Origin of the sequence: Paenibacillus psychroresistens (assembly GCF_009728935.1) — a bacterium.
GTDB lineage: Bacteria > Bacillota > Bacilli > Paenibacillales > NBRC-103111 > Paenibacillus_AC > Paenibacillus_AC psychroresistens.
In genome coordinates this window covers 5,166,628-5,281,970 of the sequence record NZ_CP034235.1, presented here as the reverse complement: position 1 = coordinate 5,281,970, position 115,343 = coordinate 5,166,628, and the positions used below count along the sequence as shown (strand labels likewise).

The 115,343-nt window shown below is 39.9% G+C and carries 106 protein-coding genes and 7 pseudogenes (2 of these 113 only partly in view); 97 read left to right on the top strand and 16 right to left on the bottom strand.

All coding sequences use genetic code 11. From position 1 onward, the window contains the following. The 3 genes from EHS13_RS24255 to EHS13_RS24245 all read left to right on the top strand — a co-directional run. A protein-coding gene (locus EHS13_RS24255; protein WP_227013508.1) for a glycoside hydrolase family 172 protein crosses the window boundary here: on the top strand, nucleotides 1–202 show its 3' portion. It extends 878 nt beyond the left edge of the window; only the last 202 of its 1,080 coding nucleotides appear in the window; its start codon lies off the left edge, out of view; the stop codon is at nucleotides 200–202. A 78-nt stretch (nucleotides 203–280) separates the two neighbouring features. After that, nucleotides 281–1,342, top strand: coding sequence for an alpha/beta hydrolase family protein (locus EHS13_RS24250; RefSeq protein ID WP_155702859.1), 1,062 nt, complete (start codon nucleotides 281–283; stop codon nucleotides 1,340–1,342). Continuing rightward, nucleotides 1,339–2,280, top strand: coding sequence for an alpha-L-fucosidase (locus EHS13_RS24245; protein ID WP_155702858.1), 942 nt, complete (start codon nucleotides 1,339–1,341; stop codon nucleotides 2,278–2,280). The genes EHS13_RS24250 and EHS13_RS24245 overlap by 4 nt, the downstream gene beginning before the upstream one ends. Before the next feature lie 3 nt (nucleotides 2,281–2,283). On the opposite strand, the gene EHS13_RS24240 is transcribed toward EHS13_RS24245, so the two are convergent. Continuing rightward, entirely contained in the window at nucleotides 2,284–3,150 is an 867-nt protein-coding gene (locus EHS13_RS24240) for a helix-turn-helix domain-containing protein (protein ID WP_155702857.1), read from the bottom strand. A 216-nt stretch (nucleotides 3,151–3,366) separates the two neighbouring features. Between EHS13_RS24240 and EHS13_RS24235 the strand changes: the two genes are divergently transcribed. The 14 genes from EHS13_RS24235 (at nucleotide 3,367) to EHS13_RS24170 (ending at nucleotide 21,393) form a co-directional block, all read left to right on the top strand. Further along, nucleotides 3,367–4,188 carry a sugar phosphate isomerase/epimerase family protein gene (locus EHS13_RS24235; RefSeq protein ID WP_227013507.1) on the top strand — a complete coding sequence of 274 codons (822 nt, stop codon included), beginning with the start codon at nucleotides 3,367–3,369 and terminating at the stop codon, nucleotides 4,186–4,188. Next, nucleotides 4,185–5,153, top strand: coding sequence for a zinc-dependent alcohol dehydrogenase (locus tag EHS13_RS24230; protein ID WP_155702855.1), 969 nt, complete (start codon nucleotides 4,185–4,187; stop codon nucleotides 5,151–5,153). The genes EHS13_RS24235 and EHS13_RS24230 overlap by 4 nt, the downstream gene beginning before the upstream one ends. A gap of 1,158 nt (nucleotides 5,154–6,311) precedes the next feature. Further along, nucleotides 6,312–8,039, top strand: coding sequence for a sensor histidine kinase (locus EHS13_RS24225; protein ID WP_155702854.1), 1,728 nt, complete (start codon nucleotides 6,312–6,314; stop codon nucleotides 8,037–8,039). Next, nucleotides 8,029–9,072 (top strand): response regulator transcription factor, encoded by a 1,044-nt coding sequence (locus EHS13_RS24220; RefSeq protein ID WP_155702853.1) that lies wholly within the window; start codon nucleotides 8,029–8,031, stop codon nucleotides 9,070–9,072. The genes EHS13_RS24225 and EHS13_RS24220 overlap by 11 nt, the downstream gene beginning before the upstream one ends. A gap of 225 nt (nucleotides 9,073–9,297) precedes the next feature. Further along, nucleotides 9,298–10,971, top strand: coding sequence for a type 2 periplasmic-binding domain-containing protein (locus EHS13_RS24215; protein WP_155702852.1), 1,674 nt, complete (start codon nucleotides 9,298–9,300; stop codon nucleotides 10,969–10,971). An 81-nt stretch (nucleotides 10,972–11,052) separates the two neighbouring features. Continuing rightward, the gene (locus tag EHS13_RS24210; RefSeq protein WP_155702851.1) at nucleotides 11,053–11,943 is read left to right on the top strand and encodes an ABC transporter permease; all 891 of its coding nucleotides are present in this window, start codon (nucleotides 11,053–11,055) and stop codon (nucleotides 11,941–11,943) included. 47 nt (nucleotides 11,944–11,990) lie between these two features. Next, nucleotides 11,991–12,869, top strand: coding sequence for a carbohydrate ABC transporter permease (locus EHS13_RS24205; RefSeq protein WP_155702850.1), 879 nt, complete (start codon nucleotides 11,991–11,993; stop codon nucleotides 12,867–12,869). A 31-nt stretch (nucleotides 12,870–12,900) separates the two neighbouring features. Further along, entirely contained in the window at nucleotides 12,901–14,412 is a 1,512-nt protein-coding gene (arfA, locus tag EHS13_RS24200) for an arabinosylfuranosidase ArfA (RefSeq protein WP_155702849.1), read from the top strand. A 27-nt stretch (nucleotides 14,413–14,439) separates the two neighbouring features. Continuing rightward, a complete protein-coding gene (locus EHS13_RS24195; protein WP_155702848.1) occupies nucleotides 14,440–16,542 on the top strand; it encodes an RICIN domain-containing protein in 2,103 nt (700 codons plus the stop codon). A 206-nt stretch (nucleotides 16,543–16,748) separates the two neighbouring features. Beyond that, nucleotides 16,749–18,818 (top strand): beta-galactosidase, encoded by a 2,070-nt coding sequence (locus EHS13_RS24190; protein ID WP_155702847.1) that lies wholly within the window; start codon nucleotides 16,749–16,751, stop codon nucleotides 18,816–18,818. Beyond that, on the top strand, nucleotides 18,815–19,513 hold the full coding sequence (locus tag EHS13_RS24185; RefSeq protein ID WP_155702846.1) for a family 43 glycosylhydrolase: 699 nt from the start codon (nucleotides 18,815–18,817) through the stop codon (nucleotides 19,511–19,513). The genes EHS13_RS24190 and EHS13_RS24185 overlap by 4 nt, the downstream gene beginning before the upstream one ends. Beyond that, on the top strand, nucleotides 19,488–19,703 hold the full coding sequence (locus tag EHS13_RS24180; RefSeq protein ID WP_162463235.1) for a hypothetical protein: 216 nt from the start codon (nucleotides 19,488–19,490) through the stop codon (nucleotides 19,701–19,703). Before EHS13_RS24185 ends, EHS13_RS24180 begins: the two co-directional genes overlap by 26 nt. 924 nt (nucleotides 19,704–20,627) lie before the next feature. Further along, nucleotides 20,628–20,867 carry a hypothetical protein gene (locus tag EHS13_RS24175; RefSeq protein ID WP_155702844.1) on the top strand — a complete coding sequence of 80 codons (240 nt, stop codon included), beginning with the start codon at nucleotides 20,628–20,630 and terminating at the stop codon, nucleotides 20,865–20,867. Nucleotides 20,868–21,120: 253 nt separating this feature from the next. Then, nucleotides 21,121–21,393: a hypothetical protein gene (locus EHS13_RS24170; protein WP_155702843.1), complete on the top strand. Its 273-nt coding sequence runs from the start codon at nucleotides 21,121–21,123 to the stop codon at nucleotides 21,391–21,393. A 395-nt stretch (nucleotides 21,394–21,788) separates the two neighbouring features. Here the strand turns inward: EHS13_RS24170 and EHS13_RS24165 are convergent. Next, nucleotides 21,789–22,118, bottom strand: a pseudogene (locus tag EHS13_RS24165) (IS1595 family transposase); the annotation flags it as partial. 223 nt (nucleotides 22,119–22,341) lie between these two features. Continuing rightward, nucleotides 22,342–23,253: a winged helix-turn-helix domain-containing protein gene (locus EHS13_RS24160; RefSeq protein WP_162463233.1), complete on the bottom strand. Its 912-nt coding sequence runs from the start codon at nucleotides 23,251–23,253 to the stop codon at nucleotides 22,342–22,344. Nucleotides 23,254–23,519: 266 nt separating this feature from the next. On the opposite strand from EHS13_RS24160, the gene EHS13_RS24155 reads away from it, so the two are divergent. The 7 genes from EHS13_RS24155 (at nucleotide 23,520) to EHS13_RS24125 (ending at nucleotide 28,405) form a co-directional block, all read left to right on the top strand. Then, the gene (locus EHS13_RS24155) at nucleotides 23,520–24,326 is read left to right on the top strand and encodes an alpha/beta fold hydrolase (protein ID WP_162463232.1); all 807 of its coding nucleotides are present in this window, start codon (nucleotides 23,520–23,522) and stop codon (nucleotides 24,324–24,326) included. A gap of 455 nt (nucleotides 24,327–24,781) precedes the next feature. Continuing rightward, complete coding sequence (locus EHS13_RS24150) at nucleotides 24,782–25,237, top strand: pentapeptide repeat-containing protein (protein WP_155702840.1); 456 nt, start codon at nucleotides 24,782–24,784, stop codon at nucleotides 25,235–25,237. A gap of 124 nt (nucleotides 25,238–25,361) precedes the next feature. Continuing rightward, complete coding sequence (locus EHS13_RS24145; protein ID WP_155702839.1) at nucleotides 25,362–25,679, top strand: hypothetical protein; 318 nt, start codon at nucleotides 25,362–25,364, stop codon at nucleotides 25,677–25,679. Nucleotides 25,680–25,783: 104 nt separating this feature from the next. Continuing rightward, nucleotides 25,784–26,218: a hypothetical protein gene (locus EHS13_RS24140; protein WP_155702838.1), complete on the top strand. Its 435-nt coding sequence runs from the start codon at nucleotides 25,784–25,786 to the stop codon at nucleotides 26,216–26,218. A gap of 176 nt (nucleotides 26,219–26,394) precedes the next feature. Continuing rightward, nucleotides 26,395–26,811, top strand: a complete 417-nt coding sequence (locus EHS13_RS24135) for an HIT family protein (protein ID WP_155702837.1) — start codon at nucleotides 26,395–26,397, stop codon at nucleotides 26,809–26,811. A 210-nt stretch (nucleotides 26,812–27,021) separates the two neighbouring features. Then, entirely contained in the window at nucleotides 27,022–27,786 is a 765-nt protein-coding gene (locus tag EHS13_RS24130) for a phosphorylase family protein (protein WP_227013506.1), read from the top strand. 124 nt (nucleotides 27,787–27,910) lie between these two features. Further along, the gene (locus EHS13_RS24125; protein WP_155702835.1) at nucleotides 27,911–28,405 is read left to right on the top strand and encodes a DinB family protein; all 495 of its coding nucleotides are present in this window, start codon (nucleotides 27,911–27,913) and stop codon (nucleotides 28,403–28,405) included. Nucleotides 28,406–28,683: 278 nt separating this feature from the next. Here the strand turns inward: EHS13_RS24125 and EHS13_RS24120 are convergent, their stop codons facing one another. Next, nucleotides 28,684–28,989 (bottom strand): hypothetical protein, encoded by a 306-nt coding sequence (locus tag EHS13_RS24120; RefSeq protein ID WP_155702834.1) that lies wholly within the window; start codon nucleotides 28,987–28,989, stop codon nucleotides 28,684–28,686. A gap of 313 nt (nucleotides 28,990–29,302) precedes the next feature. On the opposite strand from EHS13_RS24120, the gene EHS13_RS24115 reads away from it, so the two are divergent. Then, nucleotides 29,303–29,899 (top strand): dihydrofolate reductase family protein, encoded by a 597-nt coding sequence (locus EHS13_RS24115; RefSeq protein ID WP_155702833.1) that lies wholly within the window; start codon nucleotides 29,303–29,305, stop codon nucleotides 29,897–29,899. A gap of 534 nt (nucleotides 29,900–30,433) precedes the next feature. Next, nucleotides 30,434–30,592 carry a hypothetical protein gene (locus EHS13_RS24110; RefSeq protein ID WP_155702832.1) on the top strand — a complete coding sequence of 53 codons (159 nt, stop codon included), beginning with the start codon at nucleotides 30,434–30,436 and terminating at the stop codon, nucleotides 30,590–30,592. A 17-nt stretch (nucleotides 30,593–30,609) separates the two neighbouring features. Here EHS13_RS24110 and EHS13_RS24105 read toward each other — a convergent pair whose 3' ends face one another. Further along, entirely contained in the window at nucleotides 30,610–30,924 is a 315-nt protein-coding gene (locus EHS13_RS24105; protein ID WP_155702831.1) for an ArsR/SmtB family transcription factor, read from the bottom strand. A gap of 141 nt (nucleotides 30,925–31,065) precedes the next feature. Here EHS13_RS24105 and EHS13_RS24100 point away from each other — a divergent pair, with 141 nt between their 5' ends. The 4 genes and pseudogenes from EHS13_RS24100 (at nucleotide 31,066) to EHS13_RS24090 (ending at nucleotide 33,104) form a co-directional block, all read left to right on the top strand. After that, on the top strand, nucleotides 31,066–31,434 hold the full coding sequence (locus EHS13_RS24100; protein ID WP_155702830.1) for a nuclear transport factor 2 family protein: 369 nt from the start codon (nucleotides 31,066–31,068) through the stop codon (nucleotides 31,432–31,434). A 309-nt stretch (nucleotides 31,435–31,743) separates the two neighbouring features. Continuing rightward, nucleotides 31,744–31,974: pseudogene (locus EHS13_RS37605) on the top strand (transposase); the annotation flags it as partial. A 4-nt stretch (nucleotides 31,975–31,978) separates the two neighbouring features. After that, nucleotides 31,979–32,254 (top strand): transposase, encoded by a 276-nt coding sequence (locus EHS13_RS37600; RefSeq protein WP_405083593.1) that lies wholly within the window; start codon nucleotides 31,979–31,981, stop codon nucleotides 32,252–32,254. A 379-nt stretch (nucleotides 32,255–32,633) separates the two neighbouring features. Beyond that, on the top strand, nucleotides 32,634–33,104 hold the full coding sequence (locus tag EHS13_RS24090; protein WP_227013505.1) for an NUDIX domain-containing protein: 471 nt from the start codon (nucleotides 32,634–32,636) through the stop codon (nucleotides 33,102–33,104). On the opposite strand, the pseudogene EHS13_RS24085 reads toward EHS13_RS24090, so the two are convergent. Then, nucleotides 33,104–33,450: pseudogene (locus EHS13_RS24085) on the bottom strand (IS110 family transposase); the annotation flags it as partial. The gene EHS13_RS24090 and the pseudogene EHS13_RS24085 sit on opposite strands and share 1 nt — an antisense overlap. A 250-nt stretch (nucleotides 33,451–33,700) precedes the next feature. Here EHS13_RS24085 and EHS13_RS24080 point away from each other — a divergent pair. Continuing rightward, the gene (locus EHS13_RS24080) at nucleotides 33,701–35,500 is read left to right on the top strand and encodes a hypothetical protein (protein WP_155702828.1); all 1,800 of its coding nucleotides are present in this window, start codon (nucleotides 33,701–33,703) and stop codon (nucleotides 35,498–35,500) included. 222 nt (nucleotides 35,501–35,722) lie between these two features. On the opposite strand, the pseudogene EHS13_RS24075 reads toward EHS13_RS24080, so the two are convergent. Next, nucleotides 35,723–36,118: pseudogene (locus EHS13_RS24075) on the bottom strand (IS66 family transposase); the annotation flags it as partial. Between the two features lie 136 nt (nucleotides 36,119–36,254). On the opposite strand from EHS13_RS24075, the gene EHS13_RS24070 reads away from it, so the two are divergent. The 6 genes and pseudogenes from EHS13_RS24070 to EHS13_RS24045 all read left to right on the top strand — a co-directional run bounded on the left by EHS13_RS24070 (nucleotide 36,255) and on the right by EHS13_RS24045 (nucleotide 41,323). Continuing rightward, nucleotides 36,255–36,557 carry a Ger(x)C family spore germination protein gene (locus tag EHS13_RS24070; RefSeq protein WP_155702827.1) on the top strand — a complete coding sequence of 101 codons (303 nt, stop codon included), beginning with the start codon at nucleotides 36,255–36,257 and terminating at the stop codon, nucleotides 36,555–36,557. Between the two features lie 6 nt (nucleotides 36,558–36,563). Beyond that, nucleotides 36,564–37,367: a Ger(x)C family spore germination protein gene (locus EHS13_RS24065; RefSeq protein ID WP_452446431.1), complete on the top strand. Its 804-nt coding sequence runs from the start codon at nucleotides 36,564–36,566 to the stop codon at nucleotides 37,365–37,367. Between the two features lie 17 nt (nucleotides 37,368–37,384). Beyond that, nucleotides 37,385–37,648, top strand: a complete 264-nt coding sequence (locus EHS13_RS37595) for a GerAB/ArcD/ProY family transporter (RefSeq protein ID WP_405083592.1) — start codon at nucleotides 37,385–37,387, stop codon at nucleotides 37,646–37,648. Next, a complete protein-coding gene (locus EHS13_RS24055; protein WP_155702824.1) occupies nucleotides 37,645–38,505 on the top strand; it encodes a GerAB/ArcD/ProY family transporter in 861 nt (286 codons plus the stop codon). The genes EHS13_RS37595 and EHS13_RS24055 overlap by 4 nt, the downstream gene beginning before the upstream one ends. Before the next feature lie 1,150 nt (nucleotides 38,506–39,655). Further along, nucleotides 39,656–40,231, top strand: a pseudogene (locus EHS13_RS36905) (hydrolase); the annotation flags it as partial. A gap of 441 nt (nucleotides 40,232–40,672) precedes the next feature. Continuing rightward, nucleotides 40,673–41,323: a hydrolase gene (locus EHS13_RS24045; RefSeq protein WP_155705494.1), complete on the top strand. Its 651-nt coding sequence runs from the start codon at nucleotides 40,673–40,675 to the stop codon at nucleotides 41,321–41,323. Between the two features lie 138 nt (nucleotides 41,324–41,461). On the opposite strand, the gene EHS13_RS24040 is transcribed toward EHS13_RS24045, so the two are convergent. Continuing rightward, nucleotides 41,462–41,944, bottom strand: a complete 483-nt coding sequence (locus EHS13_RS24040) for a hypothetical protein (RefSeq protein WP_155702823.1) — start codon at nucleotides 41,942–41,944, stop codon at nucleotides 41,462–41,464. On the opposite strand from EHS13_RS24040, the gene EHS13_RS24035 reads away from it, so the two are divergent. The 11 genes and pseudogenes from EHS13_RS24035 (at nucleotide 41,934) to EHS13_RS23985 (ending at nucleotide 56,164) form a co-directional block, all read left to right on the top strand. Further along, nucleotides 41,934–42,245: a c-type cytochrome gene (locus EHS13_RS24035; RefSeq protein ID WP_227013504.1), complete on the top strand. Its 312-nt coding sequence runs from the start codon at nucleotides 41,934–41,936 to the stop codon at nucleotides 42,243–42,245. The genes EHS13_RS24040 and EHS13_RS24035 overlap by 11 nt on opposite strands. A 537-nt stretch (nucleotides 42,246–42,782) precedes the next feature. Next, nucleotides 42,783–44,744, top strand: coding sequence for a glycoside hydrolase family 30 protein (locus EHS13_RS24030; RefSeq protein ID WP_227013503.1), 1,962 nt, complete (start codon nucleotides 42,783–42,785; stop codon nucleotides 44,742–44,744). A 283-nt stretch (nucleotides 44,745–45,027) separates the two neighbouring features. Beyond that, entirely contained in the window at nucleotides 45,028–46,833 is a 1,806-nt protein-coding gene (locus tag EHS13_RS24025; protein WP_155702820.1) for a sensor histidine kinase, read from the top strand. Further along, nucleotides 46,830–48,443, top strand: a complete 1,614-nt coding sequence (locus EHS13_RS24020) for a response regulator (protein WP_155702819.1) — start codon at nucleotides 46,830–46,832, stop codon at nucleotides 48,441–48,443. The genes EHS13_RS24025 and EHS13_RS24020 overlap by 4 nt, the downstream gene beginning before the upstream one ends. Nucleotides 48,444–48,655: 212 nt before the next feature. Beyond that, nucleotides 48,656–50,005 carry an extracellular solute-binding protein gene (locus tag EHS13_RS24015; protein ID WP_155702818.1) on the top strand — a complete coding sequence of 450 codons (1,350 nt, stop codon included), beginning with the start codon at nucleotides 48,656–48,658 and terminating at the stop codon, nucleotides 50,003–50,005. Nucleotides 50,006–50,070: 65 nt separating this feature from the next. After that, a complete protein-coding gene (locus tag EHS13_RS24010) occupies nucleotides 50,071–50,949 on the top strand; it encodes a carbohydrate ABC transporter permease (protein WP_155702817.1) in 879 nt (292 codons plus the stop codon). Between the two features lie 26 nt (nucleotides 50,950–50,975). Next, nucleotides 50,976–51,803, top strand: a complete 828-nt coding sequence (locus EHS13_RS24005; RefSeq protein ID WP_227013502.1) for a carbohydrate ABC transporter permease — start codon at nucleotides 50,976–50,978, stop codon at nucleotides 51,801–51,803. 18 nt (nucleotides 51,804–51,821) lie between these two features. After that, entirely contained in the window at nucleotides 51,822–53,930 is a 2,109-nt protein-coding gene (locus EHS13_RS24000) for a beta-galactosidase (protein ID WP_162463229.1), read from the top strand. A 189-nt stretch (nucleotides 53,931–54,119) separates the two neighbouring features. After that, nucleotides 54,120–54,614, top strand: a pseudogene (locus EHS13_RS36900) (alpha/beta fold hydrolase). Between the two features lie 188 nt (nucleotides 54,615–54,802). Then, nucleotides 54,803–55,606 (top strand): alpha/beta hydrolase, encoded by an 804-nt coding sequence (locus tag EHS13_RS23995; RefSeq protein WP_155702815.1) that lies wholly within the window; start codon nucleotides 54,803–54,805, stop codon nucleotides 55,604–55,606. A gap of 225 nt (nucleotides 55,607–55,831) precedes the next feature. After that, nucleotides 55,832–56,164, top strand: coding sequence for a PEP/pyruvate-binding domain-containing protein (locus tag EHS13_RS23985; protein WP_155702814.1), 333 nt, complete (start codon nucleotides 55,832–55,834; stop codon nucleotides 56,162–56,164). A gap of 971 nt (nucleotides 56,165–57,135) precedes the next feature. On the opposite strand, the gene EHS13_RS23980 is transcribed toward EHS13_RS23985, so the two are convergent. Then, on the bottom strand, nucleotides 57,136–57,618 hold the full coding sequence (locus EHS13_RS23980) for a FixH family protein (RefSeq protein ID WP_155702813.1): 483 nt from the start codon (nucleotides 57,616–57,618) through the stop codon (nucleotides 57,136–57,138). 18 nt (nucleotides 57,619–57,636) lie between these two features. After that, nucleotides 57,637–59,025, bottom strand: coding sequence for a PepSY-associated TM helix domain-containing protein (locus tag EHS13_RS23975; protein ID WP_155702812.1), 1,389 nt, complete (start codon nucleotides 59,023–59,025; stop codon nucleotides 57,637–57,639). A 621-nt stretch (nucleotides 59,026–59,646) separates the two neighbouring features. Here EHS13_RS23975 and EHS13_RS23970 point away from each other — a divergent pair. From EHS13_RS23970 to EHS13_RS36285, 20 genes are all read left to right on the top strand, one after another. Continuing rightward, on the top strand, nucleotides 59,647–60,216 hold the full coding sequence (locus tag EHS13_RS23970) for a TetR/AcrR family transcriptional regulator (RefSeq protein WP_155702811.1): 570 nt from the start codon (nucleotides 59,647–59,649) through the stop codon (nucleotides 60,214–60,216). Nucleotides 60,217–60,478: 262 nt separating this feature from the next. Next, nucleotides 60,479–61,018: an NAD(P)H-dependent oxidoreductase gene (locus EHS13_RS23965; protein ID WP_155702810.1), complete on the top strand. Its 540-nt coding sequence runs from the start codon at nucleotides 60,479–60,481 to the stop codon at nucleotides 61,016–61,018. Next, nucleotides 61,018–61,644 carry a DsbA family oxidoreductase gene (locus EHS13_RS23960; protein WP_155702809.1) on the top strand — a complete coding sequence of 209 codons (627 nt, stop codon included), beginning with the start codon at nucleotides 61,018–61,020 and terminating at the stop codon, nucleotides 61,642–61,644. Before EHS13_RS23965 ends, EHS13_RS23960 begins: the two co-directional genes overlap by 1 nt. Before the next feature lie 190 nt (nucleotides 61,645–61,834). After that, nucleotides 61,835–62,911, top strand: coding sequence for an NAD(P)H-dependent flavin oxidoreductase (locus EHS13_RS23955; RefSeq protein WP_155702808.1), 1,077 nt, complete (start codon nucleotides 61,835–61,837; stop codon nucleotides 62,909–62,911). Between the two features lie 53 nt (nucleotides 62,912–62,964). Then, nucleotides 62,965–63,738 (top strand): SDR family NAD(P)-dependent oxidoreductase, encoded by a 774-nt coding sequence (locus tag EHS13_RS23950; protein WP_155702807.1) that lies wholly within the window; start codon nucleotides 62,965–62,967, stop codon nucleotides 63,736–63,738. A 228-nt stretch (nucleotides 63,739–63,966) separates the two neighbouring features. Beyond that, nucleotides 63,967–64,641: a YjgB family protein gene (locus EHS13_RS23945; protein ID WP_227013501.1), complete on the top strand. Its 675-nt coding sequence runs from the start codon at nucleotides 63,967–63,969 to the stop codon at nucleotides 64,639–64,641. A 219-nt stretch (nucleotides 64,642–64,860) separates the two neighbouring features. Then, nucleotides 64,861–65,256: a VOC family protein gene (locus EHS13_RS23940; protein WP_162463227.1), complete on the top strand. Its 396-nt coding sequence runs from the start codon at nucleotides 64,861–64,863 to the stop codon at nucleotides 65,254–65,256. 319 nt (nucleotides 65,257–65,575) lie between these two features. Beyond that, on the top strand, nucleotides 65,576–66,358 hold the full coding sequence (locus EHS13_RS23935) for a DeoR/GlpR family DNA-binding transcription regulator (protein WP_155702805.1): 783 nt from the start codon (nucleotides 65,576–65,578) through the stop codon (nucleotides 66,356–66,358). Between the two features lie 125 nt (nucleotides 66,359–66,483). Continuing rightward, nucleotides 66,484–68,220 carry a class I mannose-6-phosphate isomerase gene (locus EHS13_RS23930; protein WP_155702804.1) on the top strand — a complete coding sequence of 579 codons (1,737 nt, stop codon included), beginning with the start codon at nucleotides 66,484–66,486 and terminating at the stop codon, nucleotides 68,218–68,220. A gap of 34 nt (nucleotides 68,221–68,254) precedes the next feature. After that, a complete protein-coding gene (locus EHS13_RS23925; RefSeq protein ID WP_155702803.1) occupies nucleotides 68,255–69,217 on the top strand; it encodes an ROK family protein in 963 nt (320 codons plus the stop codon). Continuing rightward, nucleotides 69,195–70,385, top strand: a complete 1,191-nt coding sequence (locus tag EHS13_RS23920) for a CdaR family transcriptional regulator (RefSeq protein ID WP_155702802.1) — start codon at nucleotides 69,195–69,197, stop codon at nucleotides 70,383–70,385. Before EHS13_RS23925 ends, EHS13_RS23920 begins: the two co-directional genes overlap by 23 nt. A 111-nt stretch (nucleotides 70,386–70,496) precedes the next feature. After that, nucleotides 70,497–72,242, top strand: coding sequence for a sugar phosphorylase (locus tag EHS13_RS23915; protein ID WP_227013500.1), 1,746 nt, complete (start codon nucleotides 70,497–70,499; stop codon nucleotides 72,240–72,242). Beyond that, nucleotides 72,239–72,556: a glycerate kinase gene (locus EHS13_RS23910; RefSeq protein WP_227013499.1), complete on the top strand. Its 318-nt coding sequence runs from the start codon at nucleotides 72,239–72,241 to the stop codon at nucleotides 72,554–72,556. Before EHS13_RS23915 ends, EHS13_RS23910 begins: the two co-directional genes overlap by 4 nt. Further along, nucleotides 72,557–73,915: a glycosyltransferase gene (locus tag EHS13_RS23905; protein WP_155702800.1), complete on the top strand. Its 1,359-nt coding sequence runs from the start codon at nucleotides 72,557–72,559 to the stop codon at nucleotides 73,913–73,915. It abuts the gene before it with no gap. Then, complete coding sequence (locus EHS13_RS23900; protein ID WP_155702799.1) at nucleotides 73,912–75,291, top strand: extracellular solute-binding protein; 1,380 nt, start codon at nucleotides 73,912–73,914, stop codon at nucleotides 75,289–75,291. Before EHS13_RS23905 ends, EHS13_RS23900 begins: the two co-directional genes overlap by 4 nt. A gap of 57 nt (nucleotides 75,292–75,348) precedes the next feature. Next, nucleotides 75,349–76,251 carry a carbohydrate ABC transporter permease gene (locus EHS13_RS23895; protein ID WP_155702798.1) on the top strand — a complete coding sequence of 301 codons (903 nt, stop codon included), beginning with the start codon at nucleotides 75,349–75,351 and terminating at the stop codon, nucleotides 76,249–76,251. Between the two features lie 12 nt (nucleotides 76,252–76,263). After that, nucleotides 76,264–77,082, top strand: coding sequence for a carbohydrate ABC transporter permease (locus EHS13_RS23890; RefSeq protein ID WP_155702797.1), 819 nt, complete (start codon nucleotides 76,264–76,266; stop codon nucleotides 77,080–77,082). 15 nt (nucleotides 77,083–77,097) lie between these two features. Next, entirely contained in the window at nucleotides 77,098–77,775 is a 678-nt protein-coding gene (locus EHS13_RS23885; protein WP_155702796.1) for an SGNH/GDSL hydrolase family protein, read from the top strand. A 38-nt stretch (nucleotides 77,776–77,813) separates the two neighbouring features. After that, entirely contained in the window at nucleotides 77,814–79,475 is a 1,662-nt protein-coding gene (locus EHS13_RS23880; RefSeq protein ID WP_155702795.1) for an MGH1-like glycoside hydrolase domain-containing protein, read from the top strand. A 349-nt stretch (nucleotides 79,476–79,824) separates the two neighbouring features. Next, on the top strand, nucleotides 79,825–79,986 hold the full coding sequence (locus EHS13_RS36285; RefSeq protein WP_162462904.1) for a stalk domain-containing protein: 162 nt from the start codon (nucleotides 79,825–79,827) through the stop codon (nucleotides 79,984–79,986). Here the strand turns inward: EHS13_RS36285 and EHS13_RS36895 are convergent. From EHS13_RS36895 to EHS13_RS23865, 3 genes and pseudogenes are all read right to left on the bottom strand, one after another. Beyond that, nucleotides 79,958–80,029 (bottom strand): annotated as a pseudogene (locus EHS13_RS36895) (hypothetical protein); the annotation flags it as partial. The gene EHS13_RS36285 and the pseudogene EHS13_RS36895 overlap by 29 nt on opposite strands. A 32-nt stretch (nucleotides 80,030–80,061) precedes the next feature. Then, entirely contained in the window at nucleotides 80,062–80,409 is a 348-nt protein-coding gene (locus EHS13_RS23870; RefSeq protein ID WP_155702793.1) for a putative quinol monooxygenase, read from the bottom strand. 416 nt (nucleotides 80,410–80,825) lie between these two features. Further along, nucleotides 80,826–81,413, bottom strand: coding sequence for a TetR/AcrR family transcriptional regulator (locus EHS13_RS23865; protein WP_155702792.1), 588 nt, complete (start codon nucleotides 81,411–81,413; stop codon nucleotides 80,826–80,828). Between the two features lie 216 nt (nucleotides 81,414–81,629). Here EHS13_RS23865 and EHS13_RS23860 point away from each other — a divergent pair, with 216 nt between their 5' ends. Further along, nucleotides 81,630–82,403, top strand: coding sequence for an SDR family NAD(P)-dependent oxidoreductase (locus EHS13_RS23860; protein ID WP_227013498.1), 774 nt, complete (start codon nucleotides 81,630–81,632; stop codon nucleotides 82,401–82,403). A 289-nt stretch (nucleotides 82,404–82,692) separates the two neighbouring features. Beyond that, the gene (locus EHS13_RS23855; protein WP_155702791.1) at nucleotides 82,693–83,409 is read left to right on the top strand and encodes a Crp/Fnr family transcriptional regulator; all 717 of its coding nucleotides are present in this window, start codon (nucleotides 82,693–82,695) and stop codon (nucleotides 83,407–83,409) included. 63 nt (nucleotides 83,410–83,472) lie between these two features. Here the strand turns inward: EHS13_RS23855 and EHS13_RS23850 are convergent, their stop codons facing one another. Continuing rightward, nucleotides 83,473–83,931 carry a cupin domain-containing protein gene (locus tag EHS13_RS23850; protein WP_162463226.1) on the bottom strand — a complete coding sequence of 153 codons (459 nt, stop codon included), beginning with the start codon at nucleotides 83,929–83,931 and terminating at the stop codon, nucleotides 83,473–83,475. A gap of 371 nt (nucleotides 83,932–84,302) precedes the next feature. Between EHS13_RS23850 and EHS13_RS23845 the strand changes: the two genes are divergently transcribed. The 8 genes from EHS13_RS23845 (at nucleotide 84,303) to EHS13_RS23810 (ending at nucleotide 92,017) form a co-directional block, all read left to right on the top strand. Continuing rightward, nucleotides 84,303–85,115 carry an alpha/beta fold hydrolase gene (locus EHS13_RS23845; protein ID WP_155702789.1) on the top strand — a complete coding sequence of 271 codons (813 nt, stop codon included), beginning with the start codon at nucleotides 84,303–84,305 and terminating at the stop codon, nucleotides 85,113–85,115. A 250-nt stretch (nucleotides 85,116–85,365) separates the two neighbouring features. Continuing rightward, a complete protein-coding gene (locus EHS13_RS23840; protein ID WP_155702788.1) occupies nucleotides 85,366–86,913 on the top strand; it encodes a spore germination protein in 1,548 nt (515 codons plus the stop codon). Beyond that, nucleotides 86,910–88,106 carry a Ger(x)C family spore germination protein gene (locus tag EHS13_RS23835; protein ID WP_155702787.1) on the top strand — a complete coding sequence of 399 codons (1,197 nt, stop codon included), beginning with the start codon at nucleotides 86,910–86,912 and terminating at the stop codon, nucleotides 88,104–88,106. The genes EHS13_RS23840 and EHS13_RS23835 overlap by 4 nt, the downstream gene beginning before the upstream one ends. Further along, on the top strand, nucleotides 88,078–88,272 hold the full coding sequence (locus tag EHS13_RS36890) for a hypothetical protein (RefSeq protein WP_155702786.1): 195 nt from the start codon (nucleotides 88,078–88,080) through the stop codon (nucleotides 88,270–88,272). The genes EHS13_RS23835 and EHS13_RS36890 overlap by 29 nt, the downstream gene beginning before the upstream one ends. 69 nt (nucleotides 88,273–88,341) lie before the next feature. Further along, complete coding sequence (locus EHS13_RS23825) at nucleotides 88,342–89,442, top strand: GerAB/ArcD/ProY family transporter (RefSeq protein WP_162463225.1); 1,101 nt, start codon at nucleotides 88,342–88,344, stop codon at nucleotides 89,440–89,442. A gap of 140 nt (nucleotides 89,443–89,582) precedes the next feature. Further along, nucleotides 89,583–89,924, top strand: a complete 342-nt coding sequence (locus EHS13_RS23820; RefSeq protein WP_155702784.1) for a putative quinol monooxygenase — start codon at nucleotides 89,583–89,585, stop codon at nucleotides 89,922–89,924. After that, nucleotides 89,921–91,297: an FAD-dependent oxidoreductase gene (locus tag EHS13_RS23815; RefSeq protein ID WP_155702783.1), complete on the top strand. Its 1,377-nt coding sequence runs from the start codon at nucleotides 89,921–89,923 to the stop codon at nucleotides 91,295–91,297. The genes EHS13_RS23820 and EHS13_RS23815 overlap by 4 nt, the downstream gene beginning before the upstream one ends. A gap of 234 nt (nucleotides 91,298–91,531) precedes the next feature. Continuing rightward, on the top strand, nucleotides 91,532–92,017 hold the full coding sequence (locus EHS13_RS23810) for a GNAT family N-acetyltransferase (protein WP_155702782.1): 486 nt from the start codon (nucleotides 91,532–91,534) through the stop codon (nucleotides 92,015–92,017). Nucleotides 92,018–92,199: 182 nt separating this feature from the next. Here EHS13_RS23810 and EHS13_RS23805 read toward each other — a convergent pair whose 3' ends face one another. Then, nucleotides 92,200–92,595, bottom strand: a complete 396-nt coding sequence (locus tag EHS13_RS23805) for a MerR family transcriptional regulator (protein ID WP_155702781.1) — start codon at nucleotides 92,593–92,595, stop codon at nucleotides 92,200–92,202. A 254-nt stretch (nucleotides 92,596–92,849) separates the two neighbouring features. Here EHS13_RS23805 and EHS13_RS23800 point away from each other — a divergent pair, with 254 nt between their 5' ends. Both EHS13_RS23800 and EHS13_RS23795 read left to right on the top strand, forming a co-directional pair. After that, nucleotides 92,850–94,280 carry an aldehyde dehydrogenase family protein gene (locus EHS13_RS23800; protein WP_155702780.1) on the top strand — a complete coding sequence of 477 codons (1,431 nt, stop codon included), beginning with the start codon at nucleotides 92,850–92,852 and terminating at the stop codon, nucleotides 94,278–94,280. Between the two features lie 127 nt (nucleotides 94,281–94,407). Next, nucleotides 94,408–95,580 carry an MFS transporter gene (locus EHS13_RS23795; protein WP_155702779.1) on the top strand — a complete coding sequence of 391 codons (1,173 nt, stop codon included), beginning with the start codon at nucleotides 94,408–94,410 and terminating at the stop codon, nucleotides 95,578–95,580. A gap of 98 nt (nucleotides 95,581–95,678) precedes the next feature. Here the strand turns inward: EHS13_RS23795 and EHS13_RS23790 are convergent, their stop codons facing one another. Next, a complete protein-coding gene (locus EHS13_RS23790) occupies nucleotides 95,679–97,118 on the bottom strand; it encodes an aldehyde dehydrogenase family protein (protein WP_227013497.1) in 1,440 nt (479 codons plus the stop codon). A gap of 188 nt (nucleotides 97,119–97,306) precedes the next feature. Here EHS13_RS23790 and EHS13_RS23785 point away from each other — a divergent pair, with 188 nt between their 5' ends. From EHS13_RS23785 to EHS13_RS23705, 17 genes are all read left to right on the top strand, one after another. Next, entirely contained in the window at nucleotides 97,307–97,981 is a 675-nt protein-coding gene (locus EHS13_RS23785) for a cysteine hydrolase family protein (protein WP_155702778.1), read from the top strand. 535 nt (nucleotides 97,982–98,516) lie between these two features. Further along, nucleotides 98,517–99,815, top strand: coding sequence for an IS110 family RNA-guided transposase (locus EHS13_RS23780; protein ID WP_155698944.1), 1,299 nt, complete (start codon nucleotides 98,517–98,519; stop codon nucleotides 99,813–99,815). Nucleotides 99,816–100,465: 650 nt separating this feature from the next. After that, complete coding sequence (locus tag EHS13_RS23775) at nucleotides 100,466–100,918, top strand: hypothetical protein (protein WP_155702777.1); 453 nt, start codon at nucleotides 100,466–100,468, stop codon at nucleotides 100,916–100,918. 527 nt (nucleotides 100,919–101,445) lie between these two features. Beyond that, nucleotides 101,446–101,769: an IS66 family insertion sequence element accessory protein TnpA gene (gene tnpA, locus EHS13_RS23770; RefSeq protein WP_155702776.1), complete on the top strand. Its 324-nt coding sequence runs from the start codon at nucleotides 101,446–101,448 to the stop codon at nucleotides 101,767–101,769. Next, nucleotides 101,763–102,116 carry an IS66 family insertion sequence element accessory protein TnpB gene (gene tnpB / locus EHS13_RS23765; RefSeq protein WP_155698875.1) on the top strand — a complete coding sequence of 118 codons (354 nt, stop codon included), beginning with the start codon at nucleotides 101,763–101,765 and terminating at the stop codon, nucleotides 102,114–102,116. Before tnpA ends, tnpB begins: the two co-directional genes overlap by 7 nt. Nucleotides 102,117–102,193: 77 nt before the next feature. After that, complete coding sequence (gene tnpC / locus EHS13_RS23760) at nucleotides 102,194–103,777, top strand: IS66 family transposase (protein ID WP_155702775.1); 1,584 nt, start codon at nucleotides 102,194–102,196, stop codon at nucleotides 103,775–103,777. A gap of 18 nt (nucleotides 103,778–103,795) precedes the next feature. Further along, a complete protein-coding gene (locus tag EHS13_RS23755; RefSeq protein WP_155702774.1) occupies nucleotides 103,796–104,245 on the top strand; it encodes a DUF1801 domain-containing protein in 450 nt (149 codons plus the stop codon). 30 nt (nucleotides 104,246–104,275) lie between these two features. Beyond that, nucleotides 104,276–104,458: a hypothetical protein gene (locus EHS13_RS23750; protein WP_155702773.1), complete on the top strand. Its 183-nt coding sequence runs from the start codon at nucleotides 104,276–104,278 to the stop codon at nucleotides 104,456–104,458. 21 nt (nucleotides 104,459–104,479) lie between these two features. Further along, a complete protein-coding gene (locus EHS13_RS23745) occupies nucleotides 104,480–104,728 on the top strand; it encodes a hypothetical protein (protein WP_155702772.1) in 249 nt (82 codons plus the stop codon). 229 nt (nucleotides 104,729–104,957) lie between these two features. Next, a complete protein-coding gene (locus EHS13_RS23740) occupies nucleotides 104,958–105,374 on the top strand; it encodes a hypothetical protein (protein WP_155702771.1) in 417 nt (138 codons plus the stop codon). 289 nt (nucleotides 105,375–105,663) lie between these two features. Next, nucleotides 105,664–107,496, top strand: coding sequence for a sensor histidine kinase (locus EHS13_RS23735; RefSeq protein WP_155702770.1), 1,833 nt, complete (start codon nucleotides 105,664–105,666; stop codon nucleotides 107,494–107,496). Between the two features lie 15 nt (nucleotides 107,497–107,511). Then, nucleotides 107,512–109,065: a response regulator transcription factor gene (locus EHS13_RS23730; protein WP_155702769.1), complete on the top strand. Its 1,554-nt coding sequence runs from the start codon at nucleotides 107,512–107,514 to the stop codon at nucleotides 109,063–109,065. Between the two features lie 162 nt (nucleotides 109,066–109,227). After that, entirely contained in the window at nucleotides 109,228–110,538 is a 1,311-nt protein-coding gene (locus tag EHS13_RS23725; protein WP_155702768.1) for an ABC transporter substrate-binding protein, read from the top strand. 86 nt (nucleotides 110,539–110,624) lie between these two features. Beyond that, a complete protein-coding gene (locus tag EHS13_RS23720) occupies nucleotides 110,625–111,497 on the top strand; it encodes a carbohydrate ABC transporter permease (RefSeq protein ID WP_162463224.1) in 873 nt (290 codons plus the stop codon). Further along, nucleotides 111,494–112,339 carry a carbohydrate ABC transporter permease gene (locus tag EHS13_RS23715; RefSeq protein WP_155702766.1) on the top strand — a complete coding sequence of 282 codons (846 nt, stop codon included), beginning with the start codon at nucleotides 111,494–111,496 and terminating at the stop codon, nucleotides 112,337–112,339. Before EHS13_RS23720 ends, EHS13_RS23715 begins: the two co-directional genes overlap by 4 nt. Before the next feature lie 7 nt (nucleotides 112,340–112,346). Then, nucleotides 112,347–113,000, top strand: a complete 654-nt coding sequence (locus EHS13_RS23710; RefSeq protein ID WP_155702765.1) for a hypothetical protein — start codon at nucleotides 112,347–112,349, stop codon at nucleotides 112,998–113,000. Between the two features lie 50 nt (nucleotides 113,001–113,050). Beyond that, nucleotides 113,051–115,343, top strand: partial view of a glucosidase family protein gene (locus tag EHS13_RS23705; protein WP_155702764.1) — the 5' portion only. It continues 683 nt past the right edge of the window; only the first 2,293 of its 2,976 coding nucleotides appear in the window; its start codon is at nucleotides 113,051–113,053; the stop codon falls past the right edge of the window.

Here is a 115,343-nt window from a genome sequence, read left to right as displayed (position 1 = left end):
GAGTCTGTATCGTTGGCATATTATGGACCCGATTTGTTTTGAAGAGGAGCTGCGAGTGACTATTCAGTCATTGGGGTGGGGGCAAGATGGCAAATATCGACCGCTGGAAGACGATATCGCTTCGACAGCTTACTGGTATCAAACGGAACCTCATCAGAAATTTCCTGATTTTCCGAGTTATAAGGAAAGATGGCCTCGTTGAGTTAATAATGATAACTGAAGGACAGGTTGAATATGAATCATTCACCTGTCCTTACTTGTGAGAAGGGAATGATTCACATTGAAAAAATTTATAGAGCCTTTCCAGAACTCCAAATGGATTCGGGAGGATCAATACCTGCAGCTGGATACGTATTTGAATAAAAAACTTTTGCAGGCTGAAGAAAAGCGAGAGAATTACTTTCAACCGGATTTCAGTAGTGCTCAAAACTATGCGGCATCCTTGGGAGCCTATCGAGAAGATTTAAATGACCTCATCGGATATCCTCCATCTGCAGATGATAGGCAACCGAGCAGTCGGGAAATTTATGTGGGGGAGGACGAGCTTTGTCGAATTTATCGGTTATTTATCCATGCTGCAGATGGGTTGGAATGTTATGGCATATATATGGTTCCTAAAAAAACGAATGAGAAGGCCCCTCTTATGGTTTGCCTGCATGGATATGGCGGGTGTCCAGAGATGGTTTGCAATTTTGAAGGCACCTTTAACTATACGGACGCTGGAAGAAGATTCGTTGAGGAAGGCTATATTGTATTTGCCCCATTTTTAATATTTCGCAGCCATGTTGACAATGATGAGACTATAATTCCAGCTAATATGCGATTAATTATGGACGAGCGAGCCAAATGGGTAGGCAGCAGCCTGGTTGCAGTTGAACTGTTCAAGCTAAGGCGGGCGTTGGATGTCTTGGAATCCCGAACAGAAGTCGACTCCACTAACATGGGGGTGGCCGGTCTTTCTTACGGAGGTTTCTATGCACTGTTTCTTGCTGCGTTGGATGAGCGAATCCAGTTATGCATCAGTTCGGGCTATCTGAATGATCGTTTAGTTATTAATGAAAAATTGAATGATCATCTATTTGATTGGACTTGGAAAGGAGCGATCAATCGGTTCTCTGATGCAGAGATAGTGGGATTGATTTGCCCGCGTAAATGTATAATTGAATTTGGCATTCATGATGATTTGTTTCCAGTTGAAGGTGCGAGAAAAGTCATTTCAAAAGCAAGAACGTATTTTGATAGACTGGGTTTGAGTAAACAGCTGCAGTATATTGAATTTGATGGCGGACATGAATTTCATTTAGAAGAGGCAATCCAGAGCTTGCGGGAGGAAACAAGATGAACACAGATTGGTTTAAAGAAGCTCAATACGGTTTATTCGTCCACTATATGTCGGAATTGCAGAACCTAACCCCATTTAATCCGAAAGAATTTGACCGCGGCCTCCATCAAGATCAAGTAACGGACTGGAATACTTGTGTTAATGCTTTTAATGTCAATTTATTTGCCGAACAAGCTTCGCAAGCTGGCGCGGCCTATGTGATGTTTACGCTGGGACAATGCTCCGGTTATTTCTGTGCTCCCAACTCGATTTATGATGCCTATACCGGTCATGCGGCTGGTGAAAAATGCTCTGAACGAGATCTTATACTTGATTTGCATGAAGCGCTTGAGGCCAAAGGAATTAAATTGATGCTGTACTTGATTGCTCACTCCCCATATGGCGATCAGGAAGCAAGCGTTGCGCTTGGCAGCCCTGAGCTTGCGGCGAACGGTTATCATTATTTGCCCACTCCCGTTTTCCGTGATCGCTGGAGTGAAGTGATTAAAGAGTGGTCGGATCGTTACGGTTCGAAGATAGTCGGCTGGTGGTTCGATGGTTATTACAGTGATCTTTACTATAATGATGTTTACTGTATGACTTTAAGTAAAGCTGCCAAAAGCGGCAACTCCGACAGTATTGTCGCTTTCAATCCGGGTTTGGTTATCGTAAAGGCGACGATTGCAGACGATTATACAGCTGGAGAGCAAGCAGTTATGGAGTTATTTCCGGAAGACAGATGGGTGGATGGCATACAGTGGCATTGCTTAACGTTCCTTGGAGACTTCTGGGCTTATACCAACAACAAGCTGCCAGACGAAGAAGTGGTACAGTATGTTAAAAACTGCACGGATAAACAAGGTGTTGTAACCCTCGATGTCGGCGTGTACAGGGACGGATCGATTTCGCCTGAACAAATGGGGTTTCTGAAGAATCTCAAAGAAGCCATAAGAGGATAAGGATTAAGTAAGATCCCTCATATCCATTAATTCCTGATGTGCTTTACGCGCTTGAGAGGGCGTTTTATGAAAGTATTTCCGGAATTCCCTGCTAAAATGGTAAGTATTGCTGAATCCCGTTTCTTCAGCAACCTTGGAAACCGATCTATCCGAATAACACAATAAACGGTAGGCTTCGTTCAGGCGGATAGATTTTAAGTAATCCATTGGTGTTTTCCGGAAGTGCTTTTTAAAAAAATGGAAGAAGGCTGAACGGGACATTGGCATAAGCGGAATTAAGTCATCCATTGTAATGGAAGTTGCCAGATGATCTTTGATATATGTGAAAACCGGGACAACAGATTGGTAAATTTGATAATTGATAAGTTCATCATCAGGTGGGCGGCTTATAGTTAATAAGATATTTAACAGCCGAGATGTAAGTTCATTACGCTGTAATAAATTGTTTATTGCATGCTTTTTTGTGGAGATATCCTTCAAATGAATTAATCCTGCAATTATTGCACCTATCTGCTGACCCGTGTCTTTGTCTGCTTTTAAAGGCAGGGTAAAAACAGAAAAAATATCTATGGTATCAAAAAGCATAAACTCGAGATGGATAAACTGAAAAGACATGGTTGGTTTATGGGGCTCACTTCTATGGGTAATCTTTAACGGTACATTAGACGGGGAGAGAAAGACCTCATTCTGAGATGCTGTGATTTTACCCATAGGTGAGGCAACCTCATATTCACCAGTAATGGCCTGTGCTGCAATTACAAAAGGTACTGTTTTCTCGTGAGTGAAACCGTCATTCGCAAAACCGCTTCCCACTTCTGCAAACCTCAATTTAATCATATTTTCCGGAAAATTCCCCCACAAATACATCATCTCACACTCCTCTTCGCCCTTATCATAACAGAATTTTGCTAGGATTTATTAATTATATAAATTGTAAATTCTGGTGGGTTGGATTTTCAGATACAATCTTGCGATTATTGGACATTTAAATTTAGCGGATTAAAGCTTATTTTTAACTAGTAAGGATCACTTATACATAATTTAAGAAAGGTGTGAAAAAGAATGAGGCTTGGTGGACTAATATTCGTGGATACAAAGGATCCCCTTGAGTGGGTGAGAGCACACAAAGCTGCCGGCTATACAACTGCATACTCTCCAGATATCGATAGCGGGGATGAAAGCTTGATTCAAAGCTATAGAAAGGAAGCAGAAAAAGCCGACTTGCTAATTGCTGAGGTTGGGGCTTGGTGCAATCCACTTGACACCGATGATGCCAGACGGTTAAAGGCAATAAGTTATTGCCAAGAAAGGCTTAATTATGCTGAAAAACTGGGCGCTCGTTGCTGCGTTAATATAGCTGGGGCACGAGGCGAGATTTCGAATGGAGCTTATGCAGATAATTTGACTGAAGATACATTTGCATTGATTGTCGATACCGTTCGCAGCATCATAGATGCAGTTAATCCTCAGCAAACTTTTTATACGTTGGAAACTATGCAATGGGTATTCCCGGATTCTGCTGATAGCTATGTAAGATTAATTAGAGCAATCGACCGCAAAGGCTTTGCTGTTCATCTTGATCCTGTAAATTTAATTATATCTCCTAGAACATATTTTCAGAATGCAGCATTATTGACGGAGTGTTTCGCTAAATTAGGATCTTATGTAAAAAGCTGTCATGCCAAGGATGTTAAGCTTACTACACACTCGAGCTTTCATTTAGACGAAGTTATTCCAGGGTCAGGTGCATTGGATTATCGGGTATTTCTACAGCAATTAAACGGACTGCATAGGGATACGCCGTTGATGCTGGAGCATTTAAATTCAGAAGCAGAATATAGTATAGCTGCTGATTATATTCGAAGTGTAGCTAAAGAAGCTGGAATTGAAATGGGGGTCTACAAATGAATTATGCAATAACCATGACTGAATTTGCAAAAGCGGAATTGCTTGAAGTCTCTCAAATCGGGGAGCCTGATGTAGATGAAATCGCTTCAGAGACCCTGTTTAGCTTAATCAGTCCGGGCACCGAATTAAATTGGGGATTTTTTGGGGAACCACCTTTTCCGAAACCTTCTGGTTATGCGACTGTTAGCAAAGTTATTCAGATAGGCGATCATGTGAAGGATATTAAGGTAGGAGATATCATTTTTTCAATGGGAAATCACAGCTTGCGGCAAATGCTTAAAGCAGATTGGACATTACCATTACCAGCGGGCTTGGATGAATGGAAAGGGGCTATTGCACGGTTAATGGGAGTGAGCATGACAACTTTAACAACCACCCATGCTCGTCCAGGTGATCGTGTGCTAGTAATGGGGGCGGGCCCGGTTGGATTCTTGGCTGCACATATATTTAGAATATCCGGTTATGAGGTAACGGTTTGCGACCCAGACGAGGAGCGACTTCAAGCTTTAAGGCTATCCGGTATAAACAATGTGTATTCTTCCATTTCCGCACAGGATCCGAAACTCCTTCCATTTGCTTTAGTGCTGGAATGTTCAGGACATGAACAAGCTATATTGGATGGATTGCGCTCTGTTCAGATGCGGGGTGAGGTAGTCATGATTGGAGTGCCGTGGAAAAAGCGTACCGAACACTCCGCACATGACATTGCCTGGGAGGTGTTTCATAAATATGCTGTCTTAAGAAGCGGATGGGAATGGGAGCTTCCGGCCTTCTCTAATGAACGGCAACCACATAGCATTTTTTCGAATATTCAAATCGCTGCCAAGTGGCTGCAAGAAGGTAGAATTTCATTAGAAGGTCTCATTCGAAAGGTCTCCCCTCGTGATGCGCAAAACGTCTATCAGGGATTGGCTGAACGTACTTACAAAGAGTTGTTTATAGTATTTGATTGGTCGCAAATATAAGTGAATGACATATGTGAAACAAAAGGACAGCTTTCATCGAGTCATTACGATTCACCCAAGTCATGCAGCCTCGTCCCGCCAGATGGTAGCAGAGTCAGGTGATTTTGAGGTGAAACGAAAAAAAAACCTAGCCGTGACCGCGAGGCCAGAGTCCATATAGCAGGAACAACTTTAGGATTTCGGTTCGTAGGAGGACCAAATGGAGAGTTTCATCAGCGATAGGTAGCTGCTATGTCCGGTTTGCAGCATGTCCAAGCAGGTAATCCTGTTGGTCCTGTTTGCTTCCCTTTTAAAAGGTTTTGATATTGGAAATGTAGATTGGAAGCATAATATTGCCGATCGCAGAACCATAAGTATGCTAATAGTTTAAATTGGTGTCATAAGATTGCTCTTAGTCAGGTGAGATTTTCTTAAACAGGGGTTCACCAGTTAAACTATATTATCTTTAAATAGCGATCCGCTAAAGAACTCTATTTTCCACTAAATTTGGGTTGGCAATATATTTTATGCATCATTAAAGAACTTAATTAATATTATTACCTTTCTGAGAAGTTGAAAAAAACCGGTAAATCAACACTCCCATTAAAGAACTCTATTTTCCTGGATTAATATATTGATCCGGGAAAATAGAGTTCTTTAATGGAAAATAAAGATGTTTAATGAAAAATAGAGTTCTTTAACAACTAAGTCTACCTAGTTTATGATGTTTAGGGACATAATTATTGGAATACAAAATGGTATTAGCTTATAAAATGTTTAACGAATATCATAGTATAATAAAAAACCGTTCCTCAGTCATTTTATGACTAAAGGAACGGTTTTTTATTCGCTGAAAGTATGAGCATTTCAACCAATGTGGAATAGTTGTCATTTAAACGATGAGGTATGACTGACAAAAATATTAAAAGCTTTTTAAACCTACGTATTTATAGGCAGGCTCGTTTTAGAAGCAACAATAAATGATTTATTTCAAGATGCCGCAACAGATAAACGTACTTCATAGGTACATTGCTGCGTACTACGCTGTTCTTCCAAGCGCCTGGTTTGACCATCAGCTATGCAAGTATATCTGACCAATTTCTTGACAGCACATAACATGTCGAATATTGTCTAATTAATAGATAAATTTTATTTTACTATTAGTAGGAGTGAAGTGGTATGGTTGTTCGTTATTTTCCCAAAGGTCGATTTTGGCCCAAGACACTTAAGAACAGATTAGGCATTTTACTGCTTGTTTCGACGTTGATACCGATTATTTTGATTGGCTATATTTCATATTATTACATTTATGTCGTCCAAGTTAAGAAAATCAATGATGATATGCAGAGCTTTGTTAAAACCGAGCGGATGGAAATCGAAAAGCTACTGAATGATATGAACAGTGTCTCGCAATTGCTGGTTGTGGATGGCGGTGTGGGTAGGGATGTGGTTGATTTCTTATCTGAAAATGATGGATTTCAGCAAGCCTTGTTATTCAAGAATGTGAACAAATCGTTAGTAAATATCTATTCTTCTAATCCTAATTTAGGTGCTGTCTTTTATTACTTTCCGAGCTTAAACGAGCCTGTACAATTTACAAATATAGATTCGGTTGAAAATTTTTCAATGGAGAGTCTCCCAGTTCTCTATCCAGCAAATTTACTTTCGTATTACGGTCCTCATCCAAGCATGAATAAACAGGATTCAAATTTAGTGTTTTCACTGATTCGCAAGCTTGAGGATGATCAGGGCAATGCTTTTTACGTTTATCTGGAAACCAAACTTGGAGCTAATTTGAAGAGTCTGTTCACCAGTGAAATACTGGGTTTGAAGCTTATTCATAGAATAAATAGCTTTGACGGCAAGGAGCTTTTTAATAACCGGCAAATGGTTTTTGGCAATGCTGAACAGCCAGATCCTAACCTACGTTCGTTTGTATCCACAAGTGCAGCGGGTTGGCAATTAGTGATTTCTGTAAGAGAATCAGACTATAGACAAGAAATTGTCAAGTGGCGAAATCAATTCATGATTGTTGCATTTGGCTCTCTTTTAGTAAGCTTATTGTTAGGATGGTTGATCTGGCGGATGATCAGTCGCCCCTTACATCAGATGAATCAGGCTATTAACCAGTTTAGTCTTAACCTAAATGATCAATCCACCATTCAATTTGATTTATTGGAATTCCAGCATCTGTATGGTAATTTTCAATTAATGCGGAATCGAATTTTTGAATTGATTGCTGAGGTGGAGAATAAGGAAAAGCAGCGTGGGCAACTAGAAGTGGAGAAGCTGCTTGTGCAGATTAATCCTCATTTTATTCATAATACCTTGAACACAATTCAGTGGCTTGCTCGAATGCATGGGAAGAGCGATATTGTCGACTTAGTGACTATTTTTACACGTGTACTGCACTATAATTTAGGTAAAAATAGTATCATAGTAACAGTCTCCGAGGAGATAGAGGCGGTTTGTGATTATATTAACCTGCAGAGCATTCGTTATGATTATACCTTCAATGTGCAAATTCATGTGGATCCAGCAACTGAAGGGATTCCGCTGCCGCGTTTTGTGCTTCAACCGCTTGTAGAGAATGCCCTCTACCACGGGATGACGAATGATGAAGGACGCATTGATGTTCATGTTGAATTAGTGGAAAATGGACGTATCTCTTTAACTGTTTCGGATAACGGCAAAGGAATAACAGCTGAGAAGTTGGAGCAAATGCTGCTTGAAGATACCCAAAAAGAAAAAATTGGTTTAGGGATTGGCTTAAGGTATGTTCGCAAAATGCTAGACACTTATTATGGCCAACAGGCTAAAATGGAGATTACCAGTAAGCTGAATGAAGGCACTCGCATTGCGCTTGTAATTCCTAATCGGATTGAGGAGGCACCAAATGACCATTAATGCCTTGATTGTGGATGATGAAAGCATTGTAAGAAAGGGTCTACGGCATATGGTACCATGGGATAAGTTTGGCATTGCTATTGTAGGAGAAGCATCTTCCGCTGATAAGGCTTTGGAGTTTCTCGCGCTCAATCCAGTAAAGTTATTATTTACGGATATTACAATGCCTGGAATGAGTGGTTTAGAGTTGCTAGAGCAGGTGTCTGAACGTTACCCTGAATTAATGACTGTGATTCTAACCTGTCATCAGGATTTTGAATATATTCAAGAAGCCTTAAGACTAGGCGCTATTGATTATATCGTGAAGACCCAACTGGAAAATCTGGAGCAATTACTGACTAGAATTGTCATTCGCATAAATAACCAAGCAGCAAGACAAGCTCATGTTGAAGTTGAAAAGATGACTCAGCCTTCAGTAATCGGAAGCGATTTAAAGGAAATAAACGAATTATGGAGTTCCTTGCAGTGGATCATGAATGACACTTACTTTAAAAGCATGGTAGCAGCAGTTGAGCAATTGCCAGATAAGGACAGAACAGTGGTTGCGCTTAAAGCATATCAGGAATGGCGAGAAAAGCTGCCTTTTGCTCTGCCGCAAGAACTACAGCAAGATCTAGCTGAAACATCGTTTCATAAGTGGATTGAGATGCTGCAAACCAATAGAGATGCAATCAAACAAAAGCTGCTAAAAAGCGGTTATTCGGAGGATATTATTCAATCTATTCTCAAGTCTGTCAGTTATATGAATCATCATGTGGGGCGACGGCTCAATCAAAACGAGATTTGCATTGAAGTGAACATGAGCAAAAGCTACTTTAGTAAAAGCTTTAAGGATATTATGGATATCTCATTCTTTACTTATCTGCAGGAAGTCCATATTCGTTATGCCAAAACACTGCTTACCTCAACAAATCAACCGATCTATACGATCGCAGAAAAATGCGGTTTTCTCGATGAAAAATATTTTAGTAAAGTATTCAAATTAAAAATCGGCCAACTCCCAAGTGAATATCGGCAATCTAATCGAGACTAACTGAATCATCTAAATCTAAGCCGCTCCTATGCGGTTTTTATTTTTCAAAAAAACAATACGAATTTTATTGCTGGATGGGTAGAATATTCTGTTATAGCTCCATTCTGCACAATTTATTCCTCCTTTCGGAGTAAATTCCTCGTTCCCGTCTTTTGCAGAAGAAGCATTATGATAAGTACAGAGCTAAATTAGAGCTCGTAGACAACAACTATTGGGGGAAGAAGAATGAAGAAAACATTAGCAATCCTTATGGCAAGTGCGCTTGTTTTATTAAGCGCTTGCAGCAGCAAATCAGATAATAGTACGGCAACAAGCACACCAGCAGCAACTGCTCAGGAGTCATCAGCTGCATCTGCAGCACCCGCCGAACAGGCTGATCCATACGCTCCAATGAAAGACACAGTCACCATTACAATTGCAAAAGAAGCTGCAGCTGCTCCCAAGCTCGGAAAAGGTTCAACCGTAGAAGACAACGATTTGACGAAGTATATTTCCAAAAAATTAAATATTAAATATGTAGATGCTTGGCAAGCAACAAATGTTCAAGACGCTTATAGACAAAAGGTTAGTATTGCCCTAGCAAGCAACGAAATACCGGATACGCTAGTTGTAGATAAACAACAGCTGGTACAAATGGTGAATGCAGGACTGCTTGAAGATTTAACAGCAGCTTACACTAACTATGCATCTCCGGATTTGAAAGCATCTTATGATTCCACAGGCGGGTATAGCCTTAAGTCAGCTACTTTTGATGGCAAGCTTATGGGCATTCCGAATGTGAGTCCAGGTGCTGATGGAGTGAACCTACTTTGGTTGCGTCAAGACTGGATGGATGAGTTGGGATTAAAAGGGCCTCAAACCTTAGATGATATCAACGCCATTATTGAGACTTTTAAAAGCAAGAAAGGTGCGCTTGGTCTGCTTGGAAATTCAGGGCAAATCGTCAATGTTGGAGGAAATAGTATTTATGGCTTTGATTCCATTTTTAGCTCATTCGGTGCTTTTCCTCAACTATGGTATAAGAATGATCAAGGCGAAGTAGTCTATGGTTCGGTACAACCCGAAGTCAAAACGGCACTGGCTAAACTGAGTGAAATGTATAAAGCAGGTCTGATTGATAAGGAATTTGCCATTAAGAAAACCCAACAATCCGATGAAGCAGTAGCAAGTGGCAAGGCTGGGGTTCTGTTTGGTCCTTGGTGGATTTCCTACTTGTTTGGTGATTCAATGAAACAGGATCCCAAAGCAAACTGGGTTCCTTATGCAGCGCCAATCGGTAAAGACGGTAAGATGAACACCCATATGATGGCGCCAAGCGTAAATTATCTGGTGGTTAAGAAGGGCTTTAAAAACCCAGAAGCTGTTGTCAAAACGGTGAATGTTCAGCACGATATTGATCAAATGAATCTGGACCAGATGAAGAAAGATGGCATTATTGTCAACGATCCTGAATACCAATGGCAGCTAATGCCTTTCTCTATTCTACTTAGCAATTACGACGATAAAGAAAAGAAAGCTATTGCTGTACAAAGTGTGATTGATGGCAAAACAACGGCGGATACCTTAAAGGGCGAATCTGTTCAAATATATCAAGCCTATGTGAATGAGAAGGCAAATCCTAAGAAGGATTTTTATGCCTGGGCTCAAAAAACCGCTAATCTGGATGGCGCATCTAAGCTTGAAGGAGATAATATCACGAAAAAGATTGGTGTATTTTATGATCAAACCGATACCATGCGCACTAAGTGGGTTAATCTGAAGAAACTTGAAGATGAAGCTTATCTGAAAATTATCTTAGGAAGCGCATCTGTTGATACGTTTGATACATTTGTAAGCAAATGGAAGCAACAAGGTGGAGATCAAATAACAAAAGAAGTAATCGAAGCGACACAAAAATAAATTGATAAATGCTTAAACAGGTGGAAGGGGAGTCAACTTTCAATTCCACCTGCCTTTGTAGAAAGGAGAATACAGAAAGACATGCGAAGACAGAAGGATATTTTGCAATATCACATTATGTTGTTTCCTGGAATGGTGTTTCTACTTATATTCAGCATCCTGCCCTTGTTTGGTACCGTTATTGCCTTTCAGGATTTCATTCCTGCCAAAGGAATATGGCATTCAAATTGGGTCGGATTTGATAATTTCACGTATATGTTTCAGCTTGATGACAGTAAACAAATCTTTTTTAACACGCTCTATATTTCGCTAATGAAGATTATTTTGAATTTATTGATCCCTGTTGCTGCTGCTATTTTATTGCATGAATTGCTCTTTTTAAAGCTTAAGCGCTGGATTCAAACGATCATTTATTTTCCGCATTTTATGTCTTGGGTTATTCTGGCTGGGATTTTATCAGATATGCTTTCGGCTAACGGGATCTTTAATCATATTATTCAGTGGTTCGGCGGAGAACCGATTCTTTTTATGGGCAGTAACTTTTGGTTTCCGCTTGTGATTATTGGAAGTGATGTTTGGAAGGAATTTGGCTTTAACGCGATTATCTTTCTGGCAGCTCTCACAGCAATTAATCCGGCTTTATATGAGGCTGCTGAGATTGATGGAGCCAACCGAATGCGGAAAATATGGAGTGTTACCCTGCCGGGTATCATGCCAACAATCGTGTTAATCGCTACACTAAATATCGGTCAAGTATTGAATGCTGGCTTTGAACAAATCCTCAATCTCTATAGTCCGCTTGTATACTCTTCCGGTGATATTATTGATACCTATGTCTATCGGGTTGGTTTATTGGAATCTCAATATGGTTTGGCAACTGCAGTAGGCAGCTTGAAGTCATTTATTGGGTTTGTACTCATTTTTATTTCTTACAGACTTGCCGCAAAGTATGCCAATTATCGCATATTCTAGCGCTTGAGATATGTTGGTTTACTTGAATTTGAAAGGAAGGCAATTTTATGAATCTATTCAAGCATCGTAGAGTTGGACTTTCCGATCTGATGCTGATGGCAGTCGCATGCCTTATTTCCTTAATGTGTCTGCTTCCGCTTATCTACATTTTATCGCTTTCTCTAAGCGATAAATCTGCTGCAACAGCTGGCTTGGTGACTTTTTTACCGGTTGATTTTACTTGGAGCTCTTATACTTATTTGCTGCGGGAACATGGTTTCTATTTGGCCTTTATGGTTTCAGTAAAACGAGTATTAATCGGCTGTTCCATTAACTTTATTCTTACCATCTTGATGGCATACCCCTTAGCGAAAGAAAAATCAGAATTCAAGAGCCGGAATATCTATATGTGGGTCATCCTGGTTACTATGTTATTCAATGGGGGCTTGATTCCATGGTACATGGTTGTAAAATCTCTACACTTGACTAATACGATCTGGGCACTTACTCTACCGCTTGCCGTTCCTGTGTTTAACGTTATTTTGCTGATGAATTTCTTTAGGGGTTTGCCCAAGGAAATTAGCGAAGCTGCTGCAATTGACGGATCTGGACCTTGGCGCTTGCTGCTTACTATCTTCTTGCCATTATCTCTTCCTGCTGTGGCGACAGTTACCTTATTTAGTTTCATCAATCATTGGAATGCCTTTTTCGATGGACTTATCCTGATAAATACACAATCAAAAATCCCACTTCAAACCTATATACAACAACTTGTTATTCCTCAGCCCAATAATCTGACAAGGCCGGAGGACATAGTAAATCTGCTGTCCCAACGTACAACCAATGCAGCAAAGATAGTGGTAACGATGCTTCCTATCCTTCTAGTATATCCATTTCTGCAAAAATATTTTGTAGGCGGGATTACACTTGGATCCGTTAAAGAATAAGAATTCGAATTAAGAGCGAGGGGAACAAACGATGGCGCAAAAAATAGCAAATGTAATACTAGACAAGGATTTTTCTATTGGTACAGTAGACAGTCGGATATACGGTTCATTTATCGAACATATCGGGCGTACAGTTTATGGTGGAATATATGAGCCAAATGATCCCAGTTCAGATGAAAATGGTTTTCGTCGGGATGTTATTGCATTAATTAAAGAATTAAATGTTCCGATTATCAGGTATCCAGGTGGGAATTTTGTTTCTGGTTATAACTGGGAGGACGGAGTTGGTCCAAGAGAAAGTAGAAAACGGCGGCTCGAACTTGCTTGGAATACTGTAGAAACTAATGAATTTGGTTTGAATGAATTTATGAAATGGTCCAAGCTAGCTAATACTGATGTGATTATGGCTGTTAATCTAGGAACGCGTGGAGTTAATGAAGCGCGTGAGCTTGTCGAATACTGCAATCATCCTTCTGGCACTTACTTGAGTGATTTAAGAGTTTCACATGGTTTTAAAGAGCCCTATGCTATCAAAACATGGTGCTTGGGCAATGAGCAGGATAATCATCCGCAGATAGGTTATAAAACAGCAACGGAGTACGGTCGCATCGCTGCCGAGGCGGCAAAGGTAATGAAATGGGTAGACCCGCGTATTGAGTTAGTTGCCTGTGGAAGTACAAATGGAAATATGCCAACCTTCCCACAATGGGATGCGACCGTACTTGAGCACACTTACGACCACATTGAATATCTATCATTACATTCCTATTACTGGAAGAAGGATGGCGATACGGCCAGTTACTTAGCGTCTTCTGTAGAAATGGATGCTTACATTCGTTCAGTGATTTCGACCTGCGATTACATGAAGGCAAAGAAAAGAAGTAAAAAAACGATTAACCTCTCTTTTGATGAATGGAATGTGACCAGGCAGTGGGGTGAGGACCATTTTGAACCGTGGTCGATAGCTCCTCCAGCTGGTGAACATATTTATTCCCTTGAAGATGCTATTGTAGGAGCGAGTATGTTGATTTCACTGCTTAAGCATGCTGATCGCATCAAGATCGGCTGCCAAGCGCAATTAGTCAATTTTATTGCTCCCATCATGGCTAGACCTGGCGGAGAAGCGTGGAGGCAGACAATTTTTTATCCTTATTTACATGCTTCTTTGTATGGTAGGGGAACCGTGTTAAACCCGGTTATATCCTCGCCATTATCGGATTGTAAGGAATTTACAGATGTTCCGCTGTTGGAGACCGTATCCATTTGGAATAAAGAAATGGAAGCATTGACAATATTTGCGCTTAATCGTGACCAGGTTGATTCCCTTCAATTTAAATGTGATGTCAGAAACTTCGCAGGTTACAAAATTATTGAACATATCGTCCTTGAAAACCAAGATGATCAAGATGCAAGCAATACATTTGAGAATCCCAATCAAGTCTTGCCTCATAATAAAGGCAATGCTTCTATAGATAATGGAATGATTACTGCTGAATTATTCAAGCTTTCCTGGCATGTCATTCGATTGGCCAAGGTTGTGTAAATCATTAGAAAAGGGAGATGTTCAGAAATGATGAAAAGAGCAGGAAAGAAAAAGATTATGATGTTGATTATGTCATTGGTAATGATTGTTGGATTAGTATCTCAGTCAGCGTTTGCTGCAAACAATCAAGTGGATTTTTTTAAACCCGTCAATTCAAAAACAGATGAGCCTTGGGGATCTGTGTACCCGCGAGCGATTGAGTTGAAGAATAGCGGAGCAGCTAATGGAACTTTAATCAATACTTTTCAAGCCGTTCCAGCCACTGGTGTGCCAGCCGTTTTCCCCGTTTATAAAAGTACAGATGGCGGCACCACATGGATTCACCTTTCTGATATAAGCGATACCCAGAACGGAGGCTGGTATTTCTGGTCAAGTCCAACCATCTATGAATTGCCTGCGGCATTGGGGAGTTTGCCAGCCGGAACCTTGCTTGCAGCAGGACAGCTTGTAGATGGACCTGATCATTTTACGCGCCAAAAGATGGAGTTATATAAAAGCACCGATCATGGCGCTACCTGGTCGTATTTGAGTACATTGGTAGATTTGCCGTGGGTAGTTGGTCAAATGGTCTGGGAAGCGTCTTTATTTATGGATGGCAGCACTCTTATTTTCTACCTTTCAGATGAGACCGATTATGTGAACCACAGCCAAAAAATTGACCATATGACTTCAACTAATGGTACTACATGGAGTGCAAGAACAGATGATGTAGCGGTTGCAACTACTTCTTTGCGACCAGGCATGCCCAATGTAGCTAAAATGGGAAATGGCCAGTATATCATGACATATGAGGTAGTAGGAACAGGTTCGGCTGGGCGAATTTATTATAAAATATCTAATAGCGCAACAAGCTGGAATCCTACGAATTTGGGCACGCTCCTCGCACCAATTGGGATGAGCACCATACCAGAAAGCTCCCCGTATGTGGTTTGGACACCAACGGGAGGTCCGAACGGGATGGTTATCATATCAGCACGATTGACGGTTAATTCCGATAATCGAGGTGGAGAAAATTACGTCAATTATAATTATGGCGTTGGTCCATGGTACCGCATGTCTCCGGTTATTCCATATACCTCAGGTACTTGGGCCTCTAACAACCACGCTGGCTATAGCCGTAATTTGGTATTATCGGCAGATTTGCAAACCTTGTATCATTTTACGGATGCCAATTATAACTTTAATACAGGATTGTTCCTAAAAGAAAGTGTAGCGAGCACCAAGTTGGGTATCCTTGCAGGTCAATCTTATAAGCTGGTTTCGAAGCAAACGGGTAAAGCATTGACTGTGGCAAGTCAATCTACAGCTGATGGTGCGATTGCTATTATCTCAGATGACGTTGAGAATCCGGGGCAAGAATTCGAGTTTATTGCAAACGGTGACGGCACTTATCATATTAAAAATTCGCATGGCGGTAAAATGCTGGCGGTTAACGGTAATTCTACTGCGCAAAGTGTGGGCATTATCCAATGGAGCAGTGATAGTCTTTGCGGAGAAAAATGGACGCTTGATCAGCAAACTACAGGCGAATTCAAGATTCGCAATAGCTGTGCCAATATGCTGCTTGATGTAAGGAGTGCTGGAACGGCAAATGGAACAGTTGTCCAATCCTATGCAGATGGAGGACAGCTGGCTAATCAGCTCTGGGCGATAGTTTACGCCAATACACCTGTTCAATCCGGGGCAACATATAAATTAATTAATCCAAACAGCGAGAAAGGTCTTGATGTTTCTGGAGCAGGAACAACAGACGGCACGAACGTGCAAGTTTGGGACGACTACACCTTTGTATCTCAGAAATGGACAGTTACCCAGCTATCAGACGGTACTTATAAAGTAGTTAATCCGAACAGCGGCAAGGCACTGGATGTTAGCGGTGCAGGAACTGCAGACGGAACAAATGTACAAATATGGACCGATTACAACGGATCACCTGGTCAAAAGTGGAATATTGTTTACATTGGTAAAGGCTTGTATAAGCTAATCAATCCGAATAGTGGCAAGGCGCTTGATGTTAATGGCGCTGGCATTACTAATGGAACTAACGTGCAAATTTGGACCGATTTAAACGGAAGTGTCGCTCAAGCAGCAGGCAAAGGTCAGCAATGGAGTTTGACAAAGATAAATTAAAGCTTGGATGTAGGTATTCAATAAACGCTCTTGTGAAAAATAACAATATTACTTCTCACAGCATCTGCTAATTTGAATAGTGCGACTATTGCATGCGCAATTATAGCACTAACCTATGTTTGGTTGTAATGCTCAATGTCGCCGGTTCGTTAGACGAATCGGCTTTCTTATGAACGAATTGATATTAGGTTTGGAGGAATGGACTAATGGTTGCGAAAAAATTGACTTTAGATACATTTGAGTTGGGTGCTTGTTATTATCCTGAACAATGGCCAGAAGAGCTATGGGCGGATGACTTTCGGAGAATGAAGGAATTAAACTTCTCGGTTATTCGTGTTGCGGAGTTTGCCTGGACTATATTTGAGCCAACGGAGGGCAGCTTTCAATTTGATTTATTTGATAGAGCTATAGATTTGGCCCATCACTTTGGATTAAAGGTAATCTTAGGTACTCCGACAGCAACTCCACCTGTATGGTTAACACATAGATATCCGGAAGTATTAAATGTTTCTAATGAAGGCGTTACATATCATCATGGAATGAGACGCCATTATAATTACAGTAGTCCCATTTATCGTAGTTTGTGCGCGCGGATTACACGAGAAATGGCTATGCATTATCACAATCATCCTGCAGTGATCGGCTGGCAAATCGATAATGAGCTGAATTGTGAAATCAATGTGTTTTATGCCGAAGTAGATCATATCGCATTTCGTAGATGGCTTATAGAAATATATAAGGATTTAACAAAGCTGAATCTTGCTTGGGGTGCAGTCTTCTGGAATCAAAGTTATACTAGCTGGGATCAAGTTCATTTAACACGACCCTCTGTATCCGATTCGCCAAACCCCCATCAAGCTTTAGATGAAAAGCGATTTATTTCCGATAATACCATTTCGTTTGCAAAACTGCAGGCGGATATTCTGCGTGAAGTCGCACCGCTTCAGTGGGTTACAACCAACGGTATATTTGGCCATTTGGATAGCCATAAAATGACGAATGACTTGTTGGATTTTATTTCTTATGACTCTTATCCACTTTTTGCAACAACTGAAACTAGCTCGGATCTAAATCCTTTGCAAGATCGCAAATGGGGTTTAAATTTAAGTATGGTTCGCGCTATTTCCGCTCAATTCTGTGTAATGGAACAGCAGTCTGGACCAGGGGGATGGGTAAATCGAATTGAACTACCTTCACCAAGACCAGGGCAAATGCGCTTATGGACCTATCAATCGATCGCACATGGTGCTGATATGTTGTTATATTTTCGTTGGCGTACAGCGACAATGGGCACAGAAATTTATTGGCATGGTATTAATGATTATCACAATCTACCTAATCGTAGAGTGGAAGAAGTCGCGAGGGTAGGTCGTGAGCTTGCAAGTGTAGGTAAATTAATTGTTAGAACAAGCTTCAAAGCAGATATAGCAATAGTTAAAGATTATGACAACGAGTGGGATGGTGAGCTAGACACTTGGCATGGTCCAATGGAGAAGAAAAGCCTTGTTGCATGGTATAAATCACTCCAATATCGTCATATTCCCGTAGATATTCTAACCTACCGTATTGAAACAACTCTAGAAGATTTACTTCAGTACAAGACATTAGTTTACCCGCATCCTACGATAATGACAGATGAGTGTGCAAGACTTTTTGAGGACTATGTCTCACAAGGTGGGACAGTAATTTTTGGCTGCAGAACAGGTTATAAAAACATTCATGGCCATTGCAATATGGCTGCCTTTCCAGGTCCAGTTGCTGAATTATGCGGAATTACCGTTGAAGATTTTACATTAATTAAAGGAATCTATAAGGCTCCTCCCATTAAATGGCGGGATCAAGATAACATTAAAGCTACACATGCGGATATGTTTAATGACATTATTCGGGTCCAATCACCTACTGTTGAGATCGTTGCGGAGTATGCTGCTGAATATTATGCTGGAAAACCTGCACTAACTAAAAATAGTTTTGGTCAAGGTTTCGCTTGGTATTATGGAGCGGCATTTAATGAGTCGGTGGTAGGGGAAATTATTAAGAGTCTTAAACTGAAACCTCCAATAGAAGCAATATGTGATGTCCCTTGGCAGGTTGAGGTTGCCATTCGTGAATCTAAGGAATCTTCATTTATTTTCCTGCTCAATTATAGCGATCAAGCAGAGACTTTATTTTTTAAGCAGAAGGTTTATGATATATTGAATGAGCGATGGCTAACGGGTGAGGTTGAAATTATAGCATTTGATGTCATCATTATCAAATTGGAGAGACAACCGTGAATATTGAAATGAGATTGGATAATCCTGTAATTCAGGGCAATTGGGCAGATCCATTTGTATTAAAAGATGGCGAGGACTATTACCTATACCCGACGAAAGATAGCACGGATTGGTCATATGCTAAATTCCATGTATTTTATAGTAAGGATCTCATTAATTGGGATGGACCGCACTTAGCGCTTGATTTACAATGGGTTCAATGGGCAAGTCAGAGTGCTTGGGCTCCCTGTGTAGGTAAATTTAATGGAAAGTATTCCATGTATTTCTCTGCTGAATCTCAGATCGGTGTGGCCGTTTCAGACTCGCCGCTGGGTCCATTCGTGGATTTGCTAGGGGTACCTTTAATAGGATCAGACGCGTATGGCTGTCAAAGTATTGATGCCGATTTGTTTATAGACGAAGACAATCAGCCCTACCTGTTATGGGGGCAAGGAAAGTGTTGGATCGTGCCGCTTGAGGATGATATGAGTACGTTTAAAGCTGAACCTGTATTGCTCTCGGAGCAAATTTATCTGTCTAAGGGGAAGGATGCTTCCAAGGAAGATAAAACCGTATATAACGAAGGTCCGCATTTGCAAAAATATCAGGGAAAGTATTGGCTAACCTGGAGTAATTATGATACACGAGATCCGCTTTACCAAGTAGCCTATGGATTTAGCGACAAAATTTATGGGCCATACCAAGTGCCTGTTTGACAACCGTATGACAGCTGCTTCTAAAAAAATATTCGGAACCGGGCACGCTTCAATGGTTTTCTATAATGAGCAATGGCTTTTGTTTTATCATCGTTTAGTCAATCCAAAGCTGTCAAAGCTGCGTGAGATTTGCTGCAGCCCGATTCAATTCAATGATGGAAAACCTATTGTAAACGTGGATGCAGAATAATTTGAACTAAGTTGAGGTGGCACACTGTGCCATCTTTTTTGTCCCTGATCTAAAATCCATTATATGAGTTAGTGAAAAATTTAGTTCATAAAGCTGAAGTGAAGAGAAAAATGGAAAGGTTTTAATGATATTTTCCCTTAAGAATTATTACTTTTTACAATTAATAATTTTAGTTAATTCTTGTTTACAGTAGGCATACTGCGCATTATGATCATCAGTGTTCTGACAGTGGATAGAAGGTGAATAGCATAATAAACATACATTATGTGTTATTGTAAAGTTTATGGTGTCATTAAAGATCTTTATTTTCCACTAATTTTGGGATGGTAATTTAACATTGTACCTCATTAAAGAACTTAATATTTTTTTGCAGTATTTTGAAAAATGAAAAATGCCCTCTAAATCAACATTCCCATTAAAGAACTCTATTTTCCTCGGTCAAAAAGTGATCAGGGAAAATAAAGATCTTTACTGGCAAATAGAGTTGTTTACTGGCAAATAAAGTTGTTTACTGGTAAATAAAGATCTTTACTGAAAAATAGAGTTGTTTAATTATTTTAACCTCATGCAGGCTAGATCAGTATTTTGTGATATCGAAGACGGCTTGTTTGATTATTGACACAAGCTTTTGTCGGTTATACAGTTGTAATGGTTGGCTGACTGCGCGTCGTTGGGCATTGGAATGATAAGGATAAACCAAGAAATTTAGTGCAAAGCGTTTCTTTTGAGAAAAAGACTCTTCGGGGTCTTTTTTTGTGTTGTTTTATAATAAAGTTTTTTAATTTTTCCATCATGGCCGTTGAACTAACTGGCAGTATAGCGCAACCAAGTAATAAAGAAATCGACTAAGTATGAGAGAGACTAACAACGGTATTACCTTGTCTTATTGGTTTAATTACAGGCAATAGGGGAGTGTATTTTTATATGAAAGAGTTAGTTTGGGAAGTAAAAATCCATTGTAAGAAATGTAATACTGACACTAAGCTAATTGACCCGCCAGAGTTATCCTCCAAAAACGGTTGGATAAAAAAGAAGGCAAAATCTATTTCCGATTTACCACCAATGGAATTACTAGTGGCACCTAATTTTTCCTGTGCCAAATGCCACTCAATAGAAGTTAAATACCATATTGAATTGATTGAACTAAAATACGAAACACAATAGTGGAAAGAAGCAGATTGCAGCGGCAGTCTGCTTTTTTCCATTAAAGTAACGGGCAGTTTAGTGGGGTTGAATTCCGTTGTTGCTGTTTCTGCAATGTATTCATGATCAGATGAAGCGTTAAGGACCAGAGGCGTTAAAAAATCAAACGGTATTCAACTAGCGGGCGTTATCTTAACAATTCGAAAAGGAAGGTATTATAATATAAGATGTCGAAAGTTAAATTTGTAAGTAACTAGAACTGGAGGGGTTTTTTATGAATAAAGGTAATTCGCTGATTATTGGATTTTCGATTCTATTAGGATTTGCAATTTTAGGGTTGTTTGTAATGTTGACATTTGGTGGAAAAACCTCCGCAGGGGTAAGTAATGCATCAACTACGGAAAGGTATGAAATGATTACGGTAAATAAAAATAATATGATAATATTTGACAAACAAAGCGGAGAATTTTGGAGGAAGTTTATTTCCGATAGTGAAGGTCCAACAGAGTGGGTGAAAGAGTCCTCTCCAATTTCGAATGCTAAGTAAGAACGAAAACTATACATTAAGCTAACAAAACACAATAGTTGAGGAGCTTGCTTGGTCGCGTTTCTTTTTGGCTTTCTGTAATTAGTATGTTGATTTGTTTGTCTGATTACTTGGGAAGTGGTATGGCGAATATAGTCCTTGTTCGATTTAATCCCGTTATAGATGCAATTAAATTTACTGAACCATTTAAAAACTGGATGATTGATGCTAATGATACGAAATGGGCGATGGATAGTGCCTTAATTAGTCTTCGATTTCCAGCTTACTTGATACACTTCGGAACTTTTCTTTTGGTGGGACTTATAATAGATTATTTTATCCACATTTTCAAACGAAAGCAGAGCCGATAATGGTTTTGCTTTTTTTAGTACATTTTTAACGAAACACAGCCATCTTCAAACTACATTCCTCATGGTTGCAGTTGTTGTGAAGTTGGGACGTTTGCAAGATTCCACCACCATCGTTCTCCTGCGTAGCTTTTTTTCCAATTGCTTATGTGATTCTAAGAATCGGAACCAAAACAAGTAGTTGTCGATGTATTTTGTGCCAACACCATTGAATCTTTCCATCCACTTTTTTAAACGTTGGTGGTATGCATTCACATGTTGAATATGATAAATACCTTTCTTCACTCGAACGCCTTTGTTAGCGTTTAAAATTTCGTGAGGTATCCCTTTCTTTTTGGCAAACGATTTGTAATTAGTTGCAGAATGGCTACACAACAAAAGCAACAATAATTTAGAAAAAAGCCTTGTTTTAATAATTAAATAGAATAAATTAATTAGATAGAAAGTCTAATAATATTATTTATAACCGCAATTAAATCAAGGTAAAATTCAAAAGTTATTCTTTTTTTTCGTTGCTGTTCCTAATCGGCACTGTATCATGATCAGATGAAACATCACTGACCTTAGCGGCATTAATGGGCAAGATTGCGTAAATAAAGAATTAATGTTGATTAAATAAAAATACATTGAGTTTTTCTTTTATTTCAGGAATGAACGATTTACGAGTACTGGCGAGGAACGTTTGTCCTCCATCGGCTATATGAATTCTAACTAGTCCACCTGCACGCAAAGTCATAATGTGATGATGAATGTTTCCCTTAGCACCGCCGATCTGTTTTAAAACATCTGTAAAGGTGAATGCCCCTGTAGAAAGAAATTGTAGGATTTCAAGTCTTTTGCGATCAGACAAACATTTTCCCATATTTACGATATCTTTTAGGTTTGAACGGTCAACTTGAATTGGAAACCAAACGAATAAGTTTTCCTTCAATATACTGAAAGTGTGCAATGGACTAAAGTGAATTGAAGGAATGAGGTGAACGTACTTTATCTCTTTCATTTCAATCTGAAGTCCTGATGCAAAATTTTCGACTATGACTGCAGGGGAAATCTTATCGTTAATAGCTTGTGTTACGGCTTCGCTTGCTTTTTTTAAATGATGGAGATTGGCTTGTGATTGGAAATACTGAACATTCCACTCGGAAATGAAGTACACAAATAAATCGCGTTGTTTTTCAAGTTCCAGTAGAATAGTAGAATCTCTTTCCCTTAAATGTGGTGCAAGCGATTCATACATTTGTGTTGCTGACAAAGATTTTAACCACTCTAAAAAAGTGTTGATCTGATGGTTTTCCTGGCATTGCTCAATAAAGACACAAGCGACGTCACCGAATGCAAGTTCCTCAAAAGTGTCTATTTCCTTTTTGAATTCGCTTGTCAACTTCTCATCAACCTCTTGTATCCATTCAGTTCCTTTGTCTAAATACTTCAGATTGGCTCTTCTTTTATAAAGAAGAAAACTTAAGAGTAGTTCATATACAATTGAATCGGCTGCTCTAACAATATAAGCCATTTTTAACCCTCCTGATCTTAAACAATAAGAAAAGCATAACATACTTTATGTCTCGCGAACAATAAAATTTGTTCAATACATATTTACTTTTTAATTTAGTTCAATTATTATTGAACTAAATCCTAACGTTATAAGTTGGAATGGTTAAGGTGCTAAATGTACATGCGATTTTTGTTAGATCGATTCACACTGCAAAATAAGTTCAGTTCCCGTTTAACTATTTATGTTTTTTTATTTAGGATAAAAAAAATTAGGAGATGATGAGGATGGAGATTTCGAAGCAAAAAGGATTTATAAATGTTAAGGGTACAGATATTTATTATGAATCAGCAGGAGAAGGTGAAGCACTCGTCCTACTTCACGGATTCCCATTGGACAGTCGCATGTGGGACCCTCAAATGGATATGCTATCCAAGAAGTTCCAAGTTATTCGCTTTGATATTAGGGGGCTCGGGAAAACAATTGACCCTGGATTAACGTTTACTCTTTTTGATGATATCAGTTCTCTGCTTCAAAAGTTGCAAATAAAGAGTGCGAATTTTTTAGGTTGCTCATTTGGAGGCTATATGGGGATAGAATTTGTCTTGGCATATCCAAAAATGGCACACCGTCTAATCCTTGTTTCCTCAGGAGGCTTCTTGCCAGTTTCTGAGGACATGCAACTACAAAATAAAAGGTTTCGCGAAGAATGGACTTTGGGAAATATCGATGAAGCATTAGATATAAACTTACATTTACTTTTAGATGGTCCCGATCAAGAAATAGGGAGAGTTCAAACAAATAGGTTATGGTTAAAAGAAATATATCGTGAAATTTATAGCAAAGAACTATCTCAGAACAGACCCACTTGGCTTGATCCTCATCCAAGTGGACGCTTAGCTGAAGTAAACGTGCCGACATTAGTAATTTCAGGGGAATTAGACCATTTCGATTATAAAAAAACAGCAGATATGTTAGCCGCCAATATCCCAAATGCGAAACACATAACGTTTAACAAATCGGCACATTTCCCTAACATTGATAGTCCAAATGAATTTAATGATACAATAGTATCATTTTTGCGAAATAACTAAAGAAACACTAACTAAGTAAAGAAAAAATAATCAATTTCTGTTGGATTGAAAGCAAAATTTATCAGAGGAGCATTGCTATTCTGCAGTTCCTCTATTTTATTGAAGTGAGGGGCTTGCTTTGTTGAAGCTCCTTTTTCGTACGAGTAAGATAATTAAATTAGAAACGGGAAATTTTTTTGAATTAATGATTAAATAGAATAAATTAATTAAACTAATAATTCTTTTAATATTATTTATAACCGAAATAAACAAGTGAAATTCAAAAGTTATTCGCTTTTTTTTCGTTGCTGTACCTAATCGGCAATGTATACGTGATCAGATGAAGCCTCAAGGGGTCTAACCGACATGGATGGGCAGAATTCAATAAATTACTTTATTTTTGTTCTTTTACTAGCAGGAAAAATATGGGTAAATGTTGAAATCATTAATAATAAAATTATGAAAGGGTGTATTCGGTGCCACTTACAGAAAAGAAAATAATGGATTCGAAAAATGGGTTGGAGTTACAAGATTTAAGAAACGAAAGTATTCATATGGTTTGTTTTAAAGAATCTGATTTTCACGGTATCGATATGCGAAATACATCATTTGCTCATACGAACTTTGTGAATTCAAAGTGGGAACATATTTATTTTTCAAATATACATATTAATATGATCCAGATGGGAGGAACTATTTTTGAGAATATTGTTCGCCCTAATGCCGATAAGAGCCAGTTGTCCGAAGAGCCTGGAACCGAGGGTTGGATTAATATTGAGCCAGTTGTATTTAAAAACAGTGATTTAAGTACTGCCATTTTTGATGCATGCAATCTTTCAAAAGTCGAACTTAGGAATTGTAATGTTGATGGTTTAAGCATTGATGGAATATTATTAAAAGATTTATTAGATTTTTATAAGGGTAAGGGTTAAATAAACGTTTAGTTTTTAGTTACTCAGCTAACGAATACGAGAGTTGAGAAAGTTATTCCGTTCATTGAAGTAACTGGCAGTTTTGTTCATTAAAGAGTGTAATAATTTGACATAGGTGATGCGTATGAAAAGCATTGAAGCAAATTCAAAAATTCTAAGGGTTATTAGTGAATCTGGTCAAGACATTACTGTGAACTTTGATGAGTGTAATGAGAATTGGATTGCATATAACAAGAGAAATCATAATTGGACAGGGGAAGAGTACCTCCAATTTAAGAATCAAAGTAAGTGTATTGGGCAAAGGGATGTTTGTGCGAAGCCACCTTATTTCGAGTTTTTCACTAAACCCTTTACCAAAGTGGAACTAAAGAATAAGAAAGAATTTTTAGAGTTACAAAAATTAGTTCAAAATGCTGGTTGGAGTACGTTCGATATGAGCTAGCCAACGGGGTAGTTCCTTTTTTGTTTATTGAAGTAACTGGCAGGATACTTCAAGAATGCTATCGAACTATACGGTAACACCAAAAACGCAAAGAGAGGGAATGTATGGAGGGATTAAATGAAATAAAGAGCCTTGAGAACATGCAGGTATCATTTTTAAGACTCGCTGGCAATTCATTAATTATTTATTTAAATTGTCAACCAGGCGAGAAGGATTCTGGTGCCAGCGTGTGGTTAGAACCAACATGGCATTTTAGAAACGCTAAAGAGGTCATAACAGGCTCAAGGCAGGCTCAGACCGAGGATACAATGGAGCATGAAGCTATCTCGCACAAATTGGGAAGTATGGCTTTGAAAAGGATTCGCTGTGTAACTATCGAGTCAGGAAGCAATGATATAACAATCGAGTTGGATGATGGTTTATCTATAAAAACATTTGTTTCTGATCCCACCGATGAGGAATCATGGAATGTTAAATATCATGAGCGAAAAATTAAGATTATAGGCAATCCTATGAAGATAACCAAACATAGTTATTGAACTCTATACTCAATCAATCAACTAACGGTTGACTATAGCACAACACTCAACAGGCAGGAGAGTTTAACAGAGTAGTCGAATAAACATTCATAACAACACCAAAGGCTGCCAACTCGAACGATTTGCAACGCGTGATTTGATGGAGCTGGCTAAGCTAAAAACGGAGTGAAGCGTATATGGAATGCTTGGGATGTAGGATTGCAAATGGAATTGAACCTAATCTGAATATCATTTATGAGAACGAACTTATTACATGTGTACTTGATATTGCTCCGTTTAATGAAGGTCATATTCTTATTCTTCCTAAAAAGCATTATTGGGATGTTGATGAAATCGACCAAGAGACTGCTTATAGCATCATGGATACCTCTAAAATGCTTTCAACTGTCTTAAAACGCTTGTTTAAACCCGATGGTATTAGAGTTTGTCAAGATGGTGGGAAATTCAATGATTTGACGCATTACCACATGCATCTCATTCCAAGATATGAAGGCGATGGTTTTTCCTGGAGTGAACCGTTACATCCACATGGTGCTGAAAAACGGTTGCCACAAACTAAGGAAAAAATCATTAAGGTTTTAAATGAATCCTGACTGAAAATTAATTAAAAGAATATAAGCTATAGACCACGATTCAGTTCACCCTTCCGACTTTCTACAAAGAGGTTATTCAACTAATGAGTACTATAACATAACTATCACCTGAACGAGGCTGCCGGCATAAAACGGCAGCCTCGTTGAGCTAAAGGGTAGTTATGCTGAATTACAGAGATGTATTATTTAAGCTAACACGGAATAAATGGGGTGTATATTTTGAAATTATATGGAGACTTTACAAAGCAAGATTGGCTTAAAGCAATTGGTATTGAAGATAAAGATGTCCCCAAAAGCTTTATTCTTCATGGTGAATGGAATCACGATGAAAACTTATCAATTTGGAAACAAATTCTTGCAACGGATACTGTGTTACCAAAATGGAATACAGTGATTGGAAAGTATAATAACATTCAACTTGGATTTGCAAATGTTTTTGGTAGCCCTATTGCCGCAACGATGACTCATCAATTTGCATCGGTAGGTACAGATGTCTTTATTCAAACAGGTTACTTCGGAGGACTATCTCATATAGTTAAATACGGAGATATATTGATTGTTACTGCAGCAGAGATGAAAGATGGTGTATCACATTGGTACTTACCAAATCAAGATAGAATTAAATCCGATGAACACTTGGTAAACGCCGCTATCGAGTATTGTAAAAAGATGAAATATAATTATGTGATTGGTTCAGTCGTGTCTACAAGTGCAATGTTAATTGAAACAAGTGAACTCATCATGGAGTGGGCAGAAAATCAGCACGTAGGCGTTGACATGGAAACGGCTACAACTCTGTCCATCGCAAAAAAATTCGGCAAAAGAGCAATCTCCTTGTTAAATTTGTCAGACCATTTAATACAAGGAGATACTCTTTATTCGTACACTACGGAGAGAGAAGTAATTGAATCGGAAACCGACGTAAAAATCAGAGATGTAGCCTTACATTTAAGTGAATTAAAAATTTCACCCTAAACTAACGAATACGATAACGTAATTCGGTTGCTTAAGCAGCCTTTTGATCCCTCGTTAATGGGTATGATAGCTTATCGGGAGTGCAAACAATTGGTTGCAGTACGTTATAACTTTGGAGGTGGAAATGCTGACTAGTGTGAAGGAAGTACTACTTGATCAATTAGCCGCTTGTCATGATGATGAAAGTTGGTTTAAACCATCTAAAACGATTTTAAATGATGTATCTGTAAATGATGCAGTCTGGAAAGCAGAAAACTATCCGCATTCCATCTGTGAGATTGCACATCATCTCATTTTCTGGAATGAAATGTGGCTAAATCGGTTTATTAATGATGATTTGTATGAAAAAAGTAATACAACTAACGATGAAACTTTTGAATTGGATCACCGGAAGCAGAATGAAGCAAGTTGGAATGAGACCATTCGGAGGTTAAGTAATGGATTTGTACACTGGCGAGAAGTTATTACGAACTGTGATGATTCTAAACTGGAAAAAAGAATTCCGTCCTACTTCAATGCTCAGTGGTGGGGTGTGATATCAAATTTGTGTATCCATAATGCATACCATATTGGGCAGATGATGTTATTGAAAAAGCAAGTTCAGAAATATCGATCGTAACGGGCAGTTTTGCCTAATAATGAATCTCACGACTTGAAAAAATAATCCCCCTTGCGAAATGCAGGGGGATATTGGTTATTGATTCTTATTTGGTTTAAATATAAAGGATTGTTTCCATGTTCTCGCTACTTTCTTACCTTGAACGATCATGTTTTGGTCTTCCTCTGATTCCCAGTATACAACAACTTCAAGTTCATCTGCTTTAACGGAAATGGGGAGGTTTTTATGAATCGTCAATTCTTTTCCGTTTTGCCAGCTAGGAGTAAGTGTGTGTAAAGCTAATTTAACTTTGTTTGCGAATTAGGCTCACTTCTATAAGCTTCAACTCTTACATTGTATGCTTTTTCTTCCTTTTTCTTAATGGTTAAGCTGTACACGTCAGCAACATTTGGTATTGGTTTTGCCATGTTTGGTCTATCTAAAATGGGTTCTCCAAGCGTCACAGACCATAGTTCTGATGTTTCCGAAGTTGGAACGTGAAACAATTGATTATTATCTGTTGCATAGACATTGACACTTCCCATTGTCATTCCCATAAGCAAAGCACAGCCCAGTAACAACGAACATATAATTTTTCGATACATCTTATACCTCCGAAAAGAATTTTATCTTCCTTAGGTAAGGTTTTACAAATTTCAATAAATTATCCAACAATATTCAAATGTAATAAAATGGCGTTTACTGAACTAACGTGTACGATAGCGAAGAGCTTGCTACTCAATATGTGCCGAGCAGCGACAAAATCTGCTTAATAACCGTTGAATCTTGCGATCAGATTTCGTCTAAATAAAAGAGGAAAAAAACTATAATCGGAGTGAGGTCATTCAAAATGGAAACAAGTAATCAAAAAACAAGAGTAACCGTTCAGGCCAATTCAGCTGTTGGAGGAACACAATCATGAGAAAAATTATTGTACTTGAACATGTTTCCCTTGATGGTGTCATACAAGCCCCAGGCGGGCCAGATGAAGATAACAGCGGCGGCTTCGCGTATGGCGGGTGGGAAGCGCCATATTCCGACGAGATCCTTGGAACGCTCCTGAGCAAGCAGATGAATATGCCCTTCGACCTGTTGTTAGGGCGTAAAACCTATGAAATTTGGGCACCGTACTGGCCGCAGCATGCTGACGTATGGCCGGGGGCCATCAAGGCGACCAAGTACGTGGCCTCGAATACCATGACATCTGGTGAGTGGCAGCCGTCCGTGTTTTTATGTGGAGATATTGCGGAAAAAATCACCCAAATCAAGCAACAGCAAGGACCGGATTTGCATGTATGGGGAAGTGGTGATCTCATTCAAACGCTTATGAAGCGTGATTTGATTGATGTGTTCTGGCTGATGATATATCCTATAACATTGGGCAGTGGAAAGCGGTTGTTTGCTGGAGGCACGATCCCGGCGGCATTCAAGGTAATGGAAAGCAAAGTTACCCCAAATGGCGTTATTGTTGTGAATTACGAGCGCGCAGGTGCAATTACAATCGGAAGTTTATGAATATTTGTGTAGTACAGGAAAGGAACCAACTCCGACGTCCATGTCTTAGCTGATTGTTCATGAATCTTCAAGGTGAAGTATTAAATAATCCATTTTTAACAAAACCTGCTGCTTAACTAAAGTATACGATAGTTAAACACAAAGGGTTTCACATATAAGTCATGGATAATATGTAGAACCCTTTATTTTATTTGATTTTTTAAGTTTAGGTCTTGATAATATTCAATAGAGATCTTTACTGGCAAATAAAGATCTTTACTGGAAAATCGGTCAAACCGGTGTAGCAATTATAGCTGGAATAACTGTGAATCGCTTCTAAAGTTTGCACAAAGCCTATAAAGTCTACCCAAGAACCGACCGAATCCCAGGTATCCAATCCGGATTCCGCTCGGCTCTTTTTATTTCTATCCACTCAGGCAGCCCCTCCGACAGCACCGACAATCCCTTGACCTATCAGGCTTTTCCCCGATCATCTTCTCATTTTTTCGGCACTTGTCATTCGAATAGGATCACCAGTGTTTTGGAGCAGTAGTAATGGGGATAACCAGAGCAGGCTTAATAACGGGTATGGATGATACGGGTACGCTTGGACTGGACAATACGACGACACGTGGTCAATCTGTGATTATAATTGAAAGGGTATTTTCTGTTAAGAATGGAACCAAACTAGAAGTAATAAACACGCGCAATTAATTACAATACACTAAGTTTTAAATTCGCACTTCCTCTGTTTGCAGGATTAATTGAAGCAGACCAGGAAAATATTCGTTCAAGCCATCCCAACGAATTGAATAAAAGTGTTGTTTTCCATCAATACGTAATTGAAGGACCCCGGCTTCCCTTAATAATTTTACATGATGTGATAAAGTAGATTTTGAAATTGTATCCCCTTGAAAAGCAGAGCAGTTTTTTTCTCCAGTTTGGGCTAAACAAAATACAATTTTCAAACGATATGGGTCACTTAAAGCTTTTAGTATAGTTGTTAAATTCATTTCAGAAGCCTCGGGTTGATTTAATTTTCTCATGCTTATAAGTCTATCATTTACTACTATACAATTCAATGTTCGAATTTTTTCGAACTAACATTGCATATTGCTTTTGTTTATGATAAATTTATTTCAGTTCGAAATTATTCGAACTATAAAACACTAAGAAGGAGCATATATATGCAAATACTAGATGATTACTTCCGCTTATTCGATGATTCACGTTCTGATCATAAGGCAAAGGAACAACTATTAGATTTATTTACACCTGATGCAGAAATTGTTCTGAATGGATTTAAAAAAGTCGGATTTGAAGGCTTTATTAACGCATATTATGAAAATAACATTGACGTTAAACATATGTGGGAGAAATGGGAACTAAAAGAAAACGGTACTTATGAAACAAATTGGGCTGTTTGTGGGAAAAGCAAGGATGGTAACGTTTATGCTAAAACAGGAATAGATATAGCTGAATTAAATGATGATGGGAAAATTATATATTTAGAAAATGTTCAAGCTGACAAAAATGCTTTTAAAAAGTATGAATAGAGAGAAATAAATAAGACGAAAATACACGGTGAGCTGGAATAAATACGCAACGATATTGCAATCTATATTAGATATACAAAGCCGAGTGCATTATTAAAACAGCAGCAGCCCCAAGGGGTTGTTGCTGTTTTAATTAAATCCATATATGCGCCATAAAAACCGCCTTACTCGAGTCTGTAAAATAAAATGTGTAAACTCTCAAATCTGTTAAAATGAAAGTAACAGAAAGGTTGGGGAGCACACATGGGATTATTGACAAAAGAACAGCTTCGACAATTTATTAAAGAGAACAAGCTAGTGTCGGCAATGGATGCACAGAATGCACTGAAAGAGCTTTTTGCAGAAACCATTCAGGAAATGTTAGTGGCTGAAATGGATACCCAACTTGGCTATAGCAAGCATGAAACAAAAGATAAGCTTACAACCAATAGTCGCAACGGAAAAAGTAAGAAGACGATCAGAAGTGAGTATGGTGAGCAAGAGATTGAAGTCCCTCGCGATCGGCAAGGTGAGTTTGATCCGGTTGTCGTAAAAAAGCACCAATATCCTGATCATCTGTGTAGACAATTTAAACGGGATCACGCAGGCGATTGAAGCCTGTTATCCCCAAACAGAAGTCCAAAAATGCATCGTTCATCAGATTCGAAACTCGATTCGTTTTGTATCCTACAAAGACCTCAAGCAGGTAACGACGGACTTAAAACCAATCTACAAAGCAGCGAATGAAGCTGCAGCCTTAGTAGAGTTGGACTTATTTGAGAAGACCTGGGGCGACAAGTATCCGCATATCGTTAAATCCTGGCGACGGACGAAGCCTTGATTAAAATGCTCTATCTGGCTACGATGGATGTTATGCGCAAGTGGACAGGACGCGTTCAAAATTGGAGTCAAATGCTACTTCAGTTCTCCATTTTCTTTCCAGAACGAGTTGGGCATTATGTAAAATGAAATTTTTCTCCCCTCGGGGAGAAGTCTTATTAAAAGAGTTTACACAAAAGATTTGACAGACCCGATCTAACTGTAACGGACCTTTTTAAAAATATTTGGAGTAAAAAATAAGGTTTTTATTTAACTAACGGATAACTATAACGTAGGAGTTTTCTATGCAGCAACTCCTCTTTTCAATTGAAGTAACGGGCAGGATAGTTCAGCTATAAATGGAATTAATATTAAATTTCGTAATTAATGGAGTGAAAAAAATGGGTTCAAATTTTCATCATTTGGCAAGGGGTATTATTATCAATAATGATAAGATTTTGCTGGCTCATGCAATAGGTCATAAAAATACTTTTTTTCCTGGAGGTCATATTGAATTTGGTGAAAGTGCGCCAGAAGCATTAAAACGGGAAATAGAAGAAGAAATTGGTTTGTCTTGTTACATAGAAGGATACTTAGGCTTGGTGGAGCATAAGTGGGAAAAAGATAAGGAATTACATTGTGAAATTAACCAAGCTTTCAAAGTGAAAGTACCTGAAATGGATGTGTTAAAATCTCCGACATCTCGTGAGTCTCATATAGAATTTTATTGGGTGTCTGTAAATGAACTTAAAAAACACAATTTACAACCCTATCCTTTCCAAAAACTTATTCCAAAGTTTGTTAGTGGTGACGAATCAGTATGGTGGGAAAGTACGTTAAACTACGAATTAGATGAAGATAATATTGGATGATCTAACACGGAATGAAGCTGTAATTTGATCTGTGCGTATATTCCCGAAATACTTTTTTGCAGTCTTGTTAGATTGCGAAGGTTTAAGAGTTGGATCCCCATTTTTTTGTAAGGCTCCAGTTCTTCTTTATAATAAAGTTCACATAAATGATAGGCATCAATAGCATCGGTTTTAACTTTCCGTAAGCTCGAACTTTTGCTCGGTGAGAGATAAATGGATTGACTATAATATATACATATTGATTTTCCTCCAAAAATTGAACAATACGATAAGGCTTACACTTATCCAAAAATGTCTGAATCTGACTTTCACCTTTAACTACATCCAGACCAATGACTGGATTTATACGATTCTCACTCCTTAATAAAATAGTTGTCGATATCTACCCCGACTACCGTAATAATAAGACCAAATGAAAAAGGGTACAGTTTAGATATCTGGCTAACCTTATATTACGAACGGGCAGTGTAGTTGAGGGTGGAGAATAGCGATCTCGTTACAGACTCATTATTTGCCCACCAGTCCGCAACCTTTTACGGCAATGCAAGGTCTAATTAGAGGAATGGTTTTCCATTACTTATTGACTGAGGTGCACAATGCCAAAAGCATACTTTAGTTACCTTCGATTTCTAATATCTGTGCTAGCCACTCTTTGTCTACTTACGGGCTGTGACAAGGATTTAAACGAGGACGCTTCAATTTTAAAAGTCGGCGATTCCGTTTCGCTCGCCACTTCAACCCCTTCTCCGAAGAAAGACGAGACTCTGCGAGAGTTAACCGGCATGCTTTCCGAAGTGACGATCTTTCAACCGAATGTTCAAACCTCTTACGGCATTGCCTATTATCAAGACATTCATTCTTTAAAGCAGACACGTACATACGCATTTTTAGAGGATCATGTGCAAGTGATCGTCCAAGTGCCACGCAAGCAATCAAAACGTTACGAGGAATTGAAGTCGGCTATTCGAGTGAGTGGAGACGCTGCTGTCGCACGCGAAATGAAGGACGAATTTCCCTCAGCGGATTGGATGCGTGAATATATCGACCTGCGGATCAAAGGAGATATCGTCACACTTATGCTTGGTGACCTTCCTCCGATCAAGCTAGTCCGCTCGGACCGGTCATTGACGTATCGTGCGGATACGGATCAGCTTACTTTACCGTACTTCAGATTGAAAAATCCAATCATCGGAGGATCAGAATTGTTGCTTCTCAGCCAAGGGGAGAAGGAGGTTGTATTCGGTTTTTCGGAGCCCGTTGATATCGCCAACAGCAACATCTCCATTTATGGCCTTGAGAATCCCGTACAAGCCTTATGGAAAGGAAACCGTGAGCTTCACGTTCCGCTTCAGTCTGACTTGAACGTTTTGCTTCAGGTGGGAATGGATCAAATCTTTTCCGAACAAGGAACCTACATCGACCGTACCCAAACTCCAAACTCCATGCTGAAAATCGTTCCCGATCGCAAGTGGCGTTCGTTCCCGGATGGTCGCGAAATCGGGTTCTCGGTGCGAGACCGCTTCTACGACTTTATATTGCCTTCGGTCGACCCGTCGCAATATATCGGCCTCATTGATCTTTACGCCGCTATCAACGAAGGGGCAGCAATTCAGTATGCTTTCGTACTTGAGCGAAAAGATCTAGATCCGGTTATCATTACGGAATCGAATGACGATCGTGGGATGTCCGGATTTTGGGTGAATAGGCACATTTTTCTGTATTGGGATCGGCTGCATGTCTATCTTTATCATACAGATTCGTTGCAGAAGGAGACTCTCTTTGAAACCGCCACCGAAGAGACACAGATCCAAGAAGTTGCATACGACAAAGCTGATCATAAGCTTCGCATCGTTACCTCATACACGGCTACCGGTACAGAAACCTATAAATTGGATAGCTGGGAATCGACGAACCTGTCCGCACCAGTCTTGACAGGTTACCCCTATCGGAAGGAAGTCCCTTACTTAGGAATCAATATGCTGCGCGTTCAATCAAAAGGCATTCTCTACTCAGACTGGAAAGACGATCAGATATTTACCGTTTTCGAGGACCACCGCGGACACCGCTACGAAGTGCTAGGCGAGCTGTTTATGGTAAGTGGGGATAACGTAATACTGAAACAATCGGAAGTCCCAGGCTCTTTAAGCGGAATATCCTATACCCGTTGGAACATTGGCAAGCCGACGCAAAATCCCCGTGCCATCGCAAAAGCACCGGGCAACGTGCACCAGTTCGGTTCAATATTGCTTGCTGCCCGTTATTCGGAGTCCCTAGACGTTCTGAAAGATTATTTCGAGTACGATTTTAACCGCAATACATGGCACAAGATCACCATCCCAGGTGATCATCCGTATGTTCTCTATCAAGACCGGAATGCTATTTACCGTTCAGAATAGTGTTTGATCACTGATGACTATACGAAAACGTTTGCTAGTTAAACTCATAAAGCTGCGGGTCAAAGCGATCGTCTGCTTTTATTGTAGTAAACCAGTAACATGTGGGATTAGGCGATGCTCGTAAAACTGCCCGTTATCGGAAAGAAGGGTTATTACTCTTCAACAAGGTATTGATGTAAGCGTAAAACAGCCCCCACCTTGCACAAGTACAAAGGACGGGGACTAAGTGGTTTTCTTATTGAATACACGACAGGTCAGAGGCAAAGTCTGTGACCAGGGCAATAGCATATCTAAAGCTTTCGTGTCTTTTGGGTCTTCTAAATTGGGGAGTTTCTCAAATAGATAAGTCAGGTAGATCATTGGATTTAATCCATTCTCTTTAGCCGTTTCGATCATACTATAGATCATGGCACTTGCCTTTGCACCGCGAGGCGTATTGCTGAACATCCAGTTTTTTCGACCGATGACAAAGGGCTTAATCGAGCGTTCGCTTCGGTTGTTATCGATCTCTAAGCGACCGTCATTCATGAAAGTCTCGAGCTTCTCCCATTGGTTTTGGCAATAAATAATTGCCTCCCCGAGTTTACTCTTGGGTAAAACGCGAGATCTTTGTATCCTTTTAGACCAAAGGATCTTAGAGACATTATTATCCGATTTCCCTATCAATTAATGAATAAGAGGATAGGATATTTGCGCCCGTTATCTCAAATCCGATACCGACCAAAACCAATTCAACCCTCTAAGAAGGAATGGGGTGAAGATTAAAATTACAATGATGCTTAAAAAAGTACTAAGTTTTCTTAAAACATCATTTATCCTAGCCATTACTTTCTCATTGTCCGCATGTGAGGATACGAAAATTGTCAACAAAGTAATGTTGGTTCAAACCTTAGGGTATGATGTTGATGGCAAAAATATTAGAGGCAGCACGCTTATGGGGGATTACACTAAGAAAAATGTAATCGGTGCCACCTTTCTAGAAATCAAAACTAATTCTGTATATGATGTATTCAATAAATTGAACAGTAAAACCAAAAGTCCCATTGAATATGGATAGTTAGGCATTATTGTCTTTGGTAAGAATTATGCACGGCAAGGAATTGGTCAGCTCATGGATACACTATGTCGTGAGACGAGAATCTCCACTCACATGCAATTGGCAGTAGCTAACGACAGCGCTTCGGAACTGCTTCTTGCCGCTAAAGAATTAAAGGATGCCTACTTGCTGTCCGACATGATTGAGCAAAATATGGCCAATGGGAATATCCCAAAACTTGATTTGCAGCGTACACTATTTAGTTTCTATGCAAAGGGACGCGACGTGATCTTGCCCCATCTGGCAAAGGAAGGATCTGAACTCATGGTGGACTGGCTCGCCTTATTTAAAAATGAAAACTACATGTTTCATCTGGATTTGAACGATTCCCTTCTTCTCAAGCTAATGTTGGAGAATGCGAAAAACGGGAATTTCTCGGTACCAGCTTTAATCGAAGAAGATAAAAATGTGCTAACTCCGTTTAACATCATCAAATCAAAGGTTCGGTTTCAATTAATAAGAAGCTATCCTCAACCATCTGTGGAGATTCATATTTCAATTTTAGTAAAAATTAAAGACATTCCTCAGCATGCCGAATACCTTACATCTTCCCTAATTCCACAAATCAAAGAAAAAACCGCTGCCCATCTTGAACATGACATTCAAATGTTGCTTTCCCGTTTTCATGATAAGGACATGGACCCAGTTGGTCTTCAGGAATTTGTCATGCATCAAACCCGTACAAAGTTATCGGAAGGATTTCCGGTTGAAGCTAGGGTCCATGTTAAGATTGATCTTGTTCAGATCGGTTATAGAGAGAGTAAATATTAGGTAAGGACGTGACACCGATGCAAGGCGAGGTTTCAAAACGATATCAACTCTCACCGTTTCTATTCTTTTTTCTGTTGTACATATCCGTCGTCGATGTAGGTCTTCTGTGGTTCCAAAGGAATCTACTAAATCATGCAGGAGTGGACTCATGGATATCTGTTGGTTTAACGGGGATAAGTCTTCATTTAATTGTATGGATGATCTATAAGATTTTATACGCCGCAGGCAACGAGAAAGCAGACTTAGTCACCATAAATAGGCTCTCTGCCTTGGTCCGATAGTTGGGAAAATCTTTGATTTCATCGTTCATCTATATTTCCTTCTTGGGGCAATGATCATGTTTAGAAGCTATCTAAGTGTCGTGCAAGTATGGCTTTTCCCTGTCTTACCGATATGGCCTGTTAGCCTTATTTTAGTAATCCTTATCTACTATACCGTAATAGGCGGTCTTCGTTCCGTATGTGGATTGAGTTTTTGGGGGGTGTGGGCATCTATTCTTTGTACACTTCCGTTGCTATTCATGTTTTATTCTTACTTACATCCTTTGTACTTAGCTCCGGTATGGAGCCACTCTGTTGGGGAGATACTGTTATCCTCCAAAAGCATGGTTCTGCAGTATTTGGGAATTGAATCGATATTCGTGGTGTATCCATTTCTTCATACGCCTGCTAAATCGCAGAAATGGGCGCATTTCGCCTTGCTTACAGGCACATTCGTGTATGTAGTTATCACGCTAATAACTTTCATGTTCTTCAGTGAAGGCCAGCTAAAGGAGCTTATTTTCCCAACTCTCCACATCTTTCAAGTGTTTCAAATCCCTTTCTTTCAACGCATTGAATACTTGGTTATCTCTATTTTTTTAATCTCAGTTGCAGCAAATATCACATTCGGTTTGTGGATGGCTTGCAGGATGGTGAAAAGAAGCTTAAACATCAAACAGCATCTTAGTCTGCTGATTTACCTCCTGATCTTTTTTATAAGTTCCATTCTCATCAAAGATTACGATCGTTTACTATCATTTATTCAAATTTACGCGACAGCCGGTTTTTATTTTCTTTACCTTTATGTGCCCATTCTTTACTTCTGGATACAATTACGAAAAAAGTCATTGAAATCGAATGGGGCATTAAAGCCATGAACATGTGCCGAAACGCCACTCAATTTGGATGTTGGATGACAAATAAATTTTGAAGTGCAAGAAGACAGCAAATACAAGGGTTTGCTTTTTTCTTTAAAAATCAATTATTAGTCTGAATTATAAAGTATTAGACTCAATTCTTCATTAACGGGCAGCATAGTTGAACCGCCGTTGCACTAAAAAGGTTATTGATGTAAATGGAGAATATTTCCTGTTAGAGAATCGAGGTTATCTCATGCAAGTGGACGTAGTTAATTCAAATTGAGAGGAACGTGATTTACTATAAAACGAAACAAAGATTACCCGTTCGCCGATCGTAAGCCGCATTGGAAACTCACCACAATTACATTTGCGCTTACAAATAAACTTGAATGACAAACTGTTTTCGCAGCTGTCTTTCTTCCGTATCTCGTTTAGTGGGATACGCATGTAAGATTATTCGCAGGAAGGAAACACTGGGCAACTATTGGGTGTTCAACTTGGAATTGGTTCTTATGAAGACAATGTCACGATATATACAAAGGTTTAAGACTAATGCTCTGTAAAATGGATTTATATTGACATCATTAAAAAGATTGAGTATATTTATCTTGTTTTAAAGATTATTTAATTAAAGATATTAACGGGGGGGTGAGGAAATACGATGATTCTGTAACGGAATTTTGTGAAGTTGGATTGTTGGTTCCTACAATAAAATTCTGTTGCTATAGATTGCCAGTAAATGTCTGGTCGCAAGTGGAAGTATAACTTACTAAAGACAGTGATTTTAAGTTGGTTATAAAAAGTTGTAAAAAAGAAGTATTTATTTTTTTGTATAATATCTTTAATTAAAGAAAATGAAATTAAAACTAATATGCCAAAAATGCTCTTAAATAGTGATATTTAATAATATTGAAAAAAAGTGGCGGATTATAACATGTGGTTTTAATTCATCAACACAATAAAGGAGCTAATCATCATGAGAGAACGATTCACATTCCGTATATTTATGACTCTAGCACTTCTTACTACCGTAGTTGCATCGACAACTGTAGGTTCAATGTTAGTTGCAAGGGCTGATAATCCAGTTCCAAGTGAAACTAAATCTGCTATTAATGCAAAGGCTGTTCCATCACCAAAGTTGCTTACACCGACGAATCATACTTTACTTATGATAGATCACCAATCACAAATGGCTTTTGCCACAGCATCCATCCCCATTACAGAATTACGAAATAATGTAGCAGGACTTGCTAAGTCTGCTAAGGCTTTCAAGGTTCCAACCGTTTTGACAACAGTAGCCGCCAAGACGTTTAGTGGACCGATTTTCCCGGAGATTCAAGCGGTATTCCCTGACCAAACACCCATTGATCGTACAACGATGAATGCATGGGAGGATCAAAGGGTTGTTGATAAAGTGAACAGCTATGGTAATAAAAAGCTAGTGGTTTCTGGTCTTTGGACTGAGGTTTGTGACCTATCGGCAGTGCTATCTGCAATCGACCAAGGATATGAAGTTTACATTGTAACAGACACATCAGGCGGTGTATCGAAGGAAGCTCATGACATGGCTATTCAGCGTATGGTTCAAGCTGGTGCAACACCTATCACTTGGATGGCGTACTTGCTAGAGCTACAAAGAGATTGGGCTCGTGGAGAAACTTATGCAGCTACAACTACTATTGCTAAAGAGAACGGTGGCGCATACGGTTTGGGAGTCATCTACTCACAAGAAATGTTTAGCGGCCATGAAGGCACGACAACTAAACCAACAGTAATAAGCACTATTGATAGTCGTAAAGAAGAAAAGAACAAAGTTACAACGTGGGACAAAAATGCAAGTATTAAAGTTATTCAACAAAAAAATTGGGATATTTATATTGCAAAGGGAGTTTGGGATTCACCAGAACAAATCCAGCTTCACAAAGATGCAGAAAACGCACGAAAAGCGTTAAATGTTTCCCATTAATTCACAAAATACTATTTCTGAAATGACAAATTTAAAAGAGGTAGGTTATTTATATAACTTACCCACATAAAAGGGAGCTAATTCATCATGAGAAAATTATTCACAACACGCGTATTTACAACAGTAGCACTTCTTACTACCGTAGTTGCATCGACAACTGTAGGTTCTATGTTAGTCGCAAAGGCGGATACTCCGGCTCCAATAGAAACTAAAACTGCAATGCATGCGAAGGCTGTTCCTTCACCAAGATTGCTTACACCGACAAATCATACTTTACTTATGATAGATCACCAATCACAAATGGCTTTTGCCACAGCATCCATCCCCATTACAGAATTACGAAATAATGTAGCAGGACTTGCTAAGTCTGCTAAAGCTTTCAAGGTTCCAACCGTTTTGACAACAGTAGCCGCTAAGACGTTTAGTGGACCGATTTTCCCGGAGATTCAAGCGGTATTCCCTGACCAAACACCCATTGATCGTACAACGATGAATGCATGGGAGGATCAAAGGGTTGTTGATAAAGTGAACAGCTATGGTAATAAAAAGCTAGTGGTTTCTGGTCTTTGGACTGAGGTTTGTGACCTATCGGCAGTGCTATCTGCAATCGACCAAGGATATGAAGTTTACATTGTAACAGACACATCAGGCGGTGTATCGAAGGAAGCTCATGACATGGCTATTCAGCGTATGGTTCAAGCTGGTGCAACACCTATCACTTGGATGGCGTACTTGCTAGAGCTACAAAGAGATTGGGCTCGTGGAGAAACTTATGCAGCTACAACTACTATTGCTAAAGAGAACGGTGGCGCATACGGTTTGGGAGTCATCTACTCACAAGAAATGTTTAGCGGCCATGAAGGGAAATAGTCTTAGGAGTTCATATCTTTAATAATCATGTGCTGTTATGTATAAAAAAATCACGAAGCATTGTTGCTTCGTGATTTTTAATAATTATTCGGAGGTCAATTGTAAGAAAATTAAACGTTGAATGTTTTGAAATTAATATCAAATTTCAACAAGAAAGGGAGTTATTATTCTGTTTAAAAATGTGCTTTTCCCACTAATTTTAATCGTCATTTGCCTATCCATATCCGCTTGCGGGAACAAGGTTAATCCAGCAGGAGTAACCCCAATAACCAGTCTCTCTGTCCATGCAACATCGTATGCTAGCCAGAGCGCGAGCCCAAGTCCAGATATAACAACTATCACACCCTCAGTTAGCCCAAGTCCAAAGCCAAGTCCTACAACAAGTACAGAGGTGCCAGCAACAACGAAACCAAGCCCAATTGCTAGTACAGCGCCATCGGCTCCCACGAATGCGAATAGTCCTAGCCCAGCTGTTACAGCTAGCTCGAGCCCAAGTCCAGATATAACAACTATCACACCCTCAGTTAGCCCAAGTCCAAAGCCAAGTCCTACAACAAGGACAGAAGTGCCAGCAACAACGAAACCAAGCCCAATTGCTAGTACAGCGCCATTGGCTCCCACGAATTCGAATAGTCCTAGCCCAGCTGTTACAGCTAGCTCGAGTCCTAAGCCAGTCGAGGATCAAACTGCAGCTCCGCTTGATGCTGCCATCATCTTCAAACAAACTTGTACCAGCTGTCACGGTGTAGATTTGGAAGGAAGGATGATAGGGCCTAATTTGCAAAAAGTAGGTGCTCGATTGACTGAAGATAAAATCATTCACCAAATTACAAATGGAGGCGAAAGAATGCCCAGCTTTAAAGACAAGCTGAATGAACAAGAAATCAAAGCGTTAGTCGCTTGGTTAGCTGACAAAAAATAAACTATGAGATTTAATGAAAGAGGCTATCCTGAACTACTTTGGGATAGACTTTTATAAAAAGTCAGATTTAAATTATAGTATGGTTTGGAGGGCACATTTTCATTGCGGTTATGACCACTAATGTTGACATAGGAGAAATAATATTATTACTAATTAGCACCTCTATAAATAAACGAGAATCTGATTGAAAAAAGCTATGGAGCTGAAAATATAAGGTGAGGTCTGAGTGCAAACACATAAAGACGGTTGAGCAGGTAAACCGTTTTTGTGTGTTCCTTATTGGCATGCAAAAATAATGAAATCTTACGTCAAAATAATGAATCGAACTGTCGATTTAAAGTTGGTATATTGAATTTAGAAAGAGAAAGAAAGGAGATCATCTTTTTGAAAGGGCTTTCATTTCTCTGGAAATAGCAAATGCTGGAAGAGGGAGAGGGGGCTTAGAAATAAACCGTATGAAACATTATGTATACAAAAGGGTTTAAAACACCAAATAAAAAACGAGGAACAGGTGAAAAGATGTTTAAATCTAAAAGTATGAAAAAAATGGTATTATGCTTAGCAGCGACTGCGTTAGTATTTTCAAGTCTAACCAGTGTGACAAAAACTTCCTATGCTGCGGACGGTATCGTAACGATAAGTTGGAATTCTGAAAATCAAGAAATTGACGGATTCGGTGTTTCGGGAGCCTTTCACCAAGCTTATCAATTACAGCAAAGTAACTCGACTGTTCAGAATCAAGTGCTGGATTTATTGTTTTCTACATCCAATGGCGCCGGATTTAGCATTGTAAGGAACGACGTTGGCGATAGCGGCATCTGGAATGACGTTGCGAGTTGGCCGCACACCTCCATTGAACCGACACAAGGAAATTATAATACCGACGTTCTGAATGACGACCAACTGTGGTTCATGAATCAGGCCAAAAGCCGAGGGACTAGTAGGTTCTTCAGTACGGTTTGGAGCCCTCCGGGATGGATGAAGACGAATGGTACGGTGGAGCATGGGGGAAGCTTAAGGACGGATATGTATCAGGCTTATGCTGATTATCTTGCAAAATATATTAACGATTATAAGTCCAAATTTGGAATCGATCTCTATGCCATATCCATTGCTAACGAACCAAACAATAATACTTACTATTCGTCAACCGATTGGTCTGGCACCCAATTCCGGGATTTCATTAGCAACAATTTAATTCCGACATTTGATAGCAATAATATACGTTCGAAAGTCATTGTCGGAGAAATGGCTGAATGGACTGAAAGTCTCACTACGGATTCATTGAATGACGGCACTGCGAGTTCGAGAGTGGATATAACAGGGACACATGCCTACGATGCCGGTACCGGAATCTTGCCTGTTACGCAAAGTAAAAACAAAAAGACTTGGCAGACCGAAGTTTCAAATATGGGACCTAATGATAACACCCTAAATGACCAGTTGTATTGGGCGAAATTAATTAACAGCCATATGCTTAGCAATACAAGCGCGTGGCTTTATTGGTGGGGAGTTACCGTTAAAAATGGTGACGGGGAAGCGTTGATTAACAGATTAAATCCGATTAATAATACGTATACTGTTGCCAAGAGATTATATGCCATTGCCAACTTTAGCCGATTTATTAGACCTGGATTCGTAAGAATAACGGCTGATACAAATCCAACACCCGATGTATATTTGACGGCATACAAGAACAAGAGCGACGGGAAATTTGTAGTCGTTGCCATTAATGATAGTACTTCCAATAAAAGTATTGATTTTTCGCTTAACGGGTTTACGGCATCCTCAGTGACACCATATCGAACTTCATCGACCGAAAACTTAGCTCAATTATCCAATGTGAGCGTCACTAATGGCACTACGCTGAGCACAACACTAAATTCAAAAAGCATCACGACATTTGTGGGAACCGCGACGTCTACTGGCAATAGTGGCTTGCAATTGTACTATGACGATTTTGAGAGTGGCGCCATTGGCCAAAATGCAGCAGGCTGGTCGACGGACGGCGGCACGTGGCAGGTTTTTCAACCGCCTGGCAACACGAAGGAGTATCAGAAGACAAGCGCCGGAGACAATACCTCGATTACAGGTTCAACTTGGTCGAATTATTATGTGCAAGGATATATAAAGCTTGTGAATGACACGTTGGGAGGCGTTGCTTTACTGGGTAGGGTTCAGGATAATAGCCACTATTATCAACTAGAATTAAAAAGGGACACTGCAGGTAAAAGGAAATGGTGGATTTGGAGGAATAACGGCGGAAGTTGGATGCAGATCGCATCAGGCTATTATCCTTATGCTTCAAATACTTATTATTTGACTAGACTTGATATGAATGGGAGTAAATTGTCAGCCTCGATATCAACTGATTTTGGCAATTCCTTTGTGACCCTCGGTTCTGGGCAGGATACGCTGTATTCATCCGGCAAGATTGGCGTAAGGTCGTGGGGTACAGGGGGCTCCTTCGACGCTATCAAGGCTGTAAGGGATAATTAAATCGTCAATTTAATTCTTCCTAATCGTTCGTAGTCGAGCAAAAGATAATTCCTGTATTGAACGAGGCACTGAAGAACTAAATCGATAAAGGCGAATTTCCATTCTATTTCGAATGTTAATTCGCCCTTTACTTCATTACAGGAATAGCTCCGCGATTGTGCAATTGCAAAGATATTTAACATTTTACGCAAAATTGTCTCTTGTGAAAAGTTAAATTAATAGATAGTATGATTAATGTAAGCGATATCATAACAGGGTGAGCTGGACAAAGGAAGGATTGAAAATGTGGCAGGCTTTAAAGCATAACTATAACAAAATACAGAAACGAATATCAGACTTTAAAATAGGATTTAAAATAGCTCTGTTTTATTTGATGATCACAATAATTTCTATATCGGTTAGCAGTTATTTATACCAGAAGATATACTTAAATGTAACCTTAAGTAAGGTAAGTGAAGTTTCCGTGCAAACACTTAATTCAATCAGCTCCAATATAGATTTGATGATGGACAACGTTAATAATTACTCCCAAATGGTTATAGCCAATAATGACTTGCAAGAAGCCTTGAGAAATGGAAGTATTTATTTGGATTTGAATACACAAAGAAGAGTGAGAGCCTATCTTATTCAACTTATCCAGGCTATTCCATCGATTTCATCCGTATATATTTTTGATCAAACCGGAAATAAATATTCTGTCGGTAATTTAAGTGCCAATAACTTTAAATTGAACAGTATCCAAGAAGCAGTCTGGTATAATGAAGTCATTAAAGCTAATGGAGCTTATATTCTCAGATTAAATGGTGAAGGTGCATTTGAAATAGACCCGGATAAGAATTTTATATCTCTAATTAGAGTAGTTAGGGATCTTGAAAGTATTAAACCCATTGGCATTTTGATAATCAATGTTCCAGAGCAGGCTTTCATTCAAGCCTATAGTAACATTCTAAATAATTACAAGACGGATATCGTTCTCTTGGATGAGCATAATAAAAGCATAGTAAAAAAGAGTGAGAGTAATCAATATGATTTAAATCGTATATTAAGTAAATTTAATAACCAAAAATCAGGTTATAAGTTTGAAGCAATTATGCATAATAAATATTTGGTTTCGTACCTTAAAGAAAATAAATACGGACTTAAAATAGTTAGCTTTATGCCATTCAAAGAGCTTTTAAATGAAACTGTAACCATGATCTATATAGGCGTAATTATTATTCTTATTAATAGCATACTCTTGTTTATTGGCTCTATTTTTATTGCCAGAATGATTACAATCCCCATTAAAAAGCTATTGAAATCTATGAAAGGTATTGAGAATAACGAGTTTAATGAGGTGAAAATAAAGGCAGGTAACAATGAACTTGGGAGACTTAGAGACGGTTATAATATTATGATTCAGGAAATCCAAAAGCAAATAAAAAATGTTATTGAAGAGCAAAGGATAAAACGCAAGGCAGAATTAAATGTACTGCAAGCCCAAATAAAACCACATTTTCTTTATAACACATTGGACTCTATCACATCACTTGCGATTTCTGAACGAGTGGAGGATGTCTGCCAATTGACGGATGCCTTGGGAAGCTATTATCGGACAAGCCTTAGTAATGGGAAAGAAATCATCACCATAAAAGAAGAAATAGAATTGGTTAAAAACTATTTAATCATTCAAAAAATTCGTTATGGAGAGATGTTTTCGGTAACGTATGATATTGATGGTCGGGTTGTAAATAATAAAATTCTTAAACTTGTTTTACAGCCTCTGGCAGAGAATGCATTATATCACGGTATTAAAGCTATGGGAGAACCAGGTTCTATTAAGATTTCAGCTAAATACGATAATCATTCTATCCGATTGATTGTAGAAGATGATGGAGTTGGAATGAGCACAGAAAAAATAACCAATTTGCTTGGAAAAGGAAATGAAAGTACAAATGATAGCTTTGGGATTAGAGGGACAATTGAACGCTTAAGGATATTTTATGGTCAAGAAGATCTATTCAGAATTGAAAGTAAACCAGGCAGCGGTACCAAGGTTACCATTACTATACCTTTTAATGTTCATGATAACGAAGGAGAATTAAGATGATATCTGAAATCATTAAGGTCCTAATTGTCGATGATGAAGTTTTAATCAGAAATTTACTAAAGATGCGAATTAGCTGGGATAAATTAGGGCTGGAGCTAGTCGGAGAGGCATCCAATGCTCATGAGGCTCTGGATTTGGTTGAAAAGCTATCTCCGGATATCATCTTTACAGATATATGCATGACCATTATGGATGGAATTGAATTTAGCAAAATTGTGATGGAAAATCATCCGCAAATAAAAATAGTTGTGCTTACCGGACATAATGAATTTGATTATGTTAAACGAAGCATACGAATAGGTATCTCTGATTTCTTATTAAAACCGATTAATAAGGATGAGATTAGCAGGGTAGCTTTAAGCTTAAAAGAGAAGATAGAATCTGAAAGAACAAATAAAAATGATTACAACAAGTTGAAATTGCAAATGGAAGAGAATTTACCCTACTTGAGGGAAAGATGTTTAAATGAATTACTGCAAAGCGAGTTTAATTTTGAAGATTTTGCTAGCAAGTTGTCTTACTACAAAATCGAGTTAGATTTAAAATCAACGTGCTTTCAAATTGTTTTAGTGGAAGTAAATATAGCTGTAAGGGGAATAAATGAAGAAGAAGAAAAAGTGTTGCTTAATTTACAATGTATGGAGTTAATTAGGGAGGTTTTTAAAAGCGAAAGTTTAATTCAAGTGTTTTTTGATAACAGTCATAAAATCGTGATACTTAATAATGACGAGTCGATCGATATTACGGATTGCTGTGAAATCATCAAAACGAGGATCATCAACCGATTTGGGTGTTCTATTTGTGTCGGAATAGGCAATAGAGTCGAAGTAATTAAAAGTATTAAAGCGTCCTATAATGAAGCCAAGGATGCATTGAATTACAAAGTTGTTGCGGGTAAAAATCAGGTAATCCATTATAATGATATTACTTTCATCTATGATAATAAAATAAGACTTGACTACAATCATAGCGAAAAGCTTGCCTTTTTTATGAAAGCGGGTTTGAAAGAAAAAGCTAGGGAATTAATAGAAGAATTATTCTCCGAATTCTCTTATGCACAAGATAATACACTGGATCGTTTACGATTAGTCGCATTTGATGCGTTATCTACCTGCCTTCATGTAATGGCCGAATTAAATATGAATGTTTTGGATATATGGAAGGATAGGGCCGAGCCCTATGATTTTATATCTAAGATTGACAATTTACCGGAGGTAAAGGAATATTTCAATAATCTTATCTTGAAAATTATTACAAAAGTGAATTCTGCTAACAGCAAAAAAGCCAACAAAATCATATTGCAAATTCAAGATTATGTGAGAGATAATTTAAAAAGTCACGAGCTCTCTCTTACCGAAATAGCAAAAAAGTTTTTTTTGAATCCAAGCCATTTAAGTCGGCTATTTAAACAAGAAACAAACCAAACGTATATTGAATATTTAACCAAAAAAAGGATTGAAAGGGCTATAACACTTCTCCAAGAAACAGATATGCGAGTATATCAAATTGGTGAAGAGGTTGGGATAACCGACCCTCATTACTTCAGTATTATATTCAAAAAGTTTACTGGACTTTCGGTAAATGAGTATAAAAAGGTTAACTTAAATTGAATGTGCTACCTGTAAATAAAGAGGTTGTTCCTGTCAATCACGGTTAGAAAGCCGAGGTAGCCCGGAGCAACTTCTTTGCAAGTTTAAGAGAAATAGGGATTGCAATAATTTTGAATCTTTTGGTCATGAAAATGAATGGGATCGCATTCATGGATGCGCTATCATAAGGTTATAGGTTAATTAACCTAAATTCTCAAGGGGGTCATAGAAGAATGAAAAAAAATTGGTTTAAAGTTATGCAATTGACTGTAGTTGCTTCAATGGTATTAAGTATTGCTGCATGCGGTAGCAGCAAATCGGCTGAACCTGCAGCATCAACGGAAACAAAAGCAACGCCAGAAGCAACGACAGAAGCGTCAAAGGAACCAAATAAAGTGGTTACGATTAAGCTTTGGCATCAATGGGCATCTCCTAGTGATGGGAATACAAAGCCATTCAGGGCTGTATTGGATGCCTGGAATAAAGCTAATCCGAATATACAAATCGTGGATGAAGGTATTGATGGAGAATCCTACAAAACTAAGATAAAAACGGCGGTAGCGGCATCCGAAATGCCGGATGTATTCTATGCATGGGGAGCCGGATTTGCTAAACCATTCGTTGAAGCGAATGCGGTATTGCCTTTAGATGATTATTTAAATGATGGAACCAAAGATAAGGTTCTGAATGGAGCTTTGGTTAACCTGACTTACAATGGAAAAGTATATGGATTACCTGCGAATTTGAATTTGGCGCCGCTTTATATTAATAAAGAAATATTTGATAACAATGGCGTTAAGATACCTACTACATTTGATGAATTGCTTGCTGCAGTAAAGGCTTTTAGAGCAAAGGGGATCACCCCAATCACGGTTGGTGAAAAGGATCTTTGGCCAGGCATGTATTGGTATGATATTTTAGCACTTCGATCCGCAGGTGCTACAGCTTCTCAGGCTGCATTAGAGAAGAAGGCTTCCTTTGATCAGCCGGAATTTATAGACGCAGCATCCAAGCTAGTTGAGCTTGTAAATGCAAAGGCTTTCAATGATAGTATGTTTGCCATCGGTTACCCGGAAATGGTCGCAGATTTCACACAGGGCAAGGCTGCGATGTTATTCCAAGGCACTTGGGTGGGTGGATCGATTAATGATGCTAACTCCCTTGTAAAGGGCAAGATTGTTGCAGTTCCATTCCCTATAATCACTGGCGGAAAGGGAAATGTGGATGAATTCTTTGGCGGATCTGTAGATGCATTCTTCGTAAGCCAGAATTCGAAGTACAAAGAAGAAGCGGTCAAGGTTGTTAAATATATTACGGAAAACATGTCTAATCAGGCATATGCAGCAGGCGCAAGCCTACCCGCTTGGAAGGTAACGGGAGTAGATGTATCTAAAATTGATCCGCTTACCAAACAAACGGTGGACATGATTAAGAATGCCAAAAGCTTTACCATTTGGTGGGATACGTTCCTTGAAGGAAAAGTTGGCGATCAACACAAAAATTTGGTTGCAAATTTATTCTACAATAAAATGAAGCCAGAGGAATTTGCCAAAGAAATGCAAAAGCTGAATGTAGCCCAATAGGATAAATTTCAATAAAGGCGGTTAAGGAAAATCCCTTAACTGCCTTTATATAAGGATGGGGAAATATGGATAAAGTTTTGGGGGATAGAAGAGCGATAGCTTTGTTTGTTCTTCCGACATTACTGCTATTCCTTTTTATAATCATTAGCCCAATTTTCTTTTCTGGCTATTACAGTTTATTGAAATGGGATGGAATTGGTAAAAGCACTTATATTGGATTTCAAAATTATCTCAACCTATTTGTTAATAACCAAGATGGTTTTATTAGATCAATTGGGAATTCAAGTATATTGGCATTCCTCTCTGTATTTATTCAGTTGCCTATATCATTAATCCTCGCCTTAGTCCTTGCCAGAGGGGTAAAGGGTGAAAATTTCTATAGAACGACTTTTTTTATGCCAGTTATCGTTTCAACTGTAGTCATTGGTCAGCTCTGGCTTAAAATATACAATCCGGATTATGGTCTCTTAAATACAATTTTGAGAGATGTTGGTTTGGAATCATGGACTGCTAATTGGCTAGGAGATATGAACAAGGCGCTATTGGCTGCTTTTATTCCTATTCTCTGGCAGTATACCGGTTATCATATGCTGCTTATGTATGCGGCAGCCAAATCAGTATCAGAGGAAATATATGATTCAGCAAGAATGGATGGAGCTTCAAGCTTTCTCATCGCTGTTAAAATAACGATTCCTATGATTAAGTCGATGATTAAAGTATGTTTGATTTTTGCCGTTATTGGTTCCTTTAAGGTGTTTGATCTGGTGTATGTATTAACCAAAGGTGGCCCTTTGCATGCCACAGAAGTGCCGGCTACGTTAATGTATACAACTATTTTCAATCAATATCAATATGGTTACGGTAGTGCAATGTCGATATTTATCATTGTACAGTGCTTGGTATTTACTTTGGTGCTGCAAAAAATAATTAAAGAAGATTTATAATTATCAAATTAAGCAGGTGAGATAGTGTGAGCACAAACATAAAAAAAGCCTTATTGGGTATTATTATGGCTATAGTAGCTATATCCAGCTTATATCCGCTCTTTTGGTTGATTTTATTTTCCTTCAAAGACAATACGGAAATTTTTGGCGGCAATATTGCAGGACTCCCGTCTAAACTGCTGTGGGGAAATTATAAAGAAGCGCTGGTAAATGCAAAAGTATCGAACTATTTTCTAAATAGCGTTATTGTTACAGGGGTAACTATTGTGGCTACATGGATTCTTTCGCTAACCAGCTCATATGCCGTTACAAGAATGATATGGAAATTTAGACATCTAACATTGGCTATTATTCTATTAGGGTTGATGATCCCGCTCAATTCAGCGCTGCTTCCTTTATTTATTATTCTTAAGCATTTAAGAATGTTAAATTCTTATGGGGCACTCATGATTCCTTATACCGCATTTGCCATCCCAATGGCTGTTTTTATTCTTACCGGGTTTTTGAAGGGGATTCCTAGAGAACTGGAGGAGGCCGCTTGTATAGATGGTTGTACTATTTACAATATTCTTTACATTATTATTTTTCCTTTAGTGAAACCGGCCTTGGCAACAATAGCCATTTTTACTTATCTGTCTACATGGAATGAACTGATGTTTGCAGTTACGTTTATTAGTGATTCTAAATATAAAACCATTACAGTTGGCATTCAGTCCCTGGTGGGCCAATATAGTACATCTTGGGGTCCAATTGGCGCGGGGCTTGTAGTCGCAACAATACCGACCATAGTGATTTATATTCTTATGAGCAGTCAGGTTCAGAAAAGTCTGACAGCAGGCGCTGTCAAAGGGTAGATTATGGAGGATCTTGCTATGTTAAATGAGTTTAAAGCTTTTAAAACAGAACCATTTCTATACGGAGTTTGTTATTATCCTGAGCACTGGGATGAAAGCTTATGGGATGATGACTTTCGCCGTATTAAAGCAACAGGGATGAATGTAGTCCGCTTGGGAGAATCAGCTTGGAATATTTGGGAGCCTGAAGAAGGTGTATATTTTTTTGAGCTTTTTGACAGAGCCATTCAGCTTTGCCGCAAGTATGATTTAAAAGTCATTCTGGGAACACCATCTTATGCACCTCCTGCTTGGCTTACAGAAAAATATCCAGAAGTGCTGCGTGCTGATTTTAAGGGGAATCTAATGCAGCATGGTTCGCGAAGACATAATAATTACACATCTTCTGTTTATCTGGATCTATGTAAAAAAATAGTTATGGCACTAATCGAGCACTATAAGGATCACACCTCCGTGCTTGGCTGGCAAATCGATAATGAGTTTAATTGTCATATGGATGTTAGCTTCGCTGAGAGTGATCATTTTGCTTTTCGCCAATGGTGCATGGACAAATATGGTCAATTGGATGCTTTGAATGACGCTTGGGGTACCCGATTTTGGGCACAGACCTACACGGATTGGGGGCAGGTTTATTTACCCAGAAGTACAGTGACTTACCATAATCCGGGGCATTTGCTTGATTTTTATCGGTTTACGTCGGATGCTACTATTGCATTTGCTAAGCTGCAATATGACATTATTAAAGATAGGAATTCAGCTCAATTTGTGACACATAACGGCTTGTTTGAGAACATCGACAATTATAAATTGACGGAGCAATCACTGGATTTCATGTCATTTGACTCCTATCCTGCATTCGGACTTATGTGGCGTAAGGATCTGCCGCTTCATTTTCGCGACCGTATTTATGGGATGCGCTTAAGCAGAGTCAGAGGTATGTCAGCTAAGTTTTTAATTCTTGAACAGCAGGCAGGGGCAGGAGGACAATCCGGATCTATTTTGCAGCCGCATATTAAAGATTATATGCACTATACACCCAAGCCAGGTCAAATGCGATTGTGGTCATGGCAATCCATTGCCCATGGGGCGGATGGAATTTTGTTCTTTCGCTGGCGGACCTGTACAGTCGGATCAGAAACTTTATGGCATGGCTTAAACGATTATGGCAATCAAGCTAACCGCAGATTAGATGAAGCAGCCAAATTAGGAGAAGAATTAAAGCAATTGGGTCCGCTATTAGTAGAGAGTTCTTGCCAGGCGTCTGCAGCTTTACTCTATGATTATGATAATGACAGCAATTGTAAAATTGAAGGATACATCGGTCCGAATCTATGGCGGAGTGAAGAGGCAATCTATCAATCTTTAAGTGAAAGACATATCCTGACGGATCAAATTTCCAATCAATGTCTGGAGCGACCGGAGTTTCTGTCGCGATATAAACTCTTATTCTATGCTAATGCTCAGCTTTTGAATGAGGAAGATGTCATTGGATTAAAGCACTATGTTGAAAATGGAGGAACGCTTGTCCTTGGACCTCGAAGCGGTTATAAAGATCGAAATAATCGTTGCTACATGCTGCCCTTTCCTGGAATCGTGAAAGAGTTGGCAGGCATCGAGGTAGAGGAATTTACAATGGTGGATGAGGATGAGCCCATTTATATGGAGTTCCAATTGCAAAAAAAAAAGGTTTTAGCGCCCGTTTTTAATGAAGTGATAAAACTATTATCGGATGATTCAACGATTATTGCAAAGTACTCGAATGGTTATTATTCGGGTTTGCCAGCAGTCGTTTCTACACCACTCGGTAAAGGGAAGGTGATTTATTTTGGGGCTTTTTTCACAATGGAGAATACCAATATGCTCTTGGATTCACTCGAAATTAAGGATCCTATTTCTGTCTGGGCGGAGGTGCCAGCTGAAATAGAGGTAATCCCTAGAGTTTCAAAAAATGGAGAGTTTGCTATATTTTTAAATTATATGAATAAACCTATGTGCATAACTCTGCATAAATCTTTGAAAAATTTATTAACAGATGAGTGGCTGCTTGGAGAACTGAAGATTGTTGCATATGGGGTACTGGTACTCCAGATTAGCTCTGTGTTAGAGGATAGGTTTAGAGCAGGATAGTGTAGGTGAATGAATTGGCAAGTAAAGTATATTCCAGGCTGCCGTGGGGTAGCCTTTCCCAACTAACGAGTAGTAAAGTTCGGTAATACCATCCAATTCCTCCGACATCGCGTAAACAAAAGTAGACGTTCATCTAAACTACCAAAGGTGCGTATCTTATTATGGATACTACTTTAATTAAACGGAGGAATCAACGAGGGATACTTTGTTACCAGAATCTGGTATAAAATTATAGAGGATGTAAACCCGGAGGGAAATAAAACAATTCTGCTCATACATGGTTGGCTGTTAAACCATAAGCAGTTTGAATATCAGTTTGATGTTCTTCCAACAATGGGATATCGCTATGCATGATTGTGAGGCTATAGTAATTCGGATAAATCATTCGGTGGCTTCAATTTTGACAGATAGGTAGATGATATCTTTGCAGTAATAGGGGCGTTGCATTTAAAAGATTTCACACTAGCAGAGCACTCCACAGGTGGCTTCTCTAAGAGATGAGAATGTGCACAATGATCTTGGCAAAATATTCGTACCAGCACTAATTATTCACTGCATCCATGATAAAATCGTTCCGTTCACCAATGTTCAGGAAACAACTCACAGTTAGTTCCATTTCAATATAACGACCATGGCCCTTTCTGGGAAGAACGTGAAAGAGATAATCGGAATCCAAAAAGCTAGTATCGATTATCGCAATTCGTTATCCTTAGACATCATCGTGATACCAAGGACAAATTAAGATTGTTAGACTCCATGGTGGATGATCCTTACAAGAAACTGGCTCAATTAAGTATTAATTCTTGATGCTTTGTTTTTTTAAAAGATAACTACCTATTTAGTAGTTAAATATAGATTGAGGAGATGAGACGATGAAAAAACCAACGATTTTTTTTATCCATGGTGCATTTGTAACACCTAAAAGCTGGGAACCGATGAAGAAATATTTTACTGCCCAAGGCTTTGAATGTTTGGCTCCCGCTTGGCCTCATCATGATAAGACTGTTGAAGAGCTACGTCAGAATCCTGCTGCCAAACTGGGAGAATTGGGTCTTGATGAGCTAGTGGACCACTATGCCAAAATTATTAAGGCACTACCTGAGAAACCAGTACTAATAGGACATTCATTTGGTGGTTTGCTTACTCAGCTTTTAATGGATCGGGAGCTTGGAGTCGCGGGAATTGCAATCGATTCAGCCGGCAGTAAAGGAGTACTTGCTGCAGCTTATCCATCAACTACAAAAGCTATATTTGGAATTATTGCAAGCCCTTGGCGTAAAACTTATATGATGCCATTCAGAAATTTTCAGTATGCTTTCGTACATACTCTGCCGCGGGATGAGCAAGAGCGAGCGTACAAGGAGCATGTTATTCCAGAAACTACTCGAATATTCTTCCAAGCAGCATTAGCGCCGTTCATTTCGAAAAGTCCAACTGCAATAAACTATAATAATGGCAAACGCGGTCCCTTGTTAATGATTGCCGGCCAATCCGATCGAATTGTCCCAGAAAGTATGGTTCGCAAAAACCATAGCTTATATAATCAAAATTCAGGTGCCGTGACCGAATATAAAGCATTTCCCTATCGGGTGCATTGGATCATTGCGGAGCCTGGTTTTGAGGAGATTGCTGACTATAGTATTAGTTGGCTGAATAAACATTTGAATTTTCAGTAAATTTTTAATGAAGTCCATAACCGAGTATTCTAAAAAGTCCTTATAACTCAAATCATTTAACTTGTAAGGGGTATTACTCGAGTCTTTCAATTGTAAGAAATTTAGTAGCACTGTAACTATAGCCTTAAGAGGTTTAACCTCTCCTTCTCAAGTAGCAGTAATCATTCAACAAATGGTTTGTTCAGAGCTATCAGGCGTAATGTTTACGAGAAATCCTTGACTGGCATGGATGAGCGTATGATTGAGGCTTGCTGGGGGTTAGGGGAAAGTATCGTTTCTGGACGAATTACTCCGGATCGCTATACGGTTAACAGAGGGGCCACATCTATCGAAATATTTACGGGTAGACAAGAAACAGCAATTTACCCAGCTAAAGAGGGTGGCACGAAGGAAGTCAAACTTGATGGCCAGGGAATTAATAACACATGTTTGTTAGAAAATCATATAAGACAACTGGATCATCTTGCAACACGATGTGAACAAATTTTTGGAAAGGATCTTGATATAGAGTGGGCTTTCTCGGACAACCGCTTTATTTATTACAATGTAGAAAGATAACGGCGAGAGGGAGAATATCTCGCTAAATAATACATTTCTAGAAATGCCTAATCCAATACGATGTTATTTTAGAAAACCATTTATTAAACTAAAGGATACTATAAGTAACGATTTAAAATGATGGCTAAACATGATTTATCTCGGGCATTGCCCCTTTTCTATGATTAGGATATAATACAAATATTATCAATAGATTCATTTTCTTCGCTATCATTTATTTAGCTGAAGAGGGAGCAGTTGTCTTTACTGACAACTTATAGAAAAAGTCTTGTGCTAGAAAATGTATGACCTTATTTATTTGGTTATGCTATTTTTTATTTTCAGGGCTTTTTTTGCGTTCTAAAACACGTAAAGGAGGATTATAGAGATGAATCATTAAAAATAATTTCAGTCACAAGAACGGGAATATATTAAAATAGCTGCCACCAAAACTCGATGGTACATCACCGTCTCCAATTGCGAGCGGTCATATTGTCGAGTGTTTTGACAGTGTATAGAAGGCAAGTAGCAAAATAAACGTACATTATTTGTTATTGAAAAGTTTATTAGAGTCAGTAAAGATCTTTATTTTCCACTATTTTTGGGATGGTAAATTAACATTGTACCTCAGTAAAGAACTTTAATTTTTTTTTGGAGTATTTTTAAAAATGAAAAAAGCCCATTAAAACAACATTCCCAGTAAAGATCTTTATTTTCCTCGATCAAAAAAAAGAAAAGTGATCAGGGAAAATAGAGTTGTTTATTGGTAAATAGAGATCTTTAATGAAAAATAGAGTTCTTTAATACAAATGATAGGCTATGTCGGTCTGTACCGGCTAATGATTGGTACGTTACGAGTCCTTTTCGAGATCAAACACGACGAGAAAATGATTTACATTCGCGATATCGATTTTCGTGGAGGCTTATACAAGTAATTCAAACGAAAAAGCTGCAAAATCCCTGGTCTTTGATAGGGATTTGCAGCTTTTACATTAATGGTGTTCGTTTTGGGAAGGGTCATTGTTTTCTTTTTCGTTCTCCATCTGAATGAGTTGCTCAACAGCTTTTGAACCAACGGCAAACCGTTTGATAGGTAAAACCCTCTCATTCTGTACGCTTATTCTGGATTGAACGAGATAAATACCTTCTTTGGTGATGGAATGTGAGACTGAATATACGCCAGGAGAAGATTCGGTTGCTTTTACCACTATGGCAGCTTCTCTATTTCCTTCCGGCCAAAAAATGAACTCGGCTTGTTCTGCATGTTCCAACGGTCGATTGTTCTTGAAAACCTCAACGGAAAAGTCATTTTTACTGTTTAAATCAAGGTGTTTGGGGAGATGCACCTCTACAGTAAGATGAGTTGGAAGTCCGCTTTCATCAATTTCTGCAATCTTCATGGCACATCCAGATAATAGAACACCAAAAATTAATATGACTCCTAATGACATCATTCGTTGTAAAATGTTATTCATAATTAGTTTATCTCCCTCTTATACCGAAAACCAATGGCGTAATGTCTGTACTCTTCGAATAATAAGCCATTCGAGCAACAAAATGGTTAATATGGATAGACCCACTAGTGGCATAATAGCTCCGCATACAAGCATGATAAGGATTACCCCTACTGTAACTTTGGAATTATTAGGTTTGCTTGGAGCGCCCAGACGACTTTCTGGTTTTCGCTTGCGCCACATGACATAAGAGCTGATAGCTATCAAAATGAGTCCTATACAAGCCACCAAACCCAGTAGTTGATTGGCAAGTCCAAAAAGTCTACCTTCATGGAATGCTATACCGTATGATATGGCTTTTGCCATGATACCATAATCTGCAAAGCGGACATCTGTTAGAACTGCACCACTATATTGATCCAAATGAAGGGTAGCATCATTGCCTGGCTTTACATGTTCAGTCGAGACAGTAAACACTCCGGTTTCGTCTAGGGGCATCGTAATTGTATAGGGCTTTTCGACGTTTTTATCGTTAACAATTCCCGCGATATCATCAACACCTAATGGAACGTATCCACCTGCAGCGGACTGAGGCACTGGAAGATTCTCTGTTGCCCATGGCAAGTCTTCGGCAATATCTTTTGCAACCGTATCTGATTTTGGCTTTTCACCAAAGCTATAGGCAAAAGGGGGGGCATTCGTATTCGTCGAATTAGCCAGCTTATTAATCTGTTCTCCCATAATACCCGACCAAGACAACCCGCTGGCGATAATGACTAGTAACACAAGAGAGAGCCAAAATGCCGGTACAGCATGTAGATCGCGCCAGAATAGCCGACTTCCCGGCTTGTTAAGCCTTGGGAGAACTGTCCCCCAAATGGAAGACTTGTTGCGCGGCCACCATAAATACAAGCCGGTTAATAACAATATGACAGCCCAACATGCTGCCAATTCAACAAGTCGATTTGCAAATGTCCCTCCGACAACGAGTTCACTGTGAAGTTTCTTAAAAAATGCAGAGAAAGTCTTGTCGCTATCTAACATCCCAAGTACCTCTCCATTGTAGGGGTCAATATACATTGTAGTAGGAGTTCCACTTAGGTTAACGGACATTTTATAACTGGAATCCTTCGTACTCGGGAAAGTAATAGACGACACCTTTAAACCAGGCTGGCCTATCTCAGACTTCTCTATTATAGCCGTTGGATACATTGGGGTTGTCCCGACCTGGCGTACGACCATCATATCTTTGTACAGATTTCCCTCGATCTGAGGTTTAAACAAATAAACCGCACCACTAAAAGCTAAAATAATCAGAAAAGGTGCAAAAATTATTCCCGCATAAAAATGCCATCTCCACACTGACTGGTAGATGGCTTGACGTAAACCTGATGGTTTTTCCGTTTCTATTATTAACTCAACATTCATTCCTCAAACCTCGTCCCCTTATCAGATTTCATATCTCCGTTTAAATATATCGAATAATTCACTAAGGTTAAATGACCCGATCGAGCTATATATGTGAACAAAGTTTGATAATATCAGATAAAGAACACGTTTGCATCGCGTATGTAGTTGCGGTATCTGTTCGCGCCATAGTTACAGATGAGGGAAAAAGCCTTCATGAAGATCCAGTTCCTACCAAGGAACAATAGAAACAATATTTCCTTTTATTGTATATTGAGTATTTAATAAATTTCATTGTTATAGAACATTATTTATCACTAATATTGTTCTTTATTTTTTGTGTGCTTCACATTAAAGAACTTTATTTTCCAGAATTATTGGAAGTTCATTAGGTTGTTAATATCCATTAAAGAACTCTATTTTCCTCGATCAAAAAGTCGAGGTCAGATTTTAGGGAAAATAGAGTTGTTTAATTAATTAAACCTCATGCTGGCTATCTCAGTATTTTTGAGATATCGAAGACGCTTGTTGGATTATTGACACAGGCTTTTGTCGGTTATACAGTTGTAATGGTAGTACCAGTCAAAAAAAATCTAAATATCAGTGGTTGACATGCTATCTATTAAAAGGTAGAATAACCTCATGAATAATAACAAGAATACAGCTGAAATTATTTTGGATACTGCTCAGTCTATTGTACAGGATGTCGGGTTTAACGGATTCAGCTATGCACACATTGCAGATAAAGTAGGGATACGTACCGCCAGTATTCATTACCATTTCCCAAACAAGGAGGATTTAGGAGAAGCGCTGATCACACGGTATCACAAAAATTTTATGTCTGCAATTGCTCAAATCGATACCGAGACACAGGACAATATGGAAAAGCTGAAAAAATTTATTTTAATATACAGCGCTCCTGTTCAAGATTACTGTACTTGTCTGAGCGTCATGTTTTCTACTGACCTTGCTACTTTATCAGGTAAAACACGAGAAGGGCTAGCTTTGCTTTTCTCCGCTAATTTAGAATGGTTGGAAAGTGTCTTGGAACAGGGGCGGCGAGCAGGGCATCTAAATTTTAAAGGCTCCGCGGTTGTGCATGCCCATCAATTTCTTGCTTCGCTTCAAGGTGCGCAATTACTGGCAAGAAGTTTTCAAGATATAAATAGGTTTGACATGATTGCTGATGGATTAATCTCCGCTTTAACTTAAAAAAGAAGGCGGTTATTTTTTCAAATCATTGTCTACCTTTTAGAAGGTAGACTAAAGAGATCGAAAAATCATTTTTCGATAAAGGAGGTGAGGAGTAGAGGATCGTTTCCGCAACAATTCTGAATGGATTGAGCTAAGACGAATTACAGAACTGTGATGGGGCATTAGTTAACAAGCAAGAAAGCATATTTATGAAGAATGTAGCATTTTTCGAGAACAAATGAGAATAATAAAAAAAACAACTACGAAATGGAGCAATAAGATGAAAACTTTAATCATAATTACTCACCCGAACATGGAAGCATCCAACTGGAATAAATCATGGCTGGAAGCATTGCAAAAGGATAATAAATTCACTATTCATGAATTATATAAAGAATACCCAGACGAAAATATCGATGTCGCTAAAGAGCAGAAGTTGATTGAGGAGCATGACCGGATTATTTTTCAATATCCGCTTTATTGGTACAGTACACCTCCATTGCTTAAAAAGTGGTTTGATTCCGTATTGTTATATGGTTGGGCTTATGGTCCAGATGGCAGCAAAACAGCAGGCAAAGAACTAGGTGTAGCTATCTCCACATACGGTACTGAAGATTCTTATCAAGCAAATGGGTTCAATCGCTTTACACTGGAAGAAATATTACGGCCGATAGAAGCGCTTGCTCATTTTATCAGTGCCGCTTATCTGCCTCACTTTTCACTAAGTGATACTTCTAACGTTACTAATGAACGTTTAGCACAAAGCAGCCTCGATTACATTCATCATCTTAAAACGGTAAAGCCAGTTGTGGTAGGGTAATGAAAGATTTGATATTAGACGTTTATATAGATACGATTTGCCCATGGTGTCGTATGGGAACAACTAGTATGTTAGTCGCTCTGAAGCAGATGCCAAAAGAAAAGAAGGTCACTGTCCGATGGCATGCTTTTCAGATAAATCCTGGTATTAGTCCTGGAGAAGATTATCGGAAGGTTATGATAGGCAAATTAGGCGGCGCTGCCCAATTCACAGCAAGAATGAAGCAATATGACGAGTATGGCGCTAATTATGGTCTTAAATTTAATATGGATCTTGTAAAATATACACCTAATACTACTTTGTCCCATCAATTAATCGCAATTACTCCTGAAGACAAGCAAGAGCAGCTGATTGAGAAGATTTATACAGCTTATTTTGAAGAGGGTACAGATATCGGAAATGTGGATGAGCTTGTAAAAATAGCAAGAGCAACCGGGATTACGAACGATGCTGAGCTAAAAATGCGACTTACTAAAGGTGATGGGATTGAAAAAGTTGAATCAGGTCAACTCAGCGCACAAAAGTTAGGGATCAGAGGGGTTCCTTACTTTCTAATTAATGAGAAGATTAACATATCTGGCTTACAATCTCCTAATGAATTTATAAGATTGTTTGAGAATAATTAGCTGAGGCTGCAGATTTTAAACATAGTCAATCCAAAAGGGGTGGACTGCCCGTTTTGGAGTATCGCCAGCAGCTCGCTGCTAAGATGAAGTAATTCACTATAATAACGATTTTAAATCGTCCCAGTGCAGTGTTGGCACTGGGATTGATTTATAATGGGAAATATAAAATAGTAGACCAAGGGAGAAGCACATGAAAATTCTTCTTGAGACAGAGATTTGTCACTTATTCCAGATCCGGTATCCCATTTTTCTTGCTGGAATGGCAGGTGGTCCTGGGACTGTGGAGTTAGCTGCAGCGGTGTCAAATGCAGGCGGACTTGGTATGTTGGGGGCCGCATATATGGAGCCTGAAGCGATTAGGATGGCGATACAAGCAATACGACAGCTAACGAATAAGCCATTTGGTGTGAATTTATTTTCTACCCCCATTCGTGACCTATATATAGGGATTCAGGATGTACAAGGAAAACTGAATGAAATCCGAGATACCCTTAGAATAGTGCACGCTTCGGATGAATTACCTGTCACTCCGAACTATTTTGCAGAACAATTTTCAGTTGTATTAGAAGAAAACGTACCTGTCATCAGCACGGCTTTTGGTGTACTTCCGAAAAATCTAACTCGGCAGGCTAAATCTGCTGGCATGCGGATTATTACGATGGTAACAACGGTCAACGAAGCGCTATTAGCTGAACAGGCTGGATGTGATGCAATTGTTGCGCAGGGTAGTGAAGCGGGGGGACATCGAGGTACTTTCGACATTTCTAATCGCGCAATGGGAGCCAATATCGGTACGTTTGCTCTGGTCCCTCAAATCGTTGATTCCGTTAGTATTCCTGTCATAGCTGCTGGTGGAATTATGGATGGTCGAGGTCTAGTAGCTGCTCTTGCACTTGGAGCTCAAGGCGTACAAATGGGAACTTCTTTCTTAACTACGATCGAATCAGGGGCACATGATACTTATAAGGAAATTCTCATGAAAAGTACTGAGGAAAGTACCGTTATAACGAATGCGTTCTCAGGGCGCCCGGCAAGAGGGATACGCAATGCGTTTATTGAGGAATGGGAAGCAAGCAATTTAGAGCCACTTCCGTTTCCTACACAGAATACTGTGACGCGGGATATTAGAAATGCTTCGGCAAAGCAACGGAATGCGAATTATATGTCTTTATGGGCAGGGCAGGGGACAAGAATGTTAACGTCTGGACAACATGCGGGAAAAATCGTAGCTGATACGATTCAACAAGCTACTTTCATTTTATCTTAATTTTAGGAAAGACTATAACGGTGAGGGAAAAAATTATAAAAGGAGTGGGCACCTTGGGAAAGCTTGATGGGAAAGTGGCATTAATTACAGGAGGCAATAGCGGAATCGGTTTGGCAACCGCGAAATTGTTTGTGGCAGAAGGTGCAAAGGTCGTAATAACAGGCAGGAATGAGACCACGTTAAGCTCGGCAGCTGAGGAGCTGGGCGCGAATGTCCATGCGATTAAGGCGGAAGTATCCGATCCAGCAAGCATGGAAAATGCGGTGTCCGCAGCAGTATCAGTCTTCGGCAGACTTGACATCGTATTCGCTAATGCAGGTATTGCAGCCCCCACTCCAATAGGAAGTACAGAGCTTTCGGTTTTTGAAAATGTGCTTAGGGTAAACGTAACCGGAGTCTTCTTCACCGTACAAGCAGCCTTGCCCCACCTGAAGGAAGGAGCATCGGTAATCTTGACTGGTTCAACGCGTGCAACAGATGGAGCACCGGGAAGATCCGCCTATGCGGCGAGTAAAGGAGCCATCAGCAGCATGGTTAGAGTATTAGCATCCGAGTTGTCACCACGGGGCATCCGTGTAAACAGTCTGGTCCCAGGGGCAACACGTACACCCATTTGGAAACAGTCAACTCCTGAAGAAAAATCCAAACTGGAGGCAGCACACGCACGTGCCATTCCTCTAAAACGCATGGGTGATCCAGAGGAACTGGCCAAGGCTGCCTTGTTCCTAGCTTCTGATGATTCTTCCTATATACAGGGGACAGAAATTGTCGTGGACGGGGGAGCAGCGGCATCTCCGCTGGGAGCGCCAATTTATACTCAAGGATAACTGCAAACTGCTATTTCGAAAAGGATGATGGGTCTGGAACTGGTAGGAGTCCTCTGCGGATGATGTCTACTTTATTTCCATGTTGACAGGTTTTAACTATGAAATTATATTATATTTCATTAGAATAAATAAATATAGGATAAATAAAAGATATTGCAACCTTTTTCAAAGGTATGCCGTCTGAGGGAGTAGAAAGAGAAAAATTCAATCAACTATGGAGATGACAACATGAAACCACATTTCAAAATAATAGCAAGCTCTGTATTAATTGGCAGTACTATGATGCTTACAGCATGTAGTTCAAGCTCACCCGCAGCAACAAATGCACCTACTGCGACAACTGTATCTACTGCTACAGCGACACCTATTGCTAGTGTATCGCCAAGTCCTACAAGCATACCGACCTCAAATCCAACTATTGCACCAAAACCAATAGTAGCGACTCCTGCACCAGCAACAGCGACAGATGCTGCAAACAAACAAATTAAGGCTTTATTCGAACTAGCTAAAAAGGGTTTAATTCCGGATGTTAAATTTGCTGCGCATATTGGATTATTTGATGAAGTTGAGGAAGCTTGGGGGAAGGCAGACAAGACAGAGGGAGCAGGCAAAGGAATTTATGCAACCTACAGTAAGAGAAATGTTGTGATCGGCTTTAACAAAGGGATGAAAATATTCGATGTTCGTTCAAATGCCGCTAATTTGCAGAAGCTAACGCTTAAACAAATTGAAAATGCGTTAGGAAAGCCGAACAATACGACTGTTAACGGTGATGATACCATTTATATTTACAAGGTCAACGATCAATACCAGCTCAAATTTATTATTCCTAAATCAACAGGTAAGGTTGATCATATCTCCGTATATTCACCTCAAGACACGATTAATAACATGGCTGGATAAACAGTAAATAAAAGGCACAGTTCCTCAAAATTGAGAGGACTGTGTTTTTTTCTGTATAATCAAGACATCAAATGTGAGATGACATTATCATCCTAGACATTGGAGCAAATGATATTCTGAAAAAGATCATATACACTCCTCAGTATTTTCCAGATTTGCAAGGGAGTATATGCTATTATTATCTGGATTGTAAATTATTGTTGGGTGGTGTTTATGAGAATGGAGTATGTTAAAGCTAGTGAAGTTCATTTAGGAATCCCTGTTGACGATGTTGAAGGATCAATTGACTGGTATGTTAATGTATTGGGTTGCGAGCTTGTCTGGAAAATGGGAATCGCACAATTAAAACTACCATCGGGACAAAAAATTGGAATATTTAAGCCTGAAGAGGACGAATCAAGCATTTGGTATGTGGGTGATTATAAATCGCACCCCCATTTTTCAATTCAGTTTTTTACCACAGATATAAAAAGATTACGTGACGAGTTGATTGTAAGTGGTGTACAAGTTCGAGAAATTGAGCGTGGCGGCGGTGGCGATGACATGATGATGTTTTTTGATCCTAATGGAAATCGCTTTTGGGCGATTGAAGATCTTAATCCAAACCAGCGTTAAACGGGTACGATAATGGAGGAGTTGCTATGCAGTAGCGGCTCCTTTTTCTATTGAAGTAACTGGCAGGTTAGCATGGAAAGAATTAATCAAAAATAATAAGGGGAAAATGCGATTTTCATCCATGATTTTTTAATAAAGGATTCCTGGTTCTGGGCTTATGCAGTTGGAAATATTTACCAGAGGAGCGATGATTGGCCATTGGCCGGGCGATATTGAAGCCATTAACTGAATGAAATTTAGTTTTCACATAGTGATCACTTCTTCATTTTACGAAACTTCTAAGATATGTTATGTTATGTGATAATTATCCACAATTCAAATGACGAGGTGTTCGATTTTGTTGCCAATCCAGAGAAGGCAGGTTTTACAAAATTATTTGGCTCTTCACGGTGGGGGTTCAATCAAAGTACTCAGTGATCAATTCGGCGTTTCGGAAATGACCATTCGACGTGACCTTGAACTCTTGGAGCATCAAGGGCATGTCGCACGATCCCATGGCGGGGCTATCTATGTTGACAAGCTATTAGGTGAGCCTGCACTTCCGGACAAACAGGCGAGGAACCCGGATTTGAAAGAGAAGCTGGCGTCATATGCCGCAGAGCGGTTCGTCTCTGACGGTGACGTCCTTATTGTGGAGGGTGGAACGACAGTCTTGAGAATGGCGGCTTATCTTAAACAGTCACAGCTAACACTAATGACAAATGGATTGGATGCGCTTCAGCAGCTGAGGGTGGCGGCGGAAAGGCATACGGTTTTATGCTGTGGTGGTGTGTTACGGGTGCCCTCCAGCACATTCGTAGGTCCGGTAGCAGAGTCCTTCTTTACTCAGTATCACGCTAATACAGCATTCCTTTCCGCTCTATGCTTCACAGTGGAAGCAGGGTTCACTGATCCGAACCTGATGGATACCCAGGTAAAGAAGGCTATGATCAGGTCGGCGGCTAGAACTGTGATGCTCCTCGATTCCTCCAAAATAGGTAACCGTTCGTTTGCCACTGTTGCTCAGTTAAATGAAGTGTCGGTGCTTGTGACGGATAGCGGGATTCCGGAGACTATTCGCCAAGCTTGCGACGAGGCTGGCGTGGAACTTCATATAGTGTAGATGTTTTTTAAAAAATCTCTTTGCGATTATTCTGTGCAGAGAGATTTTTTTATGCTTCGACATGTTGGATTATGTTATTTTATGTTATAATGTGAAAAATAATGTGAAAGAATGGTGGGAAAGCTATGTATAACAAAGAGCCATCCATAGAGATTCTGGGGCGGGAGCAGGACGCGTATCGGGGATATGCGGATATCGCAAAGGTCTTGCAGAAGAAAATGAAAAATAATCGTAAAACAGTTATCGTCATTGAATGTTATCCAGCTGTTCGGCAACAGGAAATAATAGTGGGTCTCAAAGCTTATCTTCAGCTTTTAACTGTTATTGATGTGGAAGCTGCCGCGCTAAACACAGTAGAGATGAATCACAAGGTAGAACGTTTTCTTACGGATGATCGAGTGTTTGGTTACATGTCCCCGCTTCACATTGAGGAATTATATGATCTACAGAAATTGGCAATGCTTAGAGAACAAGTGGAAGCGGTGACAGAGGGGATTGTCATCCTCATCGGCTTCGGTGCCTCGCTGGCTTATACCGGTGATATGCTCGTGTACGCGGATTTGACTCGTTGGGAGATCCAGCTTCGCTACCGCTCGAAGGAATTCGGTAATTGGCTCGCTTATAACGAAGATGAGGATATGCTTCGTAAATACAAGCGAGGCTATTTCTACGAGTGGCGCATGGCAGATCGTCTGAAGCGGTCGTTGTTTAAGCAAATCGACTATTATCTGGATACGAACAAACAGAATGATCCGAAGCTCGTATCATGGGAGGCCATACTGGATGGGATGGAGCAGATTACGCGACGGCCGTTCCGGCTCGTACCTTATTTTGACCCTGGCGTTTGGGGTGGCAATTGGCTCCAGGAGAAGCTATCTCTCCCGCCTAAAGAGCATCCTTACGCGTGGGGTTTCGATGGTGTGCCTGAGGAGAACAGCTTGTATTTGGACTTCGGTCCAATACAGATGGAAATGCCAGCGATTAATCTCGTATTCCTCCAACCAAAGGCACTGCTCGGTGAGCGGGTGTATGCACGGTTTGGCGCTGAGTTCCCCATTCGTTTTGACTTCCTCGATACGATCGGCGGACAGCCTCTAAGCCTACAGGTACATCCGACGACCGATTATATCCAAACTCGATTCGGTATGTCTTACACACAGGATGAGAGCTATTATATCCTGGACGCTATGCCGGACGCTGAAGTGTATTTAGGTCTTAAAGAGGGTGTAGTTCCAGAACAAATGCTGGAGGATTTGCGGATTGCTGAGCGGGGAGACAGCCCGTTCCCAACTTCAAAATATGTGAATGTATTTTCGGCTAAGAAGCATGATCACTTCTTAATTCCCGCAGGTACGATACATTCTTCGGGTAGCGGTTGTATGGTTCTCGAGATTAGTGCAACCCCCTATATTTTTACCTTTAAGCTGTGGGATTGGGATCGACTTGGTCTAGACGGCAAACCGCGTCCAGTTCATATCAAGCATGGCGCTGAGGTCATTCAATGGGATCGAACGACGGCTTGGGTTGAACAGGAATTAATCGGTCAAGTTGAGCAGGTGACCGAGGGTGGCGGCTGGCGTGAGGAACGGACAGGTCTGCACGAATACGAATTTATTGAAACGCGTCGCTTTTGGTTCTCCGAGCCTGTACTTCATGTGGGTAACGGCAGTGTTCAGATGCTGAACCTGGTTGAGGGTGATGAAGCTGTCGTGGAAAGTCCAGACGGTATGTTCGATCCGTTCGTTGTTCATTATGCCGAAACCTTTATCATCCCCGCTTCCATTGAGCGTTATGTCATAAGACCGGGTGGGACGAGTACCGGTCAGACCCTTGCGATTATTAAGGCGTTCGTGAAAGGCTAACGGACAACAGCTTCTCTAACGGAGGGATAGGATTATGAATAAAGGGATTTACTTGGCTTTCGATGTGGGAGGAACGTCAATTAAAGCAGGAGTGATCGATGTCTCAGGGCGGATCTTAGAGCACACCCTCTCACATTATGAGTCAAAAGCGAATGGATCAGCTGCGGAGATTGTAGATCATTTTGTTAAAATCACTAACGATTTATTGCAGCAAGCAGATCCCAATGGCTTAGAACGGATTGCTGGTATAGGATACGCCTTTCCTGGACCGTTTGATTATGAGCAGGGGATCAGCTACATTCAAGGCTTGAATAAATTTGAGTCCTTGTTTGGCAAGCGTTTCGGCGACCAATTGTTGGAGGCGATGCGATCAAATAGCTCTTTAGCCTCTAGGCTCAAGTCGGATTTCATGCCGCGATTTGCGAATGATGCTGCACTATTCGCGATAGGGGAAGCGCACTATGGACAAGCCGCAGCTTATCGAAGGGTCGTTTGTCTTACGCTTGGTACGGGGATCGGATCAAGCTTTATTGAGGCTGGTCGCTTGATTAAGCATCGAGATGACGTCCCAGACAATGGGTGGGTGTATCCACTGCCTTACCGCTCCAGCATAGTAGACGATTACATCTCTCGGCGTGGGCTGCTTCTGCTTGCTCGTGAGATGGGAATAGATCTGCTAGGCCGGGACGTTAAACAGCTTGCTGAAGGCGCTATACGTGGAGATGAAGCTTTGAACATGCTGTTCGATTCGTTTGGCAGGTGTATAGCTGAAGCACTCGCGGCAGCGCTTAAGATATTCAACCCCGATATCGTTGTGCTTGGAGGACAGATATCCAAGAGTGGAGAGTTATTCGTTCCAAGCTTATGCCGTGAGCTGCTTCATAGGGGAGTTCAAGCCTCCGTGGTCATTAGCACAGACACGTTGCGAAATACACTCCTGGGTATATATCATACGCTGCAAGAGGATCTGGGAGATGAAGCCAATGATCTCGGGTAAAAAGTCGCAATATATCGTGAAAGAGCTCTCAAAAATTATTGACCGAAATATCAATTTCATGAATGAAGAAGGCATTATAATTGCGAGCACGGACCCTTCGCGAATCGGATTAATTGACGAAGGCGCTCTGATTGTACTCAAAACGAAAAAAAAGCTAGTAGTTCAAGAGAATCAATATCTAGGATCGAAAGCAGGCATCAATTTGCCAGTTTACTTTGAGAACAGGGTCATCGCTGTGATCGGCATAACGGCAATTGAGCCGGAAGTATTAAAGATGGCGGAGATTATCCGCAAAATGACCGAAATATTAATCAAGGAACAGCTCATTGATGAGCGAAACGAAATCGTTGATCAATCCAGGGAGGTTTTTATTCGCGACTGGCTGGAGGGAAGATGGAAGGAAGATAAGGTGTTCTCATCAAGGGGATGGATGAACGGTCTCAATGTGAATTTGCCCCGTGTAGTGATAACCCTTCTTATTCATTACGATAACCCTGTCCAACAAGACAGAACATCATTTGATCTCCAACGGGAGCAAAATCTTTACAAAGGTTATTTGCAAGAAGCGGTAAAGTTTAACAATCAAGATCTCATCATTCCTGTTGGTTTTATGAAATTTGCTTTACTCATTACATGCCAGGGCTCCAATGAAGAAAAAAGAAAAGAATTCATCTCTCATAAAATTCAATATATCCATAGGCAAATACCTCAATCCGACCATTTCACCATTGCGGTGGGGATCGGGGGCTATTATGATTCCATCCGAGGAGTGCCGATCTCCTATATGGAATCGGAAAAAGCTCAATCGTATGCTAGTCCAGTCGAACAATTGAATATTGTATATTATGACGAGCTCCATTTGGAGCTTCTGTTGGATAACGTTCCAAAGGAAAGAAGCGGGAACTTTGTTCAGAGAACTTTGAATTTGGAAGCTTTCCCCGACTCGAAAGAAGTCATCGAAATGTTAAGGGTGTTCTTTGCCTGCAATCAATCCATCAATAAAACGGCAGAACAGCTTTTTATCCATAAAAACACGCTCCAATACCGGCTCATCAAAATCAAGGACTTAACCGGATATGACCCGAGGGTATTCGAGGAGGCAGTATTGCTGTACCTAGCTCTATATTTTATTCCGAAAAATAATGAATCGCCAATTCGGTATGAGTAACAAAAAAATATAGATTAACGAGGTATGGGTTTGGTGCTTGTACCATGGTATGCGTTTTCAAAACGGGTTACGATTAAGCATATCAGAAAGTAAAGGTGGTTTTGATTGCTTATGAATATGGCCCGGACCAATGCACTTCTATCTAAACTTGATTTCATATATGGCAATGAAAAGGCCCACGTTATCCTTCAACATATCAATCGAATGCTCACTCGTTTTTCCGAACAAAGCCAAGCGAAAGAAAAACGCTGGGTTTCAGAAAAGGACGTTATGCTTATTACCTACGGCGATACGATTCGCAGTGGAAATGAGGCACCCTTTCAGACACTTAGTAGGTTTTTGTTGCTCAATTGCAAGGATTTATTATCTGCTGTGCATATACTGCCCTTTTACCCCTATTCATCAGATGATGGCTTTTCGGTCATCGATTATCGTGAGGTTAACCCTGACTTGGGAAATTGGGATGACGTGACCGAACTTTCGTATCACTTTGACTTGATGTTTGACGAAGTAATCAACCACATATCCCAGCACAGCCGCTGGTTTCAAGAATATTTGTCGGGAAATGCGGAGTTTGTTGATTATTTTATTGAAGCAGACCCTCTCGCCGATTACAGCAGTGTTACACGTCCGCGCGCTTTGCCTTTGCTGACCAAGTTCAATACATCTTCGGGAGAAAAGAGTATCTGGACCACATTTAGCGCGGATCAAATTGATTTGAATTATGCCAACGAGAAGGTATTTCTTGAAATACTAGAGATCCTACTGATGTATACAGCAAGAGGAGCTCGTTACATTCGTTTAGATGCTATCGGATTTATGTGGAAAAAGCTTGGGACGACTTGTATGCACCTTGAAGAGACTCATGCGCTAGTACAAGTTATACGTGATGTATTAGAGATTGCCGCTCAAGATACCGTGATCATAACGGAGACGAATGTGCCTCATCGTGATAATATCAGCTATTTTGGAAACGGCTCAAACGAAGCTCATATGGTCTATCAATTCCCGTTGCCTCCACTCACCTTGCATACTCTTCATACAGGCAATAGCAGCAAACTGCAAGAATGGGCCATGTCGCTTGAGCCAACCACGAATGAGACAGCATTCTTCAATTTCATTGCTTCACACGATGGAATTGGTGTTCGCCCAGTGGAAGGAATCTTGACTAAAGAAGAAGTAAATATCATGGCTGACAAAGTGAAGGAACACGGTGGATTTGTCTCTTATAAGGCCAACGGTGACGGAACAGAGAGTCCTTATGAGTTAAATATTAATTACTTAAACGCTCTTTCTCATCCAGAGGATTCCATTCAACTGAAGGTTAAGCGTTTTAGCGCTGCCCATGCTATCCTCTTGTCTTTTATGGGAATGCCTGCGATCTATATCCACAGCTTATTCGGATCTCAGAACGATCTGGAGGGTGTGAAGGTTACCGGGCGTAACCGATCTATAAATCGAGAGCAATTACAATATGATTTGCTGCAATTGGAATTGGAAACTGAAGGTTCTCTCCGAAGACAAGTGTTTCTTTCACTTAAAAAGTTAATTGAGATTCGGACCAGTGAGCCTTGCTTTCATCCCAATGCAGCTCAGCATGTCCTTAAATGCGACGATCGACTGTTCACCTTGGTACGTAAGTCGTCTGAAGCCGACGAGGTACTTGTAATTGTGAACGTAACAAACGACACGTTAAACTTGCCCTTCTCTGAATTGAAGTTAGCATGGATGGACGGGGAAACTGTAGTGGATTTGATTTCTAGCCTATCTATACAAATAAAGGATTCCTTACAGATCAATTTAGAGCCTTATCAGGTGATTTGGATAAAACGGCTTAAAGGGGGTGATAACAAGTGAGAATCATTATTTCTCCGGACTCCTTCAAAGGGTCAATGACCGCTATGAGCGCGGCTGACCAGATCGAAGCAGGCATTCTCACCGTGTTTCCAGCTGCAAAAACCATCAAAATTCCGATGGCAGACGGAGGGAAAGGGACGGCTGAAACGTACCTGATGATTTCCGGGGGAGAATTGATTTGGCATGCAGTTATGGATCCTTGTAATCGGAACATTCGCGCCAGCCGAGGAGCCGAGAAAATCGTTATCGGACTCGGCGGCAGTGCAACAATCAAAGCAGGGGTTGGCAGTTTACATACCCAAGGGGGTGAGTAATTGAAAATTGCGTTAGCGCATTTCAGAGTCGGTCAAACTGACGGTGTCTCTTTGGAAATGGAAAAGTGGAAAGACGTGTTGGAGCGAATGGGTCATGAGGTGCTATTGCTGGCTGGAAGCGAAGGCCAAACACAGGCGTATGTGATTCCCGAGCTTCATTATAAACATCCGATGAACGAAAAATTTGTATACAACGCCTATGAAAAACGAAGTGATTACGATTCTGAGAATGAATTTGTAAACGATGTCATGGCGTTCTCCAAAACAATGGAGAGAAAACTTGTCGATTTTATAAAAAGTGAAGAAATTGATTTGTTCATTCCCCACAACTTGTTCTCGTTAGGTTGGAGCTTACCTGCGGGCATTGCCTTAACCAATGCCCTAAAGACGACCGGTATCTCTTGTATCGCTCTTCACCACAATTTTTACTGGCAAAGAGAAAGATACTCAAAGCCGACTTGTCCCATAGTAAAAGAATGGTTGGGATGTTTCTTTCCGCCGGATCTGCCCAATCTAACCCATGTGGTTTCTAATCGTCTTCACCAAGATGAATTGATGCAGCGCAGACAATTGAATTCTGTCATTATCCCCAATATGTTTGATTTTAATGGCGGTGCTTGGAGTAGGGATGATTACAATGAATCCATGCGAAGGGATATTAGAGCAGATGAAGATGCCATCATTATTCTACAAGCTACCCGGGTAACAGAGCGTAAGACGATAGAGATCGGAATCGATACCGTGGCGCAGCTGCAATCGAAATTAGAATCGCTTAAGTGTAGAAATGCCGTTCTTTATAATGGAAAACCGCTTTCGGATCGCAGCCGTCTAATTTATGTCCTTGCAGGGATGCCGGAATCCAACTACGAATATACCGAAAAGCTGCGTATTAAAGCGGAACGCCTTGGAGTTGATTTGCGATTTATTAATTCTTTAATTAACCGCTCGCGGACTTATTCCAACGGACAAAAAATTTACTCGTTATGGGATGCCTACATCATTGCGGATTTCGTCACGTTTCCAAGCGTGATTGAAGGTTGGGGCAACCAGCTTCTTGAAACTGTGTTCGCTCAAAAACCGCTCTTAATTTATGAATATCCCGTTTATGAGATGGATATCCGGGATTACGGCTTTGATTTTGTTTCATTGGGCAACACTCATCACATAGACGCTGACGGGTTAGCGAGCGTCGATATTCAAAATGTGGAGGAAGCGGCGGCACGTATGGCAGAACTTCTTACCGATACCGATGCTTATAATCGGGTCGTGCAGCATAATTTCCAGATTGGCAGATCCAACTTTTCGCTTGAATCACTGCAGCAACTACTGGAACCATTAATTGAGGAGGTTAACAAATGATTAAAAAGTCAGGACTTATATTAATTACATGTTTAATGATAACGGCAACTGCATGCAGCAGTTCAAGTACAAACAGTGAGTCTTCCGCAACTCCCGCAGCATCAACTAATTCAGCTTCACCATCAGCTTCTACACCAGCCGAAGGCAGCGGCAAGGTGACGAACATTAGCATGCAGATCGCATGGGCAAGTGATTCGGGCAGAGGCAAAGCAATTCAAGGAATGCTTGATCAATTCGAAATCGAAAATCCAACTGTAAAAGTGGAGCTACTCGGAGGCGTTCAATACGGACAGAAGCTGCTAACGCAAATCATTAGCGGTGAAGCTCCTGAAGTGCTTCAAGTCGCATACGGCGATGCCAAACCGCTAGCGACACAAGGGGCATTTATCGATTTAACGAAGGACTTCGGAGTGGAGAAAGAAAATTACATGCCGCAAATTTGGGATTTAGCGGTTAATGAAGGTATGCTTTCTGGTATGCCATGGCTAGGGCACACGATTCAATTAATTTATAACAAAACCTTGTTTGAAAAAGCTGGAATAAAAGCACCGCCACAAACCTGGGATGAGCTTTATGAAGTAGCCAAAAAGTTAACGATCGACACGAACGGAGACGGAAAACCGGATCAGTTCGGGATTGGACTCTCAGGAAAGCAAGGTCCTGATTTGGCATGGATGTATGGATTGACCGCTGCTCAGGCCGGAGCTAAGCTGGTAACTGAAAAGAACGGGCAATATGAAGTGGCGATTAATTCCCCTGAAGGCATAAAGGCGCTAGACTTCTATACTAAGCTAATGAAAGATACTTCACCTACGGATTCATTGAACAAAGACGGTGGAGCGATACAAACGGATTTCAGAAATCAAGTTGTAGCGATGGAATTATCCGGTCCTTGGGGCGTTTCAGAAGCTTGGAAAACAGGCGGTAAATTCGAAGCAGGCGTAGCTGAAGTACCATCCGGGCCTGTTGGTAAGGCAACAGAAGTTACCACATACCTTCTTTCTATCCCTACTGGGGTTGAAGGAGATAAGCTGGCCGCTTCCGAGAAATTAATTAAATACTTAACCTCCAAGCCAGCGCAAGAAATGGTTATGAAAGGAGAAGTGGGTGAAGATGGAAAGTACTATCCATTCCGTATTCCAATTCGCAAAGATATGGCAGATACGCAATTTTTTAAAGATCACCCTGAATTTAACGTGTTTATGAAGGGTGTGGAGTATCCGTTTATTCTAAATCCAATTCCGCAATGGACTAAAATTAGCGATGAGGTTTATCAGAGCGCATTGAATCAAGTCGTATCCGGAAAAATTTCTTCCGCAGAAGGTTTGAAGATGGTACAAGATAAAGGAAATGCGATCATTAAGAATTCGAAGTAACTATTAAGGGAGCACCTGCATCGTAGAGTGCTCCCTGTTTCTTAAGGGGGAACCTCAGTGAAGGCTTTTAGGAATAAGCTTGGAGATGTCAATGCGTATCTTTTTTTATTACCCTCTATTATCATTTTGGGTTTATTTATGGTCTATCCTGTTATCTGGTCCATTATCGCCAGCTTCAAGAATATCAAACCGATTGCACTAAAAAATGCGAGTTTGTTTGAAATTCCGGGCGCTTATATCGGATTTGACAATTATTTGTCGGCCCTTCACAATCCCTTGTTTTTGAAGGCTATTCTCAACACAGCATATTTCGGTATTCTCTTTATTCCTTTATCGATATTCGGAGCCGTTTTTCTTGCCATGCTTGTGAATCAGAAGCTTAAAGGCGTGAATTTTGTTAGAACCATCTTCTTTATTCCGTATATTATTTCGATAGTTAGTGGAAGCTTGATTTTCATGTTCTTGTTTAACGGGGACAGTGGATTGATAAATGCCTTGCTTTTGAAATTGGGCATGAATGGTCCTAATTGGCTTGCCAGTACGGTCTGGGCAATGCCAATCATCGTGTTGATGTCTTTCTGGAGAAATATTGGATACTACATGCTGATTTATTTATCCGGCTTGCAAAACATACCAAGGGATCTGTACGAAGTAGCGGATGTGGAGGGTGCCACCAAAATTCAAAAATTCCGGTATATCACTTGGCCATTGCTGGGTCGTATATCTTTAGTAGTTATGATTTTACTGTTGATTAATTCGCTTAATGTATTTCAGGAAATTTACATCATGACTGGAGGCGGACCTGCGGATTCTACGCTTACCGTAGCCTTTCTAATATATAACAGGGCGTTTAAATATTATGAGATAGGTCCTGCATCTGCCATGTCTTACCTATTGTTCATTTTTGTCGTAGCGATAACCATAATACAAAGGAAACTTGTCGAAAGAAGATTAGGCTAGGGGGTTTGTAAGTTGAAAAGTAAAAATTTATTGCCCACAGTTGTTCTCTGGGTTATAGGCATCCTGTTCCTTCTCCCAGTTTATTGGCTATTGGTGTCAAGTCTAAAAAGCGACATAGAAATCACGAAATTTCCGCCTACTTTTTTTCCAAAGACGCTTGTTTGGCAGAATTACCCGGATATTTGGAGTCGGCTTAAAATCGGCGTTACCTTTACGAACTCGCTAATCGTAGCGGTTCCCACTGTTGTACTAACGGTAATTTTTTCTAGCATGGCTGGATACGCGTTCTCCAAAAAGCGTTTTCTAGGCAAGAATGTCTTGTTTACTGGTTTAATTGCGACCATGATCGTACCGCCAACCGTGCTTATGCTTCCGCTTTATTTCATCATTACAAAGCTAGGCATGTTCGATTCACTGCTTGGTTTAATTCTGCCTTTTTCAATAACCGTATTTGCCATATTCTTTACCAAACAGTATATAGACGAAATCCCGGATGAGATGCTGGAGGCTGCTAAAATGGATGGGTCAAATGATGTCCGTACGTTTACACAAATCGTTATTCCATTGATCCGTCCTGCTTTGACGGCCTTGTTCATCATCGATTTTGTGCAGAACTGGAACTCATTTACGATGCCGCTTGTCATGCTGCAAAGTGAATCTAATTTCACATTGCCGTTGAAGCTGGCATTGATGGCTCAAGATACGATTTCCGTCCCGTGGTCCAAAATTTTAGCTGCAAATACAATAGCTCTAATACCGGCGCTTACCGTTTTTCTAGTGCTTCAGAAGGAATTTATAAATGGTTTGATGGCAGGAGCTGTGAAAGGTTAAGAAGGAGGTGCTGATATGAAACGCAGATATAAGATTGCTTGTCTTGGCGATTCTATGACCGCTTTTTGGGGATCAGAGATGTCTGAGCTTAGCGACTCGTTAGAGAGGGAATTTCCTGAACAGCCTTTTGAGTTGTTCAACTATGGCGTAAGCGGTACTCGGGCGGAATATGGAATATATCGCATCACACACGACTTCCCAAATCCGTTCGGAAGTGGTTTTCAGAAATGCCTTTCATCCGTTAGCCCCGATTTGGTAGTAGTCGAATCGTTCGCCTACAACCATCGACTGGATGGGAAGCATAACATCGACAATTATCATAACGTATTACGTCAATTGTTTGAGGTTTTACGCAAAACTACCCCGGCTCAGTTGGTGTTTCTCATAACCATTCCGCCAGATAGGGTTAATTTCTTGGATCATGTTCCGACGTATCTAGGCGTGATACCCGAATTAAGGCAGGAATGGGCTACATACAGTGAGATGTATCTCCAAGCCGCCGTTGAGTTTGCCAAAAATGAACAACTTACTCACATAAATGTGTTCGAGCGCGTCAAGGATAAGGTAGCATCGGGAGTCCCAATTAGTTGGTTTATCGACCAGAATGATCATATCCACCCCAGTCGTTATGCCTATGAATTTATTTCGGAAGAAATCGTAGGAGCGATCCAACAGCTTGACCTCATCAAATAAATGATAATCTGTGATTTTAGAAAGTAGGGAGTGCAATCATGCAATTCAACAATCAGAATCAACCGGAAAATTGGAAAAGGGGGCTTTTTTTCAATAAGAAGACTTATGCTGATGAACCTCTTTTGACGTTCGAGGAAGCACGGAATCAACTACCGTCCCCCATATTCGAAAGTCGTCCGGATTATATCGAATGCTACTGGAGGACATGGGAGATTGCGTATGGCAATACGCATATACCAGTGCCAGAAAGCGGCTTTGTCAGTAATTTCATAGACGCGGCATTTAACGATAAAATTTTTCTGTGGGACACCGTCTTTATGACGATGTTTTGCAACGTTGCCCATCCTTATATCCCGGGCATTCGTTCGCTTGATAACTTTTACTGCAAGCAGTTGGATGACGGCGAAATCGCCCGCGAATATGTGACAAAAACGGGTGTGGAATTTTATAAGTGGGTGAATATTGAGCGAAAACCGCTTCATTCTTTCTTCCATAATCACTACAAACATAGAGGGCTCGCACAAATAAATGATCTTGAATTTGAGGTGATGTATAAGCCAAATCTTGGCCGGACCGTGGAAAATCCTCCTTATTTAAGGTTAGACAACTTGAATCATCCTATTCTTTGTTGGGCTGAATTGGAAAGCTTTAAGCATACAGGGGATCTGAATCGTCTTAAGTTGGTTTGGGAGCCATTGGTTCGTTATTACGATGCGCTGCGATACCACCTGTATAATCATTACGGGTTGTTTGTAACGGATTGGGCAAGCATGGATAATTCGCCTCGTAACCAATATTTGGGTAGTGGGGTTGATATCAGCTGCGAAATGGTACTTGTTGCCCGAAATTTGATAGAGATTGCGAACATCTTAATCAACGATAAAAAGTTGAAAGAAGGGGCTATAGCCGAAACAGACGAACTTGTCAGTCAAGTTGTAAGATTGGAACAAGATGCTCAGACTTTTACAGATTCCATCAACAACCTCATGTGGGATCCCGAGACGGGGTTTTATTATGATGTTACGAATGAAGGGAAGCGCTCTCCTGTAAAAACCATCGCTGCTTATTGGACACTTCTCGCGGGTGTTGCTGATGAGACACAAGCGGCGAAGCTGGCCGAATGGCTTAACGATCCAAACACCTTCTTCCGGAAACATCGTGTACCCGTATGTGCCGCCGACGAACCGGGATATGATCCACGTGGTGGATATTGGAGGGGGTCCGTCTGGGCGCCTACAAACACAATGGTGATTCGTGGTTTGGAGAAATACGGGTATTACGATTTAGCTAGGGAAATCGCACTAAACCATCTTGATAATGTCGTAAAGGTATATAAAGATACTGGCACAATATGGGAGAATTATCCACCTGATTCAATTGACTCGGGTAATGCAGACAAAAAGGATTTTGTCGGTTGGTCGGGTATTGCGTCTACACTATATCTATTGGAACATGCTATCGGTCTAAAAGGGGATGCCGTTCAGGATGAACTAATATGGCGTCTTCAACCCGGAATGGGAACAATAGGCTGCAACCGATATTGGTTTGCAGGTAAAACTGTGAATCTGGTCGCAACGGAAGAGGCGAATGGAATGTATCGAATCAAAGTTTTAAGCGATGCCCCGTTGAAGCTAAAACTTCAGTACGCCAACCGTGAAACTTTGGTGGAAGTAAACGGACAGGCTGAAATTCTGATTTAAAAATTGGAGGGGGGAGTCTAGCCAATGAGGCAAGACTTCCTTTTTTTCTATATAGAACAGGGAGATTTATCCTTTAAAATCTCATTGGGTTATTTTTTAATTGAATCGTGATTTCGTATGCGTAGTATCCACTATAGTAGCACTGCTTTTTATTGATTTTGAGAACAGCATTAAACAAGCCTATTGGTGAGCTGACCGGTTTAGATTTATCCAAACTTACTTCACTATCTCCCGTTGATTATGTTACTAGTTTAGATGGGTTGGAATATGCAACGAACTTGACAGATATTACTATTAGAACCAGCAAAGTAAGTGATTTACACACCCTATGATCTATAAGGACTAAACGATGCTTCCTTTGAGGGAGCTGTTTGTACTATTTGGAGCCAATGTACAATGGGATGGAACGACAGAGTCTTTTGGTTATAGTGTTGATTGGAATGATAAGTATCCTTGGGTAGAAATAAAGATAAGTTTGACGGCTGTGCTGCTTCTAGGCCGATACCACTAGTACCACCTGTTACAACCGCTACTTTTCCTTCAAACTTTCCCATTTTCCAGAACTCATTTCTACCAATAAGATCCATTACGAGTAATGATTCCCAGCAGTAACTGAAGTTCCCCACTCACCGATAGGAGAGAAGAAACTCAACTCTCTTCCTAACAAAAACTCAGCTGCTTTTGTATAGGGTCCTTGACGGTACACCTTGGTTTCTTCATTCGCCAACCATGCTTCCTTGTTGCAATTCCAAATTTCATAAAAAACAATTTCATCAGGATTGTCCACGTTCTCTTGTACAATGCCATTCACAAATGTAGGTTCTTTAGACATTGTATCAAATAAGGGTTTTAAATTATCAAAGAAAGCTTGTTTGTCAGAGCCTGGTTTTAACTGAAAGCGTACAATGATGATAACTTGTTGGTTGGCAGTCATGCTGAATTCTCCTTAAAAATAATATTTTTGCTAATAAAATTAGCATTTTGAAGGTTGTGATTTGAAAAGTAGGTACTATTTTGTAACATAATTCCCAAAAAATAATAATCGTATTCCACAAGTGGATCAATGTCTATTAAATACCTCACAAGCCTCGGTGGTACATCTCAATGCTATTATGTGTAAACTGCAGTGGAGTTATTTTTCAGATTTATTTTCAAAATAAAATGTCCCCAAACTTGTCATGGATGAGTGACAAGAGTTTGGGGACATTCGAACTATCAGTGGAATAAAGCATTCTTTAATTCCTATATACAAATTCGTATGAAGAGGGAGCTGTTGTCTGTATAGACAACTTATAGAATAAGTCTTGTGATAGAAAAGGTATGGTCTTATTTATTTGGTAGTGCTATTTATTAATTTGGCCAAGCCATCATCGCCATATCTACTACTTCCAGCAGCTCCTCACGAGTGGATCCGCCTGTGGCTTGGACGCATAGTCCATGCTGAACGGTCGTCACGTATCTCGCTAGACGATCTGGGTTAATATAGGTAGGTAAGTCGCCGTCGATGATAGCTTGTTCAAACCTCCTGTTAAGCGCTTTTTCCGTCGATGCCCGCCGCAAATTTAATTCCTGTCGAATATCTTCGGATTCTTCTCCGCAAGATAGGGCAGCTTGTACGAAAAGACAACCTTTAGGTGTTTTCTCATTGATTATATTTTCAATCGTCCCATGGAGCAGGCGCTCGGCCACTGCCCGTGCAGTCGGCTCTTGCAAAGCATAAGTCCGAAACATCATCGGGCCTACTTCATAACGATCTAGAACTTTTTGAAATAATTCTTCTTTATTGCCGTAGGCAGCATATAAACTTGGGCGGCTAATGCCTATGGCTTTTGTCAACGCTGTAAGAGAAGAACCTTCATATCCTCTCTCCCAGAAGACTTCCAAAGCGCGGTCCAAAGCTGCATCCGTATCAAATGTACGGAAATTTCCTCTTGGCATTTGATCATCTCCCCACTTCTAGTCTTACAAAGAATAATGTATAGTTTACATCATTTGTCGCTAAAAATAAACGGATTAAAGGGAATAGTTTCGTCATGAAAATATGGAAAATAAGAACAGTTCGTTCATTATTATTGACTTTCTCCCGTTGGGGAAGTAGAGTGAACAGACATTCACTATACCGAATGGTATTGTAGATAAAACTATTGAGGAGAGATGATGTTGAAAAATTCATTTAAAAAATTTGCAGGTAAAGTTGCTTTGGTAACAGGTGGTTCGCGCGGTCTTGGAGCAGCAACAGCGTTGGCACTGGCAGAGGAAGGCGCGAATGTCGTGATCACTTATGTCTCATCGAGTTCGAGTGAGAAAGCTAATGCTGTGGTTCGTGAGGCAGAAGCAAAAGGGGTCCGTGCAGTTGCCATTCAATCGAACCAAGCCGAGGCTCATAAGGCTGAAGAATTAATTCAGCATATTGTGGAATCTATGGGCCGCTTGGATATGTTGGTGAATAACGCGGCGGTTGCTTATCAGGGTATCCCAATTGATAGCCCTGAGATTGATATTGCTGCCTTGGATCATCAATATGCGGTCAATTTTACGGGGGTCATTGCCCTCATTCGTGCGGCTGTGAAAGTCATGGGAGACGGTGGTCGAATCATTACGATCGGCTCTGGTGTTGCAAGCCGAACAGGCCATCCTGGTTTGGCAGACTATGCTGCTACTAAAGCTGCAATTGTTGGCTACTCTAAAGGTGCGGCAAGAGACTTGGCACCACGAAATATTACCGTAAACGTAATTCAGGCAGGTGTTATGGAAACCGATATGGCGGCGCCATATGCTGAAGCCAAGCCGGTGATAATTTCAACTTTAGCAATTAAACGTTTTGCGGATGTAAAAGAAGTTGCGGCAGGTATCGTATTCTTAGCAAGTCCTGAAGCGTCTTATATTACAGGTTCAGTCTTCGATGTCGATGGCGGGTATGGAGCTTAACTGCCTTTAATTTTATCATAAAGTCCAATTCATGAGCCAATGGCGGCAAGCTCGTCGCCTGCGGCCGCTTAACTGGGCTGAAGTGATTTCAATATAATTGTTCTGGATTAAAGTGTTAAACATACAACAGTCCGTTCATTTGATAGCTCTTCGAACATCGAGTCTTTATTCCCATAAGTTTGTATTAATTAAACTTACAGGAGGGATACTTTATGAAGAAGAGAATTTACTTTGGAGCATACTACTTTCGTTTGGCTTTATTGAGGATTTCAGGAGGCGATACCGAAAAGTGTTAGATAAACGGTTATATTTATCAAAAATGAGCATCTTTGATGTGCTGACTCCGGATGATTTGACGGAGCTGGACAATATTGCTCAAATGACTCACTCTCATGCGCTTCCTAAAGGTAGCCTCATACAAACGCCAGAAACTGCTCAAGATGGACTTTTTTTTCTTAAAGAAGGTATGCTGCGTCTGTATAGAATTAATTCAGAGGGAAAGCAATTTACAGTGGGAATCTTAACTATGGGCAACATTTTCGGAGAGATAGACACATTTTCATTTGGGACGAAAGAACTTTACATAGAAACAATAGAGGATACGTTTATTTGTTCGGTATCTAAATATAATTTTGAAGTTTTCTTAGCCAAACGACCTTTGCTCGCCATGAAATTTTTGTCGGAGTTAAGTAAAATACTTAAGGAACGCGATGAAATGCTGATGCAATTAGCACTTGGGGATGTCCGGGATAGAATACTTCATTTATTAATTAAGCTTTCAGAAAGATTTGGAGTCGAGGAAGAGGGGAAAGTTAGAATTGATTTGGCATTAACGCATCAGGAAGTTGCGAACATGGTTGGAGCCACACGTGAGGTGGTCTCTGTGCTCTTAAATTCGCTTATGAAGGACGGAATCATTCAGACGGGAAGGAAATCAATATCCATAAGTCCCGTTAGGTTAGCGGAGAAGCTTGAATTAGTAGGTGGCATGGCAAATGACTTCTAAGAATTAAAGAAATGCGACTGAGTAGGGTAAACCTAGCTCAGTCGCTATTTTTTTGTTATACACTTAGCCCAACGAAATTCCTATTGAAGCATTGTCGTCAGGAGTTCCGAGCCAATAACCATAAGCCAAGGCAACTTGAACGAAATTTTGCAAAATTTCTAGCGAAGGAGGACCCGGTGGAAGATTATCGGTTGGTCGGCCAATTTCATTAAAGAATTCTCCCATTTTTGCAGTTGATGCGACTAACAATGTGACTGTCTCATTAGTAGAATTTCTCCAAGCATGCTTTACGTCTCCAGGAATATCCACCGTATCGCCAGCACGTACAGTTTGCCAGCTATCTTTCGTGAACGCTTCAAGTTCACCCGAGAGAACAACAAAGGTTTCGCGATCGTCATGACTGTGGATGGGAACGATCACACCTGGTGGGACTTCAGCCTTCATTAAGCTATAATCCCGATTTTCCTTTAAATCCGTTAATAGCAGTATCCGTGGTCCCATTACATCCAAAAATGTTGACATTAAATTTTCCTCCAATAGTAATTTAGTTTTGATGATACTATGTTGTAACTCAGGCATTTTCTTATTATTGAACTGTCCCTCGTGTATCCAAATTTGTTAAAGCAGCGTATATTCGAAACACAGCAACTTATTAACTCCCTTCAGCCTGATTTTCAATCATAGGGCCATGACTTCATTTTTTCAGTAATATTTATTACAATAATTATAGATACCAATATTTGCATTTTCATCGATAACACTTCCAAAGTATTACGATTACGAAGGTATCAGTTTGGTTCTAAGCGAGAAGTTAATTGGTTTTAAATTCAATTTATTAGCATTTTTTGGTTAGGTATTCACCTATATTGGCCTTATTTAATATCCTATGAAAAATAAGAAAATTATTTAACGGAGGAATTAATTTGGGATATTATATCACGGTAGAACAAGGTGTGAAAATTTATGTTGAGGATATAAATCCAGGGGGTAAGAAAACGATACTTTTTATCCATGGTTGGCCTTTAAGTCATAGGCAGTTTGAATATCAGTTTAATGTTCTTCCGGCAATGGGTTATCGATGCATCGGTATGGACTGGAGAGGCTTCGGTAATTCAGATAAACCTTATACTGGCTATAATTACGATAGAATGGCTCATGATATTCGCGTAATTATTGGTGAGCTCAAGTTAGAAAACATCACGTTAGCGGGCCACTCTACGGGTGCAGCGATTGCGATTCGCTATATGTCTCGCTATCAGGGGTTCGGAGTTTCTAAACTTGTCCTTATAGATGCCGCTGCTCCAACTGGCTTTTCACCAGAAGTTGCAACTACACTCTTGACACAAACGCTAAATGATCGTCCTGATATGTGGCGGGGAGTTCTAGACACATTTTTCTTTCAGTATGTCACAGAATCACTCCGAGTATGGTTTATGCAGATGGGACTTCAAGCAGCTGGATGGTCAACTGCTGCAATGATCAAAGCAATTAGAGATGAGAATTTGTATTCAGATCTTGCTAAGATCGCTGTACCTACATTAATAATTCACGGAATACATGACAAAGCAGTTCCATTCGCTAAGGCACAGGAAGTTAATAAGCTGATTTCAAATTCTAAGCTTGTACCATTACAATACAGTGGACACGGCGCTTTCTATGAAGAACGCGATCGGGTTAATGAGCTGTTAATTCAATTTATTGGATAGAAATTGAAAAAAACCTAAAAAGGTATAGAAGAAATGGAACTCACTAATACTCCGAACAAGCAAGTCATATGTATGGTCGTTTGGGGAACGACTAAGATACTCAGCTCGCGATCGCGGCACAGCTGAGTTTTTTTTATATTCAGGTTTTTTTATTGAAAGGTCCTACTAAAAAACAGTGAATAAAATACAAGGGGGAAGCTAAACCTACACTCGAAGATCCGATTTACACAATTTGGAGGAACGAGCGTTTATGCTTGGAAAAATATATAGAAAAAAAGCAAAAACAACGAAGGTCTTCCTCGATAAAGCAACATCTCATCAAATGGACAATGATTGCCTTACCTCATCTCTAAAAGTAAATGAAACCAGGCTCAGAGTCATCTTTCAAGACTGCTCCGATGTCAACTTCCGCTCTTTTCAAGTTTGCGGACAAAAAAATGCCTTTCTGTTATATATTGATGGATTAATCGATGAAAAGCAATTGGAAGAATCCCTGATGAAGCCTCTCATGTCAAGCGCTTCAACCGAACCATCTAATTCAGGACAAGGACTCCTTTCATTCCTTCAAAATCAGTTGATCACGATCAGCCAAGTGAAGCAGACGGCAGACTTCCTTAAAATAGAGCAAGAAATATTAAAAGGCTCCGTGGCTATATGCATTGACGAACAAACGGCAGCGATTCTAGTCAGCGTTCCGGGAGGGAATACTCGATCTGTTGAACAGCCTTCTACGGAGAATACAGTCCGCGGTTCGCGCGATTCGTTTACAGAAATTCTCAGGACGAATACAAGCTTGATTCGCAGAAAAGTCAGGTCTTCCCGGTTGAAAATTGAAATGCTTACAGTAGGCGACATCACGCAAACCGAGGTGGCAATCGTGTATATGAAGGGGATAACGAATGAATCGACCCTTCAGGATATCAAGACCAGAATACAAGACATTCAAATCGATGTCGTTCTGGAATCCGGGTACATTGAACAATTAATCGAAGAGAGAAGCTTCTCCCCATTTCCACAATTTCTCGTAACAGAGCGTCCCGATTATGTGGTGTCCGCCTTATTACAGGGTCAAGTGGTGATTATAACAGATGGATCCCCGTTTGCTATCAGTGCTCCGATGACGTTTTGGGGGTTTTTGCAAGCAGGTGAAGATTATTATGAACGATTGATATATGCCAATTTAATCCGATTTATTCGTCTCGGTTTTACCATGATTGCTTTGCTGCTGCCTTCTCTTTATGTTGCTCTTACGACCTTCCATCAGCAAATGATTCCAACAAATCTTTTATTGAGCATTGCAGCGGCACGAGAAGGAGTCCCTTTTCCGGCGTTGGTGGAAGCGGTATTGTTGGAGGTTACATTTGAGGGCTTGAGGGAAGCTGGGGTTCGATTACCGAAGCAAATCGGTCAAGCCGTCAGTATTGTTGGAGGTTTGGTAGTTGGCCAAGCTGCCGTGCAGGCGGGTATCGTGTCGGCCCCCATGGTGATTGTCGTTTCCTTAACGGGAATCGCTTCTTTTGCTATTCCGCGGTATAATTTCTCACTTGCTTTTCGGATCTTGCGATTTCCCATGATTCTACTAGCTGGGATGTTTGGGCTTTACGGAATTGCAGTTGGATTACTGATTATTTTAGTACATCTTAGCGGGTTGAAATCATTTGGGGTACCTTATCTGTTTCCTACGGCTCCAGTTAGCCTTCAAGGCCTCAAAGATGCGTTATTTCGTGCTCCCTTATGGACACTTTACCTTCATCAGCAGCCTTTAGGTAAAAAATTAAAAGGGAAGGAGAGCGGATGAATAAGCTTATGCGATCGCTCTTTTTGCTTTTATTCGTACCGTTGTTGGGTGGATGTTGGGACCGGATTGAAATGAACGACCTCTCGATTTTTATGGCTTCGGCTTTAGATATTACAGAAGCAGGAGATTTAAAAGTCTCGATTCAGGTGCCGATCCCGGCTGGGGCTAGCGGCGAAGGTGGCAAGGTTTCCAGTGGTGGAACTCTCGGAAAAACGTATTTTGTGGTTTCCGCCACAGGAACGAACCTTTACGATTGCGAACGAAAAATCCAGCAGAAAATGTCACGACATTTTTTCAAAGGCCATCGCAGAATTGTGTTTATAGGAGAAGCGCTTGCTAAAAAAGGAATCCAAGATATTCTGGATTATTTCTCCAGAGATCCGGGAAGTCGACTTCGGACCTATCTTGTTGTGGCCAAAGGTAAGGAAGCTTCGGAGGTCATTCAGAACGATCATCCTACGGAGCGTATTCCAGCCGAGGAGGTTCGTGAGCTGGAACGTTCCGGATTCGGCACAGCCGTGACGTTTAGAGACTTCCTTATGACGCAAGCCAGGGATGGAATCGTACCTGTTATAGGTGCAGTTGAATTGGTGACGCCAACCGATGATCTTAAGAATGGTGAAGCATCGAAATTTAAATTTTTCCGAATATCTTCAACGGCCGTTTTTAAAAACTATAAATTAACGGGATATATGAACGACATCGAGACCAGAAGCCTGAGGTGGATAAAGGGGGAATTGAAGCAAGAATATTTGGGGAATAAGCTGCCTGGAATCAATGGAAACGTTGGAGTTGAATTAGACAAAATGGGTAGTAAGATCAAAACCAGGATGAATGGTGATAAAGCGCAGGTTCGTATTGAGCTTAATGGAGCCGGAGTGATCAATGAGTTTAATGCTAAAATGGATCTTAGTCAGCGGGAGAGTATAGCTATCATTGAGAAAGAACTTGGTGATTTGATTGCGGAAGAAACACTCCAAACAGTGAGGAAAGCACAAACCGAATGGAAAGCTGACATTTTCGGTATAGGTTTACAGCTCCATCAATTTCATTTTCAAACATGGAAAAAGGTTCGTTCAGAATGGGAGACGATTTTCTCAAACGCTGATATCACTGTAACGGCAAAAATCAGTCTCCAAAGAGCAGGAATAATTACTAACTCCTTTGAAAACAAAAGAGTTGGTACAAAATGATAATGCAGCTGCTGATGTTCCTCTTGGGAATCGTTTTCCTGTCATGGTTGCAATTAAATTACATGAGAAAGAAGGCGAAAAAAAAAGATTATGTATTCGTTTCAGTCATGGCAATGGTCTCCATTTTGATCGGGCTCCTTTTGATAGCAAATGTCCCCATTCTTAGTCCGTCACTTGTACTGAGAAAATGGTTGATGTTTCTCGTTGAATGATAGAAAAGAAAAGGATGGTTGCGATGGACATTTTCGCACAAAATGATCGAATCTCGAATATGGAGCTTTGGACGCTCATGTTTGTCTATATGATGGGTAGCTTGTTGACTCTGCCGATCGGCTATGCTGCCGGGCACGATTCATGGATATCTGCCATCATCGGAACGATTGCAGCGTTGGGGATCAATTGGATCTATGTTTTATTATGTCATAAATATCCACGAAAGTCGTTGGTGGAAATAGCCCAAATCCTATTAGGTCCATGGATCGGTAAAATGGTAGGGATATTGTACACTTGGTATAGTTTTTATCTCGGGGCCTATACGTTACTTAATTTTACGGATATTACAGGAGCCGTGCTGTTGCCACGCACCCCAACTGTAATAGTTGGTATAACCATGATTATTCTAGTAACATGGACCGCATCTAAAGGGATAGAGGTCATAAGCAGATGCGCGCTTATTTTATTCCTGTTTGTTGTCATTTCAACGGTTTTAGGGAGCATATTGTTAGTTCCGGATATGGAACCGAAAAATATTCTGCCTGTCCTAGAGAGCGGTTGGAATCCCATTCTCAAAGGCGCTGGACAAATTGCCACCATTCCTTTAGGGGAAACGATTGTGTTCGGCATGCTGATTCCTTATGTAAATCAAATGGCTTTTGTGAAGAAAACCGTCATCACTGTGATCGGAGTAACTGGCTTACTCCTTCTGCTAACCTTTTTTGTGAATATCTTCGTGCTGGGAGAGATCGCTAGTAAACAATTGTTTCCATCGTATACCTCTGTGATGTATATTGCGGTTGGGGACTTTTTTGAAAGGATTGAGCCGCTTGTTTTCACGGTTTGGATATTCAATGGTTTTACGAAGTTAACCATTTGCCTCTTAGTATCGGCTTTGGCTCTTTCGCAAACGATAGGAAGTCGAGATTATCGTTTTTATCTTATACCACTTGGGTTGTTGCTTCTGGAGTTGTCTCTAATTCTTCATCCCAATCAGCTGGACCTTATAGCCTATATAAAAGATATATGGCCGTTGTTTTCTCTCCCTTTTCTTATTTTCGTTCCTTTGATTCTGTTGATCATATCCTTCTTAAAAAGAAAGACGCTGAAAAGCCAAAACTAATATCAAGCGATGGAAACAGAATATAAAGCTTGCTGGACTCAAATGATAAGGAATCGAACTTACTGTAAGATAGATTACATAAGGATCTTTCATTTAAATGTATGATAAAGTCATAAACCAAAATTGAGGAGGAATTCATTATGTCAGTAACCAACCAACAAATCGTATTGAATATTCGTTTTAAAACTATTCCAGGTAAAAAAGAGGAATTTAGAACCCAATTGTCTTCGTTAATACAAGTGATGTCAGTAGAGAAAGCATTCATTAGCGCTATACTAGCGGATGACTTGGATCAACCAGATGATTTAGTAATTTATGAAATATGGCAGGGAACAAGGGATAGTTGGTTGCAAGAAGAATTTACGAAGCCTTATCGAAAGGATTATGAAGGTATCCTCGGTGAGTTGATTGAGGACAGAAGTGTTAGTTGGTTAGAACCAATGGGAGAATGGGGCAGTATGTTAACAAAGGCACTGAAATGAAACAATATGATGCCATTATCATTGGATTTGGAAAAGGCGGTAAAACATTAGCAGCAGCATTGGCAAAGAAAGGTTTAAAAGTAGCCATTATTGAGAAATCCAAGCTGATGTATGGAGGTACATGCATTAATATTGGTTGTATTCCTACAAAGTCTTTAGTTCACTTTTCTAAACGTTCACAGCTAACTAATTTAAAAAACTTTGAGAGTAAAGCCGCCGCTTATCGGCTAGCAATAGACAAAAAAACAACATTAATTTCTGGACTTCGCCAAAAGAACTTTGATAACCTTGACAATCTGGATAATGTAAAGATTTATACGGGCAAGGCGTCTTTTGCATCGTCAAATGAAATATCTATTCTTGGTGACGATGGGCTTATATCCATTTATGGTGAGAAGATTTATATAAATACTGGAGCTTCAACTATTGTACCTAATATTAAAGGCATTTCTAGCAGTCAACACGTGTACACAAGTACATCTCTGATGGAATTGACTAATTTGCCCCAAAAGTTGGTCATCCTTGGGGCTGGGTATATTGGATTAGAATTTTCATCTATATATGCGAATTTTGGTTCAGAGGTTGTGGTTTTAGATAAACATAGTGAATTTCTCTCACGGGAAGATCGTGACATCGCAAGAGTGGTTCAATCCACTCTTGAGAAAAAAGGAATCGAATTCAGGCTTGGTTCTGAAATCCAGTCTGTGCATGATATAGTGCATGGTATGGTTGTTACTTACAAAGATCAAGATAATGTTATTCATGAACTTTACGCGGACGCTGTTTTAATCGCAGCAGGGAGAAAGCCTAACACAGAAAGCTTGCAACTGCAGAAGGCAGGAGTAACAGTTACTGATCGAGGCGCTATAAAAGTAGACGAGCGTTTACAAACGACAATTCCTCATATTTATGCCATGGGTGATGTCGTTGGGGGATTACAATATACGTATATTTCGCTTGATGATCAACGTATTATTTTCGATAACCTATTTGGTACAAAGCGAAGAACAACTGAAGATCGGCTACATGTGCCGTATTCTGTGTTTATTGATCCGCCATTATCTCGTGTGGGATTGAGTGAAGACCAAGCGCTAGCTGAAGGTTACGAAATTAAAATAGCCGTTATGCCTGCATCAGCTATACCACGAGCAAAATTGACGGAAGAAACAGAAGGTATACTTAAAGCGATCGTTGATGCAAAAACCGATTTGATACTCGGCTGTTCATTATTTTGTTCAGATTCGCATGAAATGATTAATATTATTCAGATAGCTATGGAAACAGGTCAATCCTACACTTATTTAAGAGACCATATCTTTACACATCCTACGATGAGCGAATCGCTAAACGATTTATTTCAATTGATTCACTAACAAACAAAAGATCAATATCAAGAGTTGATTGCGCATGACTAAAAGAGAGTCGCTTAATGTCAGGTTTTGACGACATTAGATGACCCTCTTTTTAAATAACGCCACTAATATTTAGTTTTCTGACTTATCAATGTAGTTCATTCCCATGTCTATCAAGTATGATAGATCAGATAAGGAGTGGTTTACATGGTAAGGGGTCAATCTAGTACAGTTATATAATGGAGGGAATAAGCGATGTATAGAATATATGAAGAAAGCTATAAGCAAGGAATAATCGAACTAATTTTGTATGTTCAAAATGACGAGTTTGACCTGAATATCAGCATCGAGGAGCAGTCTGATATATTAGATATTCAATCTCATTACCTATTAAATGGTGGGAACTTTTGGGTTGCTTTGGACGGAAATGGAAAAGTAATCGGTTCGATCGGTTTACAGAAGAAAACGAATGAAATATTTATATTAAAGAAATTTTTTGTGTATCGCGAATATCGTGGCATGGGAATCTCTATAGGACAAGGTCTATTTAATATATTGCTGGAGTACGCTAAGCAGCTGAGGATTAGGACTATAATTTTGGATACTCCTTCAATTGCAAAAAGGTCGCATTATTTTTACGAGAAGAATGGTTTTTTAAAAATAACCAAACAGGAATTGCCGATTCAATATGAATACCCTGATAGAAATTCTTTACTATATCGACTGGATGTTAAGGCTTAGTAACTTTTTCACACAGAACCAAGGAGGATTGATGTCTCCTAATTCACAAATCGGCACACCTATTTATAATTTTCGCTAAGTTAAATGATTTCATCAAAATATCAAAAACTCCCCCCTCAGTATTAGAGGTAGGAGTTTGTCATAAGAATTAAGTGGCTGTAAGAAAAGCTTTACCTTTAAGTTTACCCATTCATATCAAATGTGGAAGAGTCAGATGTACCATTTTGAATAGAGTTGTATTTGTTTAATTTATTTTCTACGGCTTCAAATGCGAGATCCAGTTCCATCTGCCTTTTTTGTAATTCCATTTTATGCTTTTCTAGTACAGCTTTTCTTTCCGGTATAGTTGAATCGCCTTGAAGAGCCAAATCGACGATGTGTTTTAATGCTGCTATTGGCATACCGGTCACACGAAAACAAGTCATTAATTTAATCCAATCCAAGTCTTTATGCTCAAAGATACGGTTACCATGCTCATCCCTTTGAATAAATGGAAGAAGCCCTTCTTTTTCATAATATCGAATCGTGTGTGGTGGAATATCCAGACGTTTCGATGCTTCTTTAATAGAAAGTCCCAATATGAATACCTTCTTTCAGACATATATTTATATTTTCACTTTCATACTAACTTACAATATACATTCTACACCTTAAAGTACACTTTAGGTCAAACTTTATTTATTACCAATAATGTATAAGCTGAGCTAGAAAAGAAATTTTTAAAATATGCTTGACTTAAAGTGCACTTTAAGGGTTAAGGTTGTTTTGTAGCATGATTCAATTATTGAGTATGAAAACAGCTACATAATATAACATAAGGGAGACAGGTCAAATGAGAAACATCGATCAGATTTATATTAATGGAAAATTTGTGAAGCCAAATGGTACAGAAATACTAGACCTTATTAATCCTGCTACAAAAGAAATAATAGGCAGAGTAACTTTGGGAGATGAGAAGGATACCCGTGATGCTATTGCAGCAGCGAAAGAAGCTTTTAAAACTTTTTCAAAAACCACTAAAAAAGAACGACTCCAGATGCTTCAACGCTTGCATGATGTTATCGTGGAAAAATCGGAAATTCTCAATCAGGCTGCTGTTGAAGAATATGGTGCGCCTGTTGCTGCAACTGCAGCTCGTACACAGTATGCCGCTAAAAACTTTCTTCATAACATGGAAATTTTGCAAGAATATCAATTTGAAAAGTTTATCGGGAAAGCAAAGGTTGTGCTTGAGCCATTGGGCGTTATCGGCTTGATCACTCCTTGGAATGCGAACTATACACATATCTCCACGAAGCTAGCTCCTGCTATTGCGGCTGGTTGTACGGTTGTGATCAAGGCAAGCGAGCTTAGTGCTATTCAAACACAATTAATAACGGAATGTTTCCATGAAGCTGGAATCCCTGCAGGCGTAATCAATTTCGTCAACGGTAGAGGCGATGTGGTTGGTGCGGAATTAACTCGCCATCCTGATGTAGCGATGATTTCGTTTACAGGTTCTTCTCAAGTTGGCAGAATCATTGGCAGGGATGCTGCGAATACTATGAAGAGATTGGTATTGGAGTTAGGTGGCAAATCACCTAACGTCATCCTAGATGATGCTGATTTCAACAAAGCTATTCCATTGTCCGTTATGACTGCTTTCAGCAACAGTGGGCAAGCCTGCCATGTTGGTTCCCGATTGATTGTTCCTGAGCACCGTTTGCAAGAAGTGAAAAACCTTGTAAAGAAGACAATTGAGGGGATCAAAGTAGGAAGTCCATTAGAAAGTGGGACGTATATTGGCCCGATGGTAAGTCAAAAGCAATACGAAACGGTTCAACGATATATTAAACTTGGTACTGAAGAGGGTGCTGAATTACTTGTTGGAGGCGAAGGGCATCCAGAAGGTCTGGAACATGGCTACTTTGTAAAACCTACTGTTTTTGTCAATGTCACCATGGATATGACGATTGCTAAAGAAGAAATTTTTGGACCAGTTTTATCCATTTTAACATTCAAAACGGAAGAAGAGGCCATTGAAATTGCAAATGATACGATCTATGGTTTGTCTGCCTATGTCAGCTCTTCCGATTTAGAGAAAGCCAATCGAGTTGCTTCTCAAATTGTTTCAGGCAGAGTCTTGATTAATGGATTACACGATGAGCCAAAAGCACCTTTCGGTGGATTTAAACAATCTGGAATTGGCAGAGAGTTTGGTGCCTACGGCTTGGAAGAGTATGTGGAAACAAAAACAATATTAGGTTTTGATGTTACCCAGTAATAAAATTAGGCGACGGCCATAAAGCTACTAGTGCGGCTGAGCCTGATATTTTAGGCTCAGCTTTAATAATTTCTATAACTATTTAAATAAAAGTCTGTTTAAATAAAAGTCTGTCATCTAGGAGGGTATGATGAAGAGAAGTTTTAAGTTTACCTTGTTGGCATTGGCAGTCACTTCGACTTTAGCACCTATGTTAGCAGCCCCAGCCGTCAAATTGCTTTTGCTCGATTTTAAAGACACGAATCCATTGCTTATACAACTTGTTGTAACCTTTGCATCCTTTTTTATTTTACCGAGTTTATTGATAGGAAGTTTTTTGTCCAAAAGAATATCAAAAAAAGCCATTTTGTGTATCGGATTGATTCTGTACGTGATTGGAGGCGTTGGACCCGCATTCATGGATTCTATAGCTGGAATTCTTGTCTTGCGTGCTGTGCTTGGATTTGGTATTGGGTTTATTACGCCTTTGATGAATGCATTTGTCGCAGAGTATTTTGAGGATGATGAACGTTCTAAAATGAATGGACTTACTGTCGGAGTCAATGGATTAGGAGGGGCTTTTTTCCTCACAATCGGTGGAGCCATCACAGTATTAGGGTGGAGAGGCGTTTTTTGGACGTATTCTTTTGGTGTTGTTTTACTTGTATTAGTGCTTCTGTTTGTCCCCCACGAAAAACCCATTTTAACGGCAAAGACTGTCAGCCGTACAAAAACCACTCCAATTCCGATTCGAGTGTATAAGATAGGATTGATAACAACAGCTCTCATGATAATGTATTATGTAATTCCATCGAATCTTGCCTCATTTGTTGTAGATAACGGTCTTGGAAGCTCAGCAACTTCCGGATATTTAACGGCATTATCATTTATTTTCGTGTTTCTTGCAGGTATAACGGGTACCAGACTCAATAAACTACTTAAAAAAGGAATAGTACCATTTATTCTATTTCTCTTAGGCTTAGCTTTTTTGCTAATGAGCCAAGCCTTTACCCTTTGGATGGTTGCTTTCGGAGTTGCTTTAGTCGGTTTTGGATTTGGTTTGGCTTATCCGATATTGCTTAACAAGATGGCGATAGCCACCCCGATCGCGCAGATGACTTTAGCAGTCATGTTAATGACTGGATTTGCCAATATTGGTCAGTTTATCTCACCACTGATTACTAACCTCATTCAATCTTTATTTCACTTAGACTCCATTCGATCTGTATTTTTTATTATTATGATTTTAATCGTTTTAATTTTTCTCGCTGCGGTTACCCAGAGCTTCACATCAAACAAGAAAAAAATACTTGGAAATTGAGACTCATCCAATTAATTATTGAGTTACATCGAAAATGCCATTACTACATATGAGTAATGGCATTTTCAATGATACAAATTAATATGAATTGTCTAATTTCATGTCTCATACCCTAGAATTGCTTTTGGTTCAACATGTTCTTCCAAACCATATACGCCTGAGTCCCGTCCAAGTCCTGACTGTTTGAAGCCTCCAAATGGAGCAAAAGGGTCATCATGAGCTGCTTTGTTAATTAATACCCGTCCCGCAATGATTTTGGATGCAACGTTCCTTGCTCTTTCTAGATTGGATGAGCTGACATAAGCAGCTAAACCATAAATGGTATCATTAGCAATTTGGATGGCTTCTTCATCCGTTTTATAGGAGATGATGGAAAGTACTGGGCCGAAAATTTCCTCCCTTGCGATCGTCATTTCGCTCGTAACATGGGCAAAAACCGTAGGTTTTGCAAAAAAACCTTTCTCCAGCCCATCCGGATGACCAAGGCCTCCAGCAACTAATTCAGCGCCTTCATCAAGTCCTGCTTGGATATATCTTTGTACGGTATCAAACTGCCTCTGGCTCACAAGCGGACCGAGTACAGTATCCTTCTCTTGTGGGTTCCCGATCTTAGTGGAAGCTACTGCTTCTTTAATTCGTTTCTTCACCTCGTCTAATTGATGTTCTGGAACTAACAGCCGTGATCCAGCGTGACAAGCCTGCCCCGTGTTGCTGAAACCAATAACTACGGCCATGGGTATTGCTGTACTCAAGTCAGCATCATCTAGAATAATATTAGGGTTTTTCCCTCCTAATTCGAGCGCAAGCCTTTTTAATGTATCCACGGCACTTTTGCTGATAATCTTCCCTACATTTGTAGATCCTGTAAAAGATATTTTTGCTATATCTGGATGACGTGTCATTTCTGCACCGACTACTGCGCCCGTTCCGTTAATGATATTAATAACGCCAACTGGTAGATTCGCATCTGCTATACATTCCATTAAGAGTTGAGTTTGTATTGCACTAAGTTCACTTGGTTTCACTACAATTGTACATCCAGTGGCAATGGCAGGGGCAATCTTATTGCATATATGGGTGTAGTTGGCATTCCAAGGCGTGATTGCACCTATTACACCCAACGGTTCCAATATGACCTTTGTCTTGCCAACATAACTTACAAAGTCAAAATGCTTCAGCGATTCCTGTGCATAGAGGCATGTTTTCGCAGCATAAACAGTTCGTCCATGTGATCCACTAAACGGTGAGCCATATTCCTCTATGGCTGCTTGGGTTAGTGCGTCAACCTTTGCCATAATTGAATCATGTAGCCTTTGCAGCATTTCACTGCGTTCTTTAACGGTTGTTTTGGAAAATGTTATGAAGGCTTCTTTAGCAGCTGCTATGGCCATTTGTGCATCTTTCTCGTTTCCAAGGGTAACCTTGCCAATGATTTGTTTGGTTGCCGGGTTGATTAATTCCTGCATCTCAGTGCCGTTAGACTTTACAAACTGGCCATTTATATAATGATGGTCTATCATACGCATAGTTGTAAGCATAGTTGTAAAATCATCCTTTCATTAAAGAACTAAGGAAAGTATTCCATAATATAAAATGTATTATACATTCCTTGCTACCATTCAGGAAAACACAGGTTTATATTCATTAAGCTGTTATTTTTGTTGCATAGTTATTTGTAGCTTCGATGATACTAAATATGGGCACACAAAGGAGGAGGAAGCTAACGATGGAAATTAACTCACAGACAACTGCTATTGTAATCACGGATCCGCAAAATGCTTTTTTAAGTCCAAATGGTTCCGGGTATGAGCTAATAAAGGAGGTTTTAGAGAAGGTAAACACAATTGAGAATCTAGATCTCGTGTTCAAGACAGCTAAGCAGCAAAATTATCAAGTATTTATATCTCCACATTATTATTATCCTTATGACCATAAATGGGAATTCCTTAGTGCTGGGGAAAAGATGATGCATGATCTAAAGTTGTTTGATGTGAATGCTCCACAGACAGCAGTAGCAGCTGCTTCTCAAGCTGATTTTTTGGAGAAATTTAAGCCCTATATAGAAGATGGAAAGACGATAATTACAAGTCCTCATAAAATTTTCGGGCCTGAATCCAATGATTTGGTTCTGCAATTAAGGAAACGTGGCTTTAGCAAGGTATTGGTTGCAGGTGTCAATTCTAATATTTGTGTGGATTCTCATATGCGAGAACTTGTTGAGCAAGGCTTTGAGGTAGCAGTTATTCATGATGCGACTGCTGCCCCAGGTATGGATGCTTATAATGCGGGGAAAGTTAATTTTGGTCTTTTAAGCAGCGGCTCTTGGACCACAAAAGAAGTAATTGAGAAGATGAATTCAAGCAAAGCCATGAATACAGAAGGTGTCCTTGCTTCTCGATAATAAAGCGCATGACTAAAAGAGGGTCGCTTAATGTCAGGTTTTGACGACATTAGATGGCCCTCTTTTTAGGGCTTTTTTGCGTTTTAAAATACGTAAAGGAAGGTTATAGAGATGGAGCAAGCAATAATTTTGGTCTCAAGAATTGCAATGTTAAAATAGCGTCAACAAACTCGAAGGGTACATTATCACCGTCCAATTGTGAAAGGTCATATCATTAAGTGTTCTGACATCGGAAAGAAGGAATGTAAAAAAAAATGTACAATGTTTGTTATTGAAAGAGCTTAATGATCTAGTCCCAAATTTATTATCCTATAAATGAAAGGAAATGGTTTCTTAATGGACAGGCTTATATTTCATTGGATTAATCAATATTGTATTTTTTGGAAGTAATAGAAACATTTAATTGATATAGACGTCTTAAGTAAGGAGCTATTCCTGTAATGAAGTAATTTGAGCTTTGAATGAAAAATGCACCTCTTGTATACTAGGAATTGTTCCAGCCAGAACAAAAACCTATACGAAAAGAGGCGCACAAATGAAGTATAAGATGAAACAGAAGCAGAATCAACGGATTACACGAATTTCTGAAAATACGTTGGTTGTAGGTGCAGACATTGCTAAGAAAATTCACGTGGCACGTGCTGTAGATTATCGTGGTATTGAGCTAGGTAAGGACTGTGAGTTTTACAATGATCGAGAAGGCTTAACGAAACTAGCTGGATGGATGAAGGGTCTACAACAGGATCATGCCAAAAGTGAAATTGTTTTTGGTGTCGAACCTACCGGACATTATTGGTTTCCGTTAGCGGCTTATCTGCAAGGTGAGGGAATTAAGGTTGTGCTCGTCAATCCGCATCATGTCAATAAGACAAAGGAAATAGAGGATAACTCTCAAACCAAGAGTGACTACAAAGATGCAAAGGTTATTGCAGATCTCGTTCGCAATGGAAAGTATACGGAACCGAATTTGCCCACAGAAGCCTATGCAGATTTACGTATTTTAATGAATTTGCGTGAAAAGGTCGTGGTGAATCTAACTCAGGTTCAGGCACGTGTACACAACTGGATTGACCGTTTCTTTCCTGAATATCTACAGGTGTTTAAGGATTGGACGGGTAAAGCTTCACTCATGGCCTTGCACCAATTTCCTACTCCGCAAGAAATTGTCTCTTTGGGCGCCAGAGGCGTTCTTGTTCATTGGAAGACGGAAATTAAGCAGGGTGTGGGCATCAAGAGAGCTGAGAAACTGTATGAGACTGCTCTATCTTCCATCGGGCTGACCGAAGGGGCGGTTGCCGCTCGGATAGAGCTAGCCGCTTTGTTAGAGCAGTTTAACCTGTTTTCTAAGCAAGTAGAAACGATCATGCAAGAAGTTCTGAAAATTCTTGGTGAGATCCCAGGAACAGCGCAAATGCTGGGCATTCCAGGAGTGGGTATTACAAGCGTGGCAGGATTCCTAGCAGAGGTAGGAGACCTGAATAAGTATGATCATGGACAACAGATTATTCGTTTAGCTGGCTTGAATCTTAAAGAAAACAGTTCTGGCAAGAGAAAAGGCAAGACGGGAATAAGTAAACGAGGACGATCGCGTCTTCGGGGATTACTCTTCCGTTGTATCATGCCAATGGTAGCGAAGAACGCAGAGTTTAAAGCACTACACAAGCATTATACAACGCGAAGCCAGAATCCGTTGAAAAAGAAGCAATCGCTTATCGCATTATGTGGAAAACTGGTACGTGTACTCTTTACACTTGGAACAAAGCAAAAAGAATATGACGCCTATGATGTAATAGGACCTGTTCGCTTAGTGCAATTACAAAAAGATGCTGCATAAATTGAGATGTTCACTTATTCACATGTGGACAGAAATGAATCAATAATAAGAAGTGTGAATTCTCACTTTATTAACATGTTTACAACTTGACAATTGAAGCACCGGAGAAGCCGAAGTTAATTTTCCATAAGGGCCATGACCCAGTTAAGGAGCAAGAATCGGCCTCCACCCCTTGAGAGGTAGAACGAAGGAATGTAAGGGCATAGACCCAGCGTGATATGGGAGGGTAAACCCCAAGGGTGAATGTGGAGATCCACTGTGCGATCATAAACAATATTCACAGTTTGGATGAAAACGAGTCCAAGCCCTGTTCCCGCAACGACCCTTATAGAAATATATGGTTCTACAACAATTTTCCTCCATTCTCCTCAAGGTGTCAAAGTTGAAAAACTAAGAATAAGCGAGAAAACAGGCGAAAACAATACTTTATAGTGGGAGGAAAGAATTTAAGGGGATGGTAGTTTAAAATCCACAGGTTATTTGGTAAGAATCCGAATCGCATTACTTCTTGTTGTAAATCTATTAGTAACTGTGTGTGACAGGAAGTTAGCCGACTCAAATTTGACGTCTCAAAATCCAATTTCAATGTGATTTTAAATTTACAAAGATAGCAAATAAGCAATGAAACCAAAAAAAGAGGAGAAATAATAATGAATAAGCTTTACTTTTCAGTAACAATTTTGTTCGTACTCCTATTGTCGTCAGGTTGCAATAAAAACTATGCCATAAACCCAAATGATATTGACAATATTAAGTTAGAGTTAGTAAATATATCAAAATTGCCTCAGGGAACTTCTTATGCAATTAAGTTAAAGAATGGTAGTAAGCATATAATTAAACAGAACGTTGTTTATTTAAGCTATCCCATTAAACAACCTAACGGTCAAACTGGAAATAAATTTAAAATAGAAGCAAATGGAAATAAATTAGATATAAAGCCAAATGAAGTGATTACATTAAATGTCTTTGCTCCAATTCAAGAATATGAGAATAATAATAATTTGATTATAGAAAATCCGAATGTTGAAATTAAAGGATTTATAGATGAAGTAAAAGCAGAGAACCAATTTAATAAAGGCGGAGGAGTACAATTAACGAAGTAATCATTTTAAATCATTTTATAACTAAATGATGACCAAAAATGAGAAAATGATATTCAAAAAATAATTGATAAGGAGAACTTAATGAGCAGACGTATTAAGTATATCGTTTTTACCTTAATTATTTTATCTTTTATATCTTTATCAGTTGCATGTATATTATTTAAAAGTCAGAATCGTAAATTAGTTAATCAGTTAGATGGGGTTAAACATTCCTTGTCCTTTTCACTAATTCAATATGATTTAACGCAGTTAGAAGGTTCGATCACTTATCAAATTCAAAATGAATGGCAGATACCTTTTTATTGGTTAAGGTGATGATGTAGAAACATACTAGTTCTTTGTATTTGTGTTTTAGTTATAGGAGGGTAGGATAATGGAATGAAGTAACAAATATGTAGTTTTAAGAAATTATTTAAAAGGGGTGCATTTATATGGACGTACAAGGTAAGCGTAAAATACTCCCCACCTAAAAATATGGATTATTCTATGAGATAATCTACTTCAGATTTAATGAAGGAGGCTATCTTATGGATAGTAATCAACGAACTCAGGATTGGATAACAAGAATAGCAGACTTTAAATCCAGTGGACTTACGATGGCAGCGTGGTGCAAAACTCATGAGCAAAGTATGCATCAATTGAAGTACTGGCTCAAAAAAATGAATATTTCCGTACGTCCAAGATCCTCTTCTTCCACGCATTGGCTGCCTGTTGCTCTTCCCAGCAACAAACTACAAATAGACGGGACAGGCAACCTCGTTGTTCGAGTTGGCTCTGCAAGTATTGAGGTTCCAGCAGACTTTAACGCCAATCTACTTCGTGACCTTGTACGCACATTAACTTCATGCTAAATGCTTCGAGCATCGAACGTGTTTACCTCGCTTGCGGCAATACAGATCTGCGCAAATCGATTGATGGACTCACCGTGCTGGTTAAAGAAGGCTTTGAGTTGGATCCCTTCTCATCCAGCCTCTTCGTATTCTGTAATCGCAATCGAGACAAACTCAAAATTTTGCATTGGGATCACAATGGCTTTTGGCTCTATTATCGTCGGCTGGAACGCGGTACATTTCGTTGGCCTTCTTCGAATACAACTCCTTTAGTCGTCGGTTACCGTGAATTGCGCTGGCTTTTGGATGGACTTTCACTTGAGCAACAGCAAGCGCATCCTTCCGTTACCGAACGCACCGTGATCTAACTTCAAGGAACAGGAAGTTCGAGATTTTGACAAAATTGTTGAAAGGAAAACGGTGAGCTAGGTCGAAAAAGTTAGATATGGAAACCACAACGGATACGTCCCACCCTACAATAGAAGAGTTACAACAACAAAATATAAAACTGGCCAAACAAAACGCCGAACTGTCTGCGAAGCTGGCTTGGTTCGAGGAGCAATTCCGTCTCAGCCAGAAGAAACAATTCGGTGCATCAAGTGAACGAACGCATCCGGATCAATTGGATCTCTTTAACGAAGCCGAGTCGGATGCCAATCCCGCTGCAGAAGAACCAACGTTGGAATCCGTTACCTACAGCCGCAAGAAACAAAGCGGACAACGAGAGGCCATGGTTGAGAATTTACCTGTAGAGACGATCGAGTACCGCTTGTCCGAAGAAGAACAAACTTGTTCATGCTGCGGTGGAAACTTGCATGAAATGAGCACTGAAACGCGCCAAGAACTGAAGCTTATTCCTGCTGAAATTAAGCTCGTGAAGCATGTGCGTTTCGTTTATGCTTGCCGTCGCTGTGAGGTCGAGGCGACCACGACACCTGTGGTTACAGCACCGATGCCACGTCCGGTTTATCCGGGAAGCCTAGTCTCTTCCTCGATGATGGCTTACATCATGAGCCAAAAATATGTAGAAAGCATGCCCCTTTACCGTCAGGAGCAGCAGTTTGCACGACTTGGCGTAGCCTTGTCCCGTCAGACGTTAGCCAATTGGATGATCCATGGTACAGATACTTGGTTGCGATTGCTGGTTGAACGCATGCACGAGCATCTGCTTCAAAAGGACATTCTACATGCAGATGAGACGACCTTGCAGGTGCTGCGAGAACCAGGTCGATCTGCAGAGAGCCAGTCTTATCTTTGGCTTTATCGTACCGGGCGCGAAGGTCCGCCAATCATTATCTATGAGTACCAGCCAACACGAGCAGGGGAACACCCGCGCAAGTTTTTAACGGGTTTCAAAGGTTACCTGCATGTTGACGGTTACTCGGGATACCACAAGATAATGAATGTGACCTTAGTCGGTTGCTGGGCTCACGCCCGTCGCAAATTTGATGAGGCCCTGCAGGCATTACCGGATCCTAAACGATCCACTCCTGTAACTGCCAGTGAAGGTTTAGATTTCTGCAACCGTCTCTTCGCTATTGAGCGAGAGATTAAGGATTCTACACCTGAAGAGCGTACAACCATTCGAATGGCGCGTAGTCGCCCGATTCTGGATGCTTTTTCAGCATGGCTTCGTACACAGCGATCTCGCGTTTTACCCAAGAGTAAACTCGGGGAGGCAATTATTTATTGCCAAAACCAATGGGAGAAGCTCGAGACTTTCATGAATGACGGTCGCTTAGAGATCGATAACAACCGAAGCGAACGCTCGATTAAGCCCTTTGTCATCGGTCGAAAAAACTGGATGTTCAGCAATACGCCTCGCGGTGCAAAGGCAAGTGCCATGATCTATAGTATGATCGAAACGGCTAAAGAGAATGGATTAAATCCAATGATCTACCTGACTTATCTATTTGAGAAACTCCCCAATTTAGAAGACCCAAAAGACACGAAAGCTTTAGATATGCTATTGCCCTGGTCACAGAGTTTGCCTCTGACCTGTCGTGTATTCAATAAGAAAACCACTTAGTCCCCGTCCTTTGTACTTGTGCAAGGTGGGGGCTGTTTTACGCTTACCGTACAAGAACAAATCAAAGAGTATATTACTAGCCAACCTGAACCAAAACGTAGTGATATGCAAGCGTTGCACCGTATCATTCTGCAAGTAATGCCAGCATGTAAATTATGGTTCTTAGATGGTAAAAACAGTGAAAATATAACTGTTTCAAATCCTAATATAGGATATGGATTTCACACCATAAAATATGCTGATGGAAAAACCAGAGAGTTTTATCAAATTGGTATCAGTGCAAACAAAACCGGAATCTCTGTCTATATCCTTGGTATTAAAGATAATAAATATTTAACCCAGACATATGGAAAAAAACTCGGCAAGGCGAGTGTAAGCGGATATTGCATTAAGTTCAAAACGCTAAAAGATATAAACATTGATATACTTGAAGCGGCAATACGATATGGGGTTGAGGCGACACGATAACGAACTTCTAATTCGATCGGAGGGGGCATAATGAAACTTTGGCAAGTTAGAATCATCCCAGTCCTGATTTGTTTGGCACTGGTGGCAAGCGGATGTACCGGCATAAAAAGCAAGGGCACGAAGCACGTAGGAGTTAGCAGTTTGATTAATCCCTTAAACATTACCGAATTGTTGAAGCGCCCGGAGGCGGAGGTTCTTGAGTATTTCCAATAAAGGCGTGAGGATTTTGAAGGCTTGGGCGGTTATATGTTAGAAAACGAAGGCGTATTCCAAACCCGGCCCGTCATCCTCCATCAAGGTTATGCCATCGACAAAATCCAAGATCCCGCCGTTCAGCAATTGGCTCAACGTTTGTTCCAAGATGGGGTAGTGAAAATGGTATCTTCCTTAAATGATAACCCGAGTAAACGTGTTGATATTTTGGTTGACGACGAATACGGCTTGTATCTGATCATTACACCCGTTGAGCAGGACAATGATTAGTGGAAATAGATTTATCCTAGCTTGCAGTTGATCCGGATTTATCAGGGAAAGTTAACAATTCTAATGGAATGACGAGGCTGCTCCGCTTAGGAATAGTCTCAAATAAAACGTTTAACAAACGCAAGAAAATAAATAGGAGGTTGTTTCATTTGGATGAGATAAAAATAATAAATGTAGATTCTACTAATTCAGATTTAGCTGGTTTGATAATTAATCTGGATGGTTATTTATGAAAAAGAGATTGTTAAAAGTAACGGTTATAAGTCTCGCTGTTTTATTTGTATTTAGTTTGATTGGATGTAGTATTACTGCAAAGAATAGTTCAACGGAGAAAACCTTTGAGCAAACAATCGATGAAAAACTTATAAATATTTCTAATTCAAAGGATAATATAGTATCATTATCTTCCAATCCATATGACTATATTAAAGGTATAGATAGTAATAAGGATTACAAATACATTGTTTTACAAGGAGAAAAGTCTTTAAATTATATGCTCAACAAATTTGCTAATAGTGACAAAAATGGATTAGAAGCATATATTATGGCGATCGCTTGTTCTGAAATACTAAAAGAGAATCCAGCCTCTAAAAATTGGGCTTCTGGTGGGGAATGGTATGATAACTATATTAAAGGCAAATATTAAATATAAAATCGTACGTTAACAGGCAGGTTTGTTGAGTAGCATGATGGAATTGATGTGAAGTTTGTAAAGTCTTGTGGTAGAAAATGTATGACCTTATTTATTTGGTTGTGCATTTTTTTATTTTCAAGGCTTTTTTTGCGTTCTAAAAAGAGATGAATCACTAAAAGCCGTACGACAAGGTTTACTATTTATTCTTTACACTTTGTGAGATTCGGTTATATTTATAATAACGCTTTCAAGCAGAGAGACTTTGCTAAGGCAAAGTCCCTATTACGGGGAGGATATCAGCATGAACAGATTCTTACAGCTATTGGGCAAGCCGATTTATGCCATAAGAAGCAAATTGAAATACCAGCTGCTGCTAACCTACATGTTCATCGTATTTCTTATCTTATCGATAGTCAGTGTTATTTTCTTTAATTTCTTCTCGACTAAAACAGTCAAAGAAAACAATATTTATATGGGCCAATTGAATAAGCAGATTATTCTGAATTTGAATCATGCCATTACTGCGCTTGAGAATACGACTTTTTTGTTGAACTATAACAATGATATCAACGAATTAAGCAGAGCCAATCGTAAGGATCCCTACTCATCATCACTCCAGGTTGGTACCAATGAATATAAATCGATTGATAATTACTTTTTCAATCTGATTTACTCGGTTCGAGAAATTTATGGCGTATATATTTATTCCTTGGAAGGGGAAAATGTTTTCTCACGCAATCGGCTTTTAACGGCCCATTATCATGCAACTGTCGAACAGACAACTTGGTTTAAAGAGGCATTAGCCAGAAAAGGCAAGAAAGTATTGATCGGCAGACATAAGAACCAATTTGTAAATGATGGCACGGACGTTATATCGATAGCAAGATCAATAACTGATTATAGGGATGATCGGACGCTTGGAGTTATTGTTGTTGATCTTAATATTAAACAAATTGAGAATATAGTTAATGATATCCAAATTGGTGATCAAGGCGCAGTCGTTATTCTCGATGATCAGAATAAGCTCGTGTATAGCAATAATGAATCCATTTATCAAAAACTCGAATCCAGCAGCAGCTTTAACCATGTAATCGGAGCGAACAATATGCAAGCTTTCTCCTTGGGAAGAGGAAATGAGAAGCTGTTGATTACGCAAAACAAATCGGAATCTACCAACTGGAATGTTTTAACGATTCGCCCTTATTCTGAAATTATTAGTGAAATTGTACCTTTTCAAAAAGACATGCTGCTGCTTTTTATTTTTTGTCTGCTCATAGCGATGATATTATCATTCATTATTTCTGAGCAAATGTCTAAGAGATTGAATTTACTGAAAAGGTTTATGGAAAAAGCGGAAAACGGGAACTTTGACTTCAGGATGGAGGTCAAGGGAGTTAATGAAATCTCCAAGCTATCTGCCGGTTTTAACTCCATGCTGTCGACAATTAAACATTTGGTAGAGGTTGAATATAACGAAAAGCTGTTGCGTAAAGAAACAGAGATCAGCTTGCTTCATGCCCAAATCAATCCGCATTTCTTATATAACACTTTAGGATCTATCAAAAGCTTGTCTATTGACGAAGGCGGCCAAAAGACATCGCAAATGATCCAGCATCTTGTGCTACTTTTCCGTTATAACCTAAGCCGGGATGGCAAGAAGGTATCCATTCGTGAAGAAATGGACCATATTAAAAATTACCTCGCCTTACAGCAATGCCGGTTTGAAGATAAAATGAGTGTGGATTATTGGATAGATGAAGAAACATTAAACGAGGATATTCCCATTTTCAGCTTGCAGCCCATTATCGAGAATGCGTTTGTGCATGGCTTCAGCCAAAAGCTGGGCAATTACTCGCTGGAAATCAAGTGCTGTTACGAGGATCAGTTTATCAAAATTTATATTAAAGATAACGGTACGGGTATGAGCGCTGACCAAATCATTGAAATTAACAAAAAATTAGAAGAACGTTCGCATTCTGCGATTTATTTTTTTGACAGCAAAATAGGCATATTCAATGTGAACTTGCGGTTGAAGCAGTTTTTTGGAGAAAAGTATGGCTTGCGAATATTCCGTAATGAGGACGAAGGCGTTACTGTGGAGTTTAAATTAGTAAGACGAGATATAGCTGGATAGAGGGAAGGTAATCAATTGTTAAATGTATTGATCGTCGACGATGAGAAATGGATGAGGAAAACATTAAGGAATGCGGTCGAATGGAATCAATTAGGAATGAACCTTGTATTCGAAGCAGAGGATGGCGCTCAGGCCTATGAGGCTATCATTCGGCTCAAGCCAGAGCTTGTTTTAGCTGATATTCAAATGCCCGGCATGGATGGCATTACGTTATTGCGCAGAGTGAAAGACGAAGGGATCATGTCCATGTTTATTTTTTTGAGCGGATATGATCGTTTTGATTATGCGCAGAATGCCATAAATTTAGGTGCAATAGGTTATCTGCTAAAGCCGGTTGACGAGCACGAGCTCAAAGAGATGCTAATTAAAGCTAAAGAGCTGCATTTGGACAAACAGGTCGAGCAGCATAAGAAAATGGAGGGGCTTGTAAGCAGGTTATTGCAAGGAGAAGCCAAAAGCGAGCACTATCAAGAGTTTTTGCAGCTGCAGCCTAAGGCTGTTCTGAATAAATTTGTCGTTGTGGCAGTTGAACTAGATGATATGAATACAATTAACTGGAACAAAATGAATCAGAATCAAACGATTATTACGGCATGGAAAACCCAAACAGTAAAGTGTGGCTTCACTTGTGAATTTGTCTTCTCCAAAGCAGGGATAAGTGTATTGATTATGCCCAATAAACAGCTTCAAGAAATGGAATCTGCTGTTATAGAAGCGATGTGCCGAAAAGCCGCGGCAGAGATTCGCAATCTTACCGGGTATACGATTAGCTGCGGTATCGGTCAAATGGTTTCAAGCTTTTCGTTAATTAACAGCTCTTACCTGGAATCAGGAAAGGCTTTAGAGTACAAGCTGCTTTTGGGTAAGGAAAGTATAGTAGCCTATGAAAGGCTAAGAATTAAAACCTTTGGAGTAGAGCTGCTCGACCATGCATTGAAAGTCACAATAGCCAATTTTATCAAGCAAGGGGATCCAAACCATATCGATTCGATAATTCAATCTGTTAAAAGCAGGATGGAGGAATGTCAGCCAACTCCACAGGATCTCAAGCTGTTCATCTACTCCTTTATTGATCTAATATCCCATTCATTGCTTGCTAAGACCGCATTGGAATCTCAAATGGATCCGAACAAGCTGTATGAAGATATTTGCAATTGTGTCGGCCTTGAAGCTGTATTTCTCAGATTGAAAAGCCTGCTAGAAAAAGTGAGTTCTGTTGCGTTCCTTGATCAGGGCGATTTCTACAAAAAGCTTGTAGAAGGAATAAAGGTCTATATTCATTCCCAATATAAACAGGATATCAGCTTAGAGTCGATCTCCAGAGAATTTCATTTTTCCCCCAATTATATTAGTAAAATTTTTAAGGAAGCTACTGGTGAAAGTATCCTGGATTATGCATTGAATTTTCGGATGCAAGTGGCCAAAGAGCTGTTGTTAAGCTTGCATAACAGTATTTCGGACGTTGCAGGGATGGTAGGCTATAAGGATAATCCCAAATATTTTACCAAGGTATTCAAAAAAAGTGTAGGCATAACACCAATGGAATATCTCCATAAGCGAAAGTTATAATAGCTGTCCGGCATGTGCTAAAGACGGCGATGCCGATTTTTACTGTGCGCTTTTTTACTCCTTATCGTTGATTTTTGCCGTTGTGGCTGTCCATGCCCCGTACTATCATAAAGCTAGCAACAAAATAACATTAATTCGCAGGAAGAAACGGGAGGAACTACTTTGAAAAGAACATTGGCAGTGGTTTTATCATTATTGTTCGTTGTAACCGCTTTATTAACAGGCTGTAGTAAAGGTTCAGATGATGTGAAATCGAGTGATGCAGCAACAGCCGCACCGAAGAGTAATCCAGTTACGCTGAAAATGGTTTATTGGGACCCTGCCCAAAAAGATATCATGGAGAAAATCAATGCCAAGTTCACAGAAGAAAATCCAACTATAAAAGTGGAGCTTGAGCTTGCACCAGGAGATCAATACGATCAAGTGCTCAAAACGAGATTTCAATCCGATAATGGGCCGGATGTATATATGTACTTCGGCAGCGGTGCTTATAAATATGCACAAGCCGGTTATTTAGGCGACTTGTCAAATGAGCCTTTTGCAGCTAATGTACTCCCGGCTTTCCAAGGTTCAGTAAGCTTTGAAGGCAAGCTATACGCAGTTCCATTAAACGCTACAACGAGCGCAGTTTTATACAATAAGAAAGCGTTCGCAACTGCAGGAATTACGGATATGCCTAAGACATACGCCGATTTCCTCGCTTTATGTGAAAAGCTGAAAAAAGCTGGCATCATCCCGATTGCCAGAGGTGCAAAGGACGCATGGACCAGCCTTCATGAAACAGGTCCACTTGCAGCCGGATACGTGCTGAATAACAATGAAAATTTCCAAACAGACCGCTTTAACGACAAATTCAAATTTGCTGATAATGCGGACATGAAAACTTATTTTACAAAATATGCAGAGCTAGTTGACAAAGGGTATATCGATAAAGGTGTCCTTGGGATGAATCACTCACAAGCCATGCAAGATGTTGCTGACGGCAAAGCCGGGATGACCTTGGGAATCTCCGTATTCTATGGCGAATTAAAAACAGCTAATAAAGATGGTGAATTCGGATATTTTCAAGTGCCAAATGACAGCGGCAAATATTCAATTGTTGGCGGCAGCGATAAAGCCATTGGTTACTGGCCGGGTACGAAGCATGCAGCAGAAGCGAAGAAGCTGGTAGCTTTCTTTGCAAGGCCTGACATTGACCAGATGTATTGCGAAGCAACTCAAATGATTCCAACTCTTAAAGATGTTACTGTGAATTTGGATGAGCCGCTTAAACAGCTTGCTAAGGATATTGCTAGCGTACCGGTTGTATTCAATTGGTTTGATGTCCCATGGCCTTTGCCAGCACAAGATGCTTATCGTGCGCAAATTCAGCAAATTCACTCCGGTGAGCGAGATATTGATAAAATGCTGAAAGCCATTGATAAAGCATATGACGACAATAAAAGCACAATAACAGCACCAGCCGTGCAATAACGCATGGAATAAGGGTAAGGCAAGCAATGGCAAGCTTTCTATTGCTTGCCTTATCTAATTTATAAACACGTACAAGGAGAATGAAGATGGAGAGAAAAGGATGGATCAATCTACTGTTTATATTGCCTGCGTTGCTCCTTTTTACCGCCATCATTTATTATCCGCTTTTCAATAGCATCAAGTATTCATTCACTAGCTGGAATATGACTAGCCCGTTGTATGAGTATATTGGATTCAAAAATTATGCGGATATGTTTAGTGACGATCTGGTAAAAGCAGGGTTTAAAAATACATTTGTGTTTACATTATATTCAACTCTAATAGGCAATTCGCTTGCTTTATTGCTTGCACTAGTTCTGGATTCCAATCTCAGGGCCAAGAAGTTTCTACGTTCTGTTTTCTATATTCCCTGTTTATTGAGTCCTATTGTAATCTCAGCTGTTTTTGGGAATATTCTGCAATATCATGGTGTTCTAAATGAGTTTTTCCATAAAGTAGGCTTGGATTTTTTGATCAACGACTGGTTTGCAAACGCGGCAAGCGCGATGCCTATGCTTATTATTCTAAACGCATGGCAGTATTTGGGCTATGGCTCGATCATTTATTTAGCAGGGCTGCAAACAATCCCTGCCGAGTTATATGAAACGGCAAGAATGGATGGCGCAAGCAAATTTAAAACTTTCCGGTTTGTGACTTTTCCGTTGCTTATGCCTTCTATTACGATAATGACTTTTATGAGTATTACAGGCGGATTGAAATTATTTGATATTCCGTTTGTGCTTACCCAAGGAGGCCCTGGGACAGCTACAGAAACGATGGGTACAGTCATTTTCAAAATTGCCTTCAGGCATCAAAAATTCGGTTATGCAACTGCCATTTCCGTTGTGTTTTTCATCTTAATTGCCGTGATTTCTGTTCTACAAGTCAGATATACAAGAAAAAGGGAAGTCGTACTATGAGCCAAAAACAACTAAAAACACATAAAACAGGACCCTTACAAATTTCACTGAACATGGTCATGCTTGCCCTTTCCATTCTCATGTTGTTCCCGATCGTTTATGAGTTGGTTTCAAGCTTCAAGGATAAATCTGAAGTCAACAGGCCATTGGCTCTTCCCAAAACCTTCTACCTCGATAATTATATACAGGCTTTTGTAGACGGCCAGTTTCTGTTGTTATTTAAAAACAGCCTATTTATCGCAGGAAGCACGCTTCTGATTACGATTATTGTCAGCGCCTTTGCATCCTACCCTTTGGCTAGGAACAGCGGGAAGCGGTATAAGTTTGTTTATTTCTTCTTTTTAAGCGGCATTATGGTGCCTTTCCAAGCAGGAATGATTCCGCTTTATAAGCTAATGAACTGGGTACATTTAACGAACAATTCGTTAAGTCTCATTCTCATATGCGCGGGTACGTCTATACCGATTTCGATTCTTATCTACACAGGGTTTATTAAAACAGTGCCTATCCAGCTTGAGGAAGCGGCATTAATTGACGGCAGCAGCGTGATCCATACCTTATTCACCATAGTGTTTCCGCTTCTTAAACCAGCGACAGTGAGTGTTATTATCTTGAATATGATTCCGATCTGGAATGACTTTCAAACACCATTAATATTTATCAGCTCTGCAGCTAAAAAGACGCTGCCTTTGGGGATGTACAACTTCATTGGCGAACGGACTTCCGATATGGGACCTATTTTTGCATTTAGTGTACTGGCATGTATATTGCCGATTCTTTTGTTCTTGATTCTGCAGCGCCATTTCTACAAAGGTCTCACGGATGGTGCGATAAAAGGGTAGGCTGTATATGGAAAGATGGATGTTTCGCGCCATTATCAAGGATAGTGAAGAGCAAAAATTACGTTTAGAACTAAACAAACATTTCGATTCAGTTAGAGCTATGGTTGATAACGGAAAATTAATGACCGCAAGTTTGTTTATCCAAGACCAAAATGTATTTCTATACTATGAAAATTTAGAAGAGAGTATCATTCCGAGTGAATTATTTTCGAATGTAGAGCCATTTCTCGAAAAGCGGCCTGAAGTCGGTACGAATAAATGTTGGATTCCGATGAATGACATCTTTCATTTTAGCAAGCCGTTAAGTGTGGATCATTGGCGAAGAAAAGGCGCTGTACAAGCGCGGGTTGCCCTAATTGCAAGAATCAAGCCTGATATGCTGAGCAGCTACATTTATTATCACTACTTGCTTCAAGAAGGGCATTCAACCAACGACAATAAATATTGCATGATCGGGCTGGATGAGAATCTGATTTTTTATTATGAAGAGCTGCCTAAAACAGTGGAAAATCAAGTGAAACAGGACCAGAGAATTACTCATTTTCCACACAATTGGCAGGATACTTGGCAGGAGCTTATGGAGCCACATTTTATCTATTGGGAAGAAGCATCAGAGAATGATCGTAAATTGAAGCCATGTGAGTTCATTTTTGGTTGTTGATAAGATAATCATTAGATCATTAATCTGATCTGGCGAAATGAGGCATTGAGATGATAAAGTACGGTTTGCGTGATGACAAAGTAAGCTTTGACCTTGATTTATCAAAAGCACCTAAGAAGGTTAACAGAACGATGCATACCTCAATAACAGAGGAAGTAAACGCTATAGAACAATTTAACCGGGGCATAAAACGGGGGAATATCATACTTGTAACGGGTGACAGGCCAAGATTTGCTTTGATGCGGACCTACGCAGAGGACAAATCGGATCCGGATTTGATTAAATTCGGTGATTGCAGAATAGGAATCGAGTCACACGGCAGGTTTGAATGGATCGATCTGTCCGATGATATTCGCACGGTCTTTCGGCCTTCCTGTTCCGAATATGAAATTAGCTTGCAGCAATTTCCGGGTTTGAGAGTAGAGCTTATTATTTCTCAGGCTGGAAATTGGGGTGCTGTTGTCAAACTGACATTGAAAAATGCAGGCAATGAGCCAATGAGGCTTGCTGTAAAAATGGAATATGGCGGAATCTCCAAGCACGGCAGGACGTTTACGGCTTCGTATTTGAATTTAGAGGATGGAGATATTACAGGCAATAAAGTTGTTATGAATGCCGGAGCTGCCATTATTAGCGATAGAACAATACCGGAAGAGATTTATGTAACAAGCGTTCCAACAATAGAACCAGTAATTATAGGGGAAAGAGCGTCTTTTGCATCTGATATTTCACTTGAAAAAGATGAGTTATGGACCATGTTTTTAATTGTTGGATGTAAAAGTGAGTTTAATGGGAAAGATCAGCTTAAAGCTTCTGTTGATCCTGATCAACTGATCCAAGAGGCATCCGCCTATTACGAAGCAGTCGTTAAAGACATATCGATTTTAACTCCAAGCAAGGTTTTGGATTCAGGGTTTATGACTGCTGTGCTGAATTTGGAATATGATTATGGCGGTAAGCTCTGGCTGGAAGGGGTGCATTGGTGGTCTTCTTATTGGCCATGCAATTTCCAAATCTCTGCTGCACTATCTCTCGGCCAGCTGGATCGGGCAGAGAAAGCTTTGGACTTCTTAGGCAGCCTAGAATCAGGTCCATGTCCAGTGCTGATGGCTTCGGAAAAGCCGTATTTGAACCATATTGGCGTTTACAATCTTGGCATTGAAGAAGGATTGCCTTATTATCTGTACCAGCTTATTCAGTATTATAATCAAACCGGTGATAAAGCGCTGCTTATTAAGATTTGGGATAAGCTTTGCGGTTCGATCGATCATCTAATGGATGTGCGGGATGGCAGCCGCAGCGGATTGCTTGATTGGCACTTGGGATGTAATGGATTCCTCTATCAGGCAGATCATCTGGCAATGCCTGGTGATGCAGCATCTCCAAGCATCATGGTTTCTGGTTTATTGGAGCAGCTTTCTGCTATTGCACTTGAGCTTGGCAAAGATGAGGATCGTGCTAAGTGGAAGCAAATTGCGGATGTGATGAAAGATAAGCTTGCTACAAGCATGTGGAATGAGACAGATGAATTTTTTTACAACCATATTGATTATCAGCATATTAAACATGAAGCATCGTTCTATACAGATCTGGTATTTCCTGCGTTGTACTCCAGTTTCTCAGATGATATCAAGCTGAAAAGCCTGGATAACCTGCGTAAAAAGTTAATTTATGAAACAGATAACAATCATTTGCTGATGAGAGCTGGCGAGCTGAAACCAACTATTTTCGGAAATGATACGGTATTGCCTGCGCAAATTTGTGAAGCAGCTAGAGCATTGTTCGTAACTGGTGATGCAGAAACAGGCTTTAGATTATTAGAGTCAGTGTCATTGGCAGGTACGATCTATACGGAAGCTCCTGGAAATTTCCCAGAAAGAATGGACGATGATGGTAAGGGAGAAGCGAACTATATATTCGGCAATCCGATCGGCTCTTATATATATTCTGTTATTTCGGGATTGTTTGGCATAGAAGTCAAAGATAGCGGTAAGACATTGAAGTGTTTTCCCGCTTTGCCATCCGAATGGGAGCATGCAGAGTTGTGCCTGCCCTATTGCGAGTTGTCTTATAGGAAAATTATTGAAGATGAAAGAGTAAGGGTGTTGTTCAGCGTAAGCAGCTCTACTAAAAGAAGGCTTGATTTTGGTGTTTGGGTTGAAGCTGGTGATGTTAATGTGACTTGCAATTTCCATGAAAAGATTGCGGTTCTTACTGAATTTGGAAAAAAGAGAATTAGTGTCAGTTCCACAGCGGTGCAAACACATTATGAGATTGAGATTAGCTATGCCTCATCATCCCATAATAAATTAAGAACTTATCCGAAAATGACTATGCCTGCTT

What these genes read in the sequence shown, in the direction of transcription:
- EHS13_RS23860 (WP_227013498.1), top strand. Translation starts at nt 81,630, where the DNA reads ATGATGTTGAAAAATTCATTTAAAAAATTTGCAGGTAAAGTTGCTTTG.
- EHS13_RS24145 (WP_155702839.1), top strand. Translation starts at nt 25,362, where the DNA reads ATGAAAAGCATTGAAGCAAATTCAAAAATTCTAAGGGTTATTAGTGAA.
- EHS13_RS23975 (WP_155702812.1), bottom strand. Translation starts at nt 59,025, where the DNA reads ATGAATGTTGAGTTAATAATAGAAACGGAAAAACCATCAGGTTTACGT.
- EHS13_RS36285 (WP_162462904.1), top strand. Translation starts at nt 79,825, where the DNA reads ATGCTTCCTTTGAGGGAGCTGTTTGTACTATTTGGAGCCAATGTACAA.
- EHS13_RS23735 (WP_155702770.1), top strand. Translation starts at nt 105,664, where the DNA reads ATGAACAGATTCTTACAGCTATTGGGCAAGCCGATTTATGCCATAAGA.
- EHS13_RS37595 (WP_405083592.1), top strand. Translation starts at nt 37,385, where the DNA reads ATGCAAGGCGAGGTTTCAAAACGATATCAACTCTCACCGTTTCTATTC.
- EHS13_RS23940 (WP_162463227.1), top strand. Translation starts at nt 64,861, where the DNA reads ATGGAGTATGTTAAAGCTAGTGAAGTTCATTTAGGAATCCCTGTTGAC.
- EHS13_RS23900 (WP_155702799.1), top strand. Translation starts at nt 73,912, where the DNA reads ATGATTAAAAAGTCAGGACTTATATTAATTACATGTTTAATGATAACG.
- EHS13_RS24025 (WP_155702820.1), top strand. Translation starts at nt 45,028, where the DNA reads ATGTGGCAGGCTTTAAAGCATAACTATAACAAAATACAGAAACGAATA.
- EHS13_RS24195 (WP_155702848.1), top strand. Translation starts at nt 14,440, where the DNA reads ATGATGAAAAGAGCAGGAAAGAAAAAGATTATGATGTTGATTATGTCA.
- EHS13_RS23985 (WP_155702814.1), top strand. Translation starts at nt 55,832, where the DNA reads ATGGATGAGCGTATGATTGAGGCTTGCTGGGGGTTAGGGGAAAGTATC.
- EHS13_RS24170 (WP_155702843.1), top strand. Translation starts at nt 21,121, where the DNA reads ATGAATAAAGGTAATTCGCTGATTATTGGATTTTCGATTCTATTAGGA.
- EHS13_RS24125 (WP_155702835.1), top strand. Translation starts at nt 27,911, where the DNA reads ATGCTGACTAGTGTGAAGGAAGTACTACTTGATCAATTAGCCGCTTGT.
- arfA (WP_155702849.1), top strand. Translation starts at nt 12,901, where the DNA reads ATGGCGCAAAAAATAGCAAATGTAATACTAGACAAGGATTTTTCTATT.
- EHS13_RS23825 (WP_162463225.1), top strand. Translation starts at nt 88,342, where the DNA reads ATGGACATTTTCGCACAAAATGATCGAATCTCGAATATGGAGCTTTGG.
- tnpA (WP_155702776.1), top strand. Translation starts at nt 101,446, where the DNA reads ATGGATAGTAATCAACGAACTCAGGATTGGATAACAAGAATAGCAGAC.
- EHS13_RS24020 (WP_155702819.1), top strand. Translation starts at nt 46,830, where the DNA reads ATGATATCTGAAATCATTAAGGTCCTAATTGTCGATGATGAAGTTTTA.
- EHS13_RS24030 (WP_227013503.1), top strand. Translation starts at nt 42,783, where the DNA reads ATGAAAAAAATGGTATTATGCTTAGCAGCGACTGCGTTAGTATTTTCA.
- EHS13_RS23740 (WP_155702771.1), top strand. Translation starts at nt 104,958, where the DNA reads ATGAAAAAGAGATTGTTAAAAGTAACGGTTATAAGTCTCGCTGTTTTA.
- EHS13_RS24220 (WP_155702853.1), top strand. Translation starts at nt 8,029, where the DNA reads ATGACCATTAATGCCTTGATTGTGGATGATGAAAGCATTGTAAGAAAG.
- EHS13_RS23840 (WP_155702788.1), top strand. Translation starts at nt 85,366, where the DNA reads ATGCTTGGAAAAATATATAGAAAAAAAGCAAAAACAACGAAGGTCTTC.
- EHS13_RS23995 (WP_155702815.1), top strand. Translation starts at nt 54,803, where the DNA reads ATGAAAAAACCAACGATTTTTTTTATCCATGGTGCATTTGTAACACCT.
- EHS13_RS23715 (WP_155702766.1), top strand. Translation starts at nt 111,494, where the DNA reads ATGAGCCAAAAACAACTAAAAACACATAAAACAGGACCCTTACAAATT.
- EHS13_RS24135 (WP_155702837.1), top strand. Translation starts at nt 26,395, where the DNA reads ATGGAATGCTTGGGATGTAGGATTGCAAATGGAATTGAACCTAATCTG.
- EHS13_RS23920 (WP_155702802.1), top strand. Translation starts at nt 69,195, where the DNA reads ATGAAGCCAATGATCTCGGGTAAAAAGTCGCAATATATCGTGAAAGAG.
- EHS13_RS23930 (WP_155702804.1), top strand. Translation starts at nt 66,484, where the DNA reads ATGTATAACAAAGAGCCATCCATAGAGATTCTGGGGCGGGAGCAGGAC.
- EHS13_RS24015 (WP_155702818.1), top strand. Translation starts at nt 48,656, where the DNA reads ATGAAAAAAAATTGGTTTAAAGTTATGCAATTGACTGTAGTTGCTTCA.
- EHS13_RS23780 (WP_155698944.1), top strand. Translation starts at nt 98,517, where the DNA reads ATGAAGTATAAGATGAAACAGAAGCAGAATCAACGGATTACACGAATT.
- EHS13_RS23885 (WP_155702796.1), top strand. Translation starts at nt 77,098, where the DNA reads ATGAAACGCAGATATAAGATTGCTTGTCTTGGCGATTCTATGACCGCT.
- EHS13_RS24230 (WP_155702855.1), top strand. Translation starts at nt 4,185, where the DNA reads ATGAATTATGCAATAACCATGACTGAATTTGCAAAAGCGGAATTGCTT.
- EHS13_RS23915 (WP_227013500.1), top strand. Translation starts at nt 70,497, where the DNA reads ATGAATATGGCCCGGACCAATGCACTTCTATCTAAACTTGATTTCATA.
- EHS13_RS23965 (WP_155702810.1), top strand. Translation starts at nt 60,479, where the DNA reads ATGAAAACTTTAATCATAATTACTCACCCGAACATGGAAGCATCCAAC.
- EHS13_RS23880 (WP_155702795.1), top strand. Translation starts at nt 77,814, where the DNA reads ATGCAATTCAACAATCAGAATCAACCGGAAAATTGGAAAAGGGGGCTT.
- EHS13_RS24000 (WP_162463229.1), top strand. Translation starts at nt 51,822, where the DNA reads ATGTTAAATGAGTTTAAAGCTTTTAAAACAGAACCATTTCTATACGGA.
- EHS13_RS23850 (WP_162463226.1), bottom strand. Translation starts at nt 83,931, where the DNA reads ATGTCAACATTTTTGGATGTAATGGGACCACGGATACTGCTATTAACG.
- tnpC (WP_155702775.1), top strand. Translation starts at nt 102,194, where the DNA reads ATGGAAACCACAACGGATACGTCCCACCCTACAATAGAAGAGTTACAA.
- EHS13_RS24245 (WP_155702858.1), top strand. Translation starts at nt 1,339, where the DNA reads ATGAACACAGATTGGTTTAAAGAAGCTCAATACGGTTTATTCGTCCAC.
- EHS13_RS23800 (WP_155702780.1), top strand. Translation starts at nt 92,850, where the DNA reads ATGAGAAACATCGATCAGATTTATATTAATGGAAAATTTGTGAAGCCA.
- EHS13_RS24190 (WP_155702847.1), top strand. Translation starts at nt 16,749, where the DNA reads ATGGTTGCGAAAAAATTGACTTTAGATACATTTGAGTTGGGTGCTTGT.
- tnpB (WP_155698875.1), top strand. Translation starts at nt 101,763, where the DNA reads ATGCTAAATGCTTCGAGCATCGAACGTGTTTACCTCGCTTGCGGCAAT.
- EHS13_RS23960 (WP_155702809.1), top strand. Translation starts at nt 61,018, where the DNA reads ATGAAAGATTTGATATTAGACGTTTATATAGATACGATTTGCCCATGG.
- EHS13_RS24080 (WP_155702828.1), top strand. Translation starts at nt 33,701, where the DNA reads ATGCCAAAAGCATACTTTAGTTACCTTCGATTTCTAATATCTGTGCTA.
- EHS13_RS24240 (WP_155702857.1), bottom strand. Translation starts at nt 3,150, where the DNA reads ATGATGTATTTGTGGGGGAATTTTCCGGAAAATATGATTAAATTGAGG.
- EHS13_RS24160 (WP_162463233.1), bottom strand. Translation starts at nt 23,253, where the DNA reads ATGGCTTATATTGTTAGAGCAGCCGATTCAATTGTATATGAACTACTC.
- EHS13_RS23775 (WP_155702777.1), top strand. Translation starts at nt 100,466, where the DNA reads ATGAATAAGCTTTACTTTTCAGTAACAATTTTGTTCGTACTCCTATTG.
- EHS13_RS24140 (WP_155702838.1), top strand. Translation starts at nt 25,784, where the DNA reads ATGGAGGGATTAAATGAAATAAAGAGCCTTGAGAACATGCAGGTATCA.
- EHS13_RS23820 (WP_155702784.1), top strand. Translation starts at nt 89,583, where the DNA reads ATGTCAGTAACCAACCAACAAATCGTATTGAATATTCGTTTTAAAACT.
- EHS13_RS23810 (WP_155702782.1), top strand. Translation starts at nt 91,532, where the DNA reads ATGTATAGAATATATGAAGAAAGCTATAAGCAAGGAATAATCGAACTA.
- EHS13_RS24090 (WP_227013505.1), top strand. Translation starts at nt 32,634, where the DNA reads ATGGGTTCAAATTTTCATCATTTGGCAAGGGGTATTATTATCAATAAT.
- EHS13_RS23980 (WP_155702813.1), bottom strand. Translation starts at nt 57,618, where the DNA reads ATGAATAACATTTTACAACGAATGATGTCATTAGGAGTCATATTAATT.
- EHS13_RS23815 (WP_155702783.1), top strand. Translation starts at nt 89,921, where the DNA reads ATGAAACAATATGATGCCATTATCATTGGATTTGGAAAAGGCGGTAAA.
- EHS13_RS24105 (WP_155702831.1), bottom strand. Translation starts at nt 30,924, where the DNA reads ATGAGAAAATTAAATCAACCCGAGGCTTCTGAAATGAATTTAACAACT.
- EHS13_RS24100 (WP_155702830.1), top strand. Translation starts at nt 31,066, where the DNA reads ATGCAAATACTAGATGATTACTTCCGCTTATTCGATGATTCACGTTCT.
- EHS13_RS23870 (WP_155702793.1), bottom strand. Translation starts at nt 80,409, where the DNA reads ATGACTGCCAACCAACAAGTTATCATCATTGTACGCTTTCAGTTAAAA.
- EHS13_RS23835 (WP_155702787.1), top strand. Translation starts at nt 86,910, where the DNA reads ATGAATAAGCTTATGCGATCGCTCTTTTTGCTTTTATTCGTACCGTTG.
- EHS13_RS24115 (WP_155702833.1), top strand. Translation starts at nt 29,303, where the DNA reads ATGAGAAAAATTATTGTACTTGAACATGTTTCCCTTGATGGTGTCATA.
- EHS13_RS24045 (WP_155705494.1), top strand. Translation starts at nt 40,673, where the DNA reads ATGCATGCGAAGGCTGTTCCTTCACCAAGATTGCTTACACCGACAAAT.
- EHS13_RS24215 (WP_155702852.1), top strand. Translation starts at nt 9,298, where the DNA reads ATGAAGAAAACATTAGCAATCCTTATGGCAAGTGCGCTTGTTTTATTA.
- EHS13_RS24210 (WP_155702851.1), top strand. Translation starts at nt 11,053, where the DNA reads ATGCGAAGACAGAAGGATATTTTGCAATATCACATTATGTTGTTTCCT.
- EHS13_RS24205 (WP_155702850.1), top strand. Translation starts at nt 11,991, where the DNA reads ATGAATCTATTCAAGCATCGTAGAGTTGGACTTTCCGATCTGATGCTG.
- EHS13_RS24110 (WP_155702832.1), top strand. Translation starts at nt 30,434, where the DNA reads ATGGGGATAACCAGAGCAGGCTTAATAACGGGTATGGATGATACGGGT.
- EHS13_RS23925 (WP_155702803.1), top strand. Translation starts at nt 68,255, where the DNA reads ATGAATAAAGGGATTTACTTGGCTTTCGATGTGGGAGGAACGTCAATT.
- EHS13_RS24180 (WP_162463235.1), top strand. Translation starts at nt 19,488, where the DNA reads ATGGGCCATACCAAGTGCCTGTTTGACAACCGTATGACAGCTGCTTCT.
- EHS13_RS23945 (WP_227013501.1), top strand. Translation starts at nt 63,967, where the DNA reads ATGAAACCACATTTCAAAATAATAGCAAGCTCTGTATTAATTGGCAGT.
- EHS13_RS23790 (WP_227013497.1), bottom strand. Translation starts at nt 97,118, where the DNA reads ATGCTTACAACTATGCGTATGATAGACCATCATTATATAAATGGCCAG.
- EHS13_RS23750 (WP_155702773.1), top strand. Translation starts at nt 104,276, where the DNA reads ATGAAACTTTGGCAAGTTAGAATCATCCCAGTCCTGATTTGTTTGGCA.
- EHS13_RS23970 (WP_155702811.1), top strand. Translation starts at nt 59,647, where the DNA reads ATGAATAATAACAAGAATACAGCTGAAATTATTTTGGATACTGCTCAG.
- EHS13_RS24010 (WP_155702817.1), top strand. Translation starts at nt 50,071, where the DNA reads ATGGATAAAGTTTTGGGGGATAGAAGAGCGATAGCTTTGTTTGTTCTT.
- EHS13_RS23785 (WP_155702778.1), top strand. Translation starts at nt 97,307, where the DNA reads ATGGAAATTAACTCACAGACAACTGCTATTGTAATCACGGATCCGCAA.
- EHS13_RS24155 (WP_162463232.1), top strand. Translation starts at nt 23,520, where the DNA reads ATGGAGATTTCGAAGCAAAAAGGATTTATAAATGTTAAGGGTACAGAT.
- EHS13_RS24225 (WP_155702854.1), top strand. Translation starts at nt 6,312, where the DNA reads ATGGTTGTTCGTTATTTTCCCAAAGGTCGATTTTGGCCCAAGACACTT.
- EHS13_RS23710 (WP_155702765.1), top strand. Translation starts at nt 112,347, where the DNA reads ATGGAAAGATGGATGTTTCGCGCCATTATCAAGGATAGTGAAGAGCAA.
- EHS13_RS23935 (WP_155702805.1), top strand. Translation starts at nt 65,576, where the DNA reads ATGACGAGGTGTTCGATTTTGTTGCCAATCCAGAGAAGGCAGGTTTTA.
- EHS13_RS24120 (WP_155702834.1), bottom strand. Translation starts at nt 28,989, where the DNA reads ATGTATCGAAAAATTATATGTTCGTTGTTACTGGGCTGTGCTTTGCTT.
- EHS13_RS23955 (WP_155702808.1), top strand. Translation starts at nt 61,835, where the DNA reads ATGAAAATTCTTCTTGAGACAGAGATTTGTCACTTATTCCAGATCCGG.
- EHS13_RS24175 (WP_155702844.1), top strand. Translation starts at nt 20,628, where the DNA reads ATGAAAGAGTTAGTTTGGGAAGTAAAAATCCATTGTAAGAAATGTAAT.
- EHS13_RS23865 (WP_155702792.1), bottom strand. Translation starts at nt 81,413, where the DNA reads ATGCCAAGAGGAAATTTCCGTACATTTGATACGGATGCAGCTTTGGAC.
- EHS13_RS23795 (WP_155702779.1), top strand. Translation starts at nt 94,408, where the DNA reads ATGATGAAGAGAAGTTTTAAGTTTACCTTGTTGGCATTGGCAGTCACT.
- EHS13_RS23720 (WP_162463224.1), top strand. Translation starts at nt 110,625, where the DNA reads ATGGAGAGAAAAGGATGGATCAATCTACTGTTTATATTGCCTGCGTTG.